The 83,437-nt window shown below is 66.5% G+C and carries 79 protein-coding genes, 1 tRNA gene and 1 riboswitch; of the genes, 38 read left to right on the top strand and 42 right to left on the bottom strand.

What is annotated here, in order from left to right; all coding sequences use genetic code 11:
• Positions 1-71: 71 nt before the first annotated feature.
• A tRNA-Thr gene (locus E1263_RS11900) sits at positions 72-144 on the top strand.
• Between the two features lie 241 nt (positions 145-385).
• Here E1263_RS11900 and E1263_RS11895 read toward each other — a convergent pair.
• Entirely contained in the window at positions 386-1,423 is a 1,038-nt protein-coding gene (locus tag E1263_RS11895; protein WP_132167299.1) for a phosphotransferase family protein, read from the bottom strand.
• A gap of 174 nt (positions 1,424-1,597) precedes the next feature.
• On the opposite strand from E1263_RS11895, the gene E1263_RS11890 reads away from it, so the two are divergent.
• Positions 1,598-1,993, top strand: coding sequence for a hypothetical protein (locus E1263_RS11890; protein WP_132167298.1), 396 nt, complete (start codon positions 1,598-1,600; stop codon positions 1,991-1,993).
• Positions 1,994-1,995: 2 nt separating this feature from the next.
• Positions 1,996-4,446, top strand: coding sequence for a DUF4132 domain-containing protein (locus E1263_RS11885; protein ID WP_132167297.1), 2,451 nt, complete (start codon positions 1,996-1,998; stop codon positions 4,444-4,446).
• Positions 4,447-4,823: 377 nt separating this feature from the next.
• Here E1263_RS11885 and E1263_RS11880 read toward each other — a convergent pair whose 3' ends face one another.
• Positions 4,824-5,126 carry a hypothetical protein gene (locus E1263_RS11880; RefSeq protein ID WP_132167296.1) on the bottom strand — a complete coding sequence of 101 codons (303 nt, stop codon included), beginning with the start codon at positions 5,124-5,126 and terminating at the stop codon, positions 4,824-4,826.
• A gap of 735 nt (positions 5,127-5,861) precedes the next feature.
• Here E1263_RS11880 and E1263_RS11875 point away from each other — a divergent pair.
• Positions 5,862-6,167 carry a type 2 periplasmic-binding domain-containing protein gene (locus E1263_RS11875; protein WP_202868839.1) on the top strand — a complete coding sequence of 102 codons (306 nt, stop codon included), beginning with the start codon at positions 5,862-5,864 and terminating at the stop codon, positions 6,165-6,167.
• A gap of 267 nt (positions 6,168-6,434) precedes the next feature.
• Here E1263_RS11875 and E1263_RS11870 read toward each other — a convergent pair whose 3' ends face one another.
• Both E1263_RS11870 and E1263_RS11865 read right to left on the bottom strand, forming a co-directional pair.
• Positions 6,435-7,715 (bottom strand): hypothetical protein, encoded by a 1,281-nt coding sequence (locus E1263_RS11870; RefSeq protein ID WP_132167295.1) that lies wholly within the window; start codon positions 7,713-7,715, stop codon positions 6,435-6,437.
• Positions 7,716-7,840: 125 nt separating this feature from the next.
• Positions 7,841-8,665: an SDR family NAD(P)-dependent oxidoreductase gene (locus E1263_RS11865; protein WP_132167294.1), complete on the bottom strand. Its 825-nt coding sequence runs from the start codon at positions 8,663-8,665 to the stop codon at positions 7,841-7,843.
• Between the two features lie 85 nt (positions 8,666-8,750).
• Between E1263_RS11865 and E1263_RS11860 the strand changes: the two genes are divergently transcribed.
• Complete coding sequence (locus E1263_RS11860; protein WP_132167293.1) at positions 8,751-9,602, top strand: helix-turn-helix transcriptional regulator; 852 nt, start codon at positions 8,751-8,753, stop codon at positions 9,600-9,602.
• Between the two features lie 81 nt (positions 9,603-9,683).
• Here E1263_RS11860 and E1263_RS11855 read toward each other — a convergent pair whose 3' ends face one another.
• The 3 genes from E1263_RS11855 to E1263_RS11845 all read right to left on the bottom strand — a co-directional run bounded on the left by E1263_RS11855 (position 9,684) and on the right by E1263_RS11845 (position 11,378).
• Complete coding sequence (locus E1263_RS11855; protein WP_132167292.1) at positions 9,684-10,025, bottom strand: hypothetical protein; 342 nt, start codon at positions 10,023-10,025, stop codon at positions 9,684-9,686.
• Positions 10,026-10,028: 3 nt separating this feature from the next.
• Positions 10,029-10,484: a prevent-host-death protein gene (locus E1263_RS11850; RefSeq protein ID WP_132167291.1), complete on the bottom strand. Its 456-nt coding sequence runs from the start codon at positions 10,482-10,484 to the stop codon at positions 10,029-10,031.
• Between the two features lie 192 nt (positions 10,485-10,676).
• Entirely contained in the window at positions 10,677-11,378 is a 702-nt protein-coding gene (locus tag E1263_RS11845; RefSeq protein ID WP_132167290.1) for a hypothetical protein, read from the bottom strand.
• Positions 11,379-11,633: 255 nt separating this feature from the next.
• On the opposite strand from E1263_RS11845, the gene E1263_RS11840 reads away from it, so the two are divergent.
• Both E1263_RS11840 and E1263_RS11835 read left to right on the top strand, forming a co-directional pair.
• A complete protein-coding gene (locus E1263_RS11840; protein WP_238161194.1) occupies positions 11,634-12,470 on the top strand; it encodes a hypothetical protein in 837 nt (278 codons plus the stop codon).
• A 224-nt stretch (positions 12,471-12,694) separates the two neighbouring features.
• Complete coding sequence (locus E1263_RS11835; protein ID WP_132167289.1) at positions 12,695-13,060, top strand: hypothetical protein; 366 nt, start codon at positions 12,695-12,697, stop codon at positions 13,058-13,060.
• Positions 13,061-13,132: 72 nt separating this feature from the next.
• On the opposite strand, the gene E1263_RS11830 is transcribed toward E1263_RS11835, so the two are convergent.
• The 4 genes from E1263_RS11830 to E1263_RS11815 all read right to left on the bottom strand — a co-directional run bounded on the left by E1263_RS11830 (position 13,133) and on the right by E1263_RS11815 (position 17,256).
• Positions 13,133-13,516 (bottom strand): hypothetical protein, encoded by a 384-nt coding sequence (locus tag E1263_RS11830; RefSeq protein ID WP_132167288.1) that lies wholly within the window; start codon positions 13,514-13,516, stop codon positions 13,133-13,135.
• Positions 13,517-13,652: 136 nt separating this feature from the next.
• Entirely contained in the window at positions 13,653-14,582 is a 930-nt protein-coding gene (locus tag E1263_RS11825; protein ID WP_132167287.1) for a neutral zinc metallopeptidase, read from the bottom strand.
• 77 nt (positions 14,583-14,659) lie between these two features.
• Complete coding sequence (locus E1263_RS11820; protein ID WP_132167286.1) at positions 14,660-15,598, bottom strand: hypothetical protein; 939 nt, start codon at positions 15,596-15,598, stop codon at positions 14,660-14,662.
• The gene (locus E1263_RS11815; RefSeq protein WP_132167285.1) at positions 15,595-17,256 is read right to left on the bottom strand and encodes a peptidase M16 family protein; all 1,662 of its coding nucleotides are present in this window, start codon (positions 17,254-17,256) and stop codon (positions 15,595-15,597) included. The genes E1263_RS11820 and E1263_RS11815 overlap by 4 nt, the downstream gene beginning before the upstream one ends.
• A 271-nt stretch (positions 17,257-17,527) precedes the next feature.
• Here E1263_RS11815 and E1263_RS11810 point away from each other — a divergent pair, with 271 nt between their 5' ends.
• From E1263_RS11810 to E1263_RS11790, 5 genes are read left to right on the top strand one after another with little or no spacing between them, the layout of a single operon-like run.
• Positions 17,528-18,826: an ABC transporter substrate-binding protein gene (locus E1263_RS11810; RefSeq protein ID WP_132167284.1), complete on the top strand. Its 1,299-nt coding sequence runs from the start codon at positions 17,528-17,530 to the stop codon at positions 18,824-18,826.
• Entirely contained in the window at positions 18,823-19,776 is a 954-nt protein-coding gene (locus E1263_RS11805) for a carbohydrate ABC transporter permease (protein ID WP_132167283.1), read from the top strand. The genes E1263_RS11810 and E1263_RS11805 overlap by 4 nt, the downstream gene beginning before the upstream one ends.
• Positions 19,773-20,624: a carbohydrate ABC transporter permease gene (locus tag E1263_RS11800; protein WP_238161193.1), complete on the top strand. Its 852-nt coding sequence runs from the start codon at positions 19,773-19,775 to the stop codon at positions 20,622-20,624. The genes E1263_RS11805 and E1263_RS11800 overlap by 4 nt, the downstream gene beginning before the upstream one ends.
• On the top strand, positions 20,621-22,030 hold the full coding sequence (locus tag E1263_RS11795) for a GH1 family beta-glucosidase (RefSeq protein ID WP_132167282.1): 1,410 nt from the start codon (positions 20,621-20,623) through the stop codon (positions 22,028-22,030). The genes E1263_RS11800 and E1263_RS11795 overlap by 4 nt, the downstream gene beginning before the upstream one ends.
• Positions 22,027-23,019, top strand: coding sequence for a LacI family DNA-binding transcriptional regulator (locus E1263_RS11790; RefSeq protein ID WP_132167281.1), 993 nt, complete (start codon positions 22,027-22,029; stop codon positions 23,017-23,019). The genes E1263_RS11795 and E1263_RS11790 overlap by 4 nt, the downstream gene beginning before the upstream one ends.
• Before the next feature lie 52 nt (positions 23,020-23,071).
• Here the strand turns inward: E1263_RS11790 and E1263_RS11785 are convergent, their stop codons facing one another.
• Complete coding sequence (locus E1263_RS11785) at positions 23,072-25,999, bottom strand: glycoside hydrolase family 48 protein (RefSeq protein WP_165956584.1); 2,928 nt, start codon at positions 25,997-25,999, stop codon at positions 23,072-23,074.
• Between the two features lie 204 nt (positions 26,000-26,203).
• On the opposite strand from E1263_RS11785, the gene E1263_RS11780 reads away from it, so the two are divergent.
• On the top strand, positions 26,204-27,493 hold the full coding sequence (locus tag E1263_RS11780; protein ID WP_132167280.1) for a glycoside hydrolase family 6 protein: 1,290 nt from the start codon (positions 26,204-26,206) through the stop codon (positions 27,491-27,493).
• Between the two features lie 33 nt (positions 27,494-27,526).
• Here E1263_RS11780 and E1263_RS11775 read toward each other — a convergent pair whose 3' ends face one another.
• The gene (locus E1263_RS11775; protein ID WP_238161192.1) at positions 27,527-30,175 is read right to left on the bottom strand and encodes a substrate-binding domain-containing protein; all 2,649 of its coding nucleotides are present in this window, start codon (positions 30,173-30,175) and stop codon (positions 27,527-27,529) included.
• A gap of 48 nt (positions 30,176-30,223) precedes the next feature.
• Here E1263_RS11775 and E1263_RS11770 point away from each other — a divergent pair, with 48 nt between their 5' ends.
• Together E1263_RS11770 and E1263_RS11765 are read left to right on the top strand one after the other, a co-directional pair.
• Positions 30,224-31,282: a LacI family DNA-binding transcriptional regulator gene (locus tag E1263_RS11770; protein ID WP_238161191.1), complete on the top strand. Its 1,059-nt coding sequence runs from the start codon at positions 30,224-30,226 to the stop codon at positions 31,280-31,282.
• A 143-nt stretch (positions 31,283-31,425) separates the two neighbouring features.
• Complete coding sequence (locus E1263_RS11765) at positions 31,426-33,432, top strand: glycoside hydrolase family 6 protein (protein ID WP_132167278.1); 2,007 nt, start codon at positions 31,426-31,428, stop codon at positions 33,430-33,432.
• A 132-nt stretch (positions 33,433-33,564) separates the two neighbouring features.
• On the opposite strand, the gene E1263_RS11760 is transcribed toward E1263_RS11765, so the two are convergent.
• Positions 33,565-34,050, bottom strand: coding sequence for a S26 family signal peptidase (locus E1263_RS11760; protein WP_132167277.1), 486 nt, complete (start codon positions 34,048-34,050; stop codon positions 33,565-33,567).
• A gap of 401 nt (positions 34,051-34,451) precedes the next feature.
• Here E1263_RS11760 and E1263_RS11755 point away from each other — a divergent pair, with 401 nt between their 5' ends.
• Genes E1263_RS11755 through E1263_RS11745 form a run of 3 tightly spaced genes read left to right on the top strand, consistent with a single transcriptional unit; the run spans position 34,452 to position 37,347 of the window.
• The gene (locus E1263_RS11755) at positions 34,452-35,000 is read left to right on the top strand and encodes a MauE/DoxX family redox-associated membrane protein (protein WP_132167276.1); all 549 of its coding nucleotides are present in this window, start codon (positions 34,452-34,454) and stop codon (positions 34,998-35,000) included.
• A gap of 14 nt (positions 35,001-35,014) precedes the next feature.
• Positions 35,015-35,539, top strand: a complete 525-nt coding sequence (locus E1263_RS11750; RefSeq protein ID WP_132167275.1) for a TlpA family protein disulfide reductase — start codon at positions 35,015-35,017, stop codon at positions 35,537-35,539.
• Positions 35,540-35,541: 2 nt separating this feature from the next.
• A complete protein-coding gene (locus E1263_RS11745) occupies positions 35,542-37,347 on the top strand; it encodes an ABC transporter ATP-binding protein (protein WP_132167304.1) in 1,806 nt (601 codons plus the stop codon).
• Between the two features lie 138 nt (positions 37,348-37,485).
• Here E1263_RS11745 and E1263_RS11740 read toward each other — a convergent pair whose 3' ends face one another.
• The 4 genes from E1263_RS11740 to E1263_RS42670 all read right to left on the bottom strand — a co-directional run bounded on the left by E1263_RS11740 (position 37,486) and on the right by E1263_RS42670 (position 39,475).
• Positions 37,486-37,836: a ribosomal maturation YjgA family protein gene (locus tag E1263_RS11740; protein ID WP_132167274.1), complete on the bottom strand. Its 351-nt coding sequence runs from the start codon at positions 37,834-37,836 to the stop codon at positions 37,486-37,488.
• Between the two features lie 114 nt (positions 37,837-37,950).
• On the bottom strand, positions 37,951-38,772 hold the full coding sequence (locus E1263_RS11735) for an SAM-dependent methyltransferase (protein WP_132167273.1): 822 nt from the start codon (positions 38,770-38,772) through the stop codon (positions 37,951-37,953).
• A gap of 144 nt (positions 38,773-38,916) precedes the next feature.
• Positions 38,917-39,246 carry a hypothetical protein gene (locus tag E1263_RS11730; protein ID WP_132167272.1) on the bottom strand — a complete coding sequence of 110 codons (330 nt, stop codon included), beginning with the start codon at positions 39,244-39,246 and terminating at the stop codon, positions 38,917-38,919.
• Between the two features lie 85 nt (positions 39,247-39,331).
• Positions 39,332-39,475, bottom strand: coding sequence for a GPGG-motif small membrane protein (locus E1263_RS42670; RefSeq protein ID WP_165956583.1), 144 nt, complete (start codon positions 39,473-39,475; stop codon positions 39,332-39,334).
• Between the two features lie 218 nt (positions 39,476-39,693).
• Between E1263_RS42670 and E1263_RS42665 the strand changes: the two genes are divergently transcribed.
• Both E1263_RS42665 and E1263_RS11725 read left to right on the top strand, forming a co-directional pair.
• Positions 39,694-39,870 (top strand): hypothetical protein, encoded by a 177-nt coding sequence (locus E1263_RS42665; protein ID WP_165956582.1) that lies wholly within the window; start codon positions 39,694-39,696, stop codon positions 39,868-39,870.
• A gap of 112 nt (positions 39,871-39,982) precedes the next feature.
• Positions 39,983-42,238 (top strand): rhamnogalacturonan lyase, encoded by a 2,256-nt coding sequence (locus tag E1263_RS11725; RefSeq protein ID WP_132167271.1) that lies wholly within the window; start codon positions 39,983-39,985, stop codon positions 42,236-42,238.
• A 70-nt stretch (positions 42,239-42,308) separates the two neighbouring features.
• On the opposite strand, the gene E1263_RS11720 is transcribed toward E1263_RS11725, so the two are convergent.
• From E1263_RS11720 to E1263_RS11710, 3 genes are all read right to left on the bottom strand, one after another.
• Positions 42,309-43,178, bottom strand: a complete 870-nt coding sequence (locus E1263_RS11720; RefSeq protein WP_132167270.1) for a metallophosphoesterase family protein — start codon at positions 43,176-43,178, stop codon at positions 42,309-42,311.
• A 24-nt stretch (positions 43,179-43,202) separates the two neighbouring features.
• Positions 43,203-43,281, bottom strand: a riboswitch (ZMP/ZTP riboswitch).
• A gap of 93 nt (positions 43,282-43,374) precedes the next feature.
• Entirely contained in the window at positions 43,375-44,013 is a 639-nt protein-coding gene (locus tag E1263_RS11715) for a tetratricopeptide repeat protein (protein ID WP_202868838.1), read from the bottom strand.
• A gap of 12 nt (positions 44,014-44,025) precedes the next feature.
• Positions 44,026-45,441: a DUF3558 domain-containing protein gene (locus tag E1263_RS11710; RefSeq protein ID WP_132167269.1), complete on the bottom strand. Its 1,416-nt coding sequence runs from the start codon at positions 45,439-45,441 to the stop codon at positions 44,026-44,028.
• Between the two features lie 112 nt (positions 45,442-45,553).
• On the opposite strand from E1263_RS11710, the gene E1263_RS11705 reads away from it, so the two are divergent.
• Together E1263_RS11705 and E1263_RS11700 are read left to right on the top strand one after the other, a co-directional pair.
• Complete coding sequence (locus E1263_RS11705; protein ID WP_165956581.1) at positions 45,554-46,723, top strand: InlB B-repeat-containing protein; 1,170 nt, start codon at positions 45,554-45,556, stop codon at positions 46,721-46,723.
• An 83-nt stretch (positions 46,724-46,806) separates the two neighbouring features.
• Positions 46,807-47,499 carry an alpha/beta fold hydrolase gene (locus tag E1263_RS11700; protein WP_132167267.1) on the top strand — a complete coding sequence of 231 codons (693 nt, stop codon included), beginning with the start codon at positions 46,807-46,809 and terminating at the stop codon, positions 47,497-47,499.
• Here the strand turns inward: E1263_RS11700 and E1263_RS11695 are convergent.
• Positions 47,489-47,965 carry a nitroreductase family deazaflavin-dependent oxidoreductase gene (locus E1263_RS11695; RefSeq protein WP_132167266.1) on the bottom strand — a complete coding sequence of 159 codons (477 nt, stop codon included), beginning with the start codon at positions 47,963-47,965 and terminating at the stop codon, positions 47,489-47,491. The genes E1263_RS11700 and E1263_RS11695 overlap by 11 nt on opposite strands.
• 169 nt (positions 47,966-48,134) lie before the next feature.
• Between E1263_RS11695 and E1263_RS11690 the strand changes: the two genes are divergently transcribed.
• Positions 48,135-51,032, top strand: coding sequence for a M36 family metallopeptidase (locus E1263_RS11690; protein WP_132167265.1), 2,898 nt, complete (start codon positions 48,135-48,137; stop codon positions 51,030-51,032).
• Between the two features lie 61 nt (positions 51,033-51,093).
• Here the strand turns inward: E1263_RS11690 and E1263_RS11685 are convergent, their stop codons facing one another.
• Positions 51,094-51,531 carry a hypothetical protein gene (locus tag E1263_RS11685; RefSeq protein WP_132167264.1) on the bottom strand — a complete coding sequence of 146 codons (438 nt, stop codon included), beginning with the start codon at positions 51,529-51,531 and terminating at the stop codon, positions 51,094-51,096.
• 37 nt (positions 51,532-51,568) lie between these two features.
• On the opposite strand from E1263_RS11685, the gene E1263_RS11680 reads away from it, so the two are divergent.
• On the top strand, positions 51,569-52,117 hold the full coding sequence (locus E1263_RS11680) for an RDD family protein (RefSeq protein WP_132167263.1): 549 nt from the start codon (positions 51,569-51,571) through the stop codon (positions 52,115-52,117).
• On the opposite strand, the gene E1263_RS11675 is transcribed toward E1263_RS11680, so the two are convergent.
• Positions 52,028-52,675, bottom strand: coding sequence for a response regulator (locus E1263_RS11675; protein WP_132167262.1), 648 nt, complete (start codon positions 52,673-52,675; stop codon positions 52,028-52,030). The two genes, E1263_RS11680 and E1263_RS11675, sit on opposite strands and share 90 nt — an antisense overlap.
• Before the next feature lie 18 nt (positions 52,676-52,693).
• Positions 52,694-53,875 carry a sensor histidine kinase gene (locus E1263_RS11670; protein ID WP_132167261.1) on the bottom strand — a complete coding sequence of 394 codons (1,182 nt, stop codon included), beginning with the start codon at positions 53,873-53,875 and terminating at the stop codon, positions 52,694-52,696.
• 174 nt (positions 53,876-54,049) lie between these two features.
• On the opposite strand from E1263_RS11670, the gene E1263_RS11665 reads away from it, so the two are divergent.
• Positions 54,050-54,409 (top strand): DUF805 domain-containing protein, encoded by a 360-nt coding sequence (locus E1263_RS11665; RefSeq protein ID WP_132167260.1) that lies wholly within the window; start codon positions 54,050-54,052, stop codon positions 54,407-54,409.
• 47 nt (positions 54,410-54,456) lie between these two features.
• Complete coding sequence (locus tag E1263_RS11660) at positions 54,457-56,238, top strand: alpha/beta fold hydrolase (RefSeq protein ID WP_132167259.1); 1,782 nt, start codon at positions 54,457-54,459, stop codon at positions 56,236-56,238.
• Between the two features lie 13 nt (positions 56,239-56,251).
• Here the strand turns inward: E1263_RS11660 and E1263_RS11655 are convergent, their stop codons facing one another.
• Together E1263_RS11655 and E1263_RS11650 are read right to left on the bottom strand one after the other, a co-directional pair.
• Positions 56,252-56,704, bottom strand: a complete 453-nt coding sequence (locus E1263_RS11655; RefSeq protein WP_238161190.1) for a multidrug transporter — start codon at positions 56,702-56,704, stop codon at positions 56,252-56,254.
• Positions 56,705-56,724: 20 nt separating this feature from the next.
• Positions 56,725-57,309, bottom strand: a complete 585-nt coding sequence (locus E1263_RS11650) for a TetR/AcrR family transcriptional regulator (protein ID WP_132167258.1) — start codon at positions 57,307-57,309, stop codon at positions 56,725-56,727.
• Positions 57,310-57,414: 105 nt separating this feature from the next.
• On the opposite strand from E1263_RS11650, the gene E1263_RS11645 reads away from it, so the two are divergent.
• On the top strand, positions 57,415-58,380 hold the full coding sequence (locus E1263_RS11645; RefSeq protein ID WP_132167257.1) for a ketopantoate reductase family protein: 966 nt from the start codon (positions 57,415-57,417) through the stop codon (positions 58,378-58,380).
• Positions 58,381-58,900: 520 nt separating this feature from the next.
• Here E1263_RS11645 and E1263_RS11640 read toward each other — a convergent pair.
• Positions 58,901-59,587, bottom strand: a complete 687-nt coding sequence (locus E1263_RS11640) for a hemerythrin domain-containing protein (RefSeq protein ID WP_165956579.1) — start codon at positions 59,585-59,587, stop codon at positions 58,901-58,903.
• Between the two features lie 82 nt (positions 59,588-59,669).
• Here E1263_RS11640 and E1263_RS11635 point away from each other — a divergent pair, with 82 nt between their 5' ends.
• Complete coding sequence (locus tag E1263_RS11635) at positions 59,670-60,278, top strand: TetR/AcrR family transcriptional regulator (RefSeq protein ID WP_132167255.1); 609 nt, start codon at positions 59,670-59,672, stop codon at positions 60,276-60,278.
• A gap of 13 nt (positions 60,279-60,291) precedes the next feature.
• On the opposite strand, the gene E1263_RS11630 is transcribed toward E1263_RS11635, so the two are convergent.
• On the bottom strand, positions 60,292-61,131 hold the full coding sequence (locus E1263_RS11630; RefSeq protein WP_132167254.1) for a helix-turn-helix domain-containing protein: 840 nt from the start codon (positions 61,129-61,131) through the stop codon (positions 60,292-60,294).
• A gap of 85 nt (positions 61,132-61,216) precedes the next feature.
• On the opposite strand from E1263_RS11630, the gene E1263_RS11625 reads away from it, so the two are divergent.
• The 7 genes from E1263_RS11625 to E1263_RS11595 all read left to right on the top strand — a co-directional run bounded on the left by E1263_RS11625 (position 61,217) and on the right by E1263_RS11595 (position 68,556).
• Positions 61,217-62,080, top strand: a complete 864-nt coding sequence (locus E1263_RS11625; RefSeq protein ID WP_132167253.1) for an NAD(P)H-binding protein — start codon at positions 61,217-61,219, stop codon at positions 62,078-62,080.
• A gap of 45 nt (positions 62,081-62,125) precedes the next feature.
• Positions 62,126-63,298: an acyl-CoA dehydrogenase family protein gene (locus E1263_RS11620; RefSeq protein ID WP_132167252.1), complete on the top strand. Its 1,173-nt coding sequence runs from the start codon at positions 62,126-62,128 to the stop codon at positions 63,296-63,298.
• Between the two features lie 25 nt (positions 63,299-63,323).
• A complete protein-coding gene (locus E1263_RS11615; protein ID WP_132167251.1) occupies positions 63,324-63,974 on the top strand; it encodes a nitroreductase family protein in 651 nt (216 codons plus the stop codon).
• An 18-nt stretch (positions 63,975-63,992) separates the two neighbouring features.
• On the top strand, positions 63,993-64,694 hold the full coding sequence (locus tag E1263_RS11610) for a GntR family transcriptional regulator (protein WP_132167250.1): 702 nt from the start codon (positions 63,993-63,995) through the stop codon (positions 64,692-64,694).
• Between the two features lie 65 nt (positions 64,695-64,759).
• Positions 64,760-66,229: an NCS1 family nucleobase:cation symporter-1 gene (locus tag E1263_RS11605; RefSeq protein WP_132167249.1), complete on the top strand. Its 1,470-nt coding sequence runs from the start codon at positions 64,760-64,762 to the stop codon at positions 66,227-66,229.
• Positions 66,226-66,954 (top strand): aspartate/glutamate racemase family protein, encoded by a 729-nt coding sequence (locus E1263_RS11600; RefSeq protein ID WP_132167248.1) that lies wholly within the window; start codon positions 66,226-66,228, stop codon positions 66,952-66,954. The genes E1263_RS11605 and E1263_RS11600 overlap by 4 nt, the downstream gene beginning before the upstream one ends.
• Positions 66,955-67,182: 228 nt before the next feature.
• The gene (locus tag E1263_RS11595) at positions 67,183-68,556 is read left to right on the top strand and encodes a condensation domain-containing protein (RefSeq protein WP_132167247.1); all 1,374 of its coding nucleotides are present in this window, start codon (positions 67,183-67,185) and stop codon (positions 68,554-68,556) included.
• A 48-nt stretch (positions 68,557-68,604) separates the two neighbouring features.
• Here E1263_RS11595 and E1263_RS11590 read toward each other — a convergent pair whose 3' ends face one another.
• The 8 genes from E1263_RS11590 to E1263_RS11560 form a co-directional block, all read right to left on the bottom strand.
• Positions 68,605-69,564, bottom strand: coding sequence for an isopenicillin N synthase family dioxygenase (locus tag E1263_RS11590; RefSeq protein ID WP_132167246.1), 960 nt, complete (start codon positions 69,562-69,564; stop codon positions 68,605-68,607).
• Complete coding sequence (locus E1263_RS11585; RefSeq protein WP_132167245.1) at positions 69,561-70,007, bottom strand: nucleoside deaminase; 447 nt, start codon at positions 70,005-70,007, stop codon at positions 69,561-69,563. Before E1263_RS11585 ends, E1263_RS11590 begins: the two co-directional genes overlap by 4 nt.
• Positions 70,004-71,203 (bottom strand): purine-cytosine permease family protein, encoded by a 1,200-nt coding sequence (locus tag E1263_RS11580; RefSeq protein ID WP_202868837.1) that lies wholly within the window; start codon positions 71,201-71,203, stop codon positions 70,004-70,006. Before E1263_RS11580 ends, E1263_RS11585 begins: the two co-directional genes overlap by 4 nt.
• On the bottom strand, positions 71,200-71,394 hold the full coding sequence (locus E1263_RS43220) for a hypothetical protein (RefSeq protein ID WP_202868836.1): 195 nt from the start codon (positions 71,392-71,394) through the stop codon (positions 71,200-71,202). Before E1263_RS43220 ends, E1263_RS11580 begins: the two co-directional genes overlap by 4 nt.
• 52 nt (positions 71,395-71,446) lie before the next feature.
• Entirely contained in the window at positions 71,447-71,959 is a 513-nt protein-coding gene (locus tag E1263_RS11575) for a hypothetical protein (RefSeq protein ID WP_132167244.1), read from the bottom strand.
• Positions 71,960-72,078: 119 nt separating this feature from the next.
• Positions 72,079-72,480 carry a hypothetical protein gene (locus E1263_RS11570; RefSeq protein WP_132167243.1) on the bottom strand — a complete coding sequence of 134 codons (402 nt, stop codon included), beginning with the start codon at positions 72,478-72,480 and terminating at the stop codon, positions 72,079-72,081.
• Positions 72,477-73,856 carry a DUF4331 domain-containing protein gene (locus E1263_RS11565; protein WP_132167242.1) on the bottom strand — a complete coding sequence of 460 codons (1,380 nt, stop codon included), beginning with the start codon at positions 73,854-73,856 and terminating at the stop codon, positions 72,477-72,479. Before E1263_RS11565 ends, E1263_RS11570 begins: the two co-directional genes overlap by 4 nt.
• Positions 73,856-74,128 carry a twin-arginine translocation signal domain-containing protein gene (locus tag E1263_RS11560; RefSeq protein ID WP_132167241.1) on the bottom strand — a complete coding sequence of 91 codons (273 nt, stop codon included), beginning with the start codon at positions 74,126-74,128 and terminating at the stop codon, positions 73,856-73,858. Before E1263_RS11560 ends, E1263_RS11565 begins: the two co-directional genes overlap by 1 nt.
• 210 nt (positions 74,129-74,338) lie before the next feature.
• Between E1263_RS11560 and E1263_RS11555 the strand changes: the two genes are divergently transcribed.
• Entirely contained in the window at positions 74,339-75,286 is a 948-nt protein-coding gene (locus E1263_RS11555; RefSeq protein ID WP_132167240.1) for a hypothetical protein, read from the top strand.
• On the opposite strand, the gene E1263_RS11550 is transcribed toward E1263_RS11555, so the two are convergent.
• The 4 genes from E1263_RS11550 to E1263_RS44045 are packed head-to-tail and all read right to left on the bottom strand — an operon-like array spanning position 75,248 to position 80,492.
• Entirely contained in the window at positions 75,248-76,438 is a 1,191-nt protein-coding gene (locus tag E1263_RS11550) for a YibE/F family protein (RefSeq protein WP_238161189.1), read from the bottom strand. The genes E1263_RS11555 and E1263_RS11550 overlap by 39 nt on opposite strands.
• Positions 76,435-77,367 carry a TolB family protein gene (locus tag E1263_RS11545; RefSeq protein WP_132167238.1) on the bottom strand — a complete coding sequence of 311 codons (933 nt, stop codon included), beginning with the start codon at positions 77,365-77,367 and terminating at the stop codon, positions 76,435-76,437. Before E1263_RS11545 ends, E1263_RS11550 begins: the two co-directional genes overlap by 4 nt.
• Positions 77,364-78,602 (bottom strand): MFS transporter, encoded by a 1,239-nt coding sequence (locus E1263_RS11540; protein WP_132167237.1) that lies wholly within the window; start codon positions 78,600-78,602, stop codon positions 77,364-77,366. Before E1263_RS11540 ends, E1263_RS11545 begins: the two co-directional genes overlap by 4 nt.
• Before the next feature lie 3 nt (positions 78,603-78,605).
• The gene (locus E1263_RS44045; protein WP_272949658.1) at positions 78,606-80,492 is read right to left on the bottom strand and encodes a pre-peptidase C-terminal domain-containing protein; all 1,887 of its coding nucleotides are present in this window, start codon (positions 80,490-80,492) and stop codon (positions 78,606-78,608) included.
• Positions 80,493-80,755: 263 nt separating this feature from the next.
• Here E1263_RS44045 and E1263_RS11525 point away from each other — a divergent pair, with 263 nt between their 5' ends.
• Both E1263_RS11525 and E1263_RS11520 read left to right on the top strand, forming a co-directional pair.
• Complete coding sequence (locus tag E1263_RS11525) at positions 80,756-81,508, top strand: SDR family oxidoreductase (RefSeq protein WP_132167236.1); 753 nt, start codon at positions 80,756-80,758, stop codon at positions 81,506-81,508.
• Positions 81,509-81,581: 73 nt separating this feature from the next.
• Positions 81,582-82,775: an alpha/beta hydrolase family protein gene (locus E1263_RS11520; RefSeq protein ID WP_202868835.1), complete on the top strand. Its 1,194-nt coding sequence runs from the start codon at positions 81,582-81,584 to the stop codon at positions 82,773-82,775.
• Here E1263_RS11520 and E1263_RS11515 read toward each other — a convergent pair whose 3' ends face one another.
• Complete coding sequence (locus E1263_RS11515) at positions 82,776-83,018, bottom strand: carbohydrate binding domain-containing protein (protein ID WP_132167235.1); 243 nt, start codon at positions 83,016-83,018, stop codon at positions 82,776-82,778.
• Positions 83,019-83,437 lie beyond the last annotated feature (419 nt).

Raw genomic sequence — 83,437 nt, 5'->3', positions numbered from 1 at the left:
CCCCGGCGCCCACACCCTCCGCCACCGCCTTGCCACCGCCACCCGCTAATATGGTTCCCGCACCACCACCGGCCGGTGTGGCGCAACTGGCAGCGCACCGCTCTTGTAAAGCGGGGGTTAGGGGTTCGAGTCCCCTCACCGGCTCAAAGAGGTAGTTGGAAGTAAGGGAAAGACCTTCCCCTGCGTGCTACGCAGCCGCTCCTTCGTCGCGCCAGCTACGCGCGCACCCGCCCACCCTTAATTTCTTCCCGGGCTACCGCCCGGGCCTGCGGCCTACCGCCGCGATCGACCACCCGTGGCGAGCGTCGTTCTGCCCGCAAGCGTCGTCCGCCGCCCTGCACAGAGTCGAGGCTGGTCCGCCCCGTGACCCGGCCACCGACGGCTACTACCAGACGAGTCCATCTAGGTGGTTATGGCCGGAAAGCAGGCGAGCGATGCGGTCCTGCGCCGCTTCGCGTATGTCAGGCTGGGAATGGTGTGCGTATAGCGCGAGCTCCCCGTACATGTCATAGAAGTTCAATCGCTCGCGCAGATGCTCGCGCTCGAACAGCTCCGGATACGCGCCACGCAGCCATCCGGGGACCTCTTTGAGTGTGGTCTCGTCGAGCCCCTGTTCGTTGGGTACGGGCGGGTACTCTCCCGCCTTCGCGCACCAGCGCAGGATGGTATCGAGCTCGACATCCGCTGGCTGAGCCAACGCCTCCGCGAAGTCGATAAGACCGGTGACGCGTCCTTGGTCGACGATCACGTTGGATCCATGCAAATCACCATGGACGAGGACGGGTTCGTCGGCGGCGAACAACGCCAGCCGCTCCTGGATCCAGTCAGTGACATCGGTGAGCAGGCGCGAGTCATGGCCGGGCAGTCGCCGGGCATCCTCGACCAACTGGAGCGCCACACTCACCACAGGTGGATGGAACGCAGCCCACGGCTTCTTCCCAGCGATTGCGTGGGTCAACCAGGGTGGCAGCAGGCCCGCCGGGACAGGTATCCGGTGCAGTGCACGCAGCGCAGCGCCGAGGCTCTCGATCATTGCTTGGCGCGTTGACGAGTCCGCCGCCGGCCACGCGTCGTACAGGGTTCGGCCGGGCAGGCGTTCGGAGACGTACCACGGCCCGTCCGGGCCGTCGCCGTGGGCGAGGTGCCGGGCGTGTGGGACCTCGCTACCGACGAGCAGGCTGACGACTGCAGCCTCGTGGCGATACGCGTCGCGGTGCCGTTCGTCGGTGTTCAGTCGTGCGACGTATTCGTCGCCGACCCACGCGCGGCTAACCCAGCCGGCCTTTGGAAGAAAGCGCCCGGTTGCCGGCAGATCAGCGGCCGTCAGGATCCTCAGCAGCGCCGGATCGGTAGCCCCGGCGAGAGTCTCCGCGGAAGGCCGACGCTGCCTGAACCCGTCACCCCTCCAGTCGCCGTCGGTCATGAGCGCGAGCCTATTCGTGAGGGGGCCTGCGGCGATACGAGTTTCCAGCTGGCGCGCCGCCTTCGGCAGAGGTAGTGGCGCAGCGTGACGGGCACACTTGCAGCAAGCTGCATCTGCCGAGTTCAGTGACCGTGACGCGGGGTCGGTGAGCGGTAGGGCGACTATGCTGCCGCGATGTCGATCACCGTGAAGATCATCGATGTGTCGGGGGCGGGGCGGGTCGGTGCGACGACGCTACTGGAAGGCGTGGCCAGTAGCATCACGCTTCGCGATCTGGTGCGAACGCGCGTGCGGGACGAGGTGGCGCGCTTTAACCTCGTTCCACAGGATGTGTTCCAGGGGCTGGTGATGCCCGAAGGTGCGCTTCCGACCGCGGTGGGGTTCCGGCTGCCGAAGCACCGGCGCCTCGACTGGGAGCAGCAGGCCGATCGTGCGGTCGAGGCGTTCGGGCGGAACGGCTTCTTTGTGCTTGTCGACGATCGCCAGGTGACCGACCTTGACGAGGAGCTCGCGTTGACCGCGGACTCCGACATTCGTTTCGTCCGGCTCGTGCAGTTGGTCGGGGGCTGAGCGTGGAGCAGGCAGGTGACACCGGATCCGGCCAGGTCGACGACGTGGCGTCACAGCTGGACGCAGCAGTGCGCGCGCTTCAGGGCCGGTCTTGGATCGGGGACAGCGACGCGCGGACGCTGCCGCAGGTTCGGGCCATCACCCAGGCCCCGGAAGACGTGCGCCGCGAGTGCATTCTGAGGGCCTCCGAGCGGGTCGACAGCCACTACTGGGTCGCCTTGATCTCGATCATCGCGCGCAAACGCGTCAAGTTCTCGGCGGACGACATCGACCGACTGCTGACGCTGCGCCTTGGCGTCTCCGATGACGTCAACTCCTGGTGGAACAGTGAGGCGCTCCGTGCCGTCAGCCGCCAGATCGAGCACACCTTCCCCACCTTGACCGATGCGGAACAAGCACGACTCGAGCCTCTCCTCCTGCAAGCCGTCGACAGGGCACGAGACGCAGCCACCGCCACCAGACTCCGGCAGCTCGTCAGCACCACCGACAGCATCCGGCTCGACCAGATCGACGCAGGCGATGCCATCGGCCCGCGACTGCGTGCCGCGTTCGAGCAGGCAGACGACCAGGTCGACAAGCTTGCGACGACGCTCGACCTCCTGGCGGCGTATCCCACCAAAGGCCGGCCCTCGAAGAGATGGCTCACCGAGACCGAACAGATCATCGGCCGGCTGTCGCGGCCCGCGGAGCTGATCGGCGCTCTCCTCGACGCGGCCCTCGACGCCGAGGACAGCGAGACCTCGTACACCCACAACGACCGCACCCACACCTACCCGCACTACATCACCAGCAGCAACGAAGGATTCCTCGGCGGCACAATCGCGGCCGTTGGACTCCTGCGCGACTCGGCGCTGCTGCCGCGGCTGCGACGCCTCGCGATCAAGACCGTGACGGTGATCGGAGGACAGTTCGGGAGCCCACGCAGCCTGCGTCTGGCCAACCTGTCGACGCAGGCGATGGCCGATATCGGCGCCCCGGCATCGATCACCGAGCTGCTCGCGCTCGAGCGATCCGTCCGGCACGGGACGTTGCTCAAGCAGGTCCGCAAGGCCATCGAAGCGCTGGCCGCCGCGCAGGGCATGACGCGGGACCAGTTGCTGGAGCGCGCGGTCGAGACGCACGACCTCGACCCGGACGGCACTCGCACGCAACCTCTGTCGAGGGGATCCGCCCAGATCGCCGTGGACGGACGAACCGCGGCCCTGCTGTACGTCGACGAGAAAGGCACGGCACGCAAGTCCATCCCCGCTGACGTGAAGCAGGCAGACGCCGACGTACTCGTTGCTGTCCGCAACGACCTCAAAGCTGTCCGGAAGACGATCGCCGGCGAGCGCGTACGGCTGGACAGCCTGATGGCCCTCGAGCGCAGCTGGCAGCTCGACGAGTGGCGCACCTGGTACCTCGACCACCCGATCACCGGCCGACTGGCACGGACACTCGTGTGGGTCTTCGAAACCCAGCACACGCCGGCGGTGGTCGGCCTGCCGCTGGACAGCACAACCGCGATCACGGCTTCGGGGCAACACGTCGTGATTCCGCCGGATGCGCGAGCGCGTCTTTGGCACCCCGTCCACGCGACCAGTGACGAGGCCCGGGCATGGCGGCAGTATCTGCTCGACCAGCAGATCGTTCAGCCCTTCAAGCAGGCGTTCCGGGAGATCTATCTGCTCACGCCCGCCGAGGAACAGACCAGCGCGTACTCCAACCGGTTCGCCGGCCACGTCTTCGGGCAGATCCAGGCCCGCGCCCTGATGAAAGGGCGAGGCTGGGCACCGGTCGCCGTCGCGTGGTGGGACGACGGCATCTACCAGGGCGTCGCCCGGCGAACGTACGACTCGGCCGGGATCCGCGCCGAGTTCTACTACGACCCGATCCTCGAACAGGAACCAACGGCAAGCGACCTCTACCCGTACTGCACCAGTGACCAAGTCCGGTTCGTCGACGCCACCAGCGACGAGACGATCGCATTGGCCGAAGTACCGCCGCTCGTCCTCACCGAGGCCCTGCGCGATGTCGACCTCTTCATCGGGGTCACCTCGATCGGTGCAGACCCTGAGTGGCTCGACCGCGGCGCCCAGCGCCAATTCGACACCTACTGGCACACCTACGGCTTCGGTGATCTGTCCGCAGCCGGACAGATCCGCCGCGACATACTCTCTCTACTCGTCCCACGCCTGGCCATCGCCGACCGATGCGAACTCGACGACCGCTACCTCACCGTGCGCGGAGACCTCCGCACCTATCGCATCCACCTCGGCAGCGGCAACATCCTCATGTCACCCAACGACCAGTACCTCTGCATCGTCTCCGCCCGCGACGGACAATCCCAGAAGCTCTTCCTGCCCTTCGACGACGACCCCGTCCTCAGCCTCATCCTCAGCAAGGCGTTCCTACTCGCCGACGACACCGCCATCAAGGACCTCACGATCACCGCCCAGATCAACCATCGCTGAATCTCTGTCAACGGTGGTCGGAAACGACGATGCAGGGCACAGGCGAGCTTGCAGCACACGGTTTAGCGCCGCAGCACTCGACGCTTGCCGCTGGATCGCAGCTCTATCCAACGGTGCTCACAGCTCCCGTTCTTGCCGCGCGGGAAACCGCTCGTGCACATCTCGAAGCGCATCCCTCGAGATGCTGAGCCGCCTCCGGATTGCGCCGCCGGCGCCCGAAGCAGTCGTCAACCGTCGTCGGGAGCCCAGGGCTGAGGTCGGCTTGCTGGCCTGGAGGGCGGTAGCGTCGGATTCGGGGTGAAGGATCGAGATTTCGCGGCCCTCGAAAACTGACCGCCCCGAGAGGCCAAGACGCCTGGTCGCGGCAGGCGCCTCCCTCACCCGACGACGGTGAAGTGCAGACCGCTCAGGACCTCGCCCGTATGGCGATCTCGCGCCGTGACCACATAGTCGCCTGGTGGGAAGTCGGCCGCGGTTGCGTCCGCGCGCCATTCGTAGACGATCAGGGCATGGCCGGTGCCGTTGCTCTGTTCGCCTCCGCTGTAGACCAGATTGCACGGCTCAGTTCGCTCGATCTTGGGGCACACGCCACCGACGCTCGAGCTGGAGCTGGCGATTTCCACGTCCACAAAGGTGTTCGGCCATCCGTCCGAGGATTCGATCTTGACGTTCGTGGTCACTCCTCGCCGAACCTGAACAGGGCTGACAGACAGTTGCCAGTTCTTGATCGCGTCGCCGGTGTTCACTGCTCGAGGCGGTGCGACTGTCGCTGGACGGGTTGGCTTGCGAGTTGCCGGGGGCGTCGGCTTGTTCACAGGACGAGGTGTCGTGGCAGCTGTGGTCTTGGTAGGGCGCGGGGTCGTTGTCGGCTTCCGTGTCGGAGCCGGCGACGAAATGACCGGAGTAACCTTCGGGGCCGCCGACGGGCTCGAGATCCCGGCTCCTGCGGCAGGCCTGTCCCCCTGGTTGAACCACGTGTCGTAGACATAGTTCCCGAGGACACCGACGAACACGCTCCACGCCAACGCCCAAACGCCGCGAATCACCCATCGACGGATCCGCTTCGACGCAGGCGTCTGTTGATCTGAGCTCACTCGTCATACCCCGATTCCCCAACGACCTGACGACCTGACCCCCCAGGTCATCCCATCGGTATACACGAGGCACCGGCCCGCACACAGACCGCCATCGCTTGAAGCGATCGCTTGGCGACCAAGCCTCGGTGCATGGCCTCGGGACTGGCCGTACTGGGAGATCGGCCTCGCCGATCCAGTCAGCAACCGTGCGCAGCGTCGCCCGGGCAGCTCCCCGGTAGTACCCGAACATCTCCTCCACGAACTCGCGCTGCGCACCACGCGGCAACGGCCCCGCCCGGACGCCACACGAGCGGCGGCCGTGAAGACGCGCAGCGGCAGATGCTCTACCAGCAGGCGGTGGCCGAAGGTGGTGATCTGGTTGTGTACGCCAGTGGCGACAAGCCCGGCCAGGCCGACTATCTGCGGGATGCGTTCGAGAAGAAGTTCGCCAAGATCAAGGCGAACGTGATCGTCGACTTCAGCAAGAACCATGACGCTCGCGTCGACGATCAGGTTGCCGAGGGCAAGGTTGTTGCCGATGTCGTGCATCTGCAGACGGTTGACGACTTCCCACGCTGGAAGCGGGACGGTGTCCTCGAGCAGTACCGGCCGGCGCCAAGGGCATCTTCGACCACCCGACCATGAACCCGCTCGGTCTCGGTGCCTTCATGAGCGACCGCACCGCCCTCGACCGCTACAAGGCCCGCAGCGGGTTGGGGTCGGCTTGCGCAGTGGGCGCGCTCAGTACCAGTCCCACCAACGGCGCCGCGACGAGCGCCGCGAAAGCTCTTGTCATCCACATAGCCCGAGCGTGCGCCCGTCCACCCGCCGCACCTAGTCGCCCGCCCGAACAACGCGCGATCGGGCGCCACGAGTAGACCGGAGCGCCCCCGGCTTATGTCGACGGGTCGATCAGCGGATGGTCTGGTTGTAGCCGGGGCTGGTGTTGGCGTTGACGGTCAGGCCGTTCACGACGACCGTCGGGACGACGAAGCGGACGCGATAGGTACCGAGCTCGAAGTCCGGAGCGCTGCGCACGGACCAGGACCCCTTGGTGAGCTGGACCCAGCCGTCGTTGACCCAGATCTTCTTGTTCCAGTTCCAGTACTGGACCGTGGCCCTGACGGACACGGCCGGCGCGATCTTCAGTGACAGGGTCCAGCGGACACCGGGTCGCGCCACCGCCGGGTTGAAGCCGCCGCTGACGATCTTGACCAGGGTCTTGGACGACTTGGCTCCCGTCGAGGTCGCCGGAGTCAGAAAAATGATGCTGCTGCTGACAACCTTCCGGGCCGGGACCCACAGCCGGTACTGACGGTTGCCGAGCGAGGCGATGCCGGTGTCGAAGGCGGCGGTGGTGTTACCGCTGTAGCGACCCCAGGTCTTCCAGGCGTCGGTCGACTTGGCACGGGCCTGGAGCTCGACCGGGATACCGCTCGCGCGCTCCACGATGCTCCCAGTGCTGTGAATGAACAGCCAACTCTTGATGGCGAGCCGGTTCGCATACAGCGCCGATGCGGGAACCGACATTCCGGCCGTGAGCGTGCCGAGCTTCACTGTCCTGGCGCCCTTGGCGTTGCCCCACGGGCTGAACGAGCTCAAGGTGAGCGTGGTGGGTCGCGGCTGTGACGCGATGGTGGCCGACGTGGTGCTGGAGTCCCAGCGGCCCAGGGCGTCGGAAGTGCCGTCGTAACGCAGGGCCGAGATCTCGACGCCTTCGTACGCCGCGTTGTCCAGCGGATCACCCGGCGTACCGTCGGTGGTGGCGGCCTGGGTCCACGTCAGGTGGGTCGACAGGTTCGCGGCAAGGTTCGCGTCCTGCAGCGCCGGCGCGGCCGGGACGAGGGTGTCGAACTCGGGCGACGGGGCCGACGGGCTTTCTCCGTCGGGGTTGACGGCCTTGACGATCAGCTTCACGTGGTCCTTGGACGGGGCCAAAGCGCTCGCCGGCACCAAGATCTCGTTGGCATGGGTGGACGAGACGTCCACATACTTGACCTCGTCGCCGCCCGGCAACTGCCAGTAGATCGCGTTGGCCAGGCCGTCGTCGGCCCAGGTCAGCTTGACGTTCTGGCTGTCGGCCCAGGCGATCGTGACGTCGGTCGGTGCATCCGGAGCCGCGGCGAAGGCAGGGGTCTGCAGACCCACGGAAAGGGCAGCGACAGCCGTCGCTGCGAGGGCAAGTTTGCGCATGGAGACCCCAGGTGAGAACGCCTGACGATCACCCCTGCCGCCAGTCCGTGGCCCAGACGGTAGCAGCTCACCGGGACGGCTCAAGCCGATTTGCAGCAACGTGCAACGTTTCGACAAGACGGATACTAGGCGCCGGCGCCGCCGTCGATGGGAATTATGGCGCCGGTCACTACAGTGGCTCGGTCGCTGAGTAGCCAGGCGGCTAGTTCGGCGACTTCGCGGGGATCGGCCATCCGGCCCAGTGGGGTGCTTGCGTTGATGCGGGCGACGACTCCTGGGGTGGCAGCCTCCCAGGTGTCGATCATCTCCGTTGCGGTTCCGCCGGGCGTGATGCCGTTGACGCGGACGCCCTGCGGTGCCCAGGTGACGGCGGCTGTTTCGGTGATGCTGTTGAGGGCACGCTTCATCGCGCCGTACGCGGGCAGGGCTGGGTTGGCGCGGCGGCTGCCGATGCTCGAGGTGTTGACGATCGCCCCGCCACCGCCACGCCGCATCAGTTCGTACTCGGCCGTCATCGCGGTCCAGTGGGCCCGGAAATTCACCTCGAACTGCTCCTCGATGTCGTCGTCGCTGGTCGTGTCGAGCGGACCGGGCTGCCGCTGGATCGCGGCCCCGTTGTTGAACGCGGCATCGAGCCGCCCGTGCAGCTCGTCGACGCGGTCGACCGCTGCCCGAATGCTCGAACGGTCGGCGAGATCCATCGTCACAGCATCCGCGACGCCGCCGTCTGCGCGGATCTCGGTGACGAGCTGCTGAAGAGCGCCCGTGCTGCGCGAGGCGAGTACGACGGTGGCACCCTCGGCGGCGAAGAGCCGACCTGCGGCCGCTCCGATGCCGCGGCTGGCGCCGGTGATGAGTACGACCTTGCCGGTCAGCAGGCCGATGGGAGTGCTGGCGGTGGAGGCGGTTGCTGTGCGGTCGCTGGAAGTGTTGTCTGTGTTCGGGGTCATGGCACCAGGGTCGGATGATCTCCGGGGCGGATACAGGCACAGGCTGTACCAGGATCCGCCGGCGGGCAGCGGGCAGACTGGGGTTATGGACAAGCAGGAGCTCGGAGCGTTTCTCCGGAGTCGGCGCGAGCGGTTGCGGCCGGAGGATGTGGGGCTGCCGTCAGGGGCGCGGCGTCGGACGCCTGGCCTTCGTCGCGAGGAGGTCGCGGTTCTCGCGCACATCTCGACCGAGTACTACGTGCGGCTCGAGCAAGGTCGGGCGCCACGCCCGTCCGGTGAGGTGCTGGCCGGGATCGCAGGAGCGTTGCGACTCACGGACGCGGAGTCTGATCACCTTCACCTGCTTGCCGGTACTGCGCCGAGTCGTACCGGACTGCATCGGCGCGACGTCCGCCCGAGCATCCTGACCCTCCTCGAACGGTTGCCGCAAACGGCTGGGTTCGTGACGTCAGCCGTGTTCGAGGTACTCGCCTGGAACGATCTCGCGGCCGCGCTGATGGAGGACTTCGACGAGCTCGAGCCAAAGGATCGCAATCTCGCCCGCCGCGCCTTCCTTGCGCCGCCATGTGACGGCCTGCCGCTTTATGGGGTGTCCGACGCTACCGAGTTCAAGCAGAACGTCGTGATGGAGCTCCGGTCGACGCTGGCCCGCTACCCGTCCGACCCCGCGGTGACCGGCCTGATCGACGAGTTGGGGGCGGGCAGCGCCGAGTTCGCCAGACTCTGGGAACGGCACGACGTACAGGCGACGCAAATGTTGACGAAGTCCTTCCACCACCCGGTCGTCGGCAAAGTCACCGTCGACTGCGACTCGCTCGCCCTGACCGACCGCGACCAGCACCTGGTCCTCTACAGCGCCCCGGCTGGCTCCCGCGACGCCGAGGCGCTGGCCCTCCTGAACGTCCTCGGCGCCGAAGCCAACGAATACCGGCGATAGCCCGCCGTACATACCGCGATTTGCTCAACCCCGCCGTCGCCACTGGGGCTGCTTTCCAGTCAGAAGAGCCTAGCCCCCGGCCTACTTTGTCTGGTTCGGATGGCTTGTGTGCACCTGTTCTAAATACACCGCGCGGCCTTCAACGTAGAACCAGATCCGAGCCGTACCTTTGACTGTCGGCTTGTGCTGCCATCGCTGGTGGTTGACCCCTGCCCGGCACACGATCCCCAGCGCATCCTTCAGCGGGTAGTTGGTCGGTGTGACGTCCAACGGAGTCCTGGTCAGGAAGTCCCAGGTATCGGCGAGCGGACCTCGCAGTGTGGCTGCGAGGTCACGCCAGCCCTTCTGTGCGTTGGTCGAGGCGAAGCGCAGTTCGTACTCGCTGTTCTTGGTCGGACGCTCGACTTTTGTCTGCTTCCCCATGTGTCAGGGACGCTCCACCGGCTCGTCCTCATCAAGCCATTCCACGGGTGCATGCCCCAGACCGGCGGCGAGCGCAGTTGCTGTTTCACGCCAGGAGGTCAGCTCGGCGAGCGCGAGATGTGCCTGGCCAGTGGCGAATGATGCCCTGGCCGCGGTCAGGATTTCGGTTGCGCAGGTTTCACGGCCATCCGGACTGAGGGCGAGCATCCATGGGAAGTGATCACTCATCCGCTCGCCTAGTGTCCCCTCGAGGCTGGTGGAGACCGCGATGAGCTGGGCCGCAAGTTCAAGCAGCGAGTTACGGGCTCGATTCTCGCTCTCCGACATGAGGACCAAGGACTCGCCGTCCCGGCGCGTCACCTCGACAGGATGATCCGAAGCCGCGGCAAAAACCTCGGCCGACGAGCGACTCAAGTCAGACGACTGGAAGGAGTTTCGAGATGCAGTGTGGGTCGCCATGCAGCCATGCTAGTTCAGAATGTGTTCTGAATTCAACTGTCGGAGTTCCCGTCACCTCTGTTGGCCACGGTCGCGCAGGTGCCGCCGCGCGGCACTGAGAGCCGGCGCCCCGGAGGACGGCCGCCCTCGGCAGCTGCAAACGGGCGAGCCGTCGTACAGGCGGTTCACCTCACGCACCTGAACACTGATCGCTCAATCAACACCTGACATCGGGCGACCGTAGACCTGGAGTACGGCATGCGGCAGTCGGTCGGCGATGCCAGATAGGACGTGCATCTGTCGTACGACGGTGTCGAGCACAAATTCGCCGGACGCCCAGGTGATCAGCGAGTTGCCCGACACCTGCCATTCCATGTCCGGGAACTGCAGGAGCCAACTGGTCATGTCGGGGTGAAGGACGGACCAGCCGTAAGCCTCATCGTCACAGCGGACGTGGAACGCGTCGTTGAACGCCACCGAGTCGGTGAGAAAGTCCTGCTCCTTGACGAAACGCTTGAGTTTGGAGTCTCGAGTGACGACGAGGGGCGGCAGGGCAACGGGCAGCGTGACCGCCAGCAGGTACACGATGGGCAGGTCCGAATCCCGGCCGTTCTTCTGTTGCCTGCCGGGCAGGGCGTACTCCAGCAGGTAGACCGGGCGAAGGCGAAGGCTGCTGGCCAACATCTGGATCGGTTCTCCGGTCTCGTAGAGCCGCTCCGCGACACTGCAGAGCCAGCGATTCGCCGGCGCCTTGGAGAAACCCAATTGCTGCAGTCGCAAGCGTCGATCGTCTCGGATATGGCCCTCAAGCCACTTGTACACACGGTCGGACCACTTGCGCAGGCTGGAGCCGTACCTGTGAACGATGAACCCCGCCACACACACGATGGCGACGGAAGCAATCCAGCTGCCCATGTAGGCATGGTAAGTCGCGCCCGGGTCCGTCACGCTGCGCAGGGCAGCGCGCCCCTCGCGTAGGTCGAACTTTCACTGTGCCGGCCGCATCAAGCTGAGTGACGATCTACTGCAGGCATGGCGCCGGCAACCTGGGGGCAGGTCACGAGAGGTTGCGAAATGCGTTGTAAGCAAAGGATTTTCCGTCGAGGTTCCGTAGTACTGAGCGCGGCGTCGCTGTTGAGCGTCGGCTTGCTACCCGGAGCCGCCGACGCTGTGACAGCCACCGGCGACGCCAACGCCGGCATGTGCGGGCTGGACCTGGGGTCGGTGACGGCCGGAGGTGATCATCGGACGCAGCGGATCACGGCCGGCTCGCCCCCGACAAGGACTAACAACCGGATTGTGGTGCCCAAGCTGTACGACGAGCCGGTGCGACTCAGCACTTCGATGTTCACCTCCCTGTCGGGCGGCGACCCCTTGATCGAGGGTCATGTAATCATCGGCCCGACCATGGCCCGGAGCGGCTACGCGTTCTCCAGCGACGGCACACTCGATACGGCCTCGATCCGCCTCACGCCGATCGCCGGCGGACACGAAGACACCGTCGCGTTCGAGGAGTCCCGCTATCGAGAGGGGACCGCCCCGCGAACGACAAGCTACCGGGTACGCAGCGATGGCTTCATGGTCAGGCAGAACAACGTCATCGGAAATCAGTGGGAGACGACCGGCGTGGCTTCGGGGTTCGGGCTGGTGAAAGCGATGGTGTTAATCAGCAAGACCCGGACCTACGACACATTCCTCGCGAACACGCGAGGCGGTGTGCTCTCCACGGTTCGCATCCCGACAACATCGCCGATGAAACCAGTGGTCAAACGGGTACGCGCCAGTACCTGGCAGGGCTTCGAATTCTTGATTGCGCAGAAATGTGGCAACCAAGGCACCCTGCTGCTCGGCGTCGACAAGGACACCCAATCGGCCTTTCTGTACGCCGTCGGTCACGCCAACGGCACCGCCACGGTCATCCAGCCTCTAGGCAGGGTTCCCGGTGCATTCAACGACCCGGCCTACTTCCGCTTCACCCCACTCGTCGACCCACTTGCAGGCGAGTAGGCGCCTGCTCTACCACTCACCATTTCGTTCCTCACAACGCCTACAGTCGACTCGATCCACCAAACGTTTGTTCTACGAGCCACCCATTTTGCATCGATGCAAACGTGACATTGAGCACCGTTGGTCAGCGACTGGTTACCTATTGCACCGGACACTCGGTCATGGCACATTGTGCGACGCCTCTCCGGAGTGGAGAGGTTACGCAAAACATGGGGAGGAACCTGATGTCGCTCCACATCAGCAAAGCGTTCGCCGTTGGCTCGGCCATGGTCATGATGGCCGCAGGGGTCACCGCGATCGCCGCCGGGACTGCCACTGCCAGCACCACAGCCTGTAACAACACCGTCGTGGGTGGGCCGAACAACTCCGGCGGTTTCCTGCAGGCCAAGGCTGGCACGCCGTACCGCAAGGGTCCGGGTGCGAACTACTGCGCCTACAGCAACCGCGAGGGCACCGGTGCGATCTGGTGCACGAAGCGCAGCGCGGACGGCAACCCGTGGTACCTGGCCCGCGACACGTCCTCCGGCGTCATCGGTTGGGTCTGGGCAGGCAACGTCTCCAGCACCAGCGGCACGATCAACAACTGCTGACGAAACCGAGCAAGGGCTCACCACGGACCGTTCCTGGTGAGCCCTTGAACGGCGCGGCAGGTGGCGCGTTGCTCAGGTGGTGACGCGCTTCTTCGCCGAACAGCTCTTGTAGCCGGTACGCGTGTTCGTATTGCACACGTAGAACTCGATCTGGACCCCATGCCCCCCAGTGAAGGGGCCAAGGTAGACGCCGTCTCCGTGGCAACTGCCGTCCGAGACAGTGCGTCCCCAGGCGCCTTCGAACGTCCTTTGGTGCAGCACCGCCCCTCGCGCGTCACAGCTCTTGTCCTCGGCGTTGAAGGTGTAGTTCCCGTTTGCCCCGACGATCACCCGCCCGTACGCCCCGCCGTCCGGCGAGGTCACAGACGTGGAGACGGCATGTGCTGGGCTTGCCACCAGCAACCCGCTCAGCGTCACTGCGACTCCTACCAGTGCCTTCAGTACACGTGCCTTCATCAGTCCTCCGAGAGAGATGTCTCGGGCAGGCTTGCGCCCGCCCGATGGATTCGTCGCGACCATACGAGTTGTCGCCGACGCGTCTCTGCCCGTACCGCACCCGTACTTCGGGTGGCCGATGCATCGGCAGGCGTGATCAGGCGACGCTGGCGGTGGAGGCGGCGAAGGTGTTGCACGCGGCGGGGTTGCCCGAGCCGAAGCCCTTGCGCGACCAGCGGCTGTGGTTGGTCTTGTTGCCGTGCGAGCGGGTCGGGTTCCACTCGTCGCCGCGGTTGGCGACCATCCAGTTCCACTTCTTCAGCCAGGCGCCGGTGGCCGGGAAGTACTTGCGATCGGCGCCCAGGTAGACGCCGCTGAAGCACGACGCCTGCAGCTCGATCCGCCGGCTCTCCAGCAGTTGCGCGTCCGTGCCGTTGGTGTGGTTCGTCCGGGTCTGTGACGCGTCCATGATCCCGGTCAGCCGCTGGATGTGATGGCCGTACTCGTGGCCGACCAGGAACGCCATCGTCGCCCGGGTCCACAGCTTGTTGTCGCGGCGCTGGTTCTTGAGGTCGAAGTCGGCCTTGAGCGAGATCACGCCCCCGCAGTACGCAGCAGAGTCTGTGATGCTGCACTGCGAGCGCGGCTGGTCGCCGACGAGGATCTCGACCTTCGGCGCCCAGAACGTGTACCCGGCCTTGCGGACGATCGGCGCCCAGGCTCGGTCCAGGCAGTGCACGAACTCGGTGTAGTACGCCCGCACCTGGGCCACCGAGGTAGCGCGTTCCGTCGGCTCCTTGCACCGCGAAGCCGGCACCGCGCCGACCCGGTAGAGCCGGTTCTGCGTCACCGTCCGGTTGGCCACCACCACCGGCGGCTCGGCCGGAGTCGTGCTCGTCGATGGACTCGGCGTCGAGACGGTCGGTGTCGGGGAGAAGGTCGGAGTCTCGGAGCTGGGCGTCACCGAAGGCGTCGACGCCGCCTTGAACGTCCCGCCATCCTTGCCCGACCCGCCGATCAGCCCGCACCCGGCCACCAGCACCAGCACGGTTCCAGTGACCACCGACATCGCTACCCGAGAATGCACCCGCAGAACCTAACCCCGTAAGGGGCTCACCGGCCAGTGCCGCCCGGATCAGGTCGAGCGGCCGGTCCGCGCGCTGATCAGGTGACGTTCGCTCGGGCCTTGCGAAAGTTCTTGGCCGGGTTGCCGCCAACGTACCCCCACGGATTGGCGGTGATCTGGTCGCCGAGCCGGGCGAACACGGCCGCCGCGGCGGGTCGATCGCCGGCGTTGGCGAATGCCATCGCAAAGGTGTTGAAGTACAGCGGCCAGCCGGGCCGGAGGTCGGCGGCCGGGTGTAGCACGGAACGGTCGGCGGCCGCTCGGAGCTCCGCCTGGACTTCGGGCCGGGCCAGGTAGAGCCGGGAGGCGGTGCCCTCGAGTTCGATCATCACCTCAAGGTGGGCCAGCGGAATCAGCGCATGCAGCATGTTGCCGTCCGGCGCCGCCGTGGCCGCGGACCGGGCTAGGTGGAACATCCGGTCGTGGCTGCCACTCCACTTCTGGCAGTTGGTCTGCAGCCACTCTGCGTGCGCCTTGAGATTGGTGGCGTGCCTGGAGATCGCTTGCTGGAAACGGAACTCGCCGTCTTCGAGGTCGAGCTGCAGCCCGCGAGCGGTCCGCACCAGGAAGGCCCAGGCCGCGACCTCGTCCGGGTTCGCCTCGACTACGTCGTACAGGCTGCTCTCGGCGAGGCGGAGCCGTTCGAAGAAGAGCTGGAACTGCTCGGCCTGGGTGTACTTCACGGAATATTGGCCGCGTGCCTGCCAGGCCCACGCAACGGCATGACAGCCGCGAACCAACTGCGCCAGCGGGTCAGCGGCAGCAACCGTGCTGATCCAGTCCTGGACGTCGGGAACAGACCCGCAGGCATCGAGCAGGAAGCACCGGTCGTCCGGGTGATCGGTGCCGAGCAGGATCTGGCGAGCGGTTGGCCAGTCGCGCCGGCCCAACGCGTCACAGAACGACCGGGCCAGCGGGTCACCCATGCACGGATCAATCGCGGGCACCGATGGCGCCCGGCGTCGTAGCAGCTTCACTTTTTGCTCCTGCGTTGTTTGAAGAAGGTGACCACCGCGATGGCGATACCGACCGGGAGGGCGCGGGCGAGGAGGGATCCGATCTCGCTCGGTGCGATGGTCAGCACCGCGGCGAGGATGACGAGCACCAGGAACGGCACCCACACGACCGGCCGGTTGAGCCAGCCCCGGAAGGTGTCGATCCGGCGGACCTTGACGTACGGGATCTGGTCCTTCGGCCGCTCCGGCAGCCGGATGTGCAACGCAGGAGGAACCCCCGCGTCGAGCAGCGCGACCGCCTGCACACCGTGGTGCCACAACGTCGGCTCTACCAGCACCTGATAGCCGTCGGGCCGGATCAGCTGCCGCCCGCCATCCGGGTACCTGAGCATGCCCACGACCTCGTCGTACGCGGCGGACGTGCGGCCGTCAGCCGCCTCCCGATACACGCCGGCGGCACCAACCGTCAGCGCGCCCTTGGACTCCGGATGGATGGGCCGGAACCGGCGTCCGTCCGACGGCTTGACCACATCCAGTGGACTGCCCAGCCAGGTCAGTTGCGGATCGCCGGCACCTTCCGGATCGACCGACACGAGCAGATCGCGCCACACCGACAGTGCGACTTCGCGCACCTGTGCTGCGGTCACCGCGTCCGTCTCGGCCGCCAATTCCTCGACACTGCTCGTCACCGGTGTCCCGAGCAGCGCGTCGCGAGCGGCCATGAAAGGGAGCCACTGATGGGCGGGCTGCGTGCCGAACTGGCGGATCCGCGCATCGAGGTCGTCTCGCAGCTCGACCGGATCGGGCCCGCGGTCGCGCAGCCTCCGCAGTACGGCGATGGATTCACTGACCGCAGATCGCAGTGCCTCCGGGATCACATCCATGCCGACCGTCAGCATCGCGCGATCGGCGTCAACCAGCTCGTACGACGACCATGCGCTGTAGCCGACTCCGGAGCCGTGCCGGAGGCCGCCCTGCAGGCCCCGTTCAAAGGCACGCAGCATCGCGCCGGCCTCTGACGACCGGCCGGCCGTCCCGGACAGAGCGATCGCAGTGGGCCGGCCCGCGAAGCCGCCGGGCAGTGGCTGATCGCACTGGACGGAGCGGGCGGGAATCATCCGAGGACCCGGGCGCAGCGGCAGTTCGAGCCCTGCGGGCGGTGGCCCCGACAGGGCGAGCACCGCATTGCCCTGGGCAAACGCACGGGCTGCGAGCTCACGCAGCCCGTCCGGCTCGGCGGTATGGAGGCCGAACTCGTCGTACTCGGCGAGGCCCGCTCCGCGAGCGCCGTACCGCCAGAGCAGATGGCTGCCGACCGGGTTGCCGCCGCGCCGGGAGCTCTCCGCTCGCAGAACGCGGCGCTCGTGATCGAGATCGGAGAAGACCGGATCACTCAACCAACGACAGAGGTCGCGCAGGTGCGCGACCACGTCGTCAGGCTCGCCCTCGACATCGAACGCGGTGTGCAGCAGGCTGACGTGGCCATTGACCGGAGTCCGGATCGAATCCCGGCCATGCAAGGCCAGATGCTCCAGCAGGTGCAGCCAGCCGTGGGTTGGCAGCGGCTCGTCCGCCATCCCGGCCCTGAACCACAGGTTGGCCCGCAGCGCGCCGGGACCGGGCAACCAATAGACCGGTACGCCGTCGACCTCTGTCGTGCGCAGCTTCTCGCCGCTCATCCGTCCGAATCCCCCAGTGCTCGTCAGTAACCGGCCAATCGTGCCGGATGTCGAGAGCTCGCGGCAGAGACTTTCGCCGAGTTGCAGCTTTTGACATGTCCAGGTCGATTTCCCCCGACTACGAAAAGTGTCGCCACGACTTCGGACGGTGCGAATTGAGACTCGATTTGGGAACGCTCCCATTGAGGTGTTGACAGGTTTGAAACCGCCCCCGATGCTCTTGGGAGCGCTCCCAAATGGGGCGTGAAAAGCAGCGAGGAGGGGTCAGGCGATGAGCCAGACGAAGCGGTTCCTGGCGGTCACGGTGGCTGCCGTGACGGCACTGGGCATGGTCGGGGCATGCAGTAAGAACACCGAGGGCACCAAGCCCGCGGCGGACGGCAAGATCACGCTGGTGGTCGACACTTTCGGGGACTTCGGTTACAAGGCGCTGGCTGCGCAGTACGAGCAGGCGCACCCGGATGTCAAGGTCGAGCTGCGCAACGTGCAGAAGCTCGACGACTACAAGCCCAAACTGGTCCAGTACCTGGCCGCCGGCAGCGGCGCGGGTGACGTGGTGGCGCTCGAGGAGGGCGTCCTCAACGAGTTCAAGACCCAGCCGCAGAATTTCGTCAACCTGCTCGACCAGGGCGCGGCGGAGCTTCAGCCCAACTTCCTGCCGTGGAAGTGGGACCTCGGCCGGGTCGGCAGCGACGGACCGCTGATCGGGCTCGGCACCGACGTCGGCGGTCTGGCCGCGTGCTACCGCAAGGACCTGTTCGCCAAGGCGAAGCTCCCGACCGACCGGGACGCGGTGTCGAAGCTGTGGCCGGACTGGAACTCGTTCATTGCCACCGGCAAGAAGTTCGGCGCCGCCAACACCGGCGCGAAGGGCTTCGTCGACTCGGTCACCACCAGCTTCTCGGCGATGCTGTCGCAGGCCGGTGACACCAACTTCTACGACCGCGACAACAAGCTGATCGCCGACTCGAACCCGGTCGTCCGGCAGGCCTGGGACACCTCGATGACGATGGTCTCCGAGGGCGTCAGCGCCAAGATCCCGACCTGGTCGAAGGACTGGGAGGCCGGCTTCAAGAACGGCAGCTTCGCGGTCACCATGTGCCCGTCGTGGATGCTCGGCATCATCAAGGGCAACTCCGGCGAGGCCAATGCCGGCAAGTGGGACGTTGCCGCGGTGCCTGGTGGCGGTGGCAACTGGGGTGGTTCGTGGCTCGCCGTACCGACCCAGAGCAAGCACCCGAAAGAGGCCTACGAGCTGGCCAAGTTCCTGACCTCGCCGGACAGCCAGGTGGCTGCCTTCAAGGAGGCCGGACCGCTGCCGACCGCGCCGAAGGCGCTCGACGACCCGGCGTTCCTGGCGCTGACCAATGACTACTTCTCCGACGCACCGGTCGGCAAGATCTTCGGCGCCGGAGCCAAGACGCTGAAGCCGCTGGTCCTCGGCCCGAAGCACCAGGCGGTCAAGGAGCGTGCCTTCGAGCCCGCGCTGCAGGCCGTCGAACAGGGCAAGCTCACCCCCGACAAGGCTTGGCAGCAAGCGCTCAGCAGCGCTGTCAAAGAGGCGAAGTGACCTCTTCCAGCGTCGTCCGGCCGTCGGCGGCAGCAACTGCCGCCGACGGCCGGGTTCCCTGGCGCTCCCGGCTGACGCGCGCGGACGTGAGGTTCGCGCCGTACTTCTTCATCGCGCCGTTCTTCGTCCTGTTCGCCGTCTTCGGGGCGTTCCCGTTGATCTACACGGGCTGGGTGTCGTTGCACGACTGGCATCTGATCGGTGAACACACCTTCGTCGGGTTCGGCAACTACACCGCGCTCTTCGCGGACCCGGACTTCTGGAACGCACTCAAGAACACCGTCGGTATCTTCGTCCTCGCGACCGTCCCGCAGTTGCTGATGGCCCTGGCGATGGCGAACCTGCTGAACCGCAAGATCCGCGGCCGGACGTTCTTCCGGATGGGTGTGCTGATCCCCAACGTCACCTCGGTCGCGGCCGTCGGCATCGTCTTCGGGCAGCTGTTCGCCCGCGATGTCGGCCTGGTCAACTTCCTGATCACCTGGCTCGGTCTGGACGCGGTCGACTGGCAGGCCAACACCTGGTCGAGCTGGATCGCGATCGCTGTGATGGTCGACTGGCGTTGGACCGGCTACAACACCCTGATCCTGCTCGGTGCGATGCAGGCGATCCCGAAGGATCTGTTCGAGTCCGCCTCGCTGGACGGCGCGAAGCCGTGGCAGCAGTTCTGGCGGATCACCGTGCCACTGCTGCGCCCGACGCTGCTCTTCACCGTCGTCATCTCCACGATCGGAGGCCTGCAACTGTTCACCGAGCCGGTGATCTTCGGGAACGGCCGGATGCTCGGCGGCACCCTCGGCCAGTTCCAGACCGTCACCATGTACATGTACGAGACCGCGTTCCAGCGCTTCCAGTACGGGTACGGCGCCGCGATCGCCTGGGCGCTGTTCGGGCTGATCGTGATCTTCTCGCTGATCAACCTGCTGCTCGTCCGGAGGGCCGCCCGGTGAGCCGGCTGCGCGCCGCCTCGGTGCGGCTGTGGCGGGCCAGCCCGTTGACGTATCTGGCGCTGATCGTCGGCTGCGTGACCTCGCTGTTCCCGATCTACTGGATGTTCGTCGTGGCCACCCGGTCCAACGACGTGATCAACGACGTACCGCCGCCGCTGCTGCCGGGTGGTGACTTCGGCGCGAACGTGAGCCGGGTCTTCGCGAACGAGCACGCCGCTTTCGCCTACGGGCTGGTCAACTCACTGGTGGTCTCCAGTGTGGTCACGCTGTCGGTGGTGTTCTTCTCGACGCTGGCCGGGTTCGCCTTCGCCAAGCTCCGGTTCCGCGGCCGCAACGTGATGCTGCTGGTGATCGTCGCCACGATGATGGTGCCGGTCCAGCTCGGCCTGATCCCGCTCTACATGCTGATGGTGAAGATCGGCTGGAACGGCAGTCTGCAAGCGGTGATCGTGCCGTTCCTGGTCAGTGGTTTCGGGGTCTTCATGATGCGCCAGTACGCCGCCGAGGCGATCTCGGACGAGCTCGTGGAGGCGGCGCGGGTGGACGGCTGCTCGACGTTCCGGATCTACTGGAACGTCGTCCTGCCGGTACTGCGGCCCGCCGCGGCCATCCTCGGTCTGCTCACCTTCATGCAGACGTGGAACGAGTTCATCTGGCCGTACGCGATCCTCGACGCCAACACTCCCACTGTCCAGCTGTCGCTCAGCCTACTGGCGACGGCGTACTACACCGACTACGCGCAGGTCTTCGCGGCGACGGCTCTGGCCACGCTGCCGCTGCTCGCGGTGTTCATCGTGTTCGGCCGCCAAATCATCGGCGGCATCATGGAAGGTGCGATCAAGTCGTGACAACCGACAGCCAGACCGAGGCCGGGACCGGGCTGCAGTTCCCCACCGGGTTCCTGTTCGGCGCCGCCACCGCTGCTTACCAGGTGGAGGGAGCCGCGACCGTCGGCGGGCGCGGGCCCTCGATCTGGGACACCTTCGCGCACACCCCGGGCCGGGTCCTGGGCGGTGAGACCGGCGACGTCGCGATCGAGCACCACCAGCGGTACCGCGAGGATGTCGCCTTGATGGCTGACCTCGGTCTGCAGGCCTATCGCTTCTCGATCTCGTGGCCGCGGGTCCAGCCGGACGGCAGCGGTGCGCTCAACACGGCCGGCGTCGACTTCTACTCGCGGCTGATCGACGAACTGCTGGCGGCCGGCATCGAGCCGTGGCCGACCCTCTATCACTGGGATCTGCCACAGCCGCTGGAGGACGCCGGCGGCTGGCCGGAGCGTGACACCGCGGAGCGATTCGCGGACTACGCGGGCGCGATCACCGCCGTACTGGGTGACCGGGTTCGGCAGTGGACGACGTTGAACGAGCCGTGGTGTTCGGCGTTCCTGGGCTACGGATCCGGCGTGCACGCACCCGGCCGCACCGACCCCGCGGCCGCCGTCCGGGCCGGGCACCACCTGATGCTCGGACACGGTCTCGCCGCCGGCCGGCTCAAGGCCGGCGGCCACAAGGTCGGCGTCACCATCAATCTGTACGACGTTCTTCCCGTGAGCGACCGGGATGTCGACCTGGACGCCGCCCGGCGCATCGACGGTCTGCAGAATCGCTTCTTCCTCGATCCCGTCCTGCTGGGCTCCTACCCAGCCGACGTGATCGAGGACCTCGCCGAAGTCACCGACTTCGCGCACGTCCAGGACGGTGACCTCGCGGTCATCTCGACCCCGCTCGACATGCTCGGCGTGAACTACTACAGCCGGCACGTCGTGACCGGGGAGGCCGGCGGCGGTGACGACGGTCACGGCGGTAGTGGCGGCGCCTCCCCCTGGCCCGGCAGCGAACAGGTCGGCTTCGTCAAGGGCGATCTACCGCTGACCGCGATGGGCTGGGAGATCCATGCCGAAGGACTCACCAGCGTCCTCGAACGGGTGGCGACCCAGTACCCCTCGGTGCCGCTATACGTGACCGAGAACGGTGCCGCGTTTCCCGACGTACCGGATGCGGACGGTCTGGTCCGGGACCCCGACCGGATCAGCTATCTGGACGGCCACCTCCGGGCCTGCCAGGCGGCCATCGATCTCGGCGTCCCGCTGCACGGCTACTTCTGCTGGTCGCTGTTCGACAACTTCGAGTGGTCCTGGGGTTACTCGCGGCGGTTCGGCCTGGTCTACGTCGACTACGAGACGCAGACACGAACCCCGAAGAGCAGCGCGTATTGGTACGGCGATCTGATCCGAGGCAGGCTGACTCCATGACCGAACCCCGTCCCACCATCGAAACCGTCGCGGCCCGGGCGGGGGTGGGGCGGGGAACCGCGTCCCGAGTGGTCAATGGATCGTCCCAGGTCAGCCCTGGCGCACGGGCCGCGGTACTGAAAGCTATCGACGAGCTCGGGTACGTGCCGAACCGCGCAGCGCGCAATCTGGTCACCCGCCGGACCGATTGTGTGGCCCTCGTGATCTCCGAGCCGGGCGAGCGTCTGTTCACAGAGCCGTACTTCGCCGGCATCGTCCGTGGCATCAGCTCGGCGATGGCCGAGACGCAGCTGCAGCTGTGGTTGTCGATGGTTCAGAGCTCGACCGAGCGTGATCGCGTGGACCGGTTCCTGACCAGGGAGCACGTGGACGGCGTAATGATGCTGTCCCAGCACGCCGACGACCCGTTGCCGGGCAAGGTCCTGGCCAGCGGATTGCCGCTGGTTCTGTGCGGCCGGCCGCTCGTCGGGCCGGATATCCCCTTCGTCGACGCCGACAACGCGAGCGGCGGGCGCCTGGCGGCGCAGTACCTGCTGGATCAGGGCCGCGGCCGGATCGCGTCCATCGCCGGCCCGCAGGACATGTCCGCCGGCGTCGCTCGGTTGCAAGGTTTCCGCGAGGTCGCCGGGGACGACCTGGTCGAGTACGGCGACTTCAGCGAGGAGAGTGGAGCCCGCGCAATGGCAGCCCTGTTGGAGCGTGAGCCCGCAGTGGATGCCGTCTTCGCCGCCTCCGACCCGATGGCCTTCGGCGCGATGCGGGTTCTCAAGGCGGCCGGGCGACGGATTCCCGAGGACGTGGCCGTGATCGGTTTCGACGGCTCACCGGGCGGCCGGCACTCGGACCCGCCGCTGACCTCGGTCTTCCAGCCGGCCGAGGAGATGGGCCGGGAGATGACCCGGCTGCTCCTTGCCCAGCTCGCCGGCAACCAGCCGCCGGAGACGCAGGTCATCGTCGGCACCCGACTGGAGCTGCGCGGCAGCGCCTGAACACATGGGCGCGCCCCCGGCCAGGTGGTGCCGGGGGCGCGCGTTCAGCGGGTTAGCCGAATAGCTCGGCGTGCAGTGAGAACGCTGTGGCGATCTCGGCCTGCGCCCAGAACCGGTGGTAGGTGAAGGTCGGCGCTGGACCGCCGTTCAGATACGACTGCACTTTCGGCCAGTCCGGGTCGTTCTTGAAGAACGACCGCATCGACAGGAACGTCGAGGTCTGGCCGATCGCGTCGCCGTTGGGCATCGTGCCGGTCCAGCCCGGCGGAACGTACGGTCCCTCCCCCGTAGCGGCGTCGTACTTGTCGTCGAACCGGTTGTAGTCGGCCCGAGTCTCCGGGATCGCAATCCCCTTGGCGTCCTGATGTGCCAGCAACGCAGTCAGCAGACCCTCACCCGTGGTCTTGGCCGAGGCGCTACCCGACTTGGCCGCGTAGTTCAGCAGAGTCTTCGCGTACGACGCCGCAACGCCGACGTCCTGGCCGTGATTCAGCACGCTCACCCGCAGGTTCGCGTTCGCGCCCGGCGAGCCGGCGTTCCAGGTGTCGGGGGCACCGGTCCAGGACAGGTCGTTCGGAATCTGGAACGCCCCGTTCGCACCGACCGTGGTGTTGTTGATTGCCCACGGCACCCATTTGTCGAGGATCTTCTTCGCCCGCGGATCCCCGGTCATCTGGTACAGCGATGCCGTCCGCTCCATCTGCCAGACCTGGAAGCCGAACCACCGGTTCGACGGCGGGTCGCGCCATACCGGGTGTGCGTCGTAGAACATGCCGTAGAAGGTCGGCGTACCTGCAGGAGGCGTGCCGTAGTTGCCTTCCCAGCTGTTCGTGACACCGCCGGCGATCCCGCCGTCGGCCGACTGCAACCACTGCAGAACCTCTAGTTGCCGGTCCATGCTCTTGGCCCAGTCCGCCTGCCCAGTGGCCGATTTCGGCTTCAGCGCCGGCACCTTCGCCAACGCGTACGCCGCCAACGGGTTCTGGTAGCCCTGGTGCGAGGCGCCGTCACCGATGCGCCAGGCCCAGCCCGCGGACGTATCCGTCGCGCCACCCCAGGCGTAGTACCAGGACATCAGGTAGTGATCGCTGTCCTTGCCGGTGCCCGCCGGACAGGCAGTCGGTCCGACACAGTTGCCGATCTTCTTGAAATACTTGTCGAACATCGCGTACCGCAGGTAGTCGCCCATCTTCGCGGCCTTCGCCACCTCGGGCGCAATCTCGGCCTCCTTGCCCTGCGCGGTCGCCCACTGGCTGGCCAGCAAAGCCACCTGTACGGCGCGCGCGTCCGCATCCGGAGCGTTGGTGTACTTCCACTGCTTGGCGTAGGAGCTGTCCTTGGTGAACAGGTCCAGATAGCCGTTCGGACCACCGTGCTTGAAGGTGTCACATGAAGGCTGCGGGATCGTCTCCCACACCGATTCCGACGACCCGCGCTGGTAGGTGTTGATGTACGACGGCGTCGTGGTGCCGTCGCCGCACCGCCCGAATCCGAGCGTGTTGTCGACGTCCAGCAGCCAGTGCATGCCATAGATGTCGTCAGTCCCGTACGCCGTCTTGAGCTCGGCGGCGATCGGGTCGGAACCGACAGCGACCGACGGGTTGAGCTGGGACGGATACCCGGTCATCGCGTTGTGCTCGGGCGCGTACGTCGCCGGCTTGGCCGGGTTGTACTTGTCGTTGGTGGGCTGATCCGCCTTGGCCGGGATGATGAACTTCTCCATCGAGGCCCAGGCCGATTTGAACGGAGCCCAGTTGCCGGTGATCTTGCCGTAGCTCGCTTCCAGCCACAGGTAGTAGCTGAACGCCTCCGAAGTCGTCTGGTGCCCGTGATCAGGCGCCTCGACCATCAACGTCTCCACCGCGTGGTACGGCACCAGCAGGTCACCGAACTTGCGGAAGTAGCCGCTGGCCGGGTCCTTGATCTTGTTGTACTGCGTGAGAAACGCCTCTTGGAACGGTGGAGTCGTCGCCGAGATCTCCTTGGCGGTCACCGCGGCCGACGCGTAGCCGGTGGCCGTTGCGGAGAAGACGGCAGTCACCAGGTCGCCGCCGTTCGCCGCTGAGGTCACCGTCACGTTCTGCGGCGTGTTCCAGTTCGCTGTAGTGAACGTCAGCGAGGCCGGTGTCGCGGTGAGGTCGGTGCTGCCCGAAGACCGGGCCACCGCGACAGTCACCGGGGCTGCTGGCTGGCTCGCCAGCGTCACGCCGAAGGTCGCCGTACCGCCTTGTTTGACGTTGAGCGTCGCTGGCGTCGCCACGATCGTCGGCCCGGCGAGCACCTTGATCGCTACCGGTGTCGCGGAGGCCGCGAGGCCGCGGTCGTCGGTCGCGCGCGCCGAGACTGCGTGGTCACCGACAGATGCGCCCGACCACGAGCCTTGGTAGGGACTAGTCGTGTCGGTGGCGATCACGACGCCGTCGGCCAGGAATTCGACCTTCGCTACCGTGCCGTCGCTGTCGGACGCAGTGGCCGCGAGCGGGATCGCTTGCCCGGTCTGGAACGTCTGCCCCGCGGTCGGCGAGGTCACCGCCACGGTCGGGGCCTTGTTGGCACCGGCGCACGAGATGCCGTTGACCGTGAAGTCGGTGGGCTTGCCGTTCGTCGCTCCGCGCGTGCCTTGGAAGCCGACGGTCGCGCTACCGCCGGTACCGATGTTCCGGTTGTGGTCCACCGGCAGGACGGTGACCTTGGCGCCGGCCTGCGTGTAGGTGCCGTTCCACAGGTTCGTCACCTGCTGGCCGTTCGGGAAGGTCCAGGCGAGGGTCCAGCCGTTGATCGGGTCGCCTTCGTTCTTGATGGTCACGTCGGCGACGAAACCGCTGTCCCACTCGTTCTGCACGGTGTAAGTGACCGAGCAGGCCACCGCGGCCTGCGCTGTCGGCGCGACGAGCTGCATCAGTCCTGCCGCGGTCGCCATCGCGACCCCCAGGACGAGCGGTCTGGCGCGGAGCCGGCCCGCTCTCGTTCGAAGCCTCATAGTTTTCCCTCCATCGGGACCAAAGGGGTGGAGACGCTGGATGGGAGCGCTCCCAGTTGCGGCAGCGTAAGAGCTGGACGATCCGGCGAGAAGGCCGTGCCGTGGACCTAAACGTTTCAGCTGCGGGAATGCCGCCGGCTGGCTACATTCCAAGGCGATGGGAGTGCTTCCGATGTCCGTCTCCCGACATTGGAAGGTGCGTTCATGCGCTCACGACACCTCGCGTACGGCGGCCTACTCGCCGCCCTCACGCTTTCTTCGGCTCTGTTGCTCAGCGGAGGCAGTGCTCAGGCTGCCGCCTCGCCGTTCTACGTGGATCCGGGCACCAGCGCGGCCAAGTGGGTGGCGGCGAACCCGAACGACTCGCGCGCCCCGCTGATCCGCGACCGGATCGCCTCCACGCCACAGGGGAAGTGGTTCACCACTACCAACACCGCCACGGTTCGAGGCGAGGTCGAGGCGTACGTCGGCGCTGCCGCGGCCGCTGGCAAGGTGCCGATCATGGTCGTCTACAACATCCCCAACCGCGACTGCGGCGGAGCCAGTAGTGGCGGCGCACCGTCCCACGAGGCATACCGCGCCTGGATCGACCAAGTCGCGGCAGGGGTGGCCGGTCGTCCTGCAGCGATCGTGCTCGAGCCCGACGTACTGCCGATCATGACGAGCTGTCAGTCGGCCGACCAGCAGAACCAGACGAAGGCGTCGATGGCCTACGCCGGGAAGAAGCTCAAGTCCGGTTCGGCCCAGACCAAGGTGTACTTCGACATCGGTCACTCCGCCTGGCTCGCACCGGCCGAGGCTGCAGCGCGGCTGCGCGGCGCGGACATCTCCAACAGCGCCGACGGGATTTCCACCAATGTGTCGAACTACCGAACCACTGCCGACGAGGCCAACTTCGCCAAGGCCGTCCTGAACGCGGTGGGCGACTCGCGACTTCGCGCGGTCATCGACACCAGCCGCAACGGCAACGGGCCGTTGGGGAGTGAGTGGTGCGACCCGGCAGGCCGTGCCATCGGTACGGCGAGCACCGATCAGACCGGTGATGGCCAGCTTGCCGCGTTCTTGTGGGTGAAGCCGCCGGGCGAGTCCGACGGATGTATCGCCCCAGCAGGCCAGTTCGTCCCGCAGCGCGCCTACGACCTGGCCGCCGCCAGCGGCTCCACACCGACACCTACACCGCAACCAGGCGGGTGCAAAGTGACGCATCGTGTGACCAGCACTTGGGGCTCCGGCTACTCCGGTGAGGTCGTCATCGAGAACCGCGGAGCGCCCATCAACGGGTGGACGCTCACCTTCTCGGCACCGGGCGTGACAGTGACGCAGGGCTGGAACGGCACCTGGACAGACGCAGGAGACGTCGTACGGGTTGTCAATGCGTCCTGGAACGGCGGTCTCGGTACTGGTGGCACCGCGACTGTCGGCTACAACGCGGACTTCAGCGGCGGCACGCCGCCCTTCTCCGCCGCGACTCTGAACGGCGTTGCCTGCGCCTAAACTGCGCCCGATCTGGGGCTCGGTGCCTCTCCCTCAGCGGGGAGGCATCGAGGCCCGGGTCTGGGCGCGGAGCAGCGCAATGTCCGCAGCACGAAGCGCGTCGTCGGCGTCCTTGAACTGCTGAATGCCCGGCAGCACCCCGACCGCGATTCCCAGCGCAGGCTCAGCCGTCAACCAGGCAAGGACTTCCTGCACGCGGGTCTGATCTGGCCCGACGCCTTCGAGCAGTACGCCGAACTCGTCCTGCCGAAGCCGCGCAGCCGAATCGGCATCGCGCAGTACCGACTGCAGACGACGAACGACCTCACGCCGTACGTCGGCCCGCAGCGGAGCCGACGGATCGACGACGCGCGCGAGCAGTACGGCGCAGTCGTAGTCGTCAGGGCGGTTCCGGACGCGCTCCAAGGACTCGCCGAGCCGATCGAGGAAGAGCACCCGGCCGGCGAGACCTGTCTCGGGATCGCGCAACGTGTTGCGGCGCAAGGCAAGCTCAGCCTCCTTGCGCTCGGTCATGTCGACGAACGCTCCGACCAGGCGGGCCGGGCAACCCGCGTCGTCGAGAACCGCCACAGCCCGGCACATCATCCATCGGTACGCTCCTGAGGACGTCTGGACTCGATGCTCGATCTCGAGTGGAGCCCGGGCGCCTCCCAACTGTGCGGCGATCGCAGCGGACAGGTCGAGGCGGTCGTCGGGATGCACCCGGTCGAGCCACTCGGACGGCGTACTGCCGATCTCGTCCTCGTCGTACCCGAGCGTCTGCTTCCACCGCGGTGAGTAGTACACCGTCCCGGCCGAGACATCCCAGTCCCACGTACCGTCCTGGGCCGCCATCGAGGCCAGCGCGTACCGCTCCTCACTGGCGCGCAGGGTGTCCGCCAACGCTCGCTCGCGATTGGCCGCCTCCGCCAGCGCCTGCCGCTGGTCGTGCAGCGAGGCCAGCAGGCGCTCGTGATCCAGCGCGACGGCCAGCAGTGTGGCCCAGTGGTTGTACTTGTCCCGGCCGCTGGTCATGCGGGTGTCGACTGTGCCTTCAATGGCGAGCAGGCCCCAGTCGCTGCCGCGCGATGTGACAGGCAGGACCAACGTGAGCCGACTGCTCCCGGCCGCGCCCGCCCGGGTCATCGTGGCCGGAGGGAACTGGCTGGCTTGCGACCGCGATCCGACCAGCCGGGAGAGCGCGCCGGAACTGTCGTCCACACCGACGATCTCCAGCTCCCGGTCGCCCGTCGCCGAGCCGGTCCAGAGACCGAGGCAGGCTGCGCCGCGGCCGGCCCGCGGCAACCAGGTCAGGGTGCGCGGGCCACCGCCGTCGCCACGCAGGAGATCCAGGTCGACCTCGTACTGGTCGGCGATCGCGCGTTCCAGGTAGCCGCTGCGTGCGAGCAGCGGCAGGGTGCAGCCTCTCGTCAGGGCCAAGGTGGTGTCGGTACCGGCGCGGAACAGCGTGGGCAGCCGCTCCGATCCGACCGGGAGCGTGGCCGCGAGCTCCCACTCGAGGTCGCGGACGACCGCGATCAGTTGTTCGAGGGTCTCCGGATGCGGCCGCCGTGCGGACGTCAGCCGGGCCAGGCTGCTCAGCGACGAGCCGCTGGGCAATCGGCCTTGCTCAGCAGCGGTCGTGACCGGCTCGACGACTGCCTGGAGCCACCGCTCGCGGGCGTCGTCGTCGATCCGGCGGCTGTCCGTGACCGCTGCGGGGGCCGCGAACCCGGTATCGGCCAGGTGTCGCAGCCGGGCCCGCGCGGGCGTCGTACCAGGCAGGTTGTTCACATCGCCTGCCGCCGATTCGCCACACCCACAGGACTCGCGGATCACGAGGGTCGACGGGGCTCGGTGCACGCCGCTGGTCACGGTGTCGCCGCGCAGTTGTGCCAGCAGGAGATCGACAGCCAGCCCGCCGACCCGGTTGTTGTGCGGGTCGATCGTCGACAACCTGGGGAGGAAGCGAGCACCGGTGTCGGTGTGGTCGAACCCGATGACGGCGTGGTCGCGCGGCAGCACCAGTCCCGCCGTTCGCAACGCGCGCAGGAATCCGATGGCATTGCGATCCGTCGCCGCCACGGTCGCAGTCGTCGGTAGGCCGGCGGCGAGTAAACGCGAGGCAGCATCGGCACCGGCCTGCTCGTGGTTGTCGGAGATCTCCTCGAACCACTCCTGGTCGATCCCATTCTCGACGAGCGCCGCGGCGTAGGCCTCGTGCCGCTCGCGAATGTCGCGCTGCGCCGGATTGCCGATGAACCCGATCCGCGTGTGCCCATGATCGATCAGATGCCGTACGGCGGCCCGCACACCGCCGGCGTTGTCCGGCACCACCACCGGCACGGCCGGGCCGACCGTGTCCGTGCTCAGCACGACAACCGGGCAGCCCCACTGCTGAACCGCCGCGAGCCGGTCCTGCCGAACAGCGCTGGCGAGGATGATCAGACCGTCGACCGCACCGAGCGCCACCGGCACCTCGAGCAACGGTTCGTCGGGATACCGCTCGCGATCGAGACCCGCCGGATAAGTCTGTACGGCGACCACCCGGTGGCCGGCATTGCGCGCGGCCCTTGCGATCCCGGCGATCAATGCGCCGAAGTAGAACCCGCCGACCACTGGCGAGAGCACGCCGATCGTCCGTCGCGGAATGCCGTTCGCGGCACTGCGTCGTACCGGCGCCATCTTTGCTCCCTTCGGCATCGACCCGAGCTGATGTATTTCGGGCCGCCAGGCAACACACTGGTCATTGTGGTCTCACCGCCCCCCGACCGCCCCGGCTTGCCCGCGCGCCGCGTCACGATCGCGGATATCGCCCGGGCGGCAGGTGTGTCGATCGCTGTTGTCTCGTACGCCGTCAACGGGCGACCTGGTGTCTCGGCGGCGACACGTGAGCGTGTGCTGCGGATTGCCGAGGAGTACCGGTGGCAGCCGAGTGCTGCGGCGCGGTCGATGCATACCGGTCCGCGGGCTGTCGGGCTGGTGGTCAGTACCGCCGCCGGTGGGGTGTCGTCGGCAAGCTCGTTCCTCGACCTCGTGACTGCGATCCAGGATGTGTTCGGCAAACACGGCTATGCGTTGCTCCTGAAGGTCGTGGAGTCCGTCGACGCGGCTGTTGCGACGTACCGGACCTGGTGGGCCGAGCGCAGGTTCGACGTGATGATCGTGACCGATGTGCTGAGTCAGGACCCGCGCGTCGAGGCACTGCGGGCGCTCCGGGCGCCAGCAGTCGTAGTGGGAGCACCGGCTGCGGCGCAAGGGCTGACCTCGGTCCACCTCGACGACGCAGAGGCGTTCGGCCGCGTGGCGTCGTACCTGATCGGCTTGGGGCATCGCGACGTTGCAGTGGTGACGGGACAGCCCGAGCTGCATCGCACGCAGGTGCGAGTGGCGGCGCTCGCGCGGATGCTCAAGGATGCTGGCGGTTCGCTGCTTCGGATGACTACCGATGCCGGACCGGAAGAGGCGGCTGCCGCGACACGGCAGCTGCTAACCAGTCCAGTGCCGCCGTCCGTCATCGTGTACGACTCGGACCAGATGGCGTTGGCTGCGCTCGATGTGGCGCGGCGACTCGGCGTCGAGGTTCCGTGGGACCTGTCGATCCTGGCCGCGAGCGACTCGGCGCTCTGCCGGCTCAGTACGCCGGCGCTCACCGCACTGCCCTCGCCGCTGCGCGAACTCGGGACGGCTGTCGGAGACGCCGTGCTGGCGGTGCTCAACGGTCAGAGCGCGACCAGCCACGTCGTACCGGTTGGTGGGCTGGCGATTCGCGGCAGCACGGGCCCGTTGGCCCGCCGCACCAAGCAGTAACTGGCCGCGGCCTTAAACGTTTCGGTCCCTGCCGGACGCGGCGCCTCCTGTGTGAGCGTTCAGGTCAGCCACCGACGCCCACGGTGGCTCGTACCGGCTTCCGCCCGGACCGGTACGCCGGACTGCTCCTCAAGGAGGACCGCGTGTCCCGAACTCCCTTGCGGCTGATCGCCGCAACCACCGCTCTGGCAACCGCTCTGGTTGCTCTGCCGCTCACCGCCCTGAGCGCCAGCGCTGCCGAACCGCACGTCGACAACCCCTACGCCGGGGCGACCCAATATGTGAACCCCGCTTGGGCCGCGTCGGTCGAAGGGGCTGCCACCCGAGCCGATGCCGCACTGGCTACCAAGATGCGAGCCATCAAGACGCAACCGACCGCAGTCTGGATGGACCAGATCAGCGCCATCGCCGGCAACGCCTCCGGCAACGGGTTGCGGTCCCACCTGGACCAAGCCCTGCTCCAAAAGCAAGCCGGTACGCCGCTCGTCGTGAACCTGGTGATTTACGACCTGCCCGGCCGGGACTGCTACGCACTCGCATCGAACGGCGAACTCCCGGCGACGGATGCCGGACTGGCGCGCTACAAGGCCGAGTACATCGACCCGATCGCGGCGATCCTGGCCGACGCGAAGTACCAGAACCTCCGGATCGCGGCCACGATCGAGCCGGACTCGCTACCGAACCTCATCACCAACATCTCCCACCAGCCCTGCCAGCAGGCCGCGCCCTACTACCGGGCCGGCGTCAAGTACGCCCTGGACAAGCTGCACGCAATCCCGAACGTCTACAACTACATCGACGCCGCACACTCGGGCTGGCTCGGCTGGGACACCAACTCCGGACCGGCCGCGAAGCTCTTCGCCGAGGTGGCCCGGACGACCGTCGCCGGCTACGCCTCGATCGACGGCTTCGTCGCCAACACGGCGAACACCACACCGCTGGTCGAGCCGTACCTGCCGAACTCGTCGCTGACCGTCGGCGGCAACCCGGTCCGATCCGCCAAGTACTACGAGTGGAACTTCGACTTCGATGAGGTCGACTGGACGGCGCATCTGTACAACCTGCTGGTCGCCGAAGGATTCCCGGCCAGTACGGGCATGCTGATCGACACCTCCCGCAACGGCTGGGGTGGTGCCGCTCGCCCGACGTCCGTCTCGACCAGCACGGATCTGAACACCTACGTCAACCAGTCGCGCGTCGACAAGCGCGTCCACCGGGGAGCCTGGTGCAACCCGTCAGGTGCCGGTATCGGCGAGCGCCCGCAGGCCACGCCCAGCGGGTACGCCGGATCACATCTCGACGCGTTCGTGTGGATCAAACCGCCGGGTGAGTCCGACGGTGCGTCGACCGACATCCCGAACAACGAGGGCAAGCGGTTCGACCGGATGTGCGACCCGACGTTCGTCGCACCGAAGCTGGACAACCAGCTCACCGGTGCACTGCCCGACGCGCCGCTATCCGGTCAGTGGTTCGAAGCACAGTTCGTCCAGCTGGTACGGAACGCCTACCCGGTCATCGGCGGCGGCACCAACCCGACGGACCCCACACCACCCTCGGCGCCGACCGGACTGACGGCCGGCACGATCACGAACACCTCGGTCGCACTGACCTGGACCGCCTCGACCGACAACGTCGGTGTGACGGGCTACGACATCTACCGGGGTAGCACCCTGGCCGGCAGCTCCGCGACCACGAGCTTCACCGCAACCGGCCTCACCGCCAGTACGGCGTACTCGTTCACCGTGCGAGCAAAAGATGCCGCAGGCAACGTTTCCGTCCCGTCCGGTGCGCTGTCGGTAACGACCACCGGCACGACCACCCCACCCGGCGGCTGCAAGGTCGCCTACTCGGCGAACACCTGGAGCACCGGCTTCACGGGGTCGGTCAAACTGACCAACACCTCGACTGCACCACTGGCGAACTGGGTGCTCTCGTTCGACTTCGCCAACGGCCAGACGGTCCAGAGCGGCTGGAACGCCAACTGGTCCCAGACCGGCACAAAGGTCACAGCAGTCCCCGTGCCCGGCTCCTGGAACGCCACCATCACTCCCGGGACAACCGTCGAGATCGGCTTCAACGGATCCCACTCCGGCACCAACAATCCCCCGACCGCGTTCACCGTCAGCGGCCAGCCCTGCACCATCGGCTGACCCACCCGCAAGACTCCTCGCCTGATCTCCGCAGCCCCGGGGTCAGGCGAGGCCCATTTCCGGGCTTCGAAAAGTTTCGCGGCACTCTTCGATTCGGATCGAAGTGCTTGACAATTCGCGGGGAATTGCAAATCATTTCAGCCGGCGAATGACGAGACCGAGCACTCGCTCGGCGGGGACGAATCCGACGTGCCGTGAGTCGTAGCTTTGATCAGGGTTGTCACCGACGACCAGCAGACAACCTGGCGGCACCACGGTGCCGGCCGTGAGGCATCCGGCGCCCTCGGGCGGAACGACGTCCCCGGGCAGCGCGACGACCCGCTTGACGATCCAGCGACGGTCCAGCTCACCTGGTGATGCCGGCCCCGTTTGCCAAGGCGGTGGGTGAAGCTTACCTGCTGCCGCATGCGGCACAACCCCAACCGGATAAGGCGCTTCCAGTACGACGATGTCGCCGACCCGGAGTGGTCCGGACCTGCGCCACGCGAGCAGCCGATCACCGTCGGCCAGCGTCGGCGTCATGCTCTGCCCGGCCACGCGCACCAGGGCGAGCCGCCTACTCGCGGCGACCAGTCCTGCGGTCGCGAGGACGAGCGTGACGACGACTGCCGGGACCATGGCCGACACCATAAACGCTCGCGGGGCCGGATCCAGTCAAACCACTGCCATGGCCGGTTCCTGCCAGGATCGATGGCAATTACCTCTCGCCTGAGCGGACCGTCGTAAGTAATATCCAGCGAATTACCCGTCTCCGAAAAGAGGATTCATGCGGAATGCATTCCAACGCCTGGGCGATCGAATCATCAGCCGACTGGTTCCGGAGGTGACGGCGGAGGCCGGCGTGCAGGACACGACCCGGGACTGCGGCTGTTTCTGGGACTCGCCCGGCTACGTCCGGAAGCACAAGAGTTGCGTAGGAAGCGCCTGCGGGGCCTGTTACGTCGTCGGCGCCTGTTAGTTCCAGCTGATCGTAGTGCCGGTGGACGCACCGGCACTGCTCTGAACTCCAAGGGACGGCGATGGTCTACCTCTTACTCAGTTGCTGTCTCTGCCTGGCCTTCGTCTTCGGGCAATCCGCCGTGAGCAAGACGGGCTCCAAGGCGTTCCGGGACTTCGCCGGATCGGCTGGTCCGTTGGAGATTCTGCCGACCGGTCTGCGAGTGCCGGCTGCCGCGGGCGTTGTCGTGGCCGAGGTGACGCTGACCGTGGCACTACTGGTCGGAGCCTTCTCCGCTTCCTTGAGGTTTGTCGCGTCGGCCGGTTTCCTCCTGGCCGTGCTTCTCCTGCTGTCCTTCACCGCCGCCATCGTGGTGACCCTGCGCCGCGGGATTCGCAAGCCCTGCAAGTGCTTCGGCGCCGCGACCACCCCGCTGGGCCGCGCCCACGTCGTACGAAATGTTCTGTTGCTGGCGGCCGCTGTCGCAGGCCTCGTCGCGGGAGCAACGAGGCCTGAGTCGGTCGAGCCCGCAGGATTCGCTATCGCCGCTGTCGCCGGCCTGGTCGGCGGCTTGCTCGTCACGCGCTTCGACGATCTCGTCGAGCTGTTCGGTTCCCAAGCCATCGGTTAGCGAAGGAGAAGACGTTGGTCATCCTGACGGTCGCTGTCGTGCTGGTCGCGGCACTGGCACTGCTCAACCTGGTGATCAGTCTGGGTCTGGTCAAACGGCTACGAGTTCATGCCGACCACCTCACCAAGCTCGTCAACAACCAGAGCCCCAGCCGCGAGGTCGTCGGGGTTCCGCTCGGCACGCCAATCGCGTCCTTCACCGCGACCACGGTCGACGGCCTGGAGGTCGCACCCGCCGGGGGCATGCTGCTCGGATTCTTCTCCACCACCTGCTCGACCTGCGCCGAGAGCCTGCCGGGCTTCCTGACGTACGCCGAACCGCTCGGCCGCGAACGCGTCATCGCGATCGCAGCGGGCTACGAGCCGGCCTTGACCGAGATGACCGAGAAGTTGTCCAAGGTCGCCCAGGTCGTGATCGAGGCCGAGGACGGTCCGGTGGCGCGCGCGGTCGGAGTGAGCGCGATGCCGACGCTCGTGATCCTCGACGACAACCTGCGAGTGGCGTCGACCGGTTACCAGGCCGCCCAGCTGACATCGTGAGCATGCGCTCGGGCGCAGTCGCCTCACTCGCACTGGCCTGGCGAGCGGCTCCTGCGGCGTTCGCCGGATACGTGCTCGCGAGTATCGGCAGCGGTCTCGTGCCGGTCGCGGCGGCCTGGCTGACAAAGTTGGTGCTGGACCGCCTGGCCACCGGCGGCGGAGGCCTTGTGCTGCTCGCGATCGGACTGGCTGCGGCCGGCCTCGCACTCGCTGTGCTGGGCGAACTCATCCGCTACTTGTCTGCGGAGGTATCCCGCCGGGTCACCGTGCTGTCGCGCGATCGCCTGTACGGCGCCACGGATCGGATGACTGGTCTGGCGAATCTCGAGGACCCGGTCTTCCGCGACCGGATGCGGCTTGCCGAGCAGCACAGCCAGTCCGGGCCGGTGACCATTCTCGATGCATTGGTCGGCGGCCTGCAGTCGATTCTGACGCTGGCCGGCTTCACCCTCACGCTGATCGCGATCAGTCCCTGGATGGCGATCGTCGTACTGGTCGCTTCGGTTCCTGGGCTCTACGCCGAGCTGCAACTCAGCCGTCGGCGGGCCGAGCTGATGACCGGATTGAGTCCGACCGAGCGTCGGCAGTACTTCTACTCGGAGCTGATGACCGGGCTCGAAGCGGCCAAGGAGATTCGCCTACTCGGTCTGGGGCGGCTGTTGCGGCGGCGGATGCTCAGCGAGCTCCGTACGGCGAACGCAGCCAAGCGCCGGATCGACCGGCGCGACCTGCTGATCCAGGGCCTGCTCGCCGCCTTGGGTGCTGTCATCGCCGGGGCGGGTCTGATCTGGGCGATCATGGCCGCCGGTGCCGGGCGGATCAGCCTGGGCGACGTTGCGGTGTTCGTCGCGGCGGTGGGCGGCGTACAACTGGCGTTGTCGGCACTGATCGGGCGGCTCGGGATGGCGCACAATGCGCTGCTGATGTTCGAGCACTACCAGGCAGTGACGGAGGAACCCGCCGGGCTGATGGTCGCGGACGAGCCGATCGCAGCGCCGGAACTGCGGCACGGTATCGAGTTCCGGGACGTCTGGTTCCGGTACAGCGACGAGCACTCCTGGGCCTTGCAGGGCGTTGATCTGTTCATTCCATTCGGCCGCTCGACTGCATTGGTCGGGCACAACGGCGCTGGTAAGAGCACGATGGTCAAGCTGCTCTGCCGCTTCTACGACCCGACGCGTGGCGCGATCCTCTGGGACGGCGTCGATCTGCGGGAGCTCGACGTCACCGAGTTGCGCCGCCGGATCGGAGCGGTCTTCCAGGACTTCATGTGTTACGAGCTCAGCGCCGCCGAGAACATCGCGCTCGGCGAGATCGACGGCACCGACGAACTGCGCGCGGACAGTCGCCCGCGCGTGGAGGCTGCGGCCGGTCGCGCCGGGATCGGCGAGGTGCTCGCTGAGCTACCGCACGGGTACGACACGATGCTGTCGCGGATGTTCTTCGACCAAGCAGACAAGGACGATCCGGCCACCGGCGTACTGCTATCGGGCGGTCAATGGCAACGGGTCGCGCTGGCTCGAGCCTTCCTCCGGGATCGCCGCGATCTGCTGATCCTGGACGAGCCGACGTCCGGGCTCGATGCCGAAGCGGAGCACGAGATCCACACCAGCCTCGCCGCTCATCGCAGCGGCCGGACCAGTGTGCTCATCTCACACCGGCTGGGCGCCGTGCGCTCCGCCGATCGCATCGCGGTCCTGGTCGACGGCCGGATCGCCGAGCTCGGCAGCCACGAAAGCCTGATCACCCACAACGGCACCTACGCCCGTCTCTTCGAGCTCCAGGCAGCCGGCTACACAAAAACCTAGGGCGTTGCCGACCCCGCGCCCGGACGACCTTCGCCGAGCCCCCGCGGGTGGCTGGGGCGGACCTCCACCACTGTCCAACCCGTTCGTGAGTGACCCGGACAGGGCGCCCTGAGCGTGAACCGGGCGAGCCGGGCACCGTTAGACAGTGGTGGCGGTCCGCCGCCGGACGATCAACGCGCCGAGACCGGCGCCAACGACGTACCAGAAGAGGTCGGGTGCATTGAAAGTCGACCCCAGCACCAGATGGGCGAGGCCGCTGCGCGCGGAGAGCTCCGCGGGGATCCCGGTGAGCTGGAAGAACTCCACTGCCCAGCTGAAACCCGTAGCGACCACAGCTGCCCAGAGTGGGCGCAACCAGAACGACACCAGCGCATAGATCAGCGTAGTGTAGAGCGCGACCCCCGCGTACTTGGCGAAGTCACCACTCGCGAATGCCCGAACACCAAGACCCAACGCCAGCACGACGGGCACCGCGAGCCAAGGCCTCATCACGAAATCATGCCAGGCCGGTACCCGACCCGTTCCGGGCAATCACCGGGCTGAGCAGTTGGCGAGACTGCGCGGCCATGGTGAGGTCCTCACGCGCCAGCACGCGAAACCGAGTCAGCGGAGGCGAGCAACTCCGCCGAACTCGATCCACTCCGAGGTCTGTTGCTTGGGAGCGGCTTCGTCGTCGGGCCGCCAGGTGGAAACCTCTACGAGCCCCGGCTCGAGGATGTCCATTCCCTCGAACCACTCGGCCACGTCCTTCTCCTGCCGGACCCGGCCCCAGTTGCCGTGCGTTGCCTGGTCCATGAAGTTGGTGACGAAGTCGCGGATCTCGGGGTCCTCGCTGACCAGCTGGCACATCACCAGGTAACTGCCCGGAACCAGCCGCTCGGTGACCTGGCGGACCACGGCCGGCGGACCGTTGGTTTCGCTGTCCGGGATGCAGTGGAAGACCGAGTTGAACAGCACGCCAACAGGCTGGGAGAAGTCGATCAGGCGCTGGGTGTCGGGGTGGGCAAAGATGGTGTTGGTGTCGCGCATGTCGGCCTCGATGACCGTTGTGGTGCGCTCGTCTTCGACCAGCAAGGCCCGGCCGTGCACGCTCACCAGCGGGTCGATGTCGATGTAGACGACACGTGGGTCCGCAGTGACCTGTTTTGCGACCTGGTGCACGTTGTTCTGGGTGGGCAGACCGGATCCGTGGTCCACGAATTGCCTGATGCCGTGATCTTCTGCCAGGACCCGCACCGCGCGCTGCATGAATCGCCGGTTGTTGATGGCAAGTGCGCGGGTGCTGGGGACGACTTTGTCCAGTTCTTCGACGGCCGCCCGGTCGGCGGCGAAGTTGTCCTTGCCGCCGAGATAGTAGTCGTACATGCGCGCCGCTGTCGGAATGGAGGTGTTGAACTTCGCCGGAGGCAGATCGTCAGGCTGCATAGTCTTCCCAAGTTCCGAGCCGAGTCGAGCGGTCGCCCGACCGAAGACACATTACCGGGAAGAAAGAGCGGGCGACCGGCGGGCCATGGTGAGCACTGAGTCCTTGACGCAGCAGCTAAATCGATGGCATCAGCTGCCCTTCCGTCAGAAACCCAAGGATGCCAGCAGCTCCAGCACCTCGGGGTCGGACGCCGTCACCTCCAGATGGCAACTGGCCGACCAGCAGCGGCGCTCAGCCACGTCCAGGACATGCGGCAGCACTTCGTGGCCCACCGGACCGAGTCCGGCCTCGAGAGCGATCACGACACAGCGAGTACGCCGATCGCACGCATCCACCAGTAACTCGCGAACCGCAGCCGACACCTCCTCGGTCAACTGCGTAGTGACGACAATCCGCACCCGAGCACCTGCACGCTCCAGACGCACCCCCGGATCAGCCACTTGCCCGGACATTTCATGTTCAAGAATCGTCATCGACCCCGACCTCCGCCATTGCATGCCAAACCCGCCCCTGCCTGACGAGTCGTCTGCCAGTACCCACGGCATGCGGTCATGACTCCTAGGTGAAGATGCTGACGCCGCCCGGGCCTACCAGCAGGCCGACCACGATCAGCACGATCCCCCAGGTCAAGGCGCCTCGGACGATCGAAACGATTCCGGAGATCACCAGGATCGCTGCGATGAGCCACAGCAGGAACATCATCAGATACACCCCTTCGCTCAAGCCGGTAGCCGTTCTACCAGCGGGCCCCGTGATCGACGGTCCGGTACCCGGGTCCATGCGTGATTCGGAGGTGGGTACCGGCGATCACGGGATCCCGAGCTTCATTGCGGTCGCGTGAAGATGCGGAGTCCCTGTAACGAACGCTTGAACTCCAGTGATGGTGCAAGCGACAGCCCCAACGGCAGGTCGGGATTGACTTGTTCAACGAGACCAATGAGCCAAGCCGGACCGGCACCACCACCGGTCACGACTTCGTCACCGATCCGGGCGACGGCCTGCTCTACTGCACGCAGTGCCCGATGGTCGCCTACGACCTCACCGACGCCTCCACCGAACTGGAGTGCCCCCTCCCCCTGGAGACCTGGTCCGCCTAGGACCTTGAGGATCATCGCGACCGATTGCGGACACGAGCGTCGACAGGTTGCGGGCGGCAGACTACTTTCCCTGGAAAGCGCTTGCCATCGCCCTCGCTTCGAAGGATCCGCCATGACCTTCCGCCGAGCCGCCGCTCTTGTCCTCGCCGCCCTGCTCGCGGCCACCGCCACCACCGGTACGACGTACGCGCGGCCGCCTGCCTCTAATTCCGGTCCCCACCTCGAGAAGCTCGATCGCGGCCTGGTCGCGACCACCACCAGCGAGGGCGTCTTCCTCAGTTGGCGACTGCTCGGCAAGGAAGCGACCAGCAGGACCGACCACGGCCTGGCCGGAACCGACTTTGCCGTTTACCGCAACGGCAAACGCCTCACCACAGTCACCGACAGCACGAACTACCTCGACAAGGCCGGTACGCCGACCTCGCAGTACCGGGTGGTGTCTTTGGTGAATGGCCGCGAGCGGGATCGCAGCGACTACGTCACCCCGTGGTCCGGCGGTTACCGCGAACTGCCGCTCCGCAAGCCCGCCGACGGCGTCACTCCGGCAGGTGAGGCGTACACCTACTCCGCCAACGACATGAGCGTCGGCGACGTGGACGGCGATGGTGAGTACGAGTACGTCGTGCTCTGGAATCCGTCGAACTCCAAGGACGTCTCGCAGATCGGCTACACCGGCAACGTCTACATCGACACGTACAAGGCTGACGGCCGACTGCTGCACCGACTCGACCTTGGGGTGAACATCCGGGCCGGAGCGCACTACACGCAGTTCATGGTCTACGACTTCGACGGTGACGGCCGCTCCGAGATGATGCTGAAGACCGCGCCTGGCACCAAGACGACGAGGTACACGAAGTCGGGCGAGATCAGCTCCGAGCGCTACATCACCATGCCGGCCGCGGACCGTCGCGCGGGCTACAGCAACCAGGACGACTACCGGGTCAGCAAGACCGGCTACCACGACCACCTAGTCGCCATGTTCCAGAAGTGGCAGGACCAGCCCGATGTGAAGCGCGGGCAGTGGCCTGCGACATTGGAGGCCGCCTTCGGCATCGCACCGCGGTACCAGTACCCGCTCAACCGTGCTGACGCTTCGGCGCTCGTCGACTACTTCATGGACGTGTACGCCCCCAGCCGCAGCACGCGCAACCAGCTCCGCAACTTCGAGGGCTTCATCCTGCGCGGTCCGGAGTACCTGTCAGTCTTCGACGGCCTGACCGGCCGCGAACTCCAGACGACCCACTACGAACCCGGACGAACAGACGACGGCCTCCGCTGGGGCGACTACGCGATGGCCCGGATCGAACCCGGCAACCGGGTGGATCGCTTCCTGGCCGGCGTCGCCTACCTGGATGGGAAGCACCCCTCGGCGGTCTTCGCCCGCGGCTATTACACCCGTACGACGATTGCCACGTACGGCTGGAATGGCCGCAAGCTCACCAAGGGCTGGGCCGTCGACAGCGGCTGGACCCCGATGACGAACCCCTTCAACGACGGACCGCACGGCCGGGACGGCACTGACCCGCAGTACGGATCCATTACTACACAGGGATTCCACTCACTGAGTGCGGCGGACGTGGACAACGACGGGAAGCAGGAGATCGTCTACGGCTCCGCAACGATCGATGACGACGGCAGCCTGCTCTACAGCTCGAAAGACGTGATGCCGCCGGGCAGTGCGACGCCTGGTGAGGTCGCTCGACTCGGCCACGGCGACGCCATGCACGTGACCGACATCGACCCGCAGCGCCCCGGCCAGGAGATCTTCACGGTGCACGAGGGCGGCACCTACGCGCCGTACGGGTATGCCCTCCGTGACGCGGCAACGGGCAAGACCATCTACGGCGAGTACTCCGGCAAAGACACCGGGCGCGGCATGATCGGCGACATCGTCCCGGAGGAACCGGGACTCGAGACCTGGGCCATGCGACTCCGCACCGCCGACGGCGACGCTCTCGGTACGGCGTTCCCCGGGACCAACGCCAGTATTCGCTGGGCGGCCGACATGACCACGCAGATCGTCGACGGCGCCATCGACGTCACCCCGAGCATCAAGGACTGGCGCCGCGGCACGTTGCTGACGGCCGATGGGACGCGAACCAACAACTACACCAAGGGCAACCCGTCCCTGGTAGCGGACATCCTCGGCGACTGGCGCGAGGAGCTCCTGGTCCGCACTGTCGACAGCAGCGCGATCCGCATCTACCTGAGCACCGAAGTCACCAACCGCAAGCTCTACACGCTGATGCACGACCCCCAGTACCGCGTGGAGGTCGCACGACAGAACACGACCTACAACCAGCCGTCGTACACCAGCTTCTACCTGGCCTCCGACCTCGACTGGTCAAAGGTCCCACTCGTGAGATGAGCCCTTCACCCGCACCACGCCCGCATTGGGTCGTCTGCCCTGTAGGCAGTTCACCGCGCTGCGCGAGCTCTCACGCCGGGACGTGAACGCCGGTCAGGGGGTCATAGGCATAGACCTCTGTGCCGGCATCCCGGGCGCGGGCATGGAGAACGTGAAACATGGGATCGGACGGGCCGCCGAGGTCGACGACTGAGGCGCCGGCGCCGAGGACTCCGCGGGCGAGCGCCGGCGGAGCGGTGAGGTCTATTCGGGTGATCACTCCGGGGGTCACCCAGACAGGCGTCTGGCCCAGCCTTCCGGTGAGCTGGTGGTGCAGGTGACCGCACAGCACTGCGTGCACGTCACTGCGCGCCAGCGCATCACCCAGCTCCTCGGGTTGTTGCAGGACGACCGACTGCATGAAGGCGATGGCATCCAGTGACACCGGCGGGTGGTGGAGTACGACGATCGACCCGGACGGGGCGGGGGTTGCCAGTTCGGCGGTCAGCCACTTCAGTTGTTCACGACCCAGCTTCCCGTGGGCTGAGCCGGGAACGAGGCTGTCCAGCGTGATCACGCGGAGTCCCTTGACCTCGCTGACCGCGGCGACAACGTCGTCGAGTTCGGCGGACCGACCGATCGGTAAGCCGTCCGGGCCGAGGTGTCCGCAGCCGAGGGCGGCGGTGAATCCGTCGCGGCGGTCGTGGTTGCCGGTGCTGTAGATGTGCGGGATCCCTCGCTCTGCGGCGAACTCACCGACCAGATCACGAACCGCGATGCACCCTTCCTCGGAGCCGTCGTCGGCGATGTCTCCGCTGACGACCACCAGGTCCAGCTGCGGGACCAGCCGGAGGTCGTGAAGGAGCCCACGGAGCGCGGTGACACCGTCGACGCCGTCCTCGTCCGGGCCGGTGCGACTGACATGGGTGTCGGACAGATGTAGAACACGGTGACGGGCCATGGCACAACTCCTAGATATCGTTGCCCTAGGCACCCAGGCGGTCGATGCCCGTCTCGTCACTCCCCGGTGGTCGCACCCACCCTCGCCAGTCGTGTACTCCGAGCCTATCCGGCCCCACTCGCGTCTGCGAGCAATATCCACTTCTGCACTCACGAGGTCTCGCCCCGGGAGCCGCTAGGGCTAGCGGCCCGGCAGCTCAGAGTCGTCCGCGGGCGGCCGTTAGCTGGTTGGTGATTGTGCTGGCGTTGGCTGATGCAGCGAGTGTGGTTGCCTCGGCGAGGAGAGATTCGGCGTCTGCATGTCTGCCCTGGTCGATGGCTAGGTGGATGAGGCCTACTTGGTTCGCAGCCACTCCTGCGGTGAACCCGAGCGAGCGGCGGAGTTGGGTGGACTCCCCCAGGAGTCGCGCTGCTTCGTCGGCCCGGCCGGCGCGGTGGGCTGCGATGCCGAGGTGCCGGAGGGCATAGGACAAGATCAGCTGGTCGCCGGTCTGGCGAGCCAGCGCAGCGGACGACTCCAGTGCTTCCTGTGCCGGCTCGGCGTCATCACGGACGACCTGGTGGAAACAGCCGATCCAGAACAGTGCCTCAGCCCGGCCCCGCTCATCGCCCAATGCGTCGTACAGCTCGAGCGCTCGCCGGAACAGCTCCAGCTCGCGCGGGTCCTCCTGGCCCGGGCCATCAAGGAAGCGTCCGTGCAGAAGCTTCCCTCGAGCCACCGCCAACTCGGCCTCGGCTGCGTCCAGTTGGCGATCCGCCGCGAGCAACCCGTCCGTCTCGCCTTGGAAAATCGCTCGCTCGTACTGGTCGCCGGCATACCTCACACGCTCATCCACGGATTACCTGCCTCAGTTCAGTTGTTGGACGATGGCTGGGATCAGTGATTCGAGCTTGGCCAGTACGGCGGCATCTTCGGGGGCCGGTGTTGGGCCTTCCTTGGTCGTGAAGAAGTCGTACTCGATGGTGAGCTGGCTTTTCGCACCCAAGCTGATCCGGAAAACGTGGCTGTCGCCGTAGCCCCGGCTCTGCTCGGCGGGATGTCCGGCGATCGTGAGTGCACGCTGCGGATCGGCGTGGAAAGCATCGCCTGAGCTGCTGATCACTACCTTCAAGCGGTCGCCGCCTTCGAGGAAATGGCAGCGGTGGTCCGAGACCACCGGCTTCAGTCGCTCGCCGAACCGTTCGCGCACCGGCTCGACCGCGATCGCGCAGAGCACATGGGGATCGGCCTGGGCCTTGGCGTTCAGCTCGGCAGCCTTCGGCTTCTCTGCGGAGGTGTACGGCTCGCAGAGCTTGAAGTCCACCCGGAACTCGACGAACGCACATCCGCCGGGCGCGGCCTGCTCCGGTTCGTTCGGGCGAAAGTACAGCGGCGACTGGACCTGGCTGGCTGGTCGCGGCGAACGGAGCAGACCGGTCACGGCGGTGGCGAGCTTGGTCGCTTCCGGGCAGGTCGGAGCTGTCAGGACGATCTGTTGGTACGCCGGACGAGGGCGCGGAAGCCCGGTGGGTCCATGGTCCATCGTGAGCACGCACTCAACGCTCGATGGCTTCAGTCCAGCGGTCCGGCCGGCGACGGTTACCCGCTCGGGGTAGTCCTTGGGGTCGAACGCGACAACGCCGTACGGCAACCGAAGCTTGGCCTTGCCGACCACGTCACAGCTATCCAGCGCCTGCGGCCACGGCATGTACTCCAGGCCGAGCGCTCGTCCCAGCAGACTGCACGCATCCCATCGGCCGAGCCCGCGGCCCGGTTTCTCGAGCAGCGGAACGGCAGCGGCGGCGAAGGCGCGGACCTGGCCGCACTTCACCTTGGTGGGCAGCTCCTGACCGCGATCCTCGAACTTGATCGCGTGCCGGAAGCTGACCGGGACAACCAGCTCGCACTTTCCGTTCTGCAGCAGGTAGCCGACCGCCTTGCCAAGGATCAGCCGCTCGCGGCCGCGCCACCGCTCACCCCCGTCAAAAGAAGTCAGCAGGTCAACCTGTACCGATCCCACCCGATCGCCGTGGACCACGCAGGTCGACGGAAACGGCTGCAAGAACGACTTACCAACCACATAGCCGGGTGCTTTGGCGCGCGCCGGGTCGATCAGCGTGCAGGGATCGATACGACTCAGTGCTGCGAGCACCGCGCCGAGATCGCGATCCGGATTCGGCGGCACCGCAGACCGCTTCGGCCCAGGGGGCGACTCGTCTCCCGTACTGCAACCGCCGACGACGAGCAGTGCCATCACCACAACGATCCGGGCCAGTGCGCGCATGGCCGAGACCGTAGCAGCGGTGAGGGCTAGGAACGATGATGACCTTGCGTGCGTCTTATCGTGCGTTCCAGTGCGTGCTTCACAGGGAAGCACGCATCGTAAAGGGGGCTTCATGCTTGCTCGGTACGGAATCGGCCGGTTGTCGCGGACGGTGGTTGCGCTCGGCGCTGCTACCGCGCTCACGGTCGCCGGCACGGTGACCGCGACCGCCGCGTTGCCGAAGGTCACCGGGCCGACCTTGGCGGGGACTGCCAAGCCGACGTCCGCCAAGTACACAGCACTCAACGGTGGCGTCACCGACGGCACCTACTGGTACGCCGTCGTCACGGAGCACGCCAAGTCGGGTACGAAGGTCTACGACTCCAACCAGCTGATCAAGACCAAGCTGTACGCGAGCAGCCCGACCAAGATCGCAACCTTCCGGATCCGCTCCGGTCACCAGACGAACCTGCTCGGGCACGGCAACGACATGGCCTACAACGCCGACACCAAGCGGTTGATGATCCCCGCGTGGACCAACGACGACTCGGTCCAGGGCGCTACCCAGGGGCGGGCGATCCGGGTCGTCAACCCCGGCACGCTCGCGATCGAGAAGACCGTACTGTTGCCGCATACAACGACCGGGCTCTGCTACGACACGGTCAACAACCGGTACGCCGGCGGAACGCTGAACCAGTACTACTCCTACGACAGCGCGTTCAAGCAGACCGGGAAGTCGGCGAAGTTCGCGATGACCGGCCTCGGGCAGGGCATCGACTGCGACCAGAGCTACATCTACGTGATCACCAGCCCCAAGGGCGCGCAGAAGACCAACAAGATCTTCGTCTACAACTGGTCCTTCAAGCTGGTGCGCACCTACGAGCACGCCTCCGGCGCCGAGAGCGAGCACCTCACCCACCAGAGTGGCACCTACTACCTGGGCTTCAACACCGGCGCCGGCAAGCTCTACCGCCTGGACAACTTCCAGTTCACGGTGACCTACGCCGCCGCGGGTGGCACCGGCTCGATGCCCGCCACCGTGGTGCTCTACGGCCGGTCGACAGCCCTGCGGACGAACGCTTTCAAGCGCACCGGCTACACCTTCACAGGCTGGTCCGCGAAGCGGTCCTACGACAACAAGACCCGCTACCAGAACCCGAAGGACACCAGCAAGACCGGCTGGTACGCCGCCGGCAAGCAGCCGAGCGGCTGGAAGCCGTACCTCTACAAGAACGGCGCGGCCGTGCTGCACACCACCCCGCGCGGAGCCGTCGCCCTCACCGCCGCCTGGCGCAAGGCGTAAACGGACGGGCATGAGATGCCGCCGCTCCGGGCGTGACGCGCGACGAGGCGCGTGCGGCGGCGTCCTGTGTCAGCCTGGCTGACATGAGTTCGCTGGTGTTGCTGCATGGGCTTGGCGCTACCGGGCGGGTCTGGGACGGATGCGCGCAGCCGCGGGTGGCGCCGGATCTGCCGGGACACGGGCGGGCGGGCGCGTTGGCGCGGTACACGTTCGAGACGATGGCCGCCGGCGTTGCCGAGCGGTTACCGGTACGGCGAGGGCTGGTTGTCGTCGGACACTCGCTAGGCGGCGTGATCGCGCTCGAGCTGGCCAGCGGGCGGTACGGCGTACAGGTCGACCGGGTGATCGCCCTTGGTGTGAAGGTGTCGTGGACCGACGACGAGTTGGCCAAGGCGGCTGCGTTGGCGCAGAAGCCAGTCGCATGGTTCGACAGCCGGGACGAAGCAGCGGCGCGCTATCTCAAGGTGTCCGGCCTGCAAGGGCTCGTCGATCCGGCGGACGACTCGCTGGACGACGGGTTGATGGAGGTCGACGGGCACTGGCGGCTCGCGATGGATCCGGCCACCTTCGGAGTCGGCGCGCCGAAGATGGCCGAGCTGATCGCCGCGAGCCAGGCGGACGTCGTCCTCGCGCGCGGAGAGCTCGACCCGATGAACACTGACGCCGAGCTGGCCGCACTCCACGATCAGGTCGTCACGCTGCCCGGCCTCGGCCACAGCGCCCACGTGCAGGATCCGTCAGTTGGCCGCCTCCTCTCGATGAACGTCAGCCCGTGACCGCTCCGGATAGGAAGAACACCGGGATCGTGCGGCTCGTGCGGGCGGCGTACCGGGCGTAGTTCGGCCAGGTCTTGAGCATGTGCTCCCAGACGACCTCCCGCTCTTCGCCGGTGATCTCCCGCGCGGTCGCTTCGTACTGCTCGGCGCCGACGGCCACGGTCACTCGGTCGGCGGCGCGCACGTTCACCACCCAAACGGGTGCCGTCGAGCCGCCGAAGTTGGAGCCGGCGATGAGGTACCCGTTGCGGTAGGGCACGCAGAGCAGCGGGGTGGAGCGTGGAACGCCGGACTTGCGGCCAACGACGGTGAGCATCAGGTTCGGCAGCCCGGCCATCCGCAGGATCGACCAGTGCCCGCGGGTGACCCGGTGGATCCGCTTGTCCAGCCAGGTGATCTGCGGCAGGAACTTCGGCATCCAGGTCAGCGAGCCGATCTTGATCGCCAGCGGTGTCAGCATGCCCATCCAGCGAGGCTAACCCGAGGTGGCGCTTTGAGCTCGATCTCGGAGGACAACCCTCGGCTCCGCGACATTCCGGGGAAATCTCTTCCCTGGGGTAGTCGCCCCGCTTAAGGTCGGGCAGCGGACGGATCGCGGAGGGCGATCCGCGCTGACGACTTCCTGGAGTGTTGCTGTGAGCACATCACCTGGACGGCGGAGGCTGCTTGCAGTCACCGCGGTCTCTGCCACCGCCCTGCTGGCTGTGACCGCTGCCGGAGGCGCCGCCACCGCAGCGCCGACTGCCGGGCCTGGCGAAGGCAAGGCGGCCGAGAACACGCTGAGCAAGGAGCGGAAGGGCAACTACGACGCCCGGACGCCGAACGCGAAGACGACCTACAACCGCGCTGCCAAGGTGGCCGGCCAGGAGTCGACCGCGTCGAAGAACTTCCGTGACTCGCTTGGCATCCAGGGCGTCGTCGATCTGGACCCGAACACCGGCACCCCGTCTCAGGTCACGAAGCTGAACGGCTTCCTCACTGGTCGCAGCGGCAAGAAGGCGCCAGATGTTGCGCTCGCTTATGTGAAGGCGCACCCGGAGGTCTTCAAGCTGACGACCGCCGACCTGGCGACGCTGAAGCTGCGCAAGGACTACGTCGACGACCTCGGCACTCACCACATCTTCTGGTCCCAGGTGGTCGACGGGATCGAGGTCTTCGGCAACGGCATCAAGGCCAACGTCACCAAGCACGGCCAGCTCATCTCGATCATGGGCTCGCCCGTGGCCGGGTTGACCAGCCAAGCGCAGGCTCGCTCGGCCGCTCCGGCGCTCTCGGCAGACGAGGCGCGGGCCAAGGCCGCCAAGGACCTCGACGGTACGGCGAAGTCGGCGACCGCGAAGTCGTCCGGCAGCACGGTGATCTGGAGCAACGGTGATCAGGCCAAGCCGGTCTGGTTCCACACGGCCGACGGCCTGCGCAAGGGCTGGTCGACGTACGTCAATCTTGGGGGCACCAAGGTCTACACGCACGTCATCGACGCGCAGACCGGCGGCCTGCTGTACCGCAAGGACCTGAACAGCGAGGCGACCGGCGACGCGCTGGTCATCGACAACTATCCGGGCGCGCCCAGCGGCGGCAAGCAGCGGGTCGAGAACCTGATCTACAACAAGTGGCTGCCGAAGAACGCCAAGAGCCTGCTGGACGGTACGTCGGTCTCGGCCTTCGCCGATGTGAACGACGACAACAAGCCGAACGCGGGCGAGACCGTCAAGGTCCCGGGCACCAAGACCGGCGCGGAGTACAAGCTGGTTCCGTTCAGTAGCAACGCGTTGTGTTCGCCGACGACCGTCTGCACCTGGGATCCGGCCAAGCCGGACTCGTGGAAGACGAACATGAACGAGGATGTCACCAACGGCTTCTTCCTGGCCAGCAACTTCCATGACTGGCTGGCCAAGCCGCCGATCAGCTTCACCAAGGCGGCCGGCTCGTTCGACGCCGACGGCGGCGACCCGGTGCTGCTGAACTCAATCGACGGCGCCGCGACCGACGCGAACGGCGGCCCGGACGCGAACCACATCAACAACGCGAACATGAGCACGCCGCCGGACGGCATCGCGCCGACCATGCAGATGTACCTGTTCGGCAGCCCCGGCGACGACGCGACCGTGGCGACCAGTTCGTCGAACTCGGCCGAGATCCTGTACCACGAGTACACCCACGGCCTGTCGAACCGCCTGGTCGTCGACGCCACCGGCAACTCGACGCTGAACAGCATCCAGGCCGGCTCGATGGGTGAGGCCTGGAGCGACTTCTACGCGCTCGACTACCTGGCCTCGCACAACCTGGAGAAGGACACCGTCGCCAACGGCGAGATGCGGATCGGCCGCTACGACACCGGCGGCGGCACCATCCGCACAATGCCGAACGACTGCCGGGTCAAGGCCAAGGAAGCGGCCTGCGTCGGCATCGACGGCTCGCAAGGCGGCTACACGTACGGCGACTTCCCGACCATCGGTGGTTCCCCCGAGGTCCACTCGTCCGGCGAGGTCTGGGCCCAGACGCTGTGGGATCTGCGGGAGCGCTTCGGTCACAAGTACGCGCTGACCCTGATCACCCGCGCGATGGAACTGTCGCCGGCCGACCCGACGATGCTCGATATGCGCAACGCGATCGTCCAGGCAGACCTGGTCGCCAGCGGCGGCAAGAACGCCGGCATCATCTGGCAGGTCTTCGCCAACCGCGGCATGGGCTGGTACGCCGGTGTCATCGACGGCGGCGACGCCTTCCCGGCCGAGGACTTCCACAAGCCGCCGACAGGCAAGACCACCACGCTGACCGGCACCATCACCGACAAGGACACCGGCAAGCCCATCGCGGGCGCGCTCGTCTACATCGGCGGCCAGGCGTCCGGGTTCGCGGGCGGCTACACGGCAACCACCAACGCCGCCGGCAAGTACACGATCACCAACGTTGCTCCGGGCACCTACCCGAAGTTCGTCGTGGCCTCGCCCGGCTTCGAGCTCGCCGTCAACCCCGTCACGGTCAAGGCCGGCGCCACCGCCAACTACGCCGTACGGCGGAACTGGGCCGCTGCCTCAGGTGGTGGCACCATCGCCGCCTTCACCGGACCGGACTTCAGCGACAACAACTGTGGTCCTAGCGGCGCGATCGACAACGCCCAAGGCACCGGCTGGGGCAGCACCACCGGTGACGACGACGGTACGCCGACGGGCGTGATGATCCCGAAGCACATCGACATCAAGCTCCCGTCGAAGCTGGCCACGATCGACTCGTTCAAGGTCGACCCGTCCAACGTCTGCGGTGACCCGGGCAGCTCGTCGACCGGCAAGTACCGCATCGAAACGTCCGCCGACGGCACCACCTGGGCCACCGCCCAGGAGGGTGAGTTCACCGCCGCCAACCGCGGCAAGTACAACCTGCTCACCCCGACCGGCAACGCGACCGGCGTTCAGTACGTGCGGTTCACCATGCTGAGCCCGCAGGTTGCGAACTTCCCGACCGCCTGCCCCGGCCCGTTCGGCGGCTGCCAGTACACCGACATGACCGAACTCCAGGTCTTCGGCAAGAAGTAGGAGAAGGCCGGCCGGGCACCAGCCCGGCCGGCCTCTTTCACGTCGCCCACAGCCCAGTTGGTTAGCCCAGCGCCGCGAGCACGACGACCAGCACGCTGACGGCAACGACGGCGCCGATCAACCCGATCAGGAAGCCGCTGCCCTTCCGCTTCACCTTGCTGTGGCCGATGCTCCCAGTGGTGAACTGGTGGTACGGCGCCGCGTAGAACACCGGCACCGCCTGATTCGGCTGCACCGTAAAGTCCAGCGCCGCCTGGCCGAAGTCGCGCATCCACTCACAGTGGACATCGACGTGCAGCGGTCCGGCGAACACCGGGATGTCGTTGCGGCCGTACTTCGCCTGCACCGGGTAGCCGTTCAGCCGCACCTTCGGCGGGATCATGCTGCTCGTCATGATGTTGCCCTGGATGGTCAGCTGCAGCATCCCCATCGGAGCCTGCGGCTGGTACTGCTGCGGAGCCTGCGGCTGGTTGGGCGGCGGCTGCTGCTGGTAGCTCATGCGGCCTAACGATAGAGCGTGATGGGACACTTGTCGGGTGGCGATCGATCGGACCGACCCGACCAAGGTGCTGGGGCGCCGTCTGCTCCACCTGGTGATCGACGGTTTGCTGGTCGGTACGGCGGCCCTCTTGCTCGGCGCAGCGGTATTGCTCGCGCTGACCGTCGGGCTGGCGCACTGGATCGATTTCGGCGCGGCCTTCGTGGTCGGCATGGTCTTTTGCCTCGCCGTGGCGCTGTTGGGGCCGCTCGTCAACGAGGTGTGGATCCCCCACAAATCCCGTGCCGGCGCCTCGCTCGGCATGCGGATCACCGGTATCCGGGTGATCATGCTGGACGGCAGCAAACCGCCACTGAAGGCGTTCGCGCTGCGCTACGTACTGATGGTCGTCGACGGCATGCTCTGGGGCCTGGTCGGGATCGTGGTGATCCTTCGTACTCCCCGGCGGCAACGCGTCGGCGATCTCGTCGCAGGCACGGTCGTGGTGCGGACCGGCTCAGTCGACGAGCCGGTTCTCCCAGGCCCAGATGGCGATCTCGGTGCGGTTCCGCAGCCCAAGCTTTCGCTGGACGCTCCCCAGATGTGACTTCACGGTCGACAGCGAGACCACCAACTCACCACTGACCTCTTCGTTGGTCCGGCCTCGAGCAATAGCCTGTACGACGTCCATCTCGCGGTCCGTGAGCGGGTTGTCGACCAGCGGCGCCGGGGCGGCGCTGCGGGCGAAATGCTCGATCAGGCGGGTCGTGATCGATGGAGATGCCAGCGACTCCCCGTCCGCGGCCGCCTGCACCGCCTCGACCAGCAACCCCGGCCCGGCGTCTTTGAGCAGAAACCCACACGCGCCGGCCCGGAGCGCGGCGTACACGTTCTCGTCGACACCGTAGGTCGTCACGACCACCACGCGCACCGGGTTCTGCACCCCAGGCCCTGCCAGCAGCCGAGTGGCTTGAATGCCGTCGATCCGCGGCATCCGGATATCCATCAGTACGACGTCAGGTCGCAACTCCCGGCTCAGTCGAACAGCTTCCTCGCCGTCGGCTGCCTCGGCAACGACCTCGAAACCGGGCTCGGCGGCAAGAATCATCCGGAAGCCCACTCGGACCAGCGCCTGGTCGTCCGCGATGAGGATTCGGGTCACCATCGGGTACTCCTGTTCTGGTCAGAAGATCTCGGGCAGGGGCAACCGTGCAGCCACTCGCCACTTGTCGGGCCCGTCCGGACCGGCAGCCAACGAGCCGCCGACTGCCTCCGCACGCTCGGTCATCCCCACCAAGCCATAGCCATCGCCTCGAACCTTATCCGGCACTGCCCGGTTGACGACGTCCACCAGCACTGCCGCGGTGAAGCCGCGTCGCTCCAAGACCGCCGAGACCTCGATCGTGCCGCCCGCCAGGCCGTGGCGGCGAGCATTGGTGAGTGCCTCGCGGACCAGGCGATGTGCGGCACCGACCACCTCCGGCGGGATCGGCGCCAGATCGATGTCGTCGGCAACAGTTAGCCGGACCTGCCGGTCGTCGCCACAGGCCTCGCCCAGCGCCCGCCGCAGATCCGGTCTGGCATCGCCCGTCCCGGACTGATCGGTGCGCAACATCCCGACCATGCCACGCATCGCCGTCAGCGCTTCGCCGCCGGCCTTCTCGATCTCGGTAAAGACGTCCAGATCCTGACGCTGACCCTCCGGTGCCCGCGACGCGACCACCCGAGCGCCCTGAGCCAGTACGACGATGCCGGTGACGTGATGGGCGACGAAGTCGTGGAGCTCGCGCGCCAGGACCAGCCGTTCGGCTGCCCGCACCGCAGCCAGATCCCCCGCACGCCGCTGCTCCGCATCACGCAGTACCAGCCCCGTACCGACGCTGCCGCCCCACAACAAAGCAGCCGGTACGGCGGCCAGCGCCCACTGCGAGTCGATCCCGTACCGCAACAACGGGGCGAGCGTCATCGCCAACCCGGCCAGCAAGGCCAGCGGACCGACCGTACGAGCGGGAAGTCTGTGACAGGCAGCACCGACCAGAAGGGCCAGCGCGATGGCCTCCGTGAAAGACGGCCACGGTGCCTGCGGTGAGCCCACGATGGTTCCGGCCAAGCTGAGACCGCTGACCAGCAACGAGGCCGAGGCCACGCCGAGGATCAGCAGCGCGACTCGGTCGAATCTGCGACGCAAGACCGCGAGGACACCGATGCCAACGCCGAGCGCCGGAGCGAAGGCGCTGAGGACGGATCCGATCAGGCCGTTGCCATCGGCATCCGGCAGCGGCGTGAACACCAGGTCGGCCACGATCGCCGCCGCCACGATCACGATCTCCGCTATCAGCGGCGCACGGCGCCGGGAACCAGGCATACCCCCAGCATGCCTTGTTGTGCACCCCAAACACCTCAAGCCTGCGACTACACCCCACCTCAACCGAAAGGACTAGACGGTACGGCGAAGTTCACCCCAATGGTCATCCCGGCAGCCGGCTCCGTCGCCATAGCTTCAGGTCATCAGCAGCAACTAGGAACCGGAGCCCCCGCCATGCAGTCGATTCTCGTCCCGTTCAAGAAGTACGCCGTCTTCACCGGCCGCGCCCGCCGGAAGGAGTTCTGGCTCTTCACCCTGGGCACGCTGGTCGTCCTGACGGTGCTCTCCCTGCTCGACCAGGCCCTCGACACCCCCGGTGACGACCTCGGTCTGCTGTCCGGGATCTTCCTGCTCCTGATCCTGGTCCCGAACCTCGCCGTGACGGTACGGCGATTCCACGACGCCGACCGGAATGCGGCGTGGCTGCTGCTCTGGCTGATCCCGTTCTTCGGGCAGGCCGCGACGCTGCTGCTCAACCTGCAGAAGGGCACCGACGGCGGCAACCGCTTCGGCCCGGACCCCAAGACCATCTGACCTCCTCCAACTCAGTCCGACTCCGCCAATTTGTCAGGAAGACGCCCATGAACAAGCTGAGAATCAGTGCCGCCGTCGCAATCTCTCTGTCGCTGGTCGCCGTTATCGCGCCGACCGCTACCGGCCAGGTCGCCAAAGCTGCGCCACCGCCCGTTGCGAAGTACACCGGTCAGAAGCTGGCCTGGCAGAAGTGCTCGTTCGATACCGGCGGGGTCAAGACGCTCTGCGCGTTGATGACCGTGCCGCGCGACTGGGCCAACCCGGCCGCCGGCCCCGACCTCAAGGTGTACGTCAGCAAGGTCGTTGCCACCGGCGACAAAGACGACTACCAGGGCGTTCTGCTCACCAACCCGGGAGGTCCCGGCGGACAGGGCACCTCGCTCGCCTCCGACATCGCCGGATTGCAGCCGGCCCTGAACGCGAAGTACGACATCCTCGGTATGGACCCGCGTGGCACCGGCCAGTCGGGCGCGAAGGGTGCGGCCGGTCTCGGTATCACGTGCGATGTTCCCGTCAGCCGCCTGCCGAAGGGGCCGCTCGACGCCCGTGACCGCTCCGCGAAGAGCATCGCGGACCACCAGCAGACACCCCGCGCCATCGCCGAGGCCTGTCAGAGCCTGGCCGTCTCGCCGTACATCACCACCTGGCAGACCGCCCACGACATGGACCTCATCCGGCAGTTGTCCAAGGCAACCAAACTCAACTACGTTGGCTACTCCTACGGAACGTGGCTCGGCGCCAAGTACGCCTCGCTCTTCCCCACCACCACCGGCCGGATGGTCCTCGACTCCAGCATCGACTGGCAAGGCCGCCTGCAGGCCGGCTTCGAAGACTTCCCCCGGATCGGCCAGCGCCAGACCGACACGGCCTTCCTGGGCTGGTTGAACCGCGCGCAGCCTGACGTCTTCGGGAAGACCCCAGCCTCCGCACGCAAGGTCATCGAAGCCGGCCGCTCGAAGGCGGTTGCCGCCGGTCTCGACCCCGACTCGTACGACGCTCTGTTCGCAGGCAACGGCAGTCCCATCGGCTGGATCTTCACCTTGCTCGCCTTGGTGGCGATCACTTCTCCCGAGAAAGAGGTCCCGGCGAAAATCGCGGCACTGCCCGCGGCTGTCCGTGCTCAGGCTGACCGAGTGTCACTCGAACGCCTCGGCGTCCGCGCGGCCAAGGTGACCACCAAGGTCCTCGTCGCCAAGCGCCTCGGCGAGGGCGAGCAGGAGAGCGACTACGTGCAGCTGCCGCTGACCCGGTTCGCTGTTGCCTGTAACGACCAGCCCACCAAGACCACCGGCTGGTACAAGCAGCTCAGCGATCGCCAGGGACCGAAGTACAAGGACTTCGGTTGGCAGTACGGTCTCAGCGAGGCCTGCGGCCCGTGGACCGACGAGCCCCTGCAGAAGCTCCCGAACCTGCCCGCTTCGGTCCAGAAGAACGTCCTGCTCGTCCAAGGCGAGCTCGACCCGCAGACGGCGTACGAACAAGCCATGGCCGCCGCCAGTAAGGCGCCCGGCATCAGCGTCCTCCGCGTCGACGACTCCCCGTTCCACGGCCAGTACGCCACTCAGGACAACCCCTGCGTAGACGGCGTCATCAACACCTACCTGCTGCACGGATCAACCACCCCCAACAGCATCTGCCCCTCGGTCCCGCTCCTCGGTGACACCAAGGTCTACCCGGTCCGCGGCCCCGTGGACGCCTTCCTGAACGCCAACAAGCGCTCAGCCAAATCCCTCGCCGCACCCAAGGCATCCACCACAACCGACGACCAGGCCCGCCGCGACCTGGCCGACCGAATCTCCCAAGAAAACGACATCCTCCCGCTGCGCTAACCCCCACCACTGCTCACGACGTACGGCGAAGGTCGCGCCACAGATGCGCACGAGCGAGCCGGCCGGTCCGCGACAAGCGGGCCAGTTCGGCTCGGTTGTCGTACATGAGTTGCCAGTGGAAATAGTTGACGTACTCCGCGGCCGCAAGGACCCACAGAACGACTCCGGCGGCGTACCCGGACACACGTCCGGCAAATCCGATGCCGACCAGGATCCCCGCGATAACGACCACCGCCGCACACAGAAACCGCAGTCGCCGGAAGACCACGCGATAGCGCAGTTGGGACTGGCCAGCGCGGACCTGCCGAAGCTTCACAACCCAGTACGACGCTCCAACCGCGAGCAGGAACGCGGTTGCGCCGTACCCGGCGACGTTGGCGACCGTGACCGGCGCGTCGGCAACACCGAACACCACCCAGCCGATGAGCGCAATGTTGAAGATCTCCAGGATCGCCAGCGTGCGCATTCTCGAGCTGAGTCGCCGCATCATCGTGGTGCTGGCGGGCGCAGTCCGTCGAGGACGAGGGTCATGAGGCCGTCGGCCTCGACGCGCCAGCCGGGCCGGTCGTGGGCAGCGCCGATGCCATGCAGCGCCATCATCACTGAGCCAGCACTGACGTCCTCGCGGATTGCTCCCGCATCCGCGGCAGCAGAGACCAGGCTGGTGACCGCCTGCTCCATCAGCTGGCTACCCTCGGCCTGTGCGCTCGGGCTAGAGGCCATCAGCGTCGCCAGTGTCCGGGCGAGCCCGTGATGGGCTTCGATGTGGTCGAGCATTCCGCGCAGAAAGGCGGCCAAGGCCTCCGCCGGCGGCAGCGTCACCTGCAGCTCCCGAGCACGGTCTGCCAGCGTCGAGACCTCCCCGCGGTAGACCGCCTCGGCGAGCGCCTCGCGGGTGGGGAAATGCCGGTAGAGCGTGCCGGTGCCCACACCGGCCAGACCGGCGAAATCATCGAAGCGCAGGTCGAAGAAGCCTCCGGCATCGAAGACCGCCCGGGCCGCTGCGACCAGGGCATCCCGATTCCGTCGAGCGTCAGCGCGCAAGGGCTTGTCCCCCTCCCGAGAAGCCATGCGGAGATCATCTCCGGTTAGAGGCTGATTGACAAGTGGAGATCATCTCCATATCGTCCAACTGGAGACAACCTCCACTTACCCGCCCGCTCAGAGAGGTGCCGCATGAAGGTCCTGATGTTCGGCCGCGGCGTGATCGCCACGATCTACGGCTGGACCCTCGCCCAGGCCGGACACGACGTCGAGTTCTACGTCCGCCCCGGCCGCGCGGCGACGTACGGAGACACGATCAGCCTCGACCTGCTCGACACCCGGCACAAGATCCGGGGCGAACGCATCCTCGAGACCTGGCCGGTGCGCTACCGCGAAGACCTCGAGCCGGACCACGACTTCGACCTGATCGTGCTGAGCGTGGCTCACTACCAATTGCCGGAAGCAACCACTTTCCTGGCCCCGCGCGTAGGCAACGCCACCGTTCTGGTCTTCGGCAACATCTGGGCCGATCCCCTGACCGCGATCGGCGACCTCCCGATCGACCAGATCGCCTGGGGCTTTCCCCAAGCCGGCGGCGGCTTCGGCCCGGACGACACACTCCGCGGCGCCCTGCTGCGATCAGTCATCTTCGGCACCATCGACCGCCCCCTGACCAACCGCGAACTCGCCGTACGGCGAACGTTTCGCGAAGCGGGCCTACGCATCAACGAGAAAACCAACCTCCGCGGCTGGCTATGGATCCACTTCGTGTCCGACACAGGCCTCTTCGCCCAAGCCGTGCGCATCGGCTCGCTAGCCGACCTGGCCGGCTCACCGAAGGAGCTGCGCCAAGCAATCCTGACCGCCAGGGAACTCCTACCGCTCCTCGAAGCACGCGGAGTAGACCTACGCGAACACCGAGCAAACCTGCTGCAATTCCGCCTGCCCGCTTGGCTGACAAGCTCCCTGCTAGCGGCGCTGACCAAACACATCGCACTAATCCGAATGAGCTTCGAAGCCCACTCCGACCCCCACGCCCAGGAGCCGCGAGAAGTCTGCCGCGACACCCTGACCGAAGCCCGCCGCCTAGGCATCCCCACCCCACACCTAGAAGCCGCAGAACCCCACTTCGCCCACGACAGAATCCGTCAGCGCTGATCCCGGGCACCACCCCGCCGACATCCGAAGAACCGAGGTACACGATCGGCGTGTTTCAGACGCCAGCGGTCATTGAGGCCGGTGGCGCGGCACGGCGGGGAGTTCTACCCGTCGATCCCGGTTCATTTTGCTCCCCAGCCCAGCCGAACGACCACGTGCGTCAGTTCGGCACCGCAACAACGTCCGACACCCACGCCGGCGGATCCTGACCGGAAACAGGTGCTGGTGGGATGCGCGAGATAGGTGTGACGATTCGCGGTCCTCCGGACGTCATCGCCGTGACGGCGGACGCCGGCGATCAGGTACTGATTGGGGTGGGATTTGGGGAGCAGAGCTAAACCGGTTCGGGGAGCGAAACGAACCGGTTCCGGTGCATTGCGCTCCCCAAACCACCATCCTCAGCGAGCAACAACCGCCGACCGTCACGGCCGCACCCACAGCGCCGACACCAGCCTGTCCCCCAAGACATGACCATCTGTCCACCACGACTTCGAACGTCAGGCGATATTGCCGAAACGCCTTACTGGACGAGCGCTTCGGCGCGGACTGATTGTTTGTAGGCCTGGTAGCGGCGGGCGCCGAAGGCTCGCCACAGGAGCCTGGCCGGCGGGGGCATTTCATTCAGGAACCAGGCTTGTTCGCGTGGGGTCGCGTCTTCCAGGACGATGCCGGCCATGGTCAGCTTGCTGGTGAGGGATTTCGGGCCGTTCTTCATGGCATGCCGCTTCGGCGCCTCCCACTCGAGAACGGTGAGGTGGTCGTGGATGAGCGGCAGCACCTCGGTTTCTTCGAGGTCTAGGTGCTCAACCAGCGCAGCCTCCAAGTCGCGCAGCGAGCCGGTCAGGGAGTCGCGGGACGCGAGGTTGGCATCGGCAGTCCAGCGGGGCAGCTCGGCCTCGATGACGCCGATCGCCTGGGCGACTGCTTCGTGCTGCTGCTCCATCAGATTGATCAGCGCCTGCTGCAGCGGGACGCGTTCGACGAGCAGCGGCCAGAGCAGTTCATCCTCGGCCTCATGGTGTTCGTGCAGCATGCCCAGCATCAGAGCGAGGTGGTCTCCGAGCAGGCGCGCACGAGCGGTGTCACCAGCCGGTACGACGGCGATCAGCTCAGGCAGTTGCGCGAACTCGCGGCGCATCGCCCGGTGAATGACCTTCATCTGCTGGGTTTCCGGCTTGTCGGCCGGGGCGTCAGGGTTGATCAGCATGAATTCATAGTACACACTTACTTTCAATAGATGACCATCACTTGATTGGATGGAACACCCGAGGATCTGCGATAGTGCCGCCATGGCGAAGCGCTCGTACACGTCGAAGGTCCGGACTGTCGCGGCTCAGGAGACCCGCGCTGCCGTACTGCGGGCCGCCCGGCAACTCTTCGAGGAGCAGGGGTACGCGAAGACCACGGTGGCCGGAATCGCCGAGCAGGCAGGCGTCGCGCTCAACACGGTGTACACCAGCGTCGGCGGCAAACCCGGGCTGCTTGCGGCTCTGGTCGCGGAGAGCGCCGATGACGCGCTCATCCAGAGCACACTGGACGACGTACTGGGTTCGAGCGACGGCCGCGACATCCTGCACCGGACAGCTGAGGGCACGGGCACCATCACCCGGCAGCACGAAACCATCCTGAATCTGTTGCACGACAACGCAAACGCTGACCCGGTGGTCACGGCCGCGGCCGAAAGCGCCGACAAGATCTACCGCGCACGGCTGGAGCAGACTGCCCAACACTTGGTGACGCTCAATGCCGTCCGCACCGACCAATCCCACACCGCCGACATTCTCTGGTTCTACTTCGGCCGGAGCGGCTGGAGAGCCGTCCGCGAGCTCGGCTGGGATTGGCCCGAATGCACCACCTGGCTGACCGACCAGGCAAGCTCCGCCCTCCTGCCGCGCTAGCCGACGCGAGGTCTCAGGGAGCGCTGACTCGTTCGGATCCGAGGACGCGGAGGAGTTGCAACTGGTCTGCGGCGGTAGTCCCAGGGGCAGCGGTGAAGATGATCAGGCGGAGGTCAGCGCCGTGGATCGTGACGACGTCGCAGTCCAACTCGATCGCGCCGATCTCCGGATGGTCGATGGTCTTGCGCTCGTTGCCGTGCTCCCCGATCGTCGCGGTGTCCCACAGGCGTGCGAATTCCTCGCTACGCGATCGCAGCGCAGACACGAGAGCTGCGAGATCCGGGTCGGCCGGGTAGCGCGCATGGACGCCGCGAAGGTCCGCAACGAGTGCCCCACGGTACTTCTCCAGCTGCGGATGACGGACTCGTGCCGGGCTGCCGAAGAAGTGCCGCCAGACCAGGTTCTCTTCCCGGCCGCCGGAATCGCGATGATCACCCATGAGCGCGGTCCACAGCGGGTTCTGCTCCAGCCGCGTCCAGGCTGCGTCGAAGACGGCCACTGGTGTCTCCGGAAGGCGGTCCAACAGGCGCCGAACGCTCGGTGTGATCCGCCGCGGCATCAACGTCCGCAAGTCACTCGCATGCCCGGCCAACCGCAGTGCTGTGGCAGTTTCGCTGTCCGAAAGCCGCAATGCCCTGGCGAGTGCGTGCACCACGCTGGCGGACGGATGCGCGCGCCCTTGCTCGAGACGCTTGACATAGTCGGGCGACACTCCAGCAAGCCAGGCCACTTCCTCGCGCCGAAGCCCCGCCGTACGGGTCGATCGGTTCCCAAAAGGTGACCCGACATCCGCAGGCTGCAGACGCCCACGCCAGGCGCGCAGCAGCGGGCCGAGCTCAAGCAGTGACTCCATATCCCCAGTGTGCCCCGACGAAGAAGCATCTGGGTGGCCCCAGGTGGGCCACGCTGTTACCGCCGGCAAATTGCAGTCTGGAGTCATGGCAGCAAAACATTTGATCACCGGAGCCACTGGCAACGTCGGCGGCGAACTCGTTCAGCAACTCGTTGACGCCGGACAAGACGTCCGTGCATATATCCGCAACCCTGACAAGGCGAGCAACCTGCCGCCCGCGGCCGAGATCGCCATCGGCGACCTCGACGACACCGAGGCCCTGCACAAGGCGGCGGACGGCATCGACGTCATCTTCTTCATGCAGGCCGCACCAATCCCCGCCCAGGCGCAGAACGTCGTGGACGCGGCCAAAGAGGCCGGCGTCGGCCGGATCGTCGTACTGTCGTCGATCGGTACCGTCGTACACCCGCGCCCACTGATCGGTGCTGCGATCAACGCTCGCGACGACGTCCTGCGCGAGTCGGGGATCGCCATCACCTACCTGCGCCCCAACGCCATCGCCAGCAACGCACTGTGGTGGAAGGACACAATCGATGCCGAAGGCAAGGTTTACATCCCGACCGCGCCCGGCTACAGCCCGCCCATCGACCCCTACGACATCGCCCGCGTCGCAGCCACCGTCATGACCGAAGCCGGCCACGAGGGCCACGGCTACATACTGAACGGCCCCGAGGCCCTGACCGACCAGGAACAGGTGGAGATCCTCGCCGACGTCCTGGGGCGCGACATCGAGTGCGTGCTCCTCACTCCCGAGCAGTACGCCGAAGCCAGCCTCCAGCGCGGTACGCCGGAGCCGCAGGTGCGCGCGCTTCAGAACCTGCACGAACTGTTCCGCGCGGGCCGCGCCGGCATCCTCTCCGACGACGTACAGAACCTCACCGGAACAGCCCCGCGGACCTTCCGCGAGTGGTGCGAAAACCACCGCGCCGACTTCGTTCCCACCGCGTAGCCGGAGCGCTTACGGTGGCTGGGCAGCCAACCGATGGAGGGCCCGATGGTCGACTTCTCGCTCAGCGACGAACAGCGCGCGATTCGCGAAACGACGCGGGAGTTCGTGCGAAGAGAACTGATGCCGCTGGAGAACGACGTACTGAAGCGGGAGCGAGAAGGCCGGCCCGGTGTCGAGCCTGATGTCGTCACGGAGCTCCGGCTGAAGGCGAAGTCCTTCGGGTTCTGGGGGCTGAGCACCCCCGAGGAGTACGGCGGGATGGACCTTTCCGCGGTCGATCAGGCGCTCATCACGAGCGAGCTCGGGCGAACGTTCGTACCGTTCTCGTTCGGTGGTGAGGCCGACAACATCCTGTACGAGAGCAATGCGGACCAACGCGAGGAGTACCTGCTCCCGACGATCTCGGGCGAGCGCAAGTCGTGCTTCGCGATCACCGAACCGGGAGCGGGCTCCGACACCCGCGCGATCCGCACCACCGCCCGCCGCGACGGCGACGAGTGGGTCATCCGCGGTGAGAAGACGTTCATCACCGGCGGCAACGAGGCCGACTTCGCCATCGTCATCGCGGTCACCGACGCCGAGAAAGGCTCCAAGGGCGGCTTCACCGCGTTCCTGGTCGACCGCGACCGCGGCTGGACCTCCGACCCGATCGTCACCATGGGCCAGGCGGTCCCCGCGACCCTCAACTTCGACGACGTACGGGTTCCGCACGATCACGTCCTCGGCGAGATCGGCCAGGGCTACGAGCTCGCCATGCGCTGGATCATGAAGGGCCGCTTCATCATCCCGGCCCGCGGCATCGGCGCCTGCGAACGCCTGCTCCAGCTGGCCATCGAGCACGCCACGACCCGCGAAACCTTCGGCTCCCCGATCGCCGACAACCAAGCCATCCAGTGGATGATCGCCGACTCCGAGGTCGAGCTCGAGGCCGCCCGCTGGCTCGTCCTGTACGCCGCCTGGTCCGTCGACCAAGGCCGTTCGCCCCAGCACGACAGCGCGATCGCCAAGCTCTACGGCACGAATACCGTCAACCGCGTCGCCGACCGAGTCCTCCAGATCCACGGCGGCATGGGCTACACCAAAGAACTCCCGATCGAACGCTGGTTCCGCGAAGTCCGCCTCTGGCGCATCTTCGAGGGCACCGACGAAATGCAGCGCCTGATCATCTCCCGCGACCTACTCCGCGGCTACCGCAAACCCGGCGCCCACTTCAACTGAGCCAGCTCTCTCGTAGGGTGGAGCGATGGAGTTTGCCGAGGTGGTTCGTCGTCGTCGAATGATTCGGCAGTTCACCGACCGGGAGTTGCCGGCGGAGGTGGTCGATCGAATCCTCGCCAGTGCGCTCCGCGCGCCGTCGGCGGGCTTTGCGCAGGGCTGGGGATTCCTGGTCCTGCAGGATGCCGCCGACCGTGAGCGGTTCTGGCCGTTCGTACCGAACCAGACCGCGTACACCCCCGCGATGCAAAACGCGCCGCTGGTCGTCGTGCCGATGGCCCACAAGGCCAGTTACCTGGCCCGGTACGCCGAGCCGGACAAGAGCTGGCAGGATCGCGCTGAGGCGAAGTGGCCGGCGCCGTACTGGCACATCGACACCGGTATGGCGGCGATGCTCATCCTGCTGTCAGCGGTGGACGAGGGACTCGGCGCGTTCTTCTTCTGGCTCATGCCCAAGGCGAGCGAGGACCGACCGGACACGGAGATCCCCGAACACCTCCAGCGGTTCCGCAACGAGTTCGGGGTCCCGGACGACTATCACCCGATCGGCGCGATCGCGATCGGCTACCGGGCGCCCGACGCTGCACCCCAGAACCCGAAACTGGCCGAGCGGCGCCGCGACGCCAGCCAGGTCATTCATCGCGGGCAATGGGGTACGCCGATGTACGGATCCGCCTAGAAGGCTTATCGTCGGGAGATGCGCCGTCGGTCAGGCTTTGCTTCGCGGCTGTTGCGCACGGGCGGTGTCGGTGAGACCACCTCACTGGAGGGCGATCTGCGGCGCTCGATTCTGATCGGCGATCAGCAGCCGGGTACGCCGATCCCTATCGACGAGGTCGCGGCGTTCTTCGGGGTCAGTCCGATCCCGGTCCGCGAAGCGCTCAAGACCCTGCTGGCCGAAGGGCTGGTCGAGCATCGGCCGCACGTTGGTTACAGCGTCGCGAAACTGACCTTCAGCGAGTTCAAGGAACTGTACGACGTCCGCCAGGCGCTCGAATCGGCCGCTTTGCGCGCAGCCGCCGTACTGGCTGAGCCGGGGCACGAGGAGCAGGTCCGGGCTGCCCATGCCCAGCTCGGCGAGGCCGTCGAACGCGGCGACGAGCGGGCATACGACACCGCTGCCCGCGCCTTCCACCTCGCCCTGATCGTGCCGTCGGGCATGCAGCGCCTGGTCAAGATGTACGAATCCGTCTGGAACATCACCGAACCGGCCCGGCCGATGTCGCGCGTGCCCGACGACGATCGCGCCGCGCTGCACGCCGACCACGAGCGCATGCTGATCGCGTTCACCAACCGCGACGCCGACGCCCTGGTCGCCGAGTCGGACCGCCACTACGCCCGCCTCCGAACCGCGATCAGCCGATTCGCGGACGACCCCGACCGCTTCTCATATATTTGAGCCGAAACCCCACGTTTACCAGCGGCGCCGGCCGCCGAAACGAGCCCTTCTTAGCGTCGCTGAGCATGACCGACTACGACCCCAGACTCACGAACGAGGATCTCGCGCCCCTCAAGAAGCAGACGTGGGGCTCCTACAACATCTTCGCGTTCTGGATGTCCGACGTGCACAGCGTAGGCGGCTATCTGACCGCAGGCAGTCTGTTCGCGCTCGGTCTGACGAGCTGGCAGGTGTTCATCTGCCTGGTGGTCGGCATCTGCATCGTGCAGTTCTTCTGCAACCTCGTGGCCAAACCGAGCCAGCTCGCGGGCGTGCCGTATCCCGTGATCAGCCGGGTCTCCTTCGGTGTTCGGGGCGCCAACATCGCTGCGATCATCCGTGGCCTGATCGCAGTCGCCTGGTACGGCGTCCAAACCTTCCTGGCCGCCGCTGCGCTCAATATCGTGTTCCTGAAACTCTGGCCGGGCCTGGCGCCCTGGGCGGACGTCAACCAGCACGGATTCCTCGGCCTCTCCACGCTCGGCTACGTCGGTTTCGTCATCCTCTGGGTCGCCCAGGCAGCGTTGTTCTGGCGCGGTATGGAGACCATCCGCAAGTTCATCGACTTCGCCGGTCCCGCTGTCTACATCACGATGCTGCTGCTCTGCATCTACCTGCTGATCAAGGCTGATTTCCACATCGACCTCAACCTGTCGGACCACAAGCTCTCCGGCTGGGCCACGGTCGGCACGATGCTCAGCGCGATCGCGCTGGTGGTGTCGTACTTCTCCGGACCGATGCTGAACTTCGGCGACTTCTCCCGCTACGGCAAGAGCTTCGCCGCCGTGAAGAAGGGCAACTTCTGGGGGCTGCCGCTCAACTTCATCTTCTTCTCCCTGCTGACCGTGATCACGGCCGCCGCCACCGTCCCGGTCTTCGGCGAGCTGATCACGGATCCGATCAAGACCGTCGAGCGAATCGACAGCACCTTCGCCATCCTGCTCGGCGCCGCCACCTTCGTCACGGCCACGGTCGGGATCAACATCGTCGCCAACTTCATCTCGCCGGCCTTCGACTTCTCCAACGTGAGCCCGCAACGCATCAGCTGGCGCGCCGGCGGCATGATCGCGGCGGTCGGATCGGTCGTCCTGACACCGTGGAACTGGTACAACAACGACACCGCGATCCACTACACGCTGGGCATTCTCGGTGCGCTGATCGGTCCGCTGTTCGGCATCCTGATCGCCGACTTCTACCTGATCCGCAAGCAGAAACTCGTCGTCGACGACATGTTCACGATGGATGAGGACGGCGAATACCACTACTCCAAGGGCTACAACCCCAGCGCCGTGAAGTCGGTGATCATCGCCGGCCTGGTCTCGATCGCCTCAGTGCTGGTCCCGCGCTGGCTCGATGCAGCGTTGTGGGTCGCCGACTACAGCTGGTTCATCGGCTGCGGCGTCGGGTTCGCCGCCTACTCGGTACTCGCCAAACGAGCCAACGTGGCCGGCTCGGGCCAGGCCGCCGTACCGGCTGTGGTGGCCGCGCCCGCATGATGTTGAAGGTCATCAACCCCAACACCACCGCATCGATGACCGCCAAGATCGGCGCTTGCGCCCGCGCCGTGGCCGGTCCGGGTGTCACCGTCCACGCAACCAGCCCCAGCCGTGGACCCGCGGCAATCGAGAGCCACGCCGACGCGGCGCTCGCCGTACCGGGTGTGCTTGAGGAGATCGCCACCGGCGAGACAGCCGGGTACGACGGCTATGTCATCGCGTGCTTCGGCGATCCCGGCCTGCAGGCTGCGCGCGAACTGGCCCGCGGCCCGGTCGTCGGCATCGCGGAGGCAGCCATGCGGACGGCGTCGTACCTCGGCCGCGGCTTCAGCGTCGTCACCACCCTCTCCCGCACCGTCGGACAGGCCCGCGACCTGACACACCAGTACGGCGTCGCCGCCAGCTGCCTGGGCATCCACGCCTGCGAGATCCCCGTGCTCGGTCTCGAAACCCCACAGGCCCGGACCTCTATCTTGCAAGCCTGCAAGGAAGCGCTTGCCAACGACGGCTCCGACGCGATCGTTCTGGGCTGCGCCGGTATGGCGGACCTCTGCCACGAACTGTCCACCGAGCTCGGCGTCAGCGTCATCGACGGCGTCACCGCAGCAACCGTCACCGTCGAAACGCTCATCCGGCTCAGCCTCACCACCGGCAAACTCGGCGAGTTCGCCTTCCCCGACCGAGATCGCGTCGAGGCGCTCCTTGCGGAAACACCGCTGAAATAATCGTTGCCTGCCGCATCGACAGCACTTGGGTGCCCTGGGCAATCAGCAGTCTGTGAGATCACCGTAGATATTTCCCTTTTCGCTTGACCTCGGTCTGCGTGGCCCTCGACAGTTGTCGACATCCGCCGGCACTCGATGTGCCCCCCACAAACCCTGGTAGCCGGCGGCTGTTTCCCCTTGCCATGCTCGCGTTTCGACCCCCCTGCGAACCGGAGTACACCCATGCGCATGACCGATATCCAACGATGCGAGATCCGCCCCGGGCACCTCGTGGAGTGGACTGTTCATCCGTCCACCATCGAGGCCGCGACCGGACTGCCGGAGGACTCGCGCCCACCGAGCTACGTCCAGGAGTCCCACGTAAAGACGGCGCGCTCGGTGCGCGACGACGGCCTGTTCGTGCCGACTTGGCTGGGCACAGCGTTCGACATCCCGGGACCGATCGACCTCGACGTACTGCAGGAAGCCCTGCGCCTGTGGACGCTGCGGCACGAGACGATGCGCAGTGGCTTCCGCTCCGTCGACGGTGAGATGCGGCGATTCACGCTCGAGGCCGAGGCCCTGGTGCTGCACCGGGGGGAGATCGGCAACTTCCCCGACGCCGAAGTCCTGACGCAGTACTTGCAAGACCGGTTCGACGTCGCGGCGGACGCGCTGAGCTGGCCGAACTTCATCTACACGGCCGTCGTCCGGGACGACAGCACCAGCGTCTACATGGCCTTCGACCACAGCAACGTCGACGCCTACTCGATCTATCGGATTCCCACCGAGATCCACGAGCTCTATGCGGCCGGTCTCGAAGGCCGCACCGAGGACACCCTGCCGGTCGCCAGTTACGTCGACTTCAGCGCCATCGAACGCACGAAGGCCGATCAGGTCGAGGTGACCGACCCGATCGTCGACCGCTGGCGCGAGTTCGTCGCGAACTGCGACGGCAGACTCCCGAACTTCCCGCTCGACCTCGGCCTCGATCCCGAGGGCCCGCTGCCGACCCAGAAGTTCCTGCAGGAAATGCTGCTGACCGACGCTGATGCGGCCGCGTTCGAGAACCGTTGCCGCCCGTACGGCGGAAGTCTGGTCGGTGTGCTCGCAGCCACTGCCCTCATCGTTCGCGAACTCACCGGGCAAGAGGTCTATCGCACCGTCGCCCCGTTCCACACGAGGGTCAAGTCGGAACTGTCCGAGTCGGTCGGTTGGTACGTCGGCGGCGCGCCGCTCGAAATCGCCGTCTCCGCGGCAACAGATTTCGACGGCGCACTCAACACGGTCCGCGCAGAACTTCGCCGGAACCGGCCGATGTCACGCGTGCCCGTCGCCCGCGTGCTCCAGTTGCTGGGCACCGACTTCCGCCCCACCTCTCCCGACCTGTACTCGATCGTCTCGTTCGCCGACGGCCGGAGCGTCGAGGGATCGGAGCGGTGGCAGGAGCTGAAGGCCTACGGCCTCATCCGCGTTTCGTACGGCGACCAGGTGTGCGTGTGGATCAGCCGGGTCCACGAAGGCCTGCAGTTCGCCTGCCGCTACCCCGACACCGACATCGCCCTCAAGAGCATGCGCTTGTACGTCGAACGCCTCCGCGACCTCATGCTCACAGCCGGCTGATCAAACGCGTCGCTCCCAGCATGATCTGCTGGGAGCGACGCGCTCGCTTCAGCCGACGGTGATCGCGTCGAGGCGCTCCTTGATGAACGCCGCTGAGGTGACCGGCTGCAGGCCGGACACCTTGCCGACCGGCGGTTCCAGCGGAGTGACGACTGCGTCGTGGTTGGCCTCGTAGAAGTAGATCAGCGACACCAGATCTTCTTCAGGCGCATGCGGTTGCGGCGGCAGCACGCGGTGCCGGCCCGACGGCCAGCGGCGTCCGGTCCAGTGCTCAAGCAGGTCACCGATATTGACGGTCAGCGCACCCGGCTCCCACGGAGCGTCCTCCCAGCCCCCGGCCTCGGAGTACACCTGCAGACCGCCCGCACCAGGCTCGCGATCCAGCACAGTCACCGTACCAAAGTCCGTATGCGGGCCGATCCGGAACTGCCCCGGCTCCGGCTCACCCACCACGCTCACCGGCGGGTAGTGGTTGATGTTCATCGTCCACGTAGGCCGATCAGCCTGTACGGCGAACGGGTTGCCAGGCAGGCCCAGAGCATGCGCGAACAACGCCAGCAGGTCATCGGAGAGCCTCCGCATGACCGCGGTGTACTCGTCGACAAGCCCTTGCAGGGAGGGAACTTCGGCCGGCCAGACGTTCGGCGCGAACCACACGCGGTCCACCTCGGCATCGCCGGTCGGGGTCTCGGCGCCGAGGCTGTAGCTCTCCTTGAGGTCCGGCGGGGACTCGGTGCCCTCGGAATACGCGTTGGCCTCCGCACCCGGGCCGAGCCAGCCGTGCCCACCGACCTGCACTGAGTAGCGCGCCTTGACCTCGGGCAGCAGTGCGAAGAACTCGCGGCTCGCTGCCCGCACCCGCGCAGCCAATCCGGTGTCGACGCCATGACCGGTGATGACGATGAAGCCGGCCTGCTGCAGGCCCGCGTCGACCTCAGCCGCAACCGCGTCAGCTTCGGCACCCCCGGCGTACCAGCGAGAGATGTCAATAGTGGCAATCGCGCTCATTCAGATACCCCGATATCTTCGTTCCACAAGACTGGGTTCGCAGCAATGAAGTCGGTCATCATCGTCACACAGCGCGGATCATCGAGCAGCGTCACCTGTACGCCGTGCTCGGCCAGCCAGTGCTGACCGCCGTCGAACGTACGGTTCTCGCCGATGATCACGGCGCCGATTCCGAACTGGCGGATCAGACCGCTGCAGTACCAGCACGGCGCGAGCGTTGTCACCATGATCGTGGACCGGTAGTCGCGCTGGCGGCCGGCGTTGCGGAAGGCGTCGGTCTCGCCGTGCACTGAGGGGTCGTCGTTCTGGACCCGACGGTTGTGACCGCTGCCGAGCAGGACGCCGTCCGAGCTGAACAGCGCGGCTCCGATGGGAATCCCGCCTTCCGCCAAGCCCTGACGCGCCTCAGCGACAGCAACGTCGAGCATCTCCTGAGGCGTCATGATTCGTTGGCGATTCTGGCTCGGCACAACAACAAGTATCCGCCCCCGGCAAGCAGGAATCCGACGAAGAACGTGATGTCCCCGAGCCCGGGAACCGCCTTGGTGACGAGGCCGGTGAACTTCTCCTGGTTGGAGAACAACACCACCGACCCGATGAGCCCGACGAGGAACGAGAGCAGACCGCCCCAGTTCGCGTAGGAGGCGTCGTACAGGAGGTGGGTGATTGTTTGCGTTCGCCGCAGGTACTGGTCGGCGAGCACGACACCGAGCCACGGGCCGACCCAGTAGGCGATGATCAGCAGGAAGGCCTCGTAGCTTGTCGCGGCGTCGGGCAGCGCCCACCACGCGACGAGGAATCCGGCGACTCCGAAGAACACCGTGACCAAAGCGCGCGCGATGTGCGCGGGCAGCTTCACCCCGATCGTCACGAACGCCATCGCGCCCGAGTACACGTTGATCGAGTTCGCGGCGATCGCTCCGATCGCGATCGCCAGCAGGGTGGCCTTGGCGACCGGCGAACTCAGCTCACCGGTGAACGCTTGCGTCGGGTTGTCGGACAGGGCCGGGCCGATGGTCACCGACGCGGCGCCAACAATCTGCAGCACCACGCACGACACGAACAAACCTGCCGACGCGAACAACCCGGTGCGCACCGCCGACACCTTCGAGGGCAGGTAGCGCGTGTAGTCCGAGGCGTACGGCGTCCAGCCCGCCGCGTACCCGAACGCCGTACCGACCGTGAGCAGGAACCCGCCGAAGGAACCCTTGCCTACAACGGGTTCCAGCGCAGCCGCACCGGTGTGCGCCTTCATCAGAATCGCGATCGAGGCAACCGCAAAGATCACCGCCAGCACCGGAAACGCGTACCGCTCGAACGCCTGCACCAGGTTGTGCCCGCAGAACGCCAACGCCGTCTGCACCAGCACGATGATGATCAGCCCGACCAGCGGTCCAATACCGAACAACGCCGCCAGCGCATATGCGCCACTCACACTGTTCGTTGCAAACCACCCGACGCCCGCAGTGATCGACATCAGCACCGCAGGCAGCGCGTTCCCCTTGAACCCGAACGCCAACCGCCCCGACACCATCTGCGGAACCCCCAGCCGCGGCCCCCGCGCTGACAGAAAGTAGTGCGCCACCGCGCCCAACCCCGTGCCAACCACAACGCCCGCAACCGCCTGCCAGAAGCTCATCCCATAACAGCCACCGCCAGTACGCCGACGAAGATCGTCGCGAACTCGAGATTCGGCGACATCCACGTCCAGAACAACTGGCTCGGCCGACCGTGCCGATCCTCCTCGGCGATCGCCTCGTTCCCGCCAGGCTCCACCGCAAAAACCCGGTCCCGGTACGTACCGTCAGTCGTCGGTTCAGCCGCAGTCATCCAAAAAGTGTCGCCCCGCTCGTCGCCCCCGGCAACCGAATCTGAAAAGAGCCTAGAAACACTTGCCGGGGCGGAGGATTTGTTCTGGGCCGGTTTCGAGGAAGTAGCGGCGATCGCCTGTTGTGTACTCGATCCGGATACCTTCCACATAGCCTTCGGCGAGGACGTCGGGCCGGGTGAGGTGGACGATCAGCCCGATGTCGTCGTCCGACTTCGCGGGGAGCTCGGCGTCGACCGCCAACCGGGGGCGGTTGGCCTCGCCGTCGAAGGGCCCATTGCCGAACGCCCATCCGGATTTGCTGGTGGCGGCACCCTGCACGAGGAAGGCACCGGCGTTCTCGACACCGCGGGCGCCGATCAGTGAGACATCGGTGATCTTGACGATGCTCGAGGAGCTGTTGCGCAGCGTGTCCATGGTGCCGATGGTCGCTGACTCCGACTCACCCACGGGGAAGCAGAGCTGGTTGCCAAGACCGCTTTCTCCCAGCGGACCGTCACCGTGCCGGATGCCGAAGAACCAGACGCCAGCGGCCAGCAGACCCACCGACAGAACAATCGCAAGCATGCGCGTACGCATCATCGACCCCCCAGGTTTCGATAACAGACGACTCATTATCGCTGCTGTGAGGGTCGCGGGCAGCCGCCGGGCGTGGCCCCTGTGTCCACTCCCGACGGCTCCACGTCTTACTGCGGCCAGTCAGCCTCGGTGACCTCGCCGCTGACCACGTTGACCGTCAACTGCACCGGCCCATCGGGCATCACGTACAGCTCATAGCTGCCTTCGGGGACATCGAAGAACACAGCGGAGTAGACGGTCTCCCCCTCCGGCGACGGCCTGGGAACTACGGCCACATGCGGATACCGATGACTGTGCTCCCCCGGCCCGTGCCCGTGCCCGTGACCATGGCCGTGTGCGACGACCTCCGGGCTCGCCCAACCGGCCGGGCGACGCTCGATCTCGGCATCTTCCAGCTCGGCCGGCAGCGTGACCACGATCGCGCCGACACCGTCACCGATGTCGAGCAGGACCGACGAGCCCTTACCCGCATGCGGATTCTCCTCCGCGTTCGTCAGCGGCGCTGTCATGACGCCGCCGGAACGCCCGGCTTCGACTGATACCCGCCACCCGGCGTACCGAGGTACGGGAACACCTTCAGGTAGGTCGAGTTCGTGTTCGACGTACCGTCCGCGACCGCCGCAGCAGCCCCATCCGGCGTGAACGACGGGTCAACCAACGGAATCGTCAAGCCGGCAACCGCCCGAATCTCAACCGTCACGACATCGTCGAACACCCGGCGCCCGTTCGGGAACCCAGCCGCATCCCCGGCCACCAGCCCCAGCGGATTCGGCGTCTTCGCAGGCGGTACGGCGACATTGAGCCGCAGCATGTCCGCCTGCACCGGCCCGGTGTAGTTCTGGAACCCCGGTACGACGCCCTTCGGGATCCCGGTCAGCAGGATCGCGGCGAGGTCGGCACGCGGCTTCTTGTACGCCGCCAGATTCGGAAACACCCCCGGGTAAAGCGCCGGAAGCAATCCCGCCAGCTCGGGCTTGGTGACGTACTGGGCGTACTTCTTGTCCTCGTGCGGCGGCCGGCTGTTCCACTTGTCCTTCTCCGCCATCGGCACGATGACCTCGTTGAACAAGGGGTTTCCCAGCCGGGAGACCTGCTTGTGCGGGCCGTGCCAATGCGAAATCCCCAACAGGTCATCGAAGATCTTCGACTGCTGCCGGCTAGCGGTCGCATAGACCCCGATCACCGACTTCGGGTCCATCACGTCAGTGTGCTTCTTGCCGTCCCGGGTCAAGTCCGAGATCGGGACCTGCAACGCGATCGTGTGCACGTTCGAGCCCTGCAGCCCGTTGACGCCCATCGCCGCGGCCGACGGGATCAGGTGCGCCGCCTGGAACGGACGCAGCGTTCCGAGGTCGAAGATCGACCCGAGATCGGCGAAGAACCCGTCCGCCCGCTGCCCGGCGAACACCTTGCGGTTCGTACCGAACGTGTGGATCGCCTCACCCGCCAGCTTGGCATAGTTCGGCGTACTGCGCGGGCCGACGTTGACCGGCGGTGCGGCCAGGTCGCGCGCCAGGATGCGGGAGCGGCCGTTCTCGACCCGGGTCACCGAGTAGTACTGCGGCCGGTTCCACGTCTTGTCCTTGATCGACGTGATCGGACCGGTGTTGTACAGGAACGTCTTCTTGTTCCGGATCTCGGCGTGGAAGCGGAACTGGTAGCTGATATCCGCCTTGCCGTCACCACCGTTGGAGATGTGGATCTGGTAGAGCACGTCGTCGCCGAACTCGTAGAAGTTCGGCCCGCCGAACGGGTTTTGGAACGGGATGAAGTTGGCGATCAGCGTCACCGTGTCCGGCTTGTCCGGGCTGACGAATGCGTACACGTCGGTGTTGTCGGCGACCGGGTCCTTCGAGATCTCCGGTGCTTCACGATGCGATGACATCAGGCGGTCCTCACTCCGGCGAGCCGGGACGCGAGATCGCGATCGGTGATCAGCACTTCGCGCTCGCCGACCATGATCGCCATCTCGCCCTTCTGCACGTCCTTGACGTGGACGACGAACGACTCCGCGTTCGTCAGGTCCGCGACCTCGAGCTGACTCGCGGCAGCGGCGGGCTGCTCGTCGAAGATCTTCGGCGCGGCGATGGCCCCGGCTGCGGCGACAGTTCCCGCGCCCGCGAACACCAGGAAACCGCGACGTGTTGCGTCACTCATACCTGTTCCTCTCCTTCGGCACACCCCTGTCTGGGGCAGATGCGACCCGATCGCATCTGATGTGATCTGAATCACACTCACTGCCGTACGGCGTTCGCAGCCGCAGGACCGGCGGATGGGTCCACACGCAAAAGACGGCCAGCGGCGCAGGCGCCTTCGACACCCCGGCGACCTCGGATAGGTCGCCGTACGAGCCGCTACGGTGAGCTCGTGGGCGTCGACGGACTCGACAGTGACCGCGTGCAGTTGGACGAAGTACTTGCCAGCGGTCCGTTCAGCCTTGCGCTGAAGCTGGCGATTCGAGGCAGCGGCCTGAGTCTTGACCGCTTGCAGCACAAGCTCGAAGAGCGGGGCGCGCGGGTGAGCAAGACCGCGCTCAGCTATTGGCAGCACGGCCGCACCAGGCCGGAACGACCTGAGTCGTTGCGAGCGCTGTCGGTTGTCGAGGAGGTTCTCGGACTCGACCCGGAGGCGTTGTCGTCGCTGCTGGGCCCGGCGCGGCCGCGTGGGCGCTGGCTGGCCCAACACCCCAACTCGTTGCGGCTCGACGAGGCGTGGGCCCGCCCTGATGGGCTGTCCCGCGCCCTACAGCGCATGGGCACGAGCCTCGACGCACTGCATCGGCTCACCAAGGTCGGCGTGCACATCACCAGCACCGTCAGCAAGGACCACAAGCTGCTCGAATCCAGCTACCTGGTCGTCGTTCGCGCCGTACAAGACAACGTCGATCGGTACGTCGCTGCCTTCCGCACCGACGCCGGGATGGTCGAGCCACTGCGCATCGAGGACACTGTCGGCTGCCGGGTGGGTCGTCGGCGTGACGACGAAGCCACCGGGTTCTGCACCTACGAGCTGTTGCTAGAGCGACCGCTGCGGGCAGGCGAGCTGACCGTGCTGCGCTACACGCTGCGATCGGCGACGGCCGAGATCGACGCCTATCAGTCGCACCGGGCCGCGCCCGGCCTGCTGGACTTCTCGATCCAGGTCCGCTTCGACCCGTCCTGCCTACCGGTGCGGGTCTACCGCACCCACCGCCTATCGGTCGCCGACAGCGAACCGAAGGAGACCGACCTGTGGCTCGGCGCCTCACACACCGCTCAACTGGTCGAGGTGAACCCGCTACCCGGCATCTACCGCGTCGCGTGGGCTTGGGACTGATCCGCTGCGGTGCGCGACCGCAGCGGCCGCCAGCGCGGTCGTGAGCGGTACGGCGGCGATGATCCCGAGGCTGCCGACCAGCCCGTTGACGATCTGCGTGGCAACGGTCTCCAGCGACACGACGTACGAGTCAGGCGTTCCGGTGATGGCGAACAGCATCAGCAGTGGCAGCGCCGCACCCGCATAGGCCAACACCAGCGTGTTGACCACAGACGCGACGTGCGAGCGCCCGATCCGCAGCCCGGCCGCGAGCAACTCACGCCGGCTCGCGTTCGGCTTCGCCGCTGACAGCTCCCACACCGCTGCCGTCTGGGTAACAGTCACATCGTCCAGCACCCCAAGGGCGCCGATGACCAGGCCGGCCACCACCAGCGACGGCAGGTTCACCCCGCCAGGAACGTACGCCGCCACCTCGGACGCGCCGTTGTTGTCCAACCCGCTGATTCGACTCCCCAGAACGAACAGTTCGCCGAGAGCGGCCGTGAGCACCAGGGCGCCCGCCGTACCGGCCATGGAGATTGCGGTCTGCGCATTCGGCCCGTGCGTCAGCAGCAAAGTGACGCTCATGATCACGAACGCTCCGACCACGGCCACCAGCAACGGATCGCCGCCCGCCAGGATCGCTGGCATGACGAACTGAGTCAGCACCACGGCGGTGACGGCCAGCGCGCCAAGGGCCGCCAGTCCACGCCAGCGCGACAGGGCGATCACCGCGGCGGCGAAGATCCCGACGAGCAGCAATAAGGGGCGACCACGGTCCTGGTCGACGTACTTATATCGCTCGTCAGCAGCGGCCTCCGGGATCACCTGCATCAGAATCCTGTTGCCTGCTTGGACGCGCGGGACCAGCGGATGCTTGACCACCCGCGCGTCGACCTCGCTGCCGGTACCCTCGCCGGCCGTCACCTTGACGCGCGCCCGATCGCACTCGTCCGGCCGCTCCGCGCATGGCGCGATCGACAGCACGACGCCGCGCGCTTTCGCAGTCTGCAGCGCATCGACCTTCACCTCATGGCTAGGCCAGAGCATGACGACGCCGACTAGGGTCAGGAGTAGGAGGGGCGTTAGTACGGCGGCGAGCAGGATCCGGACTCTGCGCGCTACAACTGCGTCAGCGTCGACCGCGCTGGTGTCACCGTGGCCGTGGCTCACAGTGGGGCCGGGGATGAGCCGGCCAGTAACCGTTGCGGCGTACCGGTTCCGTCAGCCGGGACCGTGAAGATCGCCGGCCCTTCGCCATCATTCTTGCTGTAGGCAATCGTCTTGTCGTCGAGCCAGGCCGCCTGGTCGTCGATGTGCGCTGACTCGGCGAGCGGGTGATCCGCACCAGTCGTCAGGTCGAGCACATGCAGCCGCCACTGATCGCCAGTACGGAACTTGTAGACGATCCGCTTCTGGTCGGGTGAGATCGACGGGCACTCGACGTTCTCTTTTTGGCTCGTCAAGCGGCGGCTCGCGAAGTCGCCGCGCATCAGCCAGGTCTTGCCTTTGCTGGCCATGGTGGCGTAGAAGACCTCGTCGTTCAGGAATGTCACGCCCCAGAAGTTGACGTCCGGTTCGCCGTACGGCTTTCCGTTGACGGACGTGGTGAAGTCCTCCAACGACCCGTACTGCGTGCCGCTGTTCACGTCGAACATGCCAGCCGTGGTCGAGAACGCACCTTGCCGCATATAGCTGTCGCCAGCCCGAAACACCGTCCAGCCCACGAACCGGCCGTCCTGCGAGACCCGCACTCGACTCGGATCTCCCCAGACCTGCAGGGTCTTGGTCAGGCCGCCGTCGCGGTAGACGTCGAGCTCGCCCGACATCGGTACGCCGGTAGTCCGCAAGCAACCGAGTGTCCCCGCGGCGGCGTACACGCGGTGACACGTCGGGCCCGCGCCGATCACCTGGTCCGGCCGGTCCCGCGACACCTGCCGGACTGTGCCCGCGCGATCGACGTACAGGAGTGTTCCGGCGCGGCCGAGGTCGAGCGGCGATGTCGTTGGGTTGTCGGCCGCATTCGCCCGCCAGCCGACATAACCGATGCCTCCAGCAACGAATAGTGCGATCAACGCGACCCCGGTGACGACCCGGTTCATGACCGTCCTCGCGTTCTCGCGATGAGAAGCACCCCGACAACGAGCAACACTGCGAACGCTCCAAACGCCGGACGCGCGCCAGCCGCTGCTGTCGCGACCCCGAAACCCACTGCCCCGACGGCTCGCGCCAAAGCCTGCGCAGTCTGTACGACGGCCAGCCCGGTGGCGCGCAGTTCCGCCGGAACCATCAGGCCCGCGCTCGCCATCAGCACGCCGTCACTCGCGGCGTAGAACAAGCCGTGCAGCAGCAACACAGCGCCTGCGACAACCCACCCTTTGATGCCGCCAGCAACGAGTAAGTAGGCACCGGCCAAAAGAACATGCGCGGCCAGGAACATCCGCCAGCGACCGAATCGATCGGCGAACCGGCCGAGCGGAATCGCCGCCAGCATGAAGGTTCCGGCGGTTCCGAGCGGAAGCAACGGCAGCACGGCGGTCGGAAGGTCGGCTTGGCGCTGGAGAGCGACGTACAGGAACATGTCGCCGACGGTCATCAGACCGAGCAACGCCGCCGCGACGACCAGCGAGCGGACACCCGGCCGCAGCGCGACGCGCACGCCCGCTTTCAGGCTGGTCGCGGCGCGTCGGGCGGCTTCGCGGTGCGGCTGGCGGACGAAGAACACCAGGACGAGTACGCCGATCGTGCCGAGGCAGAAGCTCACCATGAAGACAGCGTTGTAGTCGCCGGGCAGCAGGCTGAGCAGCCCGAACGCGATCAGCGGCCCGAGCAGCGCACCCGCGGTATCGAGCGCGCGATGAACACCGAACGCCCGACCCAGGTTCTTTGCTGGAGTCGCTAGAGTGATCATCGCATCGCGGGGCGCGGTCCGAACGCCCTTACCTGCCCGGTCAATCGCCACGCACGTACTGATCCCGGCCAGCGAGCCACCGGCCACGGGAAGCCCGAGCCGGGTCAGCGCAGAGACGCCGTACCCGGCGATTGCGACCGCCTTCGGCCGATTCAACCTGTCGGCGGCGTAACCGCCCGCTAGCCTCAGCAGCGCAGTAGCGCCGGTGTAGAGCCCATCCAGCGCACCCAACTGCAGGTAGCCCAGGCCGAGTCCGTAGATCAAGTACATCGGCAGCACCGCGGTGATCATCTCCGCGGACGCATCGGTCACGAAGCTGACGATGCCCAAGGCAACGACCGTGCCCGGTACGCGGCCGTGCCGCAGACGTTGACCAGCAGTGCCGGCGCGAGCAGTGTCGCCGGCACGCATCGTGGACAGGTACATCGCTTACGAGTAACTGCCGGTGAGGCTCAGGCCCGAGAACGCCGCATAGCCGTTGAGCATCACGTGGTACGTGCCGGCCTGCGCAGTAGAGATCGTGCAGGTCTCAGCGTTGCCGCTTTCGTACGGCCGGCAGTCGTAGCTCGACGTCGTCGGCGCCGAACCGAACTTCACGTACAGGTCCGCGTCCCCCGAGCCGCCCGAGGTCACGAACTTCAGGTTGGTGGCACCGGCCGGTACCGCCAGCGTGTACCTCAGCATCGCGCCCTTCGCACCGGACAGGCCCGTCACCGGAACGCCGTTGCTGAGGCTGCTGCCGCCTCCCGTGGTGACGTCGAGTGCGATCGTCGTGGTCTTGGTCGCCGTACCGGACGTCGCGGTCACAGTCACCGTAGCCGCGCCGGTGGTGGCGGTGGCCGAGGCCGCGAAAGTCAGCGTGGACGACGCGTTGCCGTTAGCAGGCGGCGTCACCGACGACGGACTGTACGACGCGGTCACCCCCGCCGGCAGACCCGACACCGTGAGGTTCGTGGCCGCATTGAAGCCGCCCGAACTGGCGACCGTGACCGTCGAGCTGCCACCGGCGCCGCGGGCCACCGCGACCGAGGCAGGGTTGGCACTCACCGTGTACGACGGGGTTGCGCTGCCGTTCTTCGGGTGGCAACTGCTGGTCACCGTATCGGTGAACGTACGGCCCGCGACCGGGACGAAGTCGGCGGTGTAGCTGGTGCTGTTGAGCGTCAGCTTCGCGACACCAAACGTGTTGTAGTTGCTCTTCTCGATCGTCGCCGCGGTGCTACCGCCAGCTCCGTAGAGGGCGCGTCCGCCAGTGCCGACGAGCAGCTCGCGGATGCCGTTGGCGGTGTCCTTCGTACCGTCCGGCTTGGACTGCGCAAACCGGACGTAGTTGTGGTCGTGGCCGCTCAGCACGAGGTCCGCTTTATAGTCGTACAGCGCCTGGAAGAACGGCTTCAGGCTTGCGTCGTCGCTGTAGTTCCCGGCCGCGAAACGCGAGTGGTGCCAGTAGGCCGCCGTACAGGGTTTGGTGCTGGCCGCGAGGTCGCTCCGCAGCCAGGCCTCCTGCACACTGCCGGCCTTCTTGTCGATGTTGGAGTTCAACGCGACGAAGTGCCAGTCGCCGATGTCCCATGAGTAGTAGCCCTTGCCGGACTGGCCGGCGGCAGCGCCGAAGTAGCTGAAGTACCCGGAAGCGCCGCTGGTCCCATACTCGTGGTTGCCCGGCGTCGGGTGCGTGATGCTCTTATAGGCACCCCACTGCGGGTGGTAGCTGTTGTTGTACTCGCTCAGCGTGCCAGCCTCATAGGCGTTATCGCCCGCGGTGAAGACGGCGTCAGGATTAATACTGTCAAGCAGGGCACGAGTCTGGTTACACGCCGAACCGCAGATGTCACCAGCGCCCGCCACCGTGACCGTTGCCAGAGACAACGACTGTGTTCCCGACTGATATGCATCGATCTCATAGCTGCTAGCCGGGTCTGTCAGCTTCGGCGTGACGCTGACACAACGTCCCTCGAAGGCCTTGGTATGAAAGGCTTTCCCTTGCCAGTTGGTCGCCGTCAACCTGGTGGAACCCACCGCGAGTGAATCGGTCCCTCGCAGATCCAGCTTCGCAACCCGCAGCCGCAACCACTTCGCGCCCGGTTCAGCACAAACCTGCCCAGGACTGGTCGCATTGAGCAGCGCCTTGCCGACGCTGGACCCCTTCTCGCCAACCTGCTGCCGCTCAGCTGCGATCGGCGCTGCTTGCTGAACGCTCGGCGGATCATCACCTTCAGCGGCCGCCGCGGCACTGATCAACCCAGCAGCCAGCAACCCACCTGCAGTCACGGCAGCCAGCGTCGCGCGGCTATACGTCGTACGGAATCGAACCATTCTTCTCACACACCTCGGGGCGGAGGGGGGACGGACTACAGCAAGGTATCGGCCCCCGGGTGAGGATCAAGGCCTCACCGAAGACCATTACATGTTCAGTGAATGAACGCCCTGACCCGAGCCTCAGGCTCCGCCCCGAAACGGATTGTTCCGCGTATTGGAACCTCGACTCTGTCCCATCAGGGTGAGCTGGGCCACATCCGGTCACATCTTCTCCAGTCGATCCGTCAGCCAGACAAGAGACGATCTACTGAGGAGCAGCAATGACGATCCTGGTAACCGGCGGCACCGGAACCCTCGGCAAGCTTGTGGTCCCCCGACTGACCGCCGCCGGGTACGACGTGCGCGTGCTGAGCCGTCGTGGCGGCGTAAACGCTGACGGCGTCGAGCACGTGCAAGGCGACCTGCTGAAGGCTGACGGCCTGGACCTGACCGGCATCGACACGATCCTCCACCTGGCCGGCGGCGCCAAGGGTGACGCACTCGCCGCCACGAATCTCGCCCACGCCGCCGCAGCGGCCGCCGTACGGCACATCGTCCATATCTCTGTCATCGGCGCCGACACGATGCCCATCGGCTACTTCCGCGAAAAGCTCGGCGCCGAACAGGCGATCCGCGCCTCAGGCGTCCCCTGGACGATCCTCCGCGCAGCCCAGTTCAACAGCCTCACCTACACGGTCGCCCAGAAGATGGCTGGTCTCCCGATCGTTCCCACCCCTGGCGGCCTGCGCTTCCAGCCCGTCGACGAACGCGACGTCGCCGCCCGCATCACCGAACTAGCCCTAGGCGAGCCCGCTGGCGCCGTACCGGACCTAGCCGGCCCGACCGTCTACACCCTCCGCGAACTGGTCGACACCTACCTCGAGCTTGAAGGCAAACGCCGCCCGCACCTCCCGATCCGCCTACCGGGCAAAGTCGGCCGCGCCTACCGCACCGCCCAGAACCTGACCCTCACCAACGCGACCACTGCCAACCGCACCTGGTCCAACTACCTCACCGAGAAAGCCAACGCCTGACAGCTTGACCGGGGGATGGAAGCTGTGGTGACGTGCTCGAACGTGTTGAGGTGTAAGACCTGAGGGGGACTTGATGCGGGAAACCACGGTCAGATTGCTGACCCGCTTGGTGCTGGCGACGAGCCTCATGCTCGGCATGGCCGGCGTACCGATGGCCGAAGCATCGCAGCCGGCTGGGCTAGCACTGCGCGTCCCCCGGCCGACGGTTGCTGCACCAATCGGTACGACGTCCCTGCACCTGGTAGACCGTGGTCGCCAAGACCCCTGGACCCCCAGCCGGGTGCGCGAACTCATGATCAGCGTCGTCTATCCAGCAATACCCCACGGCGAACCGCGCGCCACCTACACGTCGAAAGCCTTCGGCCCCGTCCTGGCAGCCGACTGGCTACCTCTGATCGGCCTCGAAGGCCCCGAGCTCGACTACGCCCGAACCCCAACAAACGCACGGCTGAATGCCGCCGTCCGAGGTCGCAACCACCCGGTCATCCTCTACTCCCCCGGCTTCGGCACCTCACGCACCTTCGGCACCCACCAGATCGAAGACCTGGCCAGCCGCGGCTACATCGTCGTAGCCATCGACCACACCGGCGAGGCGCCGGTCGAGTTCCCAGGTGGCCGGATTGAGCGCGCAACGATCCCACCCAGCGACGAGACCGCGGTCTACCGCCAAGCCATCCAAACCCGCGTCGCCGACCTACGTTTCGTCCTCGACGAGCTCGCCCGATCGCGCAGTGGGCTGGCGAAGACGATGGACCTGTCCAGGGTCGGCGTACTGGGCTTCTCCGCAGGCGGCTTCGCAGCGGCCGAAGCAATGCTCCTCGACCGCCGCATCGACGTAGGCATCAACCTCGACGGCGCAATGGTCTACGACCTAGACGGCAAAGTCCTAGGCGAGTCCGCCCTCCGAGGGCTCGACCGGCCTTTCCTGCTCTTCGGCTCCGAAGGCCACCACCACGCCGTACCGGCCAACAGCCCGGACTACGACCCGTCATGGGCCGCCTTCTGGCAACACCAACGCGGCCCGAAGCTCGACCTGAACCTCCTCGGCAGCCGGCACCCCTCCTTCGCCGACTACCAATTCGCCATTCCGCAGCTAGCGGCGGCGTACCCGATCCCGCCCGAAACCGTGACCGCCGGCATCGGCACCATCAACCCCGACCGCAGCATCAAAGCCCAGCGCGCCTACATCGCCGCCTGGTTCGACACCTTCTTGATGCACCGAAGCCGGCCCCTCCCGCGCTACCCCGAGGTCCGCTCCATCAACTAATCAACGGATCCGGTTGACCGAGGCTGCTCCAGGCGGGCACAAGATCAGCAGGCAGCTCTCCACCTTGACGTCGTCGACAACAGCTCCCCACGCAGAGCCCGACGTACCGGCAAACTGCAGCACCGCACTCGACGACAGCAAGTTAGTGAAGTAGAAGCTCCGATAAACCCAGCCCATGTTGCTGTTGTTCTTCCCCGCAACGCTGAAGGTAAAGGTGTCAACGTCCTGCCCGTTGACCGTCACCTTGCCACTCTTAACCGTCGGCGGCCCCTCCGAGTTCCCCGCCACAGCAAAGCTGACCTTCTACGTCGTAAGCAACTGCGCAGGCAGAGTCCGCGCAACCGCGCCGTCGTTAGACCCGTTGAGATCAAGCGCCTGCCGCCCCTCAGCATCGGTCCAGTCGGTAGTCAGATCCACGCTCCCCGACGTAACCGTCCACCCATCAAACTGCTGCCCAGCAACGTAGTCATGAAACTCAACCGTCAACCGAGGACTCTCAAACCCATTAGCAAAACCGGCGCAGCCGCCGCCTGCGATGCACTTGGACCCACAAGCAGAGCAGACAGCGCGAGCACCAACGTCGTACGGCGAAATTTCAACATGGCAAGGCCTCCCCAGGCAGCTGACTCCATCTCCCCGTCACCGTCCCCCGGTGCCACTAC

The sequence above is a fragment of the Kribbella antibiotica genome (assembly GCF_004349055.1).
Classification (GTDB): domain Bacteria; phylum Actinomycetota; class Actinomycetes; order Propionibacteriales; family Kribbellaceae; genus Kribbella; species Kribbella antibiotica.
The sequence above is the reverse complement of the archived record's forward strand: the minus strand, read 5'-3'. Positions and strand labels throughout refer to the sequence as shown.

Bases quoted from the DNA above. Each gene is read 5' to 3' on its own strand.
- E1263_RS11895 (WP_132167299.1), bottom strand. From the start codon at position 1,423: ATGACCGACGGCGACTGGAGGGGTGACGGGTTCAGGCAGCGTCGGCCT.
- E1263_RS11890 (WP_132167298.1), top strand. From the start codon at position 1,598: ATGTCGATCACCGTGAAGATCATCGATGTGTCGGGGGCGGGGCGGGTC.
- E1263_RS11875 (WP_202868839.1), top strand. From the start codon at position 5,862: ATGCTCTACCAGCAGGCGGTGGCCGAAGGTGGTGATCTGGTTGTGTAC.
- E1263_RS11870 (WP_132167295.1), bottom strand. From the start codon at position 7,715: ATGCGCAAACTTGCCCTCGCAGCGACGGCTGTCGCTGCCCTTTCCGTG.
- E1263_RS11865 (WP_132167294.1), bottom strand. From the start codon at position 8,665: ATGACCCCGAACACAGACAACACTTCCAGCGACCGCACAGCAACCGCC.
- E1263_RS11860 (WP_132167293.1), top strand. From the start codon at position 8,751: ATGGACAAGCAGGAGCTCGGAGCGTTTCTCCGGAGTCGGCGCGAGCGG.
- E1263_RS11855 (WP_132167292.1), bottom strand. From the start codon at position 10,025: ATGGGGAAGCAGACAAAAGTCGAGCGTCCGACCAAGAACAGCGAGTAC.
- E1263_RS11850 (WP_132167291.1), bottom strand. From the start codon at position 10,484: ATGGCGACCCACACTGCATCTCGAAACTCCTTCCAGTCGTCTGACTTG.
- E1263_RS11845 (WP_132167290.1), bottom strand. From the start codon at position 11,378: ATGGGCAGCTGGATTGCTTCCGTCGCCATCGTGTGTGTGGCGGGGTTC.
- E1263_RS11835 (WP_132167289.1), top strand. From the start codon at position 12,695: ATGTCGCTCCACATCAGCAAAGCGTTCGCCGTTGGCTCGGCCATGGTC.
- E1263_RS11830 (WP_132167288.1), bottom strand. From the start codon at position 13,516: ATGAAGGCACGTGTACTGAAGGCACTGGTAGGAGTCGCAGTGACGCTG.
- E1263_RS11815 (WP_132167285.1), bottom strand. From the start codon at position 17,256: ATGAGCGGCGAGAAGCTGCGCACGACAGAGGTCGACGGCGTACCGGTC.
- E1263_RS11810 (WP_132167284.1), top strand. From the start codon at position 17,528: ATGAGCCAGACGAAGCGGTTCCTGGCGGTCACGGTGGCTGCCGTGACG.
- E1263_RS11790 (WP_132167281.1), top strand. From the start codon at position 22,027: ATGACCGAACCCCGTCCCACCATCGAAACCGTCGCGGCCCGGGCGGGG.
- E1263_RS11785 (WP_165956584.1), bottom strand. From the start codon at position 25,999: ATGAGGCTTCGAACGAGAGCGGGCCGGCTCCGCGCCAGACCGCTCGTC.
- E1263_RS11780 (WP_132167280.1), top strand. From the start codon at position 26,204: ATGCGCTCACGACACCTCGCGTACGGCGGCCTACTCGCCGCCCTCACG.
- E1263_RS11775 (WP_238161192.1), bottom strand. From the start codon at position 30,175: ATGCCGAAGGGAGCAAAGATGGCGCCGGTACGACGCAGTGCCGCGAAC.
- E1263_RS11760 (WP_132167277.1), bottom strand. From the start codon at position 34,050: ATGGTCCCGGCAGTCGTCGTCACGCTCGTCCTCGCGACCGCAGGACTG.
- E1263_RS11755 (WP_132167276.1), top strand. From the start codon at position 34,452: ATGGTCTACCTCTTACTCAGTTGCTGTCTCTGCCTGGCCTTCGTCTTC.
- E1263_RS11745 (WP_132167304.1), top strand. From the start codon at position 35,542: ATGCGCTCGGGCGCAGTCGCCTCACTCGCACTGGCCTGGCGAGCGGCT.
- E1263_RS11740 (WP_132167274.1), bottom strand. From the start codon at position 37,836: ATGAGGCCTTGGCTCGCGGTGCCCGTCGTGCTGGCGTTGGGTCTTGGT.
- E1263_RS11735 (WP_132167273.1), bottom strand. From the start codon at position 38,772: ATGCAGCCTGACGATCTGCCTCCGGCGAAGTTCAACACCTCCATTCCG.
- E1263_RS11730 (WP_132167272.1), bottom strand. From the start codon at position 39,246: ATGACGATTCTTGAACATGAAATGTCCGGGCAAGTGGCTGATCCGGGG.
- E1263_RS42670 (WP_165956583.1), bottom strand. From the start codon at position 39,475: ATGATGTTCCTGCTGTGGCTCATCGCAGCGATCCTGGTGATCTCCGGA.
- E1263_RS11725 (WP_132167271.1), top strand. From the start codon at position 39,983: ATGACCTTCCGCCGAGCCGCCGCTCTTGTCCTCGCCGCCCTGCTCGCG.
- E1263_RS11720 (WP_132167270.1), bottom strand. From the start codon at position 43,178: ATGGCCCGTCACCGTGTTCTACATCTGTCCGACACCCATGTCAGTCGC.
- E1263_RS11710 (WP_132167269.1), bottom strand. From the start codon at position 45,441: ATGCGCGCACTGGCCCGGATCGTTGTGGTGATGGCACTGCTCGTCGTC.
- E1263_RS11705 (WP_165956581.1), top strand. From the start codon at position 45,554: ATGCTTGCTCGGTACGGAATCGGCCGGTTGTCGCGGACGGTGGTTGCG.
- E1263_RS11700 (WP_132167267.1), top strand. From the start codon at position 46,807: ATGAGTTCGCTGGTGTTGCTGCATGGGCTTGGCGCTACCGGGCGGGTC.
- E1263_RS11695 (WP_132167266.1), bottom strand. From the start codon at position 47,965: ATGGGCATGCTGACACCGCTGGCGATCAAGATCGGCTCGCTGACCTGG.
- E1263_RS11685 (WP_132167264.1), bottom strand. From the start codon at position 51,531: ATGAGCTACCAGCAGCAGCCGCCGCCCAACCAGCCGCAGGCTCCGCAG.
- E1263_RS11675 (WP_132167262.1), bottom strand. From the start codon at position 52,675: ATGGTGACCCGAATCCTCATCGCGGACGACCAGGCGCTGGTCCGAGTG.
- E1263_RS11670 (WP_132167261.1), bottom strand. From the start codon at position 53,875: ATGCCTGGTTCCCGGCGCCGTGCGCCGCTGATAGCGGAGATCGTGATC.
- E1263_RS11665 (WP_132167260.1), top strand. From the start codon at position 54,050: ATGCAGTCGATTCTCGTCCCGTTCAAGAAGTACGCCGTCTTCACCGGC.
- E1263_RS11660 (WP_132167259.1), top strand. From the start codon at position 54,457: ATGAACAAGCTGAGAATCAGTGCCGCCGTCGCAATCTCTCTGTCGCTG.
- E1263_RS11655 (WP_238161190.1), bottom strand. From the start codon at position 56,704: ATGCGCACGCTGGCGATCCTGGAGATCTTCAACATTGCGCTCATCGGC.
- E1263_RS11650 (WP_132167258.1), bottom strand. From the start codon at position 57,309: ATGGCTTCTCGGGAGGGGGACAAGCCCTTGCGCGCTGACGCTCGACGG.
- E1263_RS11645 (WP_132167257.1), top strand. From the start codon at position 57,415: ATGAAGGTCCTGATGTTCGGCCGCGGCGTGATCGCCACGATCTACGGC.
- E1263_RS11640 (WP_165956579.1), bottom strand. From the start codon at position 59,587: ATGCTGATCAACCCTGACGCCCCGGCCGACAAGCCGGAAACCCAGCAG.
- E1263_RS11635 (WP_132167255.1), top strand. From the start codon at position 59,670: ATGGCGAAGCGCTCGTACACGTCGAAGGTCCGGACTGTCGCGGCTCAG.
- E1263_RS11630 (WP_132167254.1), bottom strand. From the start codon at position 61,131: ATGGAGTCACTGCTTGAGCTCGGCCCGCTGCTGCGCGCCTGGCGTGGG.
- E1263_RS11625 (WP_132167253.1), top strand. From the start codon at position 61,217: ATGGCAGCAAAACATTTGATCACCGGAGCCACTGGCAACGTCGGCGGC.
- E1263_RS11620 (WP_132167252.1), top strand. From the start codon at position 62,126: ATGGTCGACTTCTCGCTCAGCGACGAACAGCGCGCGATTCGCGAAACG.
- E1263_RS11615 (WP_132167251.1), top strand. From the start codon at position 63,324: ATGGAGTTTGCCGAGGTGGTTCGTCGTCGTCGAATGATTCGGCAGTTC.
- E1263_RS11610 (WP_132167250.1), top strand. From the start codon at position 63,993: ATGCGCCGTCGGTCAGGCTTTGCTTCGCGGCTGTTGCGCACGGGCGGT.
- E1263_RS11605 (WP_132167249.1), top strand. From the start codon at position 64,760: ATGACCGACTACGACCCCAGACTCACGAACGAGGATCTCGCGCCCCTC.
- E1263_RS11600 (WP_132167248.1), top strand. From the start codon at position 66,226: ATGATGTTGAAGGTCATCAACCCCAACACCACCGCATCGATGACCGCC.
- E1263_RS11595 (WP_132167247.1), top strand. From the start codon at position 67,183: ATGACCGATATCCAACGATGCGAGATCCGCCCCGGGCACCTCGTGGAG.
- E1263_RS11590 (WP_132167246.1), bottom strand. From the start codon at position 69,564: ATGAGCGCGATTGCCACTATTGACATCTCTCGCTGGTACGCCGGGGGT.
- E1263_RS11585 (WP_132167245.1), bottom strand. From the start codon at position 70,007: ATGACGCCTCAGGAGATGCTCGACGTTGCTGTCGCTGAGGCGCGTCAG.
- E1263_RS11580 (WP_202868837.1), bottom strand. From the start codon at position 71,203: ATGAGCTTCTGGCAGGCGGTTGCGGGCGTTGTGGTTGGCACGGGGTTG.
- E1263_RS43220 (WP_202868836.1), bottom strand. From the start codon at position 71,394: ATGACTGCGGCTGAACCGACGACTGACGGTACGTACCGGGACCGGGTT.
- E1263_RS11575 (WP_132167244.1), bottom strand. From the start codon at position 71,959: ATGCTTGCGATTGTTCTGTCGGTGGGTCTGCTGGCCGCTGGCGTCTGG.
- E1263_RS11570 (WP_132167243.1), bottom strand. From the start codon at position 72,480: ATGACAGCGCCGCTGACGAACGCGGAGGAGAATCCGCATGCGGGTAAG.
- E1263_RS11565 (WP_132167242.1), bottom strand. From the start codon at position 73,856: ATGTCATCGCATCGTGAAGCACCGGAGATCTCGAAGGACCCGGTCGCC.
- E1263_RS11560 (WP_132167241.1), bottom strand. From the start codon at position 74,128: ATGAGTGACGCAACACGTCGCGGTTTCCTGGTGTTCGCGGGCGCGGGA.
- E1263_RS11545 (WP_132167238.1), bottom strand. From the start codon at position 77,367: ATGAACCGGGTCGTCACCGGGGTCGCGTTGATCGCACTATTCGTTGCT.
- E1263_RS11540 (WP_132167237.1), bottom strand. From the start codon at position 78,602: ATGTACCTGTCCACGATGCGTGCCGGCGACACTGCTCGCGCCGGCACT.
- E1263_RS44045 (WP_272949658.1), bottom strand. From the start codon at position 80,492: ATGGTTCGATTCCGTACGACGTATAGCCGCGCGACGCTGGCTGCCGTG.
- E1263_RS11525 (WP_132167236.1), top strand. From the start codon at position 80,756: ATGACGATCCTGGTAACCGGCGGCACCGGAACCCTCGGCAAGCTTGTG.
- E1263_RS11520 (WP_202868835.1), top strand. From the start codon at position 81,582: ATGCGGGAAACCACGGTCAGATTGCTGACCCGCTTGGTGCTGGCGACG.